This is a genomic window from Paenibacillus sp. HW567 (genome assembly GCF_000374185.1).
Taxonomy (GTDB): domain Bacteria; phylum Bacillota; class Bacilli; order Paenibacillales; family Paenibacillaceae; genus Paenibacillus_AQ.
The window spans coordinates 626,367-738,195 of sequence record NZ_KB910518.1 but is presented as its reverse complement, the minus strand read 5'-3'; the positions used below and the strand labels follow the sequence as shown (position 1 = coordinate 738,195).

General features: G+C 48.0%; 99 protein-coding genes, 1 tRNA gene, 1 pseudogene, 1 riboswitch and 2 other annotated features. Of the genes and pseudogenes, 12 read left to right on the top strand and 89 right to left on the bottom strand.

Translation table 11 applies throughout. The annotated features are described in order from the left end of the window. Positions 1–628 precede the first annotated feature (628 nt). From B212_RS32960 to B212_RS0103430, 29 genes are all read right to left on the bottom strand, one after another. Entirely contained in the window at positions 629–1,936 is a 1,308-nt protein-coding gene (locus B212_RS32960; protein WP_442950096.1) for a hypothetical protein, read from the bottom strand. Positions 1,937–2,407: 471 nt separating this feature from the next. After that, positions 2,408–3,289, bottom strand: a complete 882-nt coding sequence (gene ilvE, locus B212_RS0103565) for a branched-chain-amino-acid transaminase (RefSeq protein ID WP_019909002.1) — start codon at positions 3,287–3,289, stop codon at positions 2,408–2,410. A 4-nt stretch (positions 3,290–3,293) separates the two neighbouring features. Then, complete coding sequence (gene pheA / locus B212_RS0103560; RefSeq protein WP_019909001.1) at positions 3,294–4,181, bottom strand: prephenate dehydratase; 888 nt, start codon at positions 4,179–4,181, stop codon at positions 3,294–3,296. Further along, the gene (gene thrB, locus B212_RS0103555) at positions 4,178–5,158 is read right to left on the bottom strand and encodes a homoserine kinase (protein ID WP_019908998.1); all 981 of its coding nucleotides are present in this window, start codon (positions 5,156–5,158) and stop codon (positions 4,178–4,180) included. The genes pheA and thrB overlap by 4 nt, the downstream gene beginning before the upstream one ends. Positions 5,159–5,225: 67 nt before the next feature. Continuing rightward, positions 5,226–6,512: a homoserine dehydrogenase gene (locus tag B212_RS0103550; protein ID WP_019908997.1), complete on the bottom strand. Its 1,287-nt coding sequence runs from the start codon at positions 6,510–6,512 to the stop codon at positions 5,226–5,228. Positions 6,513–6,592: 80 nt separating this feature from the next. After that, positions 6,593–7,030, bottom strand: coding sequence for an ACT domain-containing protein (locus B212_RS0103545; RefSeq protein ID WP_019908996.1), 438 nt, complete (start codon positions 7,028–7,030; stop codon positions 6,593–6,595). Positions 7,031–7,219: 189 nt separating this feature from the next. After that, the gene (obgE, locus tag B212_RS0103540; protein WP_019908995.1) at positions 7,220–8,530 is read right to left on the bottom strand and encodes a GTPase ObgE; all 1,311 of its coding nucleotides are present in this window, start codon (positions 8,528–8,530) and stop codon (positions 7,220–7,222) included. A 15-nt stretch (positions 8,531–8,545) separates the two neighbouring features. Continuing rightward, positions 8,546–9,286: a Spo0B domain-containing protein gene (locus B212_RS0103535; RefSeq protein ID WP_019908994.1), complete on the bottom strand. Its 741-nt coding sequence runs from the start codon at positions 9,284–9,286 to the stop codon at positions 8,546–8,548. 205 nt (positions 9,287–9,491) lie between these two features. Continuing rightward, positions 9,492–9,803: a 50S ribosomal protein L27 gene (gene rpmA, locus B212_RS0103530; protein WP_019908993.1), complete on the bottom strand. Its 312-nt coding sequence runs from the start codon at positions 9,801–9,803 to the stop codon at positions 9,492–9,494. Between the two features lie 18 nt (positions 9,804–9,821). Continuing rightward, positions 9,822–10,157, bottom strand: a complete 336-nt coding sequence (locus tag B212_RS0103525) for a ribosomal-processing cysteine protease Prp (RefSeq protein WP_019908992.1) — start codon at positions 10,155–10,157, stop codon at positions 9,822–9,824. Positions 10,158–10,169: 12 nt separating this feature from the next. Then, entirely contained in the window at positions 10,170–10,481 is a 312-nt protein-coding gene (gene rplU, locus B212_RS0103520) for a 50S ribosomal protein L21 (protein WP_019908991.1), read from the bottom strand. Between the two features lie 14 nt (positions 10,482–10,495). Further along, positions 10,496–10,581, bottom strand: a sequence feature (ribosomal protein L21 leader region). Positions 10,582–10,685: 104 nt separating this feature from the next. Next, positions 10,686–11,927, bottom strand: coding sequence for an Rne/Rng family ribonuclease (locus tag B212_RS30690; RefSeq protein ID WP_019908990.1), 1,242 nt, complete (start codon positions 11,925–11,927; stop codon positions 10,686–10,688). Between the two features lie 61 nt (positions 11,928–11,988). After that, entirely contained in the window at positions 11,989–12,831 is an 843-nt protein-coding gene (locus tag B212_RS0103510; RefSeq protein ID WP_019908987.1) for a M50 family metallopeptidase, read from the bottom strand. Further along, complete coding sequence (locus tag B212_RS0103505; protein WP_019908986.1) at positions 12,824–13,693, bottom strand: M23 family metallopeptidase; 870 nt, start codon at positions 13,691–13,693, stop codon at positions 12,824–12,826. The genes B212_RS0103510 and B212_RS0103505 overlap by 8 nt, the downstream gene beginning before the upstream one ends. 225 nt (positions 13,694–13,918) lie before the next feature. Further along, positions 13,919–14,713 carry a septum site-determining protein MinD gene (minD, locus tag B212_RS0103500; RefSeq protein ID WP_019908985.1) on the bottom strand — a complete coding sequence of 265 codons (795 nt, stop codon included), beginning with the start codon at positions 14,711–14,713 and terminating at the stop codon, positions 13,919–13,921. Positions 14,714–14,718: 5 nt separating this feature from the next. After that, on the bottom strand, positions 14,719–15,378 hold the full coding sequence (gene minC, locus B212_RS0103495) for a septum site-determining protein MinC (protein WP_019908984.1): 660 nt from the start codon (positions 15,376–15,378) through the stop codon (positions 14,719–14,721). Between the two features lie 80 nt (positions 15,379–15,458). Continuing rightward, positions 15,459–15,989: a rod shape-determining protein MreD gene (gene mreD / locus B212_RS0103490; protein WP_019908983.1), complete on the bottom strand. Its 531-nt coding sequence runs from the start codon at positions 15,987–15,989 to the stop codon at positions 15,459–15,461. Continuing rightward, a complete protein-coding gene (gene mreC, locus B212_RS0103485) occupies positions 15,989–16,867 on the bottom strand; it encodes a rod shape-determining protein MreC (RefSeq protein ID WP_019908982.1) in 879 nt (292 codons plus the stop codon). Before mreC ends, mreD begins: the two co-directional genes overlap by 1 nt. A 59-nt stretch (positions 16,868–16,926) precedes the next feature. Beyond that, entirely contained in the window at positions 16,927–17,961 is a 1,035-nt protein-coding gene (locus B212_RS0103480) for a rod shape-determining protein (protein WP_019908980.1), read from the bottom strand. 40 nt (positions 17,962–18,001) lie between these two features. Then, on the bottom strand, positions 18,002–18,691 hold the full coding sequence (radC, locus tag B212_RS0103475) for a RadC family protein (RefSeq protein WP_019908979.1): 690 nt from the start codon (positions 18,689–18,691) through the stop codon (positions 18,002–18,004). Positions 18,692–18,706: 15 nt separating this feature from the next. Further along, the gene (locus tag B212_RS0103470; protein WP_019908978.1) at positions 18,707–19,318 is read right to left on the bottom strand and encodes a Maf family protein; all 612 of its coding nucleotides are present in this window, start codon (positions 19,316–19,318) and stop codon (positions 18,707–18,709) included. A gap of 35 nt (positions 19,319–19,353) precedes the next feature. Continuing rightward, positions 19,354–19,599 carry a DUF4321 domain-containing protein gene (locus B212_RS0103465; RefSeq protein ID WP_019908977.1) on the bottom strand — a complete coding sequence of 82 codons (246 nt, stop codon included), beginning with the start codon at positions 19,597–19,599 and terminating at the stop codon, positions 19,354–19,356. A gap of 171 nt (positions 19,600–19,770) precedes the next feature. Next, positions 19,771–21,090, bottom strand: coding sequence for an SPOR domain-containing protein (locus B212_RS30685; RefSeq protein ID WP_019908976.1), 1,320 nt, complete (start codon positions 21,088–21,090; stop codon positions 19,771–19,773). A gap of 76 nt (positions 21,091–21,166) precedes the next feature. Continuing rightward, positions 21,167–22,348 (bottom strand): glycosyltransferase family 4 protein, encoded by a 1,182-nt coding sequence (locus tag B212_RS0103455; protein WP_019908975.1) that lies wholly within the window; start codon positions 22,346–22,348, stop codon positions 21,167–21,169. Between the two features lie 184 nt (positions 22,349–22,532). Further along, positions 22,533–23,714, bottom strand: coding sequence for a glycosyltransferase family 4 protein (locus B212_RS0103450; RefSeq protein ID WP_019908974.1), 1,182 nt, complete (start codon positions 23,712–23,714; stop codon positions 22,533–22,535). Between the two features lie 205 nt (positions 23,715–23,919). Continuing rightward, complete coding sequence (gene murC, locus B212_RS0103445) at positions 23,920–25,296, bottom strand: UDP-N-acetylmuramate--L-alanine ligase (protein ID WP_019908973.1); 1,377 nt, start codon at positions 25,294–25,296, stop codon at positions 23,920–23,922. 7 nt (positions 25,297–25,303) lie between these two features. Next, positions 25,304–26,680 (bottom strand): bifunctional folylpolyglutamate synthase/dihydrofolate synthase, encoded by a 1,377-nt coding sequence (locus B212_RS0103440; RefSeq protein ID WP_019908972.1) that lies wholly within the window; start codon positions 26,678–26,680, stop codon positions 25,304–25,306. Positions 26,681–26,686: 6 nt separating this feature from the next. Then, entirely contained in the window at positions 26,687–29,323 is a 2,637-nt protein-coding gene (locus B212_RS0103435) for a valine--tRNA ligase (protein ID WP_028530589.1), read from the bottom strand. 139 nt (positions 29,324–29,462) lie between these two features. Further along, positions 29,463–29,748, bottom strand: a binding site (T-box leader). Between the two features lie 135 nt (positions 29,749–29,883). Next, on the bottom strand, positions 29,884–31,167 hold the full coding sequence (locus B212_RS0103430; protein ID WP_019908970.1) for a LysM peptidoglycan-binding domain-containing protein: 1,284 nt from the start codon (positions 31,165–31,167) through the stop codon (positions 29,884–29,886). Between the two features lie 206 nt (positions 31,168–31,373). On the opposite strand from B212_RS0103430, the gene B212_RS0103425 reads away from it, so the two are divergent. Both B212_RS0103425 and B212_RS0103420 read left to right on the top strand, forming a co-directional pair. Beyond that, entirely contained in the window at positions 31,374–32,630 is a 1,257-nt protein-coding gene (locus B212_RS0103425; RefSeq protein ID WP_028530588.1) for a GGDEF domain-containing protein, read from the top strand. A gap of 89 nt (positions 32,631–32,719) precedes the next feature. Further along, positions 32,720–32,920 (top strand): hypothetical protein, encoded by a 201-nt coding sequence (locus B212_RS0103420; RefSeq protein ID WP_019908967.1) that lies wholly within the window; start codon positions 32,720–32,722, stop codon positions 32,918–32,920. Positions 32,921–33,050: 130 nt separating this feature from the next. On the opposite strand, the gene B212_RS0103415 is transcribed toward B212_RS0103420, so the two are convergent. The 12 genes and pseudogenes from B212_RS0103415 to B212_RS30680 form a co-directional block, all read right to left on the bottom strand. Continuing rightward, positions 33,051–34,010 carry an RluA family pseudouridine synthase gene (locus B212_RS0103415; protein WP_028530587.1) on the bottom strand — a complete coding sequence of 320 codons (960 nt, stop codon included), beginning with the start codon at positions 34,008–34,010 and terminating at the stop codon, positions 33,051–33,053. 29 nt (positions 34,011–34,039) lie between these two features. Then, positions 34,040–35,341 (bottom strand): glutamate-1-semialdehyde 2,1-aminomutase, encoded by a 1,302-nt coding sequence (gene hemL / locus B212_RS0103410; protein WP_019908964.1) that lies wholly within the window; start codon positions 35,339–35,341, stop codon positions 34,040–34,042. Between the two features lie 48 nt (positions 35,342–35,389). Further along, complete coding sequence (hemB, locus tag B212_RS0103405) at positions 35,390–36,388, bottom strand: porphobilinogen synthase (protein WP_019908963.1); 999 nt, start codon at positions 36,386–36,388, stop codon at positions 35,390–35,392. A 146-nt stretch (positions 36,389–36,534) separates the two neighbouring features. After that, on the bottom strand, positions 36,535–38,082 hold the full coding sequence (gene cobA, locus B212_RS0103400; RefSeq protein ID WP_019908962.1) for a uroporphyrinogen-III C-methyltransferase: 1,548 nt from the start codon (positions 38,080–38,082) through the stop codon (positions 36,535–36,537). 4 nt (positions 38,083–38,086) lie between these two features. Continuing rightward, complete coding sequence (hemC, locus tag B212_RS0103395; protein WP_019908961.1) at positions 38,087–39,112, bottom strand: hydroxymethylbilane synthase; 1,026 nt, start codon at positions 39,110–39,112, stop codon at positions 38,087–38,089. A gap of 39 nt (positions 39,113–39,151) precedes the next feature. Continuing rightward, positions 39,152–39,493 (bottom strand): hypothetical protein, encoded by a 342-nt coding sequence (locus B212_RS0103390; protein WP_019908960.1) that lies wholly within the window; start codon positions 39,491–39,493, stop codon positions 39,152–39,154. A gap of 32 nt (positions 39,494–39,525) precedes the next feature. Then, positions 39,526–40,413: pseudogene (locus B212_RS0103385) on the bottom strand (IS3 family transposase); the annotation flags it as partial. Continuing rightward, positions 40,410–40,706: a transposase gene (locus tag B212_RS0103380; RefSeq protein ID WP_019908958.1), complete on the bottom strand. Its 297-nt coding sequence runs from the start codon at positions 40,704–40,706 to the stop codon at positions 40,410–40,412. The pseudogene B212_RS0103385 and the gene B212_RS0103380, both read right to left, overlap by 4 nt. 590 nt (positions 40,707–41,296) lie before the next feature. After that, entirely contained in the window at positions 41,297–41,944 is a 648-nt protein-coding gene (locus B212_RS0103375) for a precorrin-2 dehydrogenase/sirohydrochlorin ferrochelatase family protein (RefSeq protein WP_019908956.1), read from the bottom strand. Between the two features lie 525 nt (positions 41,945–42,469). After that, positions 42,470–43,294 (bottom strand): cytochrome c biogenesis protein CcsA, encoded by an 825-nt coding sequence (gene ccsA / locus B212_RS0103370; protein ID WP_019908954.1) that lies wholly within the window; start codon positions 43,292–43,294, stop codon positions 42,470–42,472. Between the two features lie 5 nt (positions 43,295–43,299). Further along, on the bottom strand, positions 43,300–44,691 hold the full coding sequence (gene hemA, locus B212_RS0103365; RefSeq protein ID WP_019908952.1) for a glutamyl-tRNA reductase: 1,392 nt from the start codon (positions 44,689–44,691) through the stop codon (positions 43,300–43,302). A 296-nt stretch (positions 44,692–44,987) separates the two neighbouring features. Then, on the bottom strand, positions 44,988–45,839 hold the full coding sequence (locus B212_RS30680; RefSeq protein WP_019908951.1) for a protein phosphatase 2C domain-containing protein: 852 nt from the start codon (positions 45,837–45,839) through the stop codon (positions 44,988–44,990). Positions 45,840–46,056: 217 nt separating this feature from the next. Continuing rightward, positions 46,057–46,159: riboswitch (purine riboswitch) on the top strand. A 123-nt stretch (positions 46,160–46,282) separates the two neighbouring features. Between B212_RS30680 and B212_RS0103355 the strand changes: the two genes are divergently transcribed. The 3 genes from B212_RS0103355 to hpt are packed head-to-tail and all read left to right on the top strand — an operon-like array spanning position 46,283 to position 48,937. Beyond that, a complete protein-coding gene (locus tag B212_RS0103355) occupies positions 46,283–46,843 on the top strand; it encodes a phosphoribosyltransferase (protein WP_019908950.1) in 561 nt (186 codons plus the stop codon). A 32-nt stretch (positions 46,844–46,875) separates the two neighbouring features. Continuing rightward, complete coding sequence (locus B212_RS0103350; protein ID WP_019908949.1) at positions 46,876–48,387, top strand: IMP dehydrogenase; 1,512 nt, start codon at positions 46,876–46,878, stop codon at positions 48,385–48,387. Positions 48,388–48,403: 16 nt separating this feature from the next. Further along, positions 48,404–48,937 (top strand): hypoxanthine phosphoribosyltransferase, encoded by a 534-nt coding sequence (hpt, locus tag B212_RS0103345; RefSeq protein WP_028530585.1) that lies wholly within the window; start codon positions 48,404–48,406, stop codon positions 48,935–48,937. A 63-nt stretch (positions 48,938–49,000) separates the two neighbouring features. Here the strand turns inward: hpt and B212_RS0103340 are convergent, their stop codons facing one another. The 5 genes from B212_RS0103340 to B212_RS0103315 all read right to left on the bottom strand — a co-directional run bounded on the left by B212_RS0103340 (position 49,001) and on the right by B212_RS0103315 (position 53,610). Beyond that, positions 49,001–49,540, bottom strand: a complete 540-nt coding sequence (locus B212_RS0103340) for a CueP family metal-binding protein (protein ID WP_019908947.1) — start codon at positions 49,538–49,540, stop codon at positions 49,001–49,003. A 302-nt stretch (positions 49,541–49,842) separates the two neighbouring features. Continuing rightward, the gene (locus tag B212_RS0103335) at positions 49,843–50,466 is read right to left on the bottom strand and encodes a PglD-related sugar-binding protein (RefSeq protein WP_019908946.1); all 624 of its coding nucleotides are present in this window, start codon (positions 50,464–50,466) and stop codon (positions 49,843–49,845) included. Further along, on the bottom strand, positions 50,463–51,176 hold the full coding sequence (locus B212_RS0103330; protein ID WP_019908945.1) for a WbqC family protein: 714 nt from the start codon (positions 51,174–51,176) through the stop codon (positions 50,463–50,465). Before B212_RS0103330 ends, B212_RS0103335 begins: the two co-directional genes overlap by 4 nt. Before the next feature lie 30 nt (positions 51,177–51,206). Continuing rightward, positions 51,207–53,393 carry a glycosyltransferase gene (locus tag B212_RS32955; RefSeq protein WP_019908944.1) on the bottom strand — a complete coding sequence of 729 codons (2,187 nt, stop codon included), beginning with the start codon at positions 53,391–53,393 and terminating at the stop codon, positions 51,207–51,209. Then, entirely contained in the window at positions 53,386–53,610 is a 225-nt protein-coding gene (locus B212_RS0103315; protein ID WP_198015825.1) for a hypothetical protein, read from the bottom strand. Before B212_RS0103315 ends, B212_RS32955 begins: the two co-directional genes overlap by 8 nt. A gap of 222 nt (positions 53,611–53,832) precedes the next feature. On the opposite strand from B212_RS0103315, the gene B212_RS0103310 reads away from it, so the two are divergent. Then, positions 53,833–54,957: a DegT/DnrJ/EryC1/StrS family aminotransferase gene (locus tag B212_RS0103310; protein ID WP_019908940.1), complete on the top strand. Its 1,125-nt coding sequence runs from the start codon at positions 53,833–53,835 to the stop codon at positions 54,955–54,957. Positions 54,958–55,028: 71 nt separating this feature from the next. On the opposite strand, the gene B212_RS32950 is transcribed toward B212_RS0103310, so the two are convergent. The 38 genes from B212_RS32950 to B212_RS0103120 form a co-directional block, all read right to left on the bottom strand. Then, positions 55,029–57,221: an S-layer homology domain-containing protein gene (locus tag B212_RS32950; RefSeq protein WP_156830062.1), complete on the bottom strand. Its 2,193-nt coding sequence runs from the start codon at positions 57,219–57,221 to the stop codon at positions 55,029–55,031. A gap of 266 nt (positions 57,222–57,487) precedes the next feature. Continuing rightward, the gene (locus B212_RS34280) at positions 57,488–57,655 is read right to left on the bottom strand and encodes a hypothetical protein (protein ID WP_019908938.1); all 168 of its coding nucleotides are present in this window, start codon (positions 57,653–57,655) and stop codon (positions 57,488–57,490) included. Positions 57,656–57,800: 145 nt separating this feature from the next. Further along, positions 57,801–58,445 carry a YdcF family protein gene (locus tag B212_RS0103295; RefSeq protein WP_028530584.1) on the bottom strand — a complete coding sequence of 215 codons (645 nt, stop codon included), beginning with the start codon at positions 58,443–58,445 and terminating at the stop codon, positions 57,801–57,803. 3 nt (positions 58,446–58,448) lie between these two features. Beyond that, the gene (gene rfbB, locus B212_RS0103290) at positions 58,449–59,444 is read right to left on the bottom strand and encodes a dTDP-glucose 4,6-dehydratase (RefSeq protein WP_019908935.1); all 996 of its coding nucleotides are present in this window, start codon (positions 59,442–59,444) and stop codon (positions 58,449–58,451) included. 37 nt (positions 59,445–59,481) lie between these two features. After that, positions 59,482–60,042 (bottom strand): dTDP-4-dehydrorhamnose 3,5-epimerase, encoded by a 561-nt coding sequence (gene rfbC, locus B212_RS0103285; RefSeq protein WP_019908934.1) that lies wholly within the window; start codon positions 60,040–60,042, stop codon positions 59,482–59,484. A gap of 20 nt (positions 60,043–60,062) precedes the next feature. After that, positions 60,063–60,941: a glucose-1-phosphate thymidylyltransferase RfbA gene (gene rfbA, locus B212_RS0103280; protein WP_019908933.1), complete on the bottom strand. Its 879-nt coding sequence runs from the start codon at positions 60,939–60,941 to the stop codon at positions 60,063–60,065. A gap of 483 nt (positions 60,942–61,424) precedes the next feature. After that, positions 61,425–62,414: a UDP-glucose 4-epimerase GalE gene (gene galE / locus B212_RS0103275; RefSeq protein ID WP_019908932.1), complete on the bottom strand. Its 990-nt coding sequence runs from the start codon at positions 62,412–62,414 to the stop codon at positions 61,425–61,427. A gap of 756 nt (positions 62,415–63,170) precedes the next feature. Further along, on the bottom strand, positions 63,171–64,721 hold the full coding sequence (locus tag B212_RS0103270) for a lipopolysaccharide biosynthesis protein (RefSeq protein ID WP_019908931.1): 1,551 nt from the start codon (positions 64,719–64,721) through the stop codon (positions 63,171–63,173). Between the two features lie 2 nt (positions 64,722–64,723). Further along, positions 64,724–65,557, bottom strand: a complete 834-nt coding sequence (locus B212_RS0103265) for a GT-D fold domain-containing glycosyltransferase (protein ID WP_019908930.1) — start codon at positions 65,555–65,557, stop codon at positions 64,724–64,726. Then, on the bottom strand, positions 65,550–66,494 hold the full coding sequence (locus tag B212_RS30665; protein ID WP_019908929.1) for a glycosyltransferase family 2 protein: 945 nt from the start codon (positions 66,492–66,494) through the stop codon (positions 65,550–65,552). The genes B212_RS0103265 and B212_RS30665 overlap by 8 nt, the downstream gene beginning before the upstream one ends. 51 nt (positions 66,495–66,545) lie before the next feature. Continuing rightward, positions 66,546–67,376 carry a glycosyltransferase family 2 protein gene (locus tag B212_RS30660; RefSeq protein WP_019908928.1) on the bottom strand — a complete coding sequence of 277 codons (831 nt, stop codon included), beginning with the start codon at positions 67,374–67,376 and terminating at the stop codon, positions 66,546–66,548. 33 nt (positions 67,377–67,409) lie between these two features. Further along, a complete protein-coding gene (locus B212_RS0103250) occupies positions 67,410–68,711 on the bottom strand; it encodes an O-antigen ligase family protein (RefSeq protein ID WP_019908926.1) in 1,302 nt (433 codons plus the stop codon). Then, positions 68,704–69,636: a glycosyltransferase family 2 protein gene (locus B212_RS30655; protein ID WP_019908925.1), complete on the bottom strand. Its 933-nt coding sequence runs from the start codon at positions 69,634–69,636 to the stop codon at positions 68,704–68,706. Before B212_RS30655 ends, B212_RS0103250 begins: the two co-directional genes overlap by 8 nt. 298 nt (positions 69,637–69,934) lie before the next feature. Then, positions 69,935–71,035 (bottom strand): glycosyltransferase, encoded by a 1,101-nt coding sequence (locus B212_RS30650; RefSeq protein WP_019908924.1) that lies wholly within the window; start codon positions 71,033–71,035, stop codon positions 69,935–69,937. Positions 71,036–71,074: 39 nt separating this feature from the next. Further along, positions 71,075–72,202, bottom strand: a complete 1,128-nt coding sequence (wecB, locus tag B212_RS0103235; protein WP_019908923.1) for a non-hydrolyzing UDP-N-acetylglucosamine 2-epimerase — start codon at positions 72,200–72,202, stop codon at positions 71,075–71,077. Between the two features lie 2 nt (positions 72,203–72,204). Then, a complete protein-coding gene (locus tag B212_RS0103230) occupies positions 72,205–73,320 on the bottom strand; it encodes a polysaccharide biosynthesis C-terminal domain-containing protein (RefSeq protein WP_019908922.1) in 1,116 nt (371 codons plus the stop codon). Positions 73,321–73,322: 2 nt separating this feature from the next. Then, positions 73,323–74,342, bottom strand: a complete 1,020-nt coding sequence (locus tag B212_RS0103225; protein ID WP_019908921.1) for a nucleoside-diphosphate sugar epimerase/dehydratase — start codon at positions 74,340–74,342, stop codon at positions 73,323–73,325. Between the two features lie 26 nt (positions 74,343–74,368). Beyond that, complete coding sequence (locus B212_RS0103220; protein WP_019908920.1) at positions 74,369–75,568, bottom strand: glycosyltransferase family 4 protein; 1,200 nt, start codon at positions 75,566–75,568, stop codon at positions 74,369–74,371. Next, the gene (locus B212_RS0103215) at positions 75,568–76,710 is read right to left on the bottom strand and encodes a DegT/DnrJ/EryC1/StrS family aminotransferase (protein WP_019908919.1); all 1,143 of its coding nucleotides are present in this window, start codon (positions 76,708–76,710) and stop codon (positions 75,568–75,570) included. Before B212_RS0103215 ends, B212_RS0103220 begins: the two co-directional genes overlap by 1 nt. Then, positions 76,710–77,348 carry an acetyltransferase gene (locus tag B212_RS0103210; protein ID WP_019908918.1) on the bottom strand — a complete coding sequence of 213 codons (639 nt, stop codon included), beginning with the start codon at positions 77,346–77,348 and terminating at the stop codon, positions 76,710–76,712. The genes B212_RS0103215 and B212_RS0103210 overlap by 1 nt, the downstream gene beginning before the upstream one ends. Positions 77,349–77,377: 29 nt before the next feature. After that, on the bottom strand, positions 77,378–77,998 hold the full coding sequence (locus B212_RS0103205; protein ID WP_019908916.1) for a sugar transferase: 621 nt from the start codon (positions 77,996–77,998) through the stop codon (positions 77,378–77,380). A 47-nt stretch (positions 77,999–78,045) separates the two neighbouring features. After that, positions 78,046–79,044, bottom strand: coding sequence for a copper amine oxidase N-terminal domain-containing protein (locus tag B212_RS0103200; RefSeq protein ID WP_019908914.1), 999 nt, complete (start codon positions 79,042–79,044; stop codon positions 78,046–78,048). Positions 79,045–79,046: 2 nt separating this feature from the next. Next, positions 79,047–79,781 (bottom strand): hypothetical protein, encoded by a 735-nt coding sequence (locus tag B212_RS0103195; RefSeq protein ID WP_019908913.1) that lies wholly within the window; start codon positions 79,779–79,781, stop codon positions 79,047–79,049. A gap of 22 nt (positions 79,782–79,803) precedes the next feature. Next, positions 79,804–81,636 (bottom strand): polysaccharide biosynthesis protein, encoded by a 1,833-nt coding sequence (locus B212_RS0103190; RefSeq protein WP_019908912.1) that lies wholly within the window; start codon positions 81,634–81,636, stop codon positions 79,804–79,806. Between the two features lie 43 nt (positions 81,637–81,679). Beyond that, a complete protein-coding gene (locus B212_RS0103185; protein ID WP_019908911.1) occupies positions 81,680–82,366 on the bottom strand; it encodes a CpsD/CapB family tyrosine-protein kinase in 687 nt (228 codons plus the stop codon). After that, complete coding sequence (locus B212_RS0103180) at positions 82,347–83,123, bottom strand: YveK family protein (RefSeq protein WP_019908910.1); 777 nt, start codon at positions 83,121–83,123, stop codon at positions 82,347–82,349. The genes B212_RS0103185 and B212_RS0103180 overlap by 20 nt, the downstream gene beginning before the upstream one ends. A gap of 155 nt (positions 83,124–83,278) precedes the next feature. Next, positions 83,279–85,270 (bottom strand): S-layer homology domain-containing protein, encoded by a 1,992-nt coding sequence (locus tag B212_RS0103175; RefSeq protein WP_019908909.1) that lies wholly within the window; start codon positions 85,268–85,270, stop codon positions 83,279–83,281. Positions 85,271–85,411: 141 nt separating this feature from the next. Beyond that, a complete protein-coding gene (locus B212_RS0103170) occupies positions 85,412–86,194 on the bottom strand; it encodes a tyrosine-protein phosphatase (protein ID WP_019908908.1) in 783 nt (260 codons plus the stop codon). A gap of 103 nt (positions 86,195–86,297) precedes the next feature. Next, positions 86,298–86,885, bottom strand: coding sequence for a hypothetical protein (locus B212_RS0103165; RefSeq protein WP_019908907.1), 588 nt, complete (start codon positions 86,883–86,885; stop codon positions 86,298–86,300). 152 nt (positions 86,886–87,037) lie between these two features. Beyond that, complete coding sequence (yihA, locus tag B212_RS30645; protein WP_019908905.1) at positions 87,038–87,679, bottom strand: ribosome biogenesis GTP-binding protein YihA/YsxC; 642 nt, start codon at positions 87,677–87,679, stop codon at positions 87,038–87,040. Between the two features lie 12 nt (positions 87,680–87,691). Continuing rightward, positions 87,692–90,070 (bottom strand): endopeptidase La, encoded by a 2,379-nt coding sequence (lon, locus tag B212_RS30640; RefSeq protein ID WP_051128154.1) that lies wholly within the window; start codon positions 90,068–90,070, stop codon positions 87,692–87,694. Between the two features lie 243 nt (positions 90,071–90,313). Beyond that, entirely contained in the window at positions 90,314–92,023 is a 1,710-nt protein-coding gene (gene lonB / locus B212_RS0103150) for an ATP-dependent protease LonB (RefSeq protein WP_019908903.1), read from the bottom strand. A gap of 504 nt (positions 92,024–92,527) precedes the next feature. Continuing rightward, positions 92,528–93,199, bottom strand: coding sequence for a BlaI/MecI/CopY family transcriptional regulator (locus tag B212_RS0103145; RefSeq protein ID WP_019908902.1), 672 nt, complete (start codon positions 93,197–93,199; stop codon positions 92,528–92,530). Between the two features lie 130 nt (positions 93,200–93,329). Then, positions 93,330–94,469 (bottom strand): flavodoxin-dependent (E)-4-hydroxy-3-methylbut-2-enyl-diphosphate synthase, encoded by a 1,140-nt coding sequence (gene ispG / locus B212_RS0103140; RefSeq protein WP_036668821.1) that lies wholly within the window; start codon positions 94,467–94,469, stop codon positions 93,330–93,332. A gap of 111 nt (positions 94,470–94,580) precedes the next feature. Further along, complete coding sequence (clpX, locus tag B212_RS0103135; RefSeq protein WP_019908900.1) at positions 94,581–95,837, bottom strand: ATP-dependent protease ATP-binding subunit ClpX; 1,257 nt, start codon at positions 95,835–95,837, stop codon at positions 94,581–94,583. Between the two features lie 11 nt (positions 95,838–95,848). Continuing rightward, positions 95,849–96,439 (bottom strand): ATP-dependent Clp endopeptidase proteolytic subunit ClpP, encoded by a 591-nt coding sequence (gene clpP / locus B212_RS0103130; RefSeq protein ID WP_019908899.1) that lies wholly within the window; start codon positions 96,437–96,439, stop codon positions 95,849–95,851. Between the two features lie 283 nt (positions 96,440–96,722). Continuing rightward, positions 96,723–98,063, bottom strand: a complete 1,341-nt coding sequence (gene tig / locus B212_RS0103125; RefSeq protein WP_019908898.1) for a trigger factor — start codon at positions 98,061–98,063, stop codon at positions 96,723–96,725. Between the two features lie 97 nt (positions 98,064–98,160). After that, the gene (locus B212_RS0103120; RefSeq protein ID WP_019908896.1) at positions 98,161–99,054 is read right to left on the bottom strand and encodes a hypothetical protein; all 894 of its coding nucleotides are present in this window, start codon (positions 99,052–99,054) and stop codon (positions 98,161–98,163) included. A 172-nt stretch (positions 99,055–99,226) separates the two neighbouring features. Between B212_RS0103120 and B212_RS0103115 the strand changes: the two genes are divergently transcribed. After that, positions 99,227–99,300 (top strand) — tRNA-Arg (locus tag B212_RS0103115). A 1,060-nt stretch (positions 99,301–100,360) separates the two neighbouring features. Here the strand turns inward: B212_RS0103115 and pstA are convergent. From pstA to B212_RS0103090, 5 genes are all read right to left on the bottom strand, one after another. Beyond that, a complete protein-coding gene (pstA, locus tag B212_RS0103110) occupies positions 100,361–101,236 on the bottom strand; it encodes a phosphate ABC transporter permease PstA (RefSeq protein WP_019908895.1) in 876 nt (291 codons plus the stop codon). Further along, entirely contained in the window at positions 101,233–102,180 is a 948-nt protein-coding gene (gene pstC / locus B212_RS0103105; RefSeq protein WP_019908894.1) for a phosphate ABC transporter permease subunit PstC, read from the bottom strand. The genes pstA and pstC overlap by 4 nt, the downstream gene beginning before the upstream one ends. Before the next feature lie 93 nt (positions 102,181–102,273). Next, positions 102,274–103,137: a phosphate ABC transporter substrate-binding protein gene (locus tag B212_RS0103100; RefSeq protein ID WP_019908893.1), complete on the bottom strand. Its 864-nt coding sequence runs from the start codon at positions 103,135–103,137 to the stop codon at positions 102,274–102,276. Positions 103,138–103,200: 63 nt separating this feature from the next. Beyond that, entirely contained in the window at positions 103,201–104,619 is a 1,419-nt protein-coding gene (locus B212_RS0103095) for a stalk domain-containing protein (protein ID WP_156830059.1), read from the bottom strand. A 193-nt stretch (positions 104,620–104,812) separates the two neighbouring features. Next, complete coding sequence (locus tag B212_RS0103090) at positions 104,813–105,259, bottom strand: hypothetical protein (RefSeq protein ID WP_198015824.1); 447 nt, start codon at positions 105,257–105,259, stop codon at positions 104,813–104,815. Positions 105,260–105,476: 217 nt separating this feature from the next. On the opposite strand from B212_RS0103090, the gene B212_RS0103085 reads away from it, so the two are divergent. The 5 genes from B212_RS0103085 to B212_RS0103065 all read left to right on the top strand — a co-directional run bounded on the left by B212_RS0103085 (position 105,477) and on the right by B212_RS0103065 (position 111,675). Next, the gene (locus B212_RS0103085) at positions 105,477–106,208 is read left to right on the top strand and encodes an ABC transporter ATP-binding protein (protein ID WP_019908890.1); all 732 of its coding nucleotides are present in this window, start codon (positions 105,477–105,479) and stop codon (positions 106,206–106,208) included. Then, entirely contained in the window at positions 106,205–107,242 is a 1,038-nt protein-coding gene (locus B212_RS0103080; RefSeq protein ID WP_019908889.1) for an ABC transporter permease, read from the top strand. The genes B212_RS0103085 and B212_RS0103080 overlap by 4 nt, the downstream gene beginning before the upstream one ends. A gap of 58 nt (positions 107,243–107,300) precedes the next feature. Further along, on the top strand, positions 107,301–107,993 hold the full coding sequence (locus B212_RS0103075; RefSeq protein ID WP_019908887.1) for a TetR/AcrR family transcriptional regulator: 693 nt from the start codon (positions 107,301–107,303) through the stop codon (positions 107,991–107,993). A 4-nt stretch (positions 107,994–107,997) separates the two neighbouring features. Beyond that, positions 107,998–111,303 carry a DEAD/DEAH box helicase gene (locus B212_RS0103070; protein ID WP_019908885.1) on the top strand — a complete coding sequence of 1,102 codons (3,306 nt, stop codon included), beginning with the start codon at positions 107,998–108,000 and terminating at the stop codon, positions 111,301–111,303. Between the two features lie 66 nt (positions 111,304–111,369). After that, a complete protein-coding gene (locus B212_RS0103065) occupies positions 111,370–111,675 on the top strand; it encodes a hypothetical protein (protein WP_019908884.1) in 306 nt (101 codons plus the stop codon). The last annotated feature ends 154 nt before the right edge of the window (positions 111,676–111,829 follow it).

The window sequence follows — 111,829 nt, the reverse complement described above, 5'->3', positions numbered from 1 at the left end:
CCTTCCTTCAGGAGAAGAAAGGAATTATCCGGTATTAGCTACCGTTTCCGGTAGTTATCCCAGTCTACAGGGTAGGTTGCCTACGTGTTACTCACCCGTCCGCCGCTAAGCTTACCCCGAAGGGTAAGCTCCGCTCGACTTGCATGTATTAGGCACGCCGCCAGCGTTCGTCCTGAGCCAGGATCAAACTCTCCAATAAGGACGCTTGCGAAGCAAGCGTCACCTGTATCCTCTTCGGTCCAACTCAAACCTGAGTGGATGAAGAAGATACAGTATAGAAAGAGCGATTCGCTCATTTTGAAACATCTGACGAGAATTTGCATTCTCATTTTGGAAGTCACTCACGTGATTTCCGATACTCACTCGTTGTTCAGTTTTCAAAGATCAAGCTCGTTGTTGGCGTCGATCATCTCGTCACCAGCAACTTTTATAATATATCATGTTCATAAACAGAATGCAATACTTTTTCTAAAAATAAGTTATCACTACTAATAAATTTACCATGATTCAGTACTTCAAACTCAGCTTCCACACGGGACTGGATATGACAAATAAATATTAAAGCGTGCCATGCGCATGAGAACGCAGCATAGCACGCTTAAGAACAGCCATTTCAGTTCATGTGGATTTAACGCGAAATCCAGGGGTTTTTGTTTTTCTTTGCCGTGCTTTTACGTGTACTTTGTTTGGAGCGCTGTTTGGCCGATGCATTATTGGATCTGATGGTAGCTTGACCTGATGTTTTCACTTTAGCAGAGGAAGCTTTTGTTTCTCCGCCTTTGCTTTTTGCTGCCGGTTCGGATCTTTCCCGCTCAACGGCCTGCGGTACATCCTGTTGGATAAACTCAGGGTCTTGAATTTCCGGCACCCGGTTATGGGCATAGTTTTCCATTCCTGGGTACATTGGATAGGAGGGAATATTGGAAACCAGCGGTCCGGAGAACGTTCCTGCCGGTGCTGCATTGGAATTTGGTTCCATCCCTATACCATAAGGTGAAATCATTCCCGGCTGAGGTTGCATGTAGGCTGGATAGTTATTATACATAGGCTGCTCATAGGAATACGGTTGAATTGGTTGAACAGGCATTCCTCCGCCACAGCCGCAAGAGGGCCAAGGAAGATTCATGGACTGTCCGCCGTACTGAGGCGAAACATATGAAGGATTTTCGCTGACCGGACTGATGTTGCTGTATTCCGGCGCCATATTTGGATGCCATGCTTCCGGATAATCAGCAGATGGATACATATTTCCCGGATAGGAATATGGGGTTACACAATCCGGCATATAGGCAGCCGGTTGAATATAATTTGGAGCTGAATTCATGCCCATGACAGCCATCGGCTCATAATACGGATATGCCGGCGGACAATCCATAAAATATGGATTCTCATATAGACCTGGATAGCCGGCTGATTTGTCGCATGGCGATACTTTATTTTCATACCAGGAAGTAGGCTGAACCTCCGATTTGGACTTTTCTTCCGGCATCTCATAGGTTTTTGCTTCCTGTGCAGGAACAGAGATTTGGACAAACAGGCTTTGTTTTTCATGAATCACTTCGTGAATAGGAGCCACTTCAGGAGCTTTGTTCACAATCGGAGCTACTTCGGGAGCTTTGTTCACTATCGGAGCTACTTCAGGAGCTTTGTTCACAATTGGAGCTACTTCAGGGGCCTTGTTCACTATGGGGGCTACTTCAGGAGCCTTGTTCACTATGGGAGCTACCTCGGGAGCCTTGTTCACATTGGGGGCTACCGCGGAGGGCTGCTCTTTAGGTCCCGTATATTCTTTTGCGCCAAGATTTGTTTTGTTGATGACTGTGGAAGCTGCGGACTGAGGATTGGCGGCAGAATTATTTCCTTTCTTAGGAATATTGACGACTTCACCAACCATGAGAACATTCGGATTCTTCAACTGCGGATTGGCATCAATCATGTCCTTCAGTGTGACTCCCCAAGCTTTGGACAGCTTCCACAAGGTATCGCCTTGTTTCACGGTATGCTTGTAGAAGACTTCATTATTGTCAGGAACCGGGGTTGCGCCCGCAGGGATTTTGACTTTGTCACCAATGACAAGCACGTCAGGATTGCTGATTTGCGGATTTGCCTCGATGATTGTTTGCAGCGGCACTCCATACTTTTGCGATAATGCATACAGCGTATCGCCTTGTTTGACAATGTGTATTTTCACGCAGCATTAACCTCCTAAATGTTTTCTGGGCCTCCCGGCCCTGAGAGCGGTCCAAATTAAATGGCTTTACCCCCAAGCTTCGTTATAAGCGGTACAGCCGCCTCCTTCGTTACTACATCTTATGCAGCCCATGGGCGATTGACATCTATCACAACAAAAAAAATCCTTCCATGGCTGGCATGAAAGGATTGTTTCTGATATTCGCAAATTTTCGATTTATTCCCAGACCTTATAGCCGTCTTTGTCTACAGCATTTCGGAATTCCTCAAGCAGTTGCAGTGTAATTGGACCTGCTTGGCCTGCGCCGATAACCCGGCCGTCAATTTCGCGGGCAGCGATAACCTCGGCTGCTGTGCCGGTGAAGAAAACCTCATCCGCAATATACACATCATGCATGGTGAACGGCTCTTCCTTGAGCGTCAGCCCCAGCTTCGCACACAGCTCAATGATGGCTAGCCGAGTAATACCCTCAAGCGCTCCTAGATAGCAAGGCGGGGTATAGACAATTCCTCTTTTGACGATAAAAATGTTGTCGCCTGAGCCCTCGGTTACATACCCTTGGGCATTCATCATAATCGCTTCGTCCGCTTCCGCCAGATTGGACTGGATTTTGACGAGAATGTTATTAAGGTAGTTCAGGGATTTGATCTTCGGATTCAGCGCATCCGGAATATTGCGGCGCTGCGATACGGAAACCGCACGAAGACCGTTCAGATATGCCTGCTCCGGATAAATAGCCAGTTGCTCTACGATGATGATTACGCTCGCTTTGGGACAACGGCGGGGATCAAGCCCCAGGTTGCCGACGCCGCGCGACACAATCAGCCGGATATAGCCGTTGCGCATTTCGTTAAGGCGAATGGTCTCAGCCATGGCCTCCAGCATCTCATCATAAGTCAGCGGAATATCCAGCATGATGGATTTGGCTGAATCATATAGCCGGTCCAGATGCTCCTTGCATTTAAAAATATTTCCGTTATAAATACGGATGCCTTCGAAAATGCCGTCACCATATAGAAACCCGTGATCAAAAACGGATACCTTTGCATTTTCCTTTGTTACGTGTTGTCCATCCAGATAGATCCATTGCTCAGCCATGAACTTACTGCACCTCCGCTTTCTCTTCTTCATAGGTGTATGTGGGATACGATCCCAGAATCCGCACCTGGCAGCCCAAGGCCTCAATTTCCTCAATCGCCGCAGGCAGCAGGACCGATTCTATCGGTTCCAGCACATCAATATAGAAATAATAAGTACCTAACTTCTTCTTCGTTGGCCGTGACTCAATACGAGATAAATTCAGACGCCGCCAGGCAAATGCAGACAGCACCTGATGCAGGGCTCCCGGAAAATCCTCCGGCAGGGTTACAAGGATACTTGTTTTGTCTCCGCTGCTCGTCCGGGGTAATTCAAGCTTCTGCTGGCCAACCAGCACAAAACGAGTGTAATTGTTATTATGATCCGTTACCCGCCGCTCTACAACCTCAAGCCCGTGGGTCGCCGCCCCAAGAGCCGTGCCAATCGCAGCCCAGCCTCTGCCGGGATTATTCGAGACAATCTCCACCGCCTCGGAAGTGCTTCCGACCGACTCCAGCTCAGCCCCAGGGATATGCTTGCGGATAAACTGCAGGCATTGCGACATAGCGACAGGATGGGAAAGAATTTTAACCACCTTGGTGAAATCCTTATTCCCCCCGCTGTCTGTAAACTCCAAAGAGTTGCCGATCAAATTCTGCACGGACGGAAAGATCCATTCCGCTTGCATCGGCAGATTCACTTCATTGATGAGCCAATCAATATGCAGGCTGACCGAGCCCTCAATTGTATTCTCAATTGGAATCACGCTGTAATCCGTCACTCCGCCCGCGGTAGCGAGAAAAACATCGGAGATCAGCTTATGATGCTCAATCTTTAGAGGCTCACCACCAAACAAATACAACAGCGCTTCGTGCGATACCGAGCCCTGCGGCAAAACCGCTATTGATTTCATGACTTTCGTTCTCCTTTTATCATATCCAAAAACGATTCGCTTTGCATCCCGTTTCTTGCAAGCAGCTCAGTAGTGACACCCGCAATGCAAGGAGACAGCCAGCAGGTACGTGCCGGAATTCCGTGTTCCTGCATCGTTTCGACCAGGAAAAGCTCCAGCTCCTGCTTACGGCTCTCCCTCCGGTCAACCATACACAATAGTGTAGGCCCTGCTCCGCTAAGCGCGATGCCCAGCGCCCCATGCTTCGGTGCTTCAGCCAGCAGCTTCTCCATACCGGGCACAAGCGGCGCGCGATACGGCTGATGCAGGCGGTCCTGCATCGCCCGGCCGATCAGATCAAGTCTGCCTGCAGCCAGCGCCGCTGTTAAAAGGGAAGTACGGCTAATGTTATGAACAGCATCGCTTACCGTAATCTTGTCTGGAAGCACACCCCGCGCCTTCGCAGTCGACAACTCAAATTCAGGAATGACGACTAGCACTTCAAGCTCCTGCGGCGGCTCAATCCGTATGTAATCGGCATGTTTACCATCCCAAACGGCCGTAATCATGCCGCCGAACAGCGATGCTCCGACGTTATCGGGATGCTTTTCCAGAGCGGTCGCCATATCGAACAGCTTGGCATTATCCAGCGGTGAACCTATCATAGCATTAGCCGCAGCCATTCCGCCAACAATCGCTGACGCACTGCTGCCAAGGCCCCTTGTGAGCGGTATCTCGGAATACATGGTGATGGAGAGCTCAGGAATTGTAACACCAGCTTCTGCAAAAACCATTTGGGCCACCCGGTAGAGCAAATTGCTTTTGTCCCGTGCGACACCTGTCATCTCATCACCGTAAAGGTGAAATACCGTTTCGGCAGCCTCCTCCATTTCAATCCAGGCATACAGCGACAGGGCCATACCCAGCGTATCAAATCCCGGCCCCAGATTGGCGGTACTGGCGGGCACTTTTACTCTAGACCTTCCGTACATACTCATAGCTGGTAGAATCTCCTTCATAATTATTGCGCGAAGCTGAACTCAAGGAAGGGATAGAATCCGGTGATCATCCTTCCACACGATAGTGGCTCTTGATGCGGTGAATGACCTTAAGCTGCTCCAAATGCCGCATTACTTTGTTCATGCTCGCTTTGCTGGCATTGTGCGTTACTATAATGATTTCAGCATCAGGATTATTCGGGTTGGCTTGCTGCACCACGGAATCAAGGCTGACGTCATACTGAGCAAACACCTGTGTAATTTTGGCCAGTACGCCCGCTTTGTCGTCCACATGCAGCAGCAGGAAATTTTTATAAAAAATGTCTTCATCGCTTCTCAGCTTCTTCTGCTTGTAAGGAACAATCTGCTTCAGTCCATTCACGCCCAACTTCAGGTTCTTAATGACGGCGACCAGATCGGCTACGATAGAGGTAGCTGTCGGCATTGCGCCTGCCCCGGCTCCATAGAACATTGTTTCTCCTACGGCTTGACCGTAAACATACACTGCGTTGTAGACACCGTTCACAGAAGCAATAGGATGGCTGGCGCGGATCATTGTGGGCTGCACGCTGATGCTGAATTCGTCTTCCTGGCTCTCAGCGATGCCGATCAGCTTCATCTCGTACCCCAGTCTTTTGGCAAAAGCGATATCCTCCTTGCTCACTCCTGAAATGCCGCTTACACTGACATCGCTCAGTTCAACATTGGTACGGAAGCCCAGGGTGCCGAGAATGGCCATTTTGCGGGCAGCGTCCAAGCCCTCCACGTCAGAGGTCGGATCTGATTCGGCATATCCCAGCTCCTGCGCTTCCTTCAGCACATCATGATAGGAGGCGCCTTCCCGGCTCATTTTGCTCAGTATGTAATTAGTGGTTCCGTTCACGATGCCCATAATCTTCATGATTTTATCTGAGGAAAAGCCTTCAATAAGCGTGCGGATAATTGGAATCCCGCCAGCCACGCTCGCCTCGTAAAACACATCGCACTGCTTCTCCTGAGCCTTGGCCAGAATTTCCGAGCCGTGCAGCGCCATCAAATCCTTATTGGCTGTTACGATATGTTTGCCGCGCTCCAGCGCTTCAAGAATGTACTCTTTCGTTCCCGTGATTCCGCCCATCACCTCGACGATTACATCAATCTCAGGATCACGGATAACTTTCCAAGGATCATCGGTGATTATTGCAGCATCCACTTCAATATCGCGGGGTTTCTCGGTGTTCTTTACGGCAATACGCTCAATGAGAATCGGCGAGCCAACCTGACTGCTCAGATCCTCCTGATTCCCAACCAGGATACGGACTACTCCCGTACCCACTGTTCCCAGACCCAGCAACCCCACTTTAACCGGCTTCATTTGAATCCTCCTAAAAGTTATGTGCGTCTCAGCTTCACTGAATTACTTCTTGAATATACCGCTATATGCTGCATAGAAGATTAACCCTGTCCAATAATCAAAGCGCGCTTCACCCCGGGGATCATCTTCATGCTATCAAGCATATCGCCCAATTCCTGATTCAAATGCGATATCTCTACAGAGATCACCACGTTGGCCCGCCCCTGCAGCGGAATACTCTGATTAATCGTCAGCACGTTGGCGCCATGTACAGCAACACAGCCCAGAACCTTAGACAGCATGCCGGATTCATGTTCGAGATCAATGGAGATTGTGACAATCCGCTCGCGCTCCAACTGATGAATCAAATGAATGCCATCCTTATATTTATAAAATGCGCTGCGGCTAAGCCCCACCTGTTCTACACCTTCATGTACGGTCTTGGCATCTCCCGCTTCAAGCAGTTGCTTAACCTGCATGGTCTTCAGCACGGCGTCAGGCAATATGTCCTCCCGGACCAAATAATAGCGCTCTTTCACGAACGTCCTCACCCCAAAGACTTTTGTGTTTTTATAGTGGACATTATAATGGATTTTGCCTGTAAAATGCAACAACTTTTTGGGTGCGCATAATTAGCTTGAATTAGGTATCTCTATAAAAAAAACGCCGACTGTGTCTCCCCGGGGAAACACAGTCGGCGTTAATATGCGGCATAAGCAGCCAATGACTTAATAGTAGCTGCTGTTCTCAACAAATTCGAATTCAAAATCACCTATACGGACAATCGTGCCTTCAACCGCGCCGCGCTTACGCAGCTCTGCATCCACGCCCATATGGCGCAGTGTGCGGGCCAGCTTAAGAATAGCATCATGTGTACTAAGCTGCATCCGCTTCAGCATCCGCTCAATCCGAGGGCTGCTGACCACAAAGGCATCATTGTCGCGGGTAATCGTGAAGGAGTTGTCCTCTTCCGTTTCAAGCTTATACACTTTGCGCTCCGAGGTTTCCGCTACCTCTTCAACAACAGGGGCAACCGGTATACTGTCAAGAATATCCGCTGCACGGTAGAGCAGCTCCTGCACCCCTTGCCGGGTGAGAGAAGAGATCGGCATAATCTCCAGATCCGGCCGCAGTTCCGCCACACGTTCACGGAAAGAAATCAGGTTCTCCTCCGATTCAGGCATATCCATTTTGTTCGCCGCCACAATTTGCGGACGGTCAGTGAGATTCGCATTATATTGCTTCAGCTCATCATTAATCATGACCCAATCCTCGAAAGGATCGCGTCCTTCGGAGCCGGACATATCCACCACATGGATGATAATACGGGTACGTTCAACGTGACGCAGGAATTCGTGGCCAAGACCAACGCCTTCACTGGCACCTTCAATTAATCCCGGCAGATCCGCCATGACAAAGCTTCGGCTATCCCCAACATCGACCACACCCAGGTTCGGAGTTATCGTTGTAAAATGATATGCCCCAATTTTGGGCTGAGCCGCAGAAACCACCGACAACAGCGTCGATTTCCCCACGCTCGGGAAGCCCACAAGCCCCACATCGGCCATTACCTTCAGTTCCATGATAATATAACGTTCCTGTCCTTCTTCACCGTTCTCCGCCAGCTCAGGAGCTGAATTAGCCGGCGTGGCAAAACGGGTATTTCCCCGTCCGCCCCGTCCGCCCCGCGCAACCACCACCTGCTGTCCATGACGGGTCATGTCGGCGATTACTTCTTGGGTATCATCGTCGATCAGTACCGTTCCCGGAGGGATACGCACGATCATATGCTCGGCATTTGCTCCATGCTGGCTTTTGTTGCGCCCTTTTACTCCGCGTTCAGCTTTGAAGTGGCGTTGATAACGGAAATCCATCAATGTGCGCAAGCCTTCATCCACACGAAAAATAACGTCGCCGCCGCGCCCGCCGTCGCCGCCGGCAGGTCCGCCTTCCGGCACATATTTCTCCCGGCGAAACGCCACGAGGCCATCGCCGCCGTCGCCGCCTTTTACATAAATCTTGGCTTTATCTACGAACATTTATACTCACCTTCCTTACATCTTCAGCGGCAGCCGCAGCTTCACGCAAGCTTCGTCTCGTTTTGTCTGGTCCGCTTTTATGATTTTTCCTTGTACTATATTATAAATTTGCCCCTGCAGCAGCTCCGGATTGCCATGATCATCCTCGCTTTCGAAAGAGATAAGAATGTCTCCTCCATCCTGTGAAAAACCAAGGCGCAGCTTCCGCGTATCGCCTTGTGGAGCAAGTCCGCTGTACTGATAAGCCCTTACCGTCTGCATAATCACCGAAGTCAGCTCATCGCCCGTCTCCGGGCTAAGCTTGTCCTCAAGCTGCAATCCTTCCTCCACCTGCACTTCCAGTTCCAGACTGCTTCTGAAGGTACGGAAAGATTGTAAATAGAACACCAGCGACGGTATGCCGAGTTTGGAAATACGGCTGTCCAGCGCGATTCGTTCCTTTATTCTTCCCACACACTCCAAGGATTTATCAGGCTTGCCTAACTGGATATATCCGTAAAGCACTTGCAGATCATTCATCCAATCATGACGATGATGATTCAGTGTCCGGTTCGCCGCCTGCTGCAGAGTTTTCTCCTGTAAGCACAGTTCCTCTTCATAATGACGCCGGTTGTAAACAAAGCTGAAAGCAAGCACCGCAGCTACCCATACGCCGAGCAGCAGGCATGTGAAAAGGGAGGTATGCCAATACACGAGACCCAAAGGAAGCAATACGGATAACATGACAGCCCAGACAATACTTTTCCAGGATTTCATTCTTTCTCCCCGTCCCTCAGTTCGCAAAATTCATGCCAATGTAACCGTTTCTTTTTGCTTGATATTTACCATTTCCCAGTATAACACAGGCTTTCTCCGCAGGTCACCAGCATTCAAAGCTTGAGTCCTATAACTTCTTATCTTTCTGCAAAAAAACCCCCGGCACTCATGCCGGAGGCTTCTACTTGCGATTTGTTCGGAAAGCTTACGCTTCCAGCGCCGCTGCTACCGGAGCGACATCAACCGGGTACACGCTCACTTTCTTGCGATCGCGGCCCCAACGTTCGAACTTCACTACACCGTCCACCAAAGCGAACAAGGTATCGTCCTTACCGATGCCTACGTTAGTGCCGGGGTGAATTTTGGTTCCGCGTTGACGAACCAGAATGTTGCCGCCGGTTACTGCTTGACCGTCAGCACGCTTAACGCCAAGACGTTTGGAGTGGGAATCACGTCCGTTTTTTGTGGAACCTACACCTTTTTTCGATGCGAAAAACTGAAGATCCAATTTCAACATGTTGGTCAACCTCCTTCTTCAAATAATGACTTGCTGTATCTTAATATACTTCCCGTATGATTCTGCGATATCGCTGAGCATTACGACCATAGACTCCAGCAGTAGCTGAACCTTGGCGGAAACTTCAGGATTATCCACCGGAACCAGGGTTCCGCTTAGAAATCCATCATCGGTTGAAGTGTCCAGAATCACACCAGTCAGCTTCTCAATCGAGTTCACCGTTCCAAATGTAGCAGTGGAAACACCGGCACACACGATATCCCAGCCCTTCTTAGCGAACTCCGCATGCCCTTTTACAGTAAAACCGACAATCGCACCTTGATCAGACACCCGTGTAATCCGCACGTTAATCATTAACGCACCTTCTTACGCCTGGATCTTCTCGATAGTTACTTTAGTGTACGGTTGACGATGACCTTGCTTCTTGTGGTAGTTCTTCTTAGGTTTGTATTTGTAAACTACAACCTTCTGACCCTTACCATGCTTCTCGACTTTGGCTGTTACAGACGCGCCGCTTACCAGCGGAGTTCCTGCAGTCAAACCACCTTCGTTAGAAACAGCCAAGACACGGTCAAACGTTACGCTTGCGCCGTCTTCAGCTTCCAGCTTCTCAATGAACAATACATCGCCTTCTTGGACTCTGTATTGCTTACCGCCAGTTTCGATAATTGCATACATTGTACTTGCACCTCCTCATGTCTCAGACTCGCCTAGTCTAGGTGGCAAATTCCCGCGGGAACCGCGCTTATGTACCCGATCGGAGCGGTTACAGCATGTGCAGGATTAGAATAACCAGACACATACTTAACGATACTATCATACTAATTATAGACAGTCAATAACATGCCTAGATAAAAAACAGATTTATTGTGAATTCAGACACTATTCCAGCCACGCGCCAACCTTGCCGGTTCCCCCGCAGCATTGACAGATTACCGGGGTAAAACCCGCCGAATCATGCCTGGCTTTCTTGCGGGTCATCTCCAGAAGGCCAAGATGGGTCCAGCCGAGAATGTGCGTCTGTGTGCGGTCACGGCTGATCACACCCTCCAGCCGTTCAGTGACCATCCTCCGGTGCTCTTCCTGCTCCATATCAATGAAGTCGATGATGATGATGCCCCCTGTGTCCCGCAGCCGGATAAGCCGGCCAATCTCCTCCGCCGCCAGAAGATTCGTACGCGTCACGGTCTCCTCGAGCGTAGCTCCGCCGGTATATTGAGCCGTATTGACATCTATTACGGTAAGCGCCTCTGTCTCATCCCATATCAGCGTTGCTCCGCCCTCCATAGTGATTTTGCGGGCAAAGCTTCTGTGCAGTTGCTCCTGAACGCCATAGGCGGTGAAGATGGACTCATGTCCACGGTAAAATCCAATAGGCTTGTGCCTTCCGGGAGCCATATCATTCAGAAAAGCTTCCGCCTCGCGGACCGCTTTGGCCGAATCAATCATCAGTTCATCCTTCTGCGGATTGAACGCATCCCTGATGAACCGCTGGACAATGCTGAGGTCGCTATGCAGATGAGCCGGAGCCACAGTTTCTTGCGACCGGCTGCTAATCATCTCCCACTGCGCGCGTAGAAAAGCTAAATCCCCCTCAACGGCCTCCACCGGTTCATCCTCCGATACAGTCCGCATGATAAGCCCCTCTTCCCGCCGCCGCAGCCGTTCACCGATTCCCTTCAGGCGGGTACGTTCCGATTCACGGCTGATTTTTTTGGATACACCCACGTACTCGGCAAAAGGCATGTACACGACCCAGCGTCCCGGAAGAGTATAGTGCGTCGTTACCCGGGCACCCTTGCCGCCGCGCGGTTCTTTTCTTACCTGGACGACAATTTCCTGCCCGGGCTTAAGCAGCATCTCAATAGAGGGCTTGACCTCCGGCTGCTTCTCCAAATGTGGAGGCAGAACATCATCTACATATAAAAAAGCATTCTTCTTCTGTCCAATATCAACAAAAGCAGCCTGCATGCCTGGTAAAACATTTACAACCCTGCCCTTATAATAGCTGCCGACCAGTCCTTGCTGCTGATCGTGTTCAGCCGCATATTCCACAAGACTCCCATTCTCCAGAAGAGCCATCCGGGTAATAGACTGCGTGCAGTGAACGATCATTTGTTTCATGGCTTCACCTCTGGTTCAAATCAAGCATATGCCGCATTCATTTAAGGGATACGGTCTAACCCTACATTCCAAAATAAGAGGAAATCAATTTCTGCTCCGGCACAACGGCCACCACATTCTTCTCCTCATTCATTACATAGATAAAATGATATTGGTTACGTTTAAATAGACGCAATATATCATCCAAAGGTTTCGCAGAGAAGGCAACTATCGGGTGTGCGGCACTTCCTGACTGCTGATAACGCTCATATGCAGACTCTCGATTCATCAAAAAAGCAACGAAACGGTATGGTAAATTACGCTGATCCGTAAGGTTCGAATACAGCAGGAACAAGCCGATCATCAGCAGGTTCAGCCGGAGTCCTCCGCCGCTGCCCAGCGGCAGCAGCGCATAGACCAGAGCACACACACTGGCCACGATGCTTACTCTGCCGCTCCACAGTAGTGTGAAGTAATACGGCAGCAGCAGGCTAAGAGCCGCTTGAAAGATTTTACCCCCATCGAGGGGCAGAACCGGCAGGAGATTAAAAAGTGCGATAATGGCATTTGCCTGTATAAAATAAGCAAGAAACGCACTGCTGCCATACCCGGTCTGCTGGAGCCCAAGCGCCGTGAGAATCATCACACCGTTCTGCAGCGGGCCGGCAAGCGCGATACCGATCTCCCGCACCGCAGTAAGACGTCCATGATCCTCCATAACCGCCACTCCCCCGAAAGGAAGCAATTGCACAGACTTCACCGTCACCCCGCTAAGCAGGGCCGCACAGACATGTCCCATTTCATGGATCAATACAATTGTGAATAAAGTGAGCAGTTCCAGAAACTGTCCGGTGAGGACCGAGAAGAACATAACCAATACGAACAGGGGGTGCAGTGACAGCCCGATGCCCCGAACCCTAATCAAACGATACCACTTCGGCGGGATCAATATAAGTCTTGTCTTTCATAACCGCAAAAAATAGCAGCGGAGCCGAAGCATTCTCCGTTTCCTGCAGCCAGCCGATGCTGTCCCCGCTCTGCACCCAGTCATCGGCCGCCAGCCTTGTCCCGCTCAAATGGCCGTATTCTGCCGTTATGTCTCCTGTGTGGCGGACGGTAATCCGAATTCCGCCCTGCGCTTCTTTGGAAACGGACAACACGCGGCCGGTATCTACACTTTTCACTGTGAGCGTGCCATTTGAATTTTTGGCGGGCATGATCTCGACACCTTTTAGCGCCGCCTCAAAAGGAAGTACGATGCTCCCCTCAATCGGGGCACTAAGCTCCGATTTGGCTGTTACCTTCTCAGCCGGCTCCGCTTTATCGCCAAACATCGGGATAAATGCCGGCGCTCCGCTAAAATGGTCCTCATACCAGACGCGGGCAGCGGCAAAATCCATATCTCTGCTGAGTGCGTCGGAGATAAAGGCCTGCGCCTTCAGCGCCCAAGGCTCTCTGAGGGCAAAAATACCCCAAACAGCGCCAAACACAATGATGCTTGCAATGAATCTCCGCAAAAAGCCGGAAACAAACCTCGGCTTGTCCCCGCCTCCCCCACCCTCATCCATCCAGCCCCCGCGCCGCTGCTTCCATAGGGTCTCGGGGTCCGGTTCAGGGGAAGCCGAAGTATTATGTTTGGCTCCCGCCCCCCATTCCTTAAAGGTAGATGTCTGATCAGGCAGGGCAAACATCGGCGGCACTGCCGATGCTTGCGGGACATCCTCCAGCTCGAGCAGGCTGCGGATGCGTTCCTTGCGTCGGCCTTTAATATCGGATTTCTGTTCCATCTTCATCCCTCCGGCGGGCTTGTTTTACTATCATTTTATGAAGTACACAAGCTGCTTTAGAACAAGCCCCCGCCAGGGGGAATACAGAAATGCGGCAAATTGGGCGTACCCGGAAGTCAAGCGGACAGAAGAAAGCCTGTATTGTCACAAAAAAATCCCGCCGCAGAGTTTACTGCTGGCGGGATCATGCGATAGATTGATCTTCTAATCATGCAGTATATACGTTCAGCCCATGCCAAAGAACTTTTTGAATTTCTTGAACGCTCCCGGCTTGCGGTCAAGCTGCATAAGCGGTACGGCATCCCCGAGAATACGCCGGGCAATATTGCGGTAAGCGATTGCCGCAGCCGAATCGGGATTCATAACCGTTGGTTCACCGCTGTTCGCCGCCTTGATTACCAGCTCATCATCGGGAACAATTCCGATCAAATCAATGTTCAGCACCTGCAGAACATCCTCAATATCGAGCATATCCCCTGATTTTATAAGCCCCGGCCGTATCCGGTTAACCACAAGCTTCGGCGACTCGACATGCGACTGCTCCAAAAGGCCAATAATCCGGTCCGCATCCCGCACTGCAGCGTGCTCCGGCGTGGTGACGACAATAGCCTTGTCCGCACCGGCAATGGCATTGCGGAACCCATGCTCGATTCCCGCCGGACAGTCAATCAGGATATATTCATATTCTTTCTTAAGCTCAAGCACAATATCCTTCACTTGCTCCGGTGTAACGGAGGTCTTGTCCTTCGTCTGCGCCGCCGGCAGCATGTACAGATCATCAAAGCGCTTGTCCTTGACCAGCGCCTGGTTGAGGCGGCAGCGGCCTTCTGCCACATCGACAAGATCATAAATAATGCGGTTCTCCAGCCCCATGACTACATCCAGATTCCGCAGTCCAATGTCGGTATCGACCAGACATACTTTTTTGCCCTGCAATGCAAGCGCGGTGCCAATATTGGCCGTTGTGGTTGTTTTACCCACCCCGCCTTTGCCCGAGGTTACGACAATCGCTTCTCCCATGGAGGCTACACCCCTTTAAACACATTTAAACCCTGACGTAATTTGACTATATTATGAATTTTGTCGATCTGCATAGCACCGTCCGTTAAATAGGCAAATTCCATGCTGCTCTCCCGGGTTCCCCATTCGTCAGGAGGGCGGCTGATTACATCAGCTATTCTGAGCTGTGTCGGTGACAGCAAAGAAGCGGCGATGATCGCCTCCTGATTGCCGTCCACACCGGCATGAGCCATCCCCCGGAGTGCTCCGAGTATATAAATATCACCGGTACAGGATATCGTCCCGCCCGGGTTCACATCGCCCAGAAACAGAAGATTCCCTTCATGGTGCAGTACCTGGCCGGAACGAAGCATTCCACTCATCATAAACAGAGCATCCTCGTCCTTATCGGAAGGCTCCTCTACAGCATCTATGGACCGGATCAGCAGGTTACCCTGGCTTTTCAGAATGTCCAGCACGGCTTCCTTGTCTTCCTCAGTTACAGTACGGCTGCCCAGCTTAATGTCGACATGCATAATGGGTCCGGTCAAAATATTCTGATGACTGTGCTCCAGCTTATAACGCAGCTCGCTTAAAAGATCTTCAAAGGGGCACTTGTCGTCTAGCAGGAAAACCAGGCCATCTTTGATGCCCTTTATCCTTACATGCTTGGATTGTACTGTCATATGCCTGTCCCCCCATTCTCATTCATTCGTGCCGGGCCAGGCAAATTCCTTCTTTCCCATGTAAGAAAATGTAGTCCGGCTCAAGCAGCCTCCTCCTTGCGGGTCTCTTTCTTCAGCAGCTCGAGCTGGCGCCGCAGCGGAACATAGAGGAGCAGGGCAATAACAAAATGAAATAACATAGTAGGCAGCATATGATGCAGCAGTGCCCAATTATAAGGAGCCTGTCCTAAATTAAAGACGCTGTAAATTGCAAACAGCATACTGTCTTCAAGTAGGCTGCCCAGCAGGACAACAGACATCATCAGCGGCAACGGCGCGCGCGGAAGCTGAAACACTAGGCCGATCAAATAAGCGGACAACCCCATCGCAAAGGAATGAGCGCCAAGAATCCGGCCATAAAATACTACATCATGCAGCATTCCAAAGGATAAGCCAAGCAGAAGTGCCGTATGCCGGTGATGATATACCGTAACGAATAGAATCACGACAAAAACGAGATTGGGAATAATCCGCATCTCCCAGGCATCCGGGAGCAGCCAGGGCATGATCGTGCCCTCAATGATAAATAATAGAAACAACAGCAGAACTAAGACGGACCTGCGCATCTTCACTATTCGGCACGCTCCTCCGTAAAGACAACGAACAATTCCTTCCAATCCTGAAAACCCGCCGCTGGTTTGATAATTGCCGTTGAAGTTAATCCGTACTCTCCGATCTTAACGCTTTGGACCGTTCCGATTGTCATCCCGCGGGGATACAGACCTCCTATACCGGAGGAAATAATGGTATCTCCCTTAGCAATGGGATTGCCTGCAGGAATCTTGTTCATCATCAGCATGCCGCTCTGCTGGTCGTAGGATTCAATCATGCCAAAGGTAGTGCCTTCTTTGTTAAAGACCGTTGCAGCAATCGGCGGCTGCGAGTTCGGATCATTCACATCCATCATCGTCATCAGCTTCACCGTAGAGTAGAAATTGCTTACTTTGCTTACTACTCCAACCAATCCGTCTACAGAGGTCACGGACATATTTGGTTTAATGCCATCCTTGGACCCGAGATCAATAACAAGTGTATTATTGCTAGGCTCAGTAGTCACACTGACAACGTTAGCGATATGGTACTCATAATTGTACAGATTCTTCTGGGCCTGAGTAAATTTAAGATCTATTTTGTATTGTTCATTCTGCGCCTTAATGAAGTTATACTGCGCCTTATCCCGCGCATACTGGGCAGCCAGGATTGTGAGCCGCTCATTCTCCTCGGCAAGTTCATGCAAATTCCCGATATCTTGGAACAAGCCCGCTACATATCCAGCGGGCTTGTAGAACAGATTTTGCACGAAGCCGGTCGTGTCTCTGAGGAAATTCTCCGGCCAGGACAAGGATTTCCTTGTCCCCAGACTGAACCCCATAACAACGATAAACATAACCAGTGTAATCAACAATATGAAAAGGCGCTTATTATTAAACAGCTTAAACAGTTTCAACACCCTCTAACAAACGTATTTCTCCCATATCAGGGGTTGACGTTCACATACATGACGGATTCTTATCGTTTGGAACGAAGACTGGAGCTACTGCGGCTCTTGAAAAGATGAATATTCTCCAGGGCTTTGCCTGTTCCAATCACTACGCAATCCAGCGGGTTCTCAGCCACAATAACCGGCATTCCTGTCTCGCGGGCCAGCAGCTTATCCAGATTGCGCAGCAGCGCTCCCCCGCCCGTAAGAACAATACCGCGGTCCATGATGTCGGCTGCCAGCTCCGGCGGACATTTCTCCAGCGTTACCTTGACAGCCTCCATAATCGAATTAACGGTATCCGACAAGGCTTCGCAAATTTCATCGGAAGTAATGGTCAGCGTCTTCGGCAGTCCGGTCACGAGATCACGGCCCCGGATTTCCATCGTTTCCGTCTTCTCAAGCGGAAGGGCAGAGCCTATATCCATCTTAAGCTGCTCTGAAGTGCGTTCCCCGATCATCAGATTGTACTGGCGCTTGATATATTGAATGATGGACTCATCGGCCTCATCTCCCGCCACTCTTACGGAACGGCTGGTCACAATACCGCCAAGGGAGATTACAGCCACTTCGGTAGTGCCTCCGCCGATATCCACAACCATACTGCCTGTTGGCTCCCACACCGGGAGATCAGCACCGATAGCAGCGGCAAAAGGTTCCTCAATAATGTAAGCCTCACGTGCTCCCGCCTGCTTCGTAGCATCCTCTACTGCACGCTGCTCGACAGCGGTAATCCCGGACGGCACACACACCATTACATTCGGGTGGCGCTGGAACATAGAGCGCTGCTTCTGCGCCTGGCGGATAAAATATTTAATCATTGTAGCCGTAGTATCAAAATCGGCAATTACCCCATCCTTCATTGGACGAATGGCCCGGATATTTCCCGGCGTGCGGCCGATCATTTTTTTGGCGGATTCGCCTACAGCTTCTATCGACTTGGTATCTGTATTAATGGCCACAACGGAAGGCTCTCTGACAACGATCCCCTTGCCGCGTACATAGACTAGCGTATTCGCCGTCCCCAGATCAATTCCTAAATCTTTCGTAAAACCACCTAACATGCTTGTATTCTCCTTTTCCTTGTGTATCTGAACAATTATATTACATAAATCCTTTTTCCTTCAAACTTACAAAACTGCCGTCACCAATGACCAAATGGTCCAGTACGTCGATTCCGACAATTTCACCAGCCTGGAGCAATCTTGAGGTTAAAGAAATGTCCTCCGGGCTTGGCGTAGGATCGCCGCTCGGATGATTGTGTGCGCATATAATAGCTGCGCTGCTGCATTTCATAGCTGCCCGAAACACCTCGCGGGGATGCACAATGGAGGCGTTGAGGCTGCCCATGGATAATGTCTCCTGCGCAATAACATGATTCTTCGTATTCAGAAAGAGACAGACAAAATGCTCCTTCTGCAAATAACGCAGTTGCTCGGTCAGAATCTCCGCCGCGTCCTTCGGACTGCGGATGATGACCGGCTCGGTAAGCCGGGAGTTTGCCATACGTCTCCCCAGCTCTATGCCAGCTTTCAGTTGCACGGCCTTGGCGAGACCGATGCCTTTGATATTCGTCAGTTCTTCAATGCTCAGGTCCGCCAGCCCGCGGAGACCTCCTGCTTGTCCCAGCATCCGCTGGGCAATATGAATAGCCGATTCCGCCCGCGTACCCGTACGCAGCAGAATGGCCAGCAGCTCCGCCTGGCTAAGTGATTCCGCCCCATAGTGCATCATGCGCTCTCGTGGTCGTTCTTCATGGGGGAGGTCCCGCAGCATAAGTGATTGCGACTCCATCCCTATCCCTCTTTCCTAATGCGCTCCTTGACGGCCCAGCACAGAAATGCCAAAGCTGGACAGCATGTTCCCCAGCAGCGAAAGCGGCAATCCGACCACGTTAAAATAGCAGCCGTCAATCCGTTCCACCAGTGTGGCGCCCAGGCCTTGAATTCCATAAGAGCCGGCCTTGTCGGCTGGCTCCCCGGTAGCAATGTAGGCGGTAATGTCCTCTTCGCTCATCTCTCTAATGGTTACGGAGGTTACACGGTGCTCTACCATAGTTCTGCCTTCCGTCCCCATGCAAGCGACTCCGGTATATACCTGATGGGTCTTGCCCTGAAGCATCCGCAGCATGTGTCTGCTGTCTTGCTGGTCTACAGGCTTGCCAAGCACCTTATCACCGAGCATAACAATCGTGTCGCTGCCAATAATAAGAGCATTCCGCTCCCCCGCGGCATGCAGGGCGGCTTCTGCTTTACGCAAAGCCAGCATGCGCACAATTTCCTCCGGCGGCAAGCCCGGCGGCGTGCTCTCATCAGCGTCGCTTACCATTACCTCGAAGGGCAAGCCCAAAAGAGATAACAGCTCCCGGCGGCGCGGAGAACCCGAAGCAAGAATAATAAGGCGTGAGTTGTCATGCTCCACAGTATTAACGTCCCTTCTGAAGTCAGCAGCGAATGCTATAATCTCCGGTAGAGCCACAGGGCTGTGATAATACCGGCTAGGCTGAGCAAGCACAATTTCAAATGAATAGTGATGTCATAGGATATGATGTCCAAATCGGCTTGCGGCGACCATTTAAGTATAGTCGAGGTTGTAAGAAAAGACAGAGCTCTCACAGGTTCCAGCAGCTTGGCGATCCACGCTCCGGCCAGCCAGCCCAGAATAAGAAATAACAGCAGTATTCCCACATTTTTCTTCTTCATTTAAGTCTTCCCTCGCCATTTTTTGACACCCTAATTATTATACGGTGAAACGGAGTTCAATACAAACGCAAAATCCGGGACGGAAATGATTACCACTCGGGCAGCAAAAAAATCCTCCGCGCGGCAGAAAACCGTAAGCGGAGGATCTCCATAACATGTTCATTTGGACGCTCATTCAGCAAGCAGGGACAGCAGGCGCTTCTGTCCGGTGAGGAAGCTCATCATCGCTTCCTGCACCTCCCACAGATGGCCTTGGGCTTTGTTCTTCTTATACTCATCCAGTGCGGAAATCCCCTGGCTCATGGATTTCTCAAGCTCTGCGCAGAGACTCCGGGCCTCTGCCGGCAATCCGGGCTCCAGCGCTTTAAATGCTTCGGTCCACTGCATGTGAAGATCGCTGACCACCGGGCTGTCGGCCGCCTGTCCCTGTCCGCTTAACAGCGAAGCCGACAGTCCGCTCATTTCATTCAACAGTTTCCCGCTGGCAGCGAAATAGCTGTTCACCGTTTCAGCCGTTCCAGTAAAGGCAGCATGCTCTACAGCAGGAAGCGTTACCCCTCTCACATAAAGCTCGACTCCCTGGTTCTTCAGACCGCTGCTGAGCAGCTTGGCCTGCTCCCGGTCAGGCGACATGCCGGCATATACCCGGTTGCCGTCCGCTGGGTCGTTAGCCGCGGCAAGACCGGTATCAAGCAGCTCCTGCCGTGCCTGCTCCGCTCCCGCAGGTGTGCTGAACACGCCATATTGCAGGAGATAATAGCTTTGTGCTGCCACTTGCACGGGAATCCGGCTTATTGCTCCCTCATTTGCAGCACCCGGAAGCTTGGAGCCCGCATTGCCTGCTGCGGTCTGTCCATCAGCCGTGGGCGAGCTGTTCTGCATGGCTGAGGATTCCACTTTGGCAGCGCCGCTTCCTCCTGTGAGGGTTCCTCCGCCTATAAAAGACAAAGCAGCATAACCGAGCAGCACACCAGTCCCTAATGCACCCGTTATAGCAAGGGCGAGCTTCCACCAGTAGGAGGGACGGCGGGTGTGATAACTGCCGCTGTAGCTCCCCCCGGACAGCGGACTATCGCCGAAGGACTCCGCCTCCGTCCTCCACTCGCCGCCCCGGTACCGCTCCCCGTATTGTTCCTCACGGTCACCTTGAGGAACAAGTGGATAACGCGGTTCTTGCTCCCATAAATCAGACGTATGATCAGAGGCAAAGAACGACTGCCTTGTATCATCAAGCTCTCTGAGCTCTTTCCCCCGTTCCTCCCTGCGGCGGCCAATAAGATCATAATCGTCCAGTTCTACTAAATGTCCTGCCTGCTCAGTCTCGTAATCGGTATCAACTGACCGCTGGCGCAACTCGGCCTCCCGCCGCAGCTCTATTTCCTCGTACTCCTTGGCTGTTCCCAGCCCTGCTGTCGGCCTGCGCTCCAGCGGCTCAGGTCTGCTCTTGTCCCTATCCACATCAAAGCGGAATGTCATTCTTCCGTTACTCAATGCTCACACCTCACTGTCGTCTAATCTATAAAGAAATATATGATAGACGAGAGGAAGATATGCTATTTTGCTATAATTACACCAGACTCAGCACTTTAGCCTTAACTTTCTTCACCTCATAGTGCTTGAGCAGCGTCCGGTAAGCCCGCTCTGCGATGATGGAACCAAGCTCGGGCGTCTGCAGCAGCTTCACCACCTGTTCGGCAATTTCCTCGGCAGTGTCTGCCAGCAATATATTCCGGCCATTTTCGCAGATCAACTGCTCCGCGCCCTTCGGGCTTGTCACCACTGGAGTTCGAAGCGCCCAGGCTTCAAGAATCTGCATCAATTCCCCGTACCCCTCACGCAAAGAGGCAATGACCGCTTTCGACCGGCGAATATAACCCGGAGCATCCCCGCTTTCTCGGACAATCACAATAGAGGAATCCGCTTTGGCCAATTCCAGAATCTCCGGATGCACATCCGCACCCACTATGTAACACTTGCAATCCGGTATTTCCGCCTGAATCAAAGGATATATCCTCCTGTAAAATAACAGGCAGGCGTTCTTCCCCTGAACGGTATGCATATTCCAATGGAGCACAATTCCATTTTCTCTGCGGGCCGGTTCGGGATACTGATATTCCTGCAGATCAACAAATGGCGGGATAACATGCACCTTACCGGCATTGGCAAAAGATAAAGCCTTGAAGGACAGGGCATCCCACTCGGAAGCCGTCAGCAAGAGGCCGGTCTTGTTCATTAGCTTGCGCTCATTCCGGCGGACCCGTGCGGCATTTATCTTATAATAGCGTTGCTTAATCCCACGTTTGCCTGTCCCTTCCCTGCTTACCGGTCTTCTCATGGTCCGTTGAGCATCCGTAATAATGACCGCTTTGGGAAGCAGGGCAGCCACCATATCAATACAGTTCGCCAGCAGTCTGTGTGATATAAACACATGGCTGTAGGTATGCAGGCCGCACAGCCCCTTGATCCTGGTCCGCAGGTGTTTGCCGGCGTCTGCCGGATCAACGCCGGAACGCAGCCTGTTCAGCGTACGCAGCAGCGGCCCTCCGGGCGTGGAGACCCGATTGACCCGATGGACGGTAAGAGCAGGTGCGGAACCGGTTAGCGACTTTTGCTCGCAATGGCAATACTCCAGAAGATCAATATCAAATTTCTCCAATAGGATATTAAGAAAATTTTCTGTTCTGAATTCATCTCCAAGATTCTCGCCGCATTGATTCCTGGCTGACAGGAAGAGCATTCTCTTTCTCATGGCGTTAGCTCCTTAATTCTATGAAAACTATCTACGCAAATAAATATGCAGAAAAAAAGCAGACCGGGGCCCATCCCGCCGCTTTTTATGAAACTTTAGATGTAGATCAATAGTAGCGCATTTTCGCCTAAATGTTTGTCGATTTATAGGGTAAAAAATATTTTTTTACGAAAAATACATAAATTCAAACGAATCGGAGCAGTTTTTCCCTGATACTACCCGCTTCGTAATAGGCAAGCAGCGTTTCGTAAGCATGGTCCGCCAGCACTATTCCCCGTTCATGATCCTGTAGGAGCTGAACCACACTGCCTGCAAAGGCTGCCGGATCATCGGCGATCATTATGTTCTTGGAATGTTCATAGTGCAGGCCTTCCGCTCCTTTTGAGCTTGAGACTACAGGTGTTTTAAGCGCCCAGGCCTCCAGAATTTTCAGGCGTGTCCCGCTTCCTTCCCGCAAGGGGGCAATGACAACCTGAGCTTTGCGCACATAGTCGGCCACACTGTCAACGTAACCGGTGATGACGATGGAGGAGTCTTTTTCAGCCAGAGCCGCGACCTCCGGGTGCACATCCCGGCCAACGATATACCATTTGATCTCAGGCACCTTGGCCTTAACGAGCGGATAGATATCGCGGTAGAAATAAGCGGCTGCGTTAACATTGGGAAAATAGTTCATATTTCCCGGTAAAATAATCCACTTTTCTTTGGGAATATTTCTTTTTGCAGGATAATCCTCCAAACGGATAAAGTTAGGAATGACTTGGACCTTATCTGAATTTGCAGGCGATAACGCCTTGAAGGCCAAAGCGTCCTGCTCCGAGGTGGTCAGCAGCAGATTTGTTTTGTTCATCAGCTTCAATTCATCCCGCCGTGTCCATACAGCGTTAAGCGAATAAAACAGCTTGGCTATTCCCTGCTTTTTCTTCGCAAGCTGCGCGGACAGGCCACTCTCGAAATTGTGGGCATCGGTAACAATGACGGCTCCGGGCAGCGCTCGCCTGACGATATCAATACAGCTCCCCAGCAAACTGTGGGAAATAAACACATGGCTATAGTTATTCTGGCGGCTGAGCTCATTAATCCGGCTGCGCATATCTACGTCTAAATGACTCATGTAAGAGCTGTTACGCCATTTATATAACGAACGAAGCATGGCCTTGCGGTAATTCATTGTGCGTTCGACCTCATACACGTTGAGAGCCGGCACTTCTTTTTTCTCTGCTGCGGGCCTTGAATTGCGGTAGGTCAACAAGTCCACATCATATTTGGCCAGCAAAATATTCAGAATATTGCCCGTTCTCAGCTTGCCGCCGCTGTCTTGCGGAAATGGGTTCTCTGCGGAAATAAACAACATTTTCTCCCTCATGTCTTCGTCTCCTATTCTCATAGTTTCTGTATCTCTGTCCGCGCCGCTAAGCGTCTAGCATATATTACCCCAAAGTGCATCCTGTTTTTGTCGTTTTGTGGATTTTCCAAAAATATTTTCCGTCATAAAAAAGAAACGGCATATCCACCCTTATCAAAAAAGGGCAGCAGCCGTTTCCGTAAATAACTATGCTGTGATGCAAGTTTTATAGCTTCTTCAATCCATCAGCCAGTGCATATCCAACCTTCCAGATGTCTCCTGCTCCCATGGTGAGAACGAGATCGCCCGGAGCGAGACGGCCCTGCAAATCGGCCAGCACAGCCTCCTTAGTCGGCAGATGCCTTGCACCGGCATTGCTGTTCTGCACGATCAATTCTACCAGCTTAGCGGAGCTAACGCCCTCGATCTGCTTCTCTCCGGCCGGCGAATAGATGTCGGTAATAATGACTTCATCAGCCTCACTGAAGGCACGGCTGAAGGCATCCAGCAGGAAGAAGGTACGTGTGTAGCGCTGTGGCTGGAAAACGGCGATAATCCGCTTTCCGGTTGCCTTGGCTGCACTGATCGTTGCCTGAATCTCCGTTGGATGATGCGCATAATCATCAATGACCAGAATCTCATTGACTTCTCCTAGCACCTGGAACCGCCGCTTTGCGCCGTGGAACTTCACAATGGAGGCGGCAATCGCATCGAACGAAATCCCTGCTTTCAGACAAGCGATCACTGCTGCCATGGAATTATAGAGATTGTACTTTCCGGGAATGGACAGTTCAATCCGGCCCAGCACCTCGCTGCCGTAGTTCATTGTATACGACACCTGGCGGTCGCCAAGAACAATATCAGTTGCATTGTAATCCGCAGTCTTTGAATGAATGCCATAGGTGATGACATTCGCTGTCACTTCCGGCAGAAGGGAGACGGCTGTCTCATCATCCGCACAGATAATGGCAGTGCCATCCTCGCGCATCTGGTTCATGAACTGTACATAGGCTTTCTTCAGCCGTCCAAAATCACCGCCATAGTTCTCCAGATGATCCGCTTCAATATTCGTAACGATGCCAAGCCAAGGATGGTACTGCAGGAAGGAGCCGTCGCTTTCATCCGCTTCAGCCACTACATACTCCCCTTGTCCCGCTTTCGCATTCGTACCGACATTCATAATTTCTCCGCCGATAATATAAGTCGGGTCTACCCCGCAATCCTCCATGATAAGAGCGATCATGGAAGAGGTGGTAGTTTTGCCATGTGCGCCGGCAATAGCTACACCCTTGCGCTCATTCAGCAGCCGGGCCAGCATTTGCGAGCGGTGCAGAACCGGAATCTTAAGCCGTTCCGCTTCTACCCATTCCACATTATCACTCGCCAAAGCCGTAGAATACACGACCAGGTCCGCGCCTTTCACCTGCTCCGCCGTATGTCCGATATAGACCTTGGCGCCTTTGGCAATCAATTTCTCGGTCAATTCCTGAGCCGCCACGTCGGAGCCCGTAACCGTATATCCCATTTCCAGCATTACCCGGGCAATCGCGCTCATACCATAGCCGCCGATCCCTATAAAATGCACACGTTCAGTAGTATCCAACAGTTCGTCACCAGCCTTTTTCAGAATCGGGTTGCCCTAAAAGCGTACTGCGCACATCTGAGATCAAATACAGCGTTCCGGAGACAACCGCAAGGTCCTTCTCCGCTGTAATCGACTGCAGCATTTGCAGCGCCTGGCCCCAATTATGTTCTACAATGATTTTCAAATTTTCTTTGGCATATTTCCCGCGCAGACGTTCTGCAATGGCCTGCAGGTCTTCCGCGTCCATTTTCTTCCGGAAATCCGGTTCGGTCAGGATGAGCGTATCCACTATAGGCAGTATATGCTTGAAGTATGACTCATGATGCTTATTCGCCAGCATCCCCATGAGCAAATTTAATTTATTGTACTTATAAAACTGCGGCAGACTTCTTGCCAGGCTCTCCGCACCTTCAGGATTATGCGCACCGTCCAGCACAATTCGCGGAGAAGTGCTTACTTCCTCCAGTCTTCCCGCCCAAAAAGTGCGGCGGAAGCCTTCCGCCACATCGTCATCCTCCAGCATGAACGCCATATATTGACGCAGAACCTCCAGGACCATCATGGCTCCGGCACTATTACTGAGCTGGTGCTCGCCCTTCATGGAGATTCCAAGCTCAAGCGCACGGAAAGGGCCTGTGAAGGTAAAGGTCTGCAAGCCGTCCTTGATCCGGACATTCTCATAGCCGAAATCCTCTCCGGCAAGATAGAGCGTGGAATTGCTGGCCGCAGCTTTGGCCTTCAGAACCGCTATCGCCTCCGGCTGGCTTACGCAGCTTACAGCAGGAACACCGGGCTTAATAATACCGGCTTTCTCAAAGGCGATCTTCTCAAGTGTATCTCCCAGGACATCGGTATGATCATGGCCGACATTCGTAATTACAGACACAATCGGGGTTACGATATTCGTTACATCCAGCCTTCCCCCAAGACCTGTCTCCCATACGACTACATCGGGATGGCAGACTTCCGCATAATAGAGAATGGCCAGAGCAGTCGAGACTTCGAACATTGTGGGCGATCCAAGCTCACTGTCCGCGATTCTTTCCACCAGCGGATGCAGCCTATTCGCCAGCTCTGTCAGCTCCGCTTCAGAAATATCCGTGCCGTTATATTGAAAACGGTTCGTAAATTTAGTGATGTAGGGAGACGTAAAGGTTCCGACGCTATATCCGCTTTGAATCAGCACATGGGTCAGAAAAGCACAAGTCGAGCCCTTGCCGTTCGTTCCCGCCACATGAATGAACTTCAGCCGGCGGTGCGGATGACCCAGCAGCTCCATAAGCCGTTCGATCCGCTCAAGACCCGGGCGGATGCCGAAAGGAATCAGGCCGTTAATCCAATTCACCGCTTCTGTATAAGAACTTAAGGGAGCGGTTCCGCCGCTCCCGATCAACTCTTTCATGGTCCCTTATCCTTTCAGCTCTGCGATGCGGGCCAGCACTTTCTCACGTTTGGCAGAATAGTCCGCCTGCTTTGCCCGTTCCTCTTCGATGACTTTAGCCGGCGCTTTGGCGACGAAGCCCTGATTCCCGAGCTTCTTCTCCACGCGCTCTACTTCGCTGTTCAGCGTCTGCACTTCTTTTTCCAGACGGATAATTTCCTGCCCGATATCAATCAGTCCTGCGAGCGGCAGCAGCAGCTCTGCTCCCGTAACCACAGCAGACATTACCTCGTCCGGCGTTTGCGGATTGAGGCCCGACTCAAAGGAAGAGGTGTTGCAGAAACGTCCGATATAATTATCGTTCCGGGAAATAATGCCGAGTGTTTCTTCATCCGCAGCTTTGATAATCAGTTCTACCTTCTTGCTCATCGGAACGTTAACTTCGGCACGGATATTGCGGACCGCACGGATCACGTCCATCAGCAGATTCATTTCCGCCACAGCCCCGGCGTTCTCCAGAGCGGAGTCGTATTTCGGCCATTCCGCCAAGGTAATCGTGTCACCCTCATGCGGCAGATGCTGCCAGATTTCCTCCGTAATGAATGGCATGAACGGATGAATCAGGCGCAGCGTGCGGTCAAGCACATAAGCCAGCACCGATTGTGTCTTGGCTTTGGCAGCAGCGTCCGCACCATAAAGCGACAGCTTCGCGAATTCTATATACCAGTCGCACAGATCATCCCAGATGAAATTGTACAGGAGACGGCCGGTTTCGCCATACTCGTACGCGTCAATTAGACGCGTAATATCGCGAGAAGTTTCGTTCAGGCGGTGAAGAATCCAGCGGTCTGCGGTCGAAAGCTCACCTGTAATGTCAATATCCGCGAAGCTTACACCTTCCAGATTCATCAATGCAAAGCGCGAAGCATTCCAGATCTTGTTGGCAAAATTACGCGCCTGCTCTACCTTCTCCATACGGAAACGTAAATCCTGTCCAGCCGTAATGCCTGTCGAAATCATGTAGCGCATGGCGTCCGCGCCGTACTGCTCGATAACATCCAGCGGATCAATCCCGTTGCCGAGCGATTTGGACATTTTACGGCCTTCGGCATCGCGCACAAGACCGTGCATCAGCACATCGGAGAACGGCTTCTTGCCGGTGAATTCAAGCGCACTGAAGATCATCCGGGCTACCCAGAAGTAAATGATGTCATAGCCGGTAACCAGTACATTGTTAGGATAAAAACGCTGGAAATCGCTGCTGCTCTCATCCGGCCAGCCCAGGGTTGCGAACGGCCACAGATTAGAGCTGAACCAGGTGTCGAGAACGTCCTCGTCCTGCTTCAGATCATCGAGTCCGCTGATTTGACGGGCTTCCTCTTCACAGTCCGCCACAAATACTTCACCCGTAGATTCGGAGTACCATGCCGGGATGCGGTGTCCCCACCATAGCTGGCGGGAAATACACCAGTCGCGGATATTCTCGATCCAGTTCAGATACGTCCGTTCGAAGCGTTCCGGCACGAAGTTAACGCCAGTGCCATCCTTTTGAGCGGCAATGGCCGCTTCCGCCAGAGGCTGCATCTTGACGAACCATTGGGTTGACAGATAAGGCTCAACAACTGCACCCGAGCGCTCGCTGTGCCCTACCTGATGCACATGGTCTTCAATAGCAACCAGTACACCCTGCTCCTGCAGATCCGCAACGATGGCCTTACGGCATTCACTGCGGTCCTGGCCTTGATAAGGACCGGCTTCCTCGTTCATTGTCCCGCTTTCATCCATGACATTAATTTGCGGAAGATTGTGGCGAAGACCTACTTCGAAGTCATTCGGATCATGCGCCGGGGTAATCTTAACCGCGCCGCTGCCGAAATCCTTCTCTACATATTCATCGGCAATAATTGGAATTTCGCGACCAATAATCGGAAGAATTAAGGTTTTGCCAATCAGGTCCTTATAGCGATCATCCTCCGGATGCACCGCTACAGCCGTATCGCCCAGCATCGTTTCCGGACGCGTCGTGGCTACCGTAAGGAAGCCGCTGCCGTCCTTCAGCGGATAACGCAGGTGATACAGATGGCCGTTAACCTCTTTATATTCAACCTCAATATCAGACAATGCCGTACGTGCGGCCGGGTCCCAGTTGATGATGCGTTTGCCGCGGTAGATCAGGCCTTTTCGGTACAGCTCCACAAAAACCTTGCGTACGCCGCCCGACAAGCCTTCATCCAGGGTGAACCGTTCCCGTGAATAGTCGAGGGACAAGCCCATCTTCGCCCATTGCTCATGAATGGTTTCCGCATATTGGTCTTTCCAGGCCCATACCTGCTCCAGAAACTTCTCCCGTCCGAGGTCGTGGCGGGAGATGCCCTGCTGGCGGAGCTTCTGCTCCACCTTCGTCTGGGTTGCAATACCGGCGTGGTCTGTTCCCGGCAGCCAGAGGGTATCATAACCTTGCATCCGCTTGGTGCGGATCAGAATATCCTGCAGCGTGAAGTCAAGCGCATGCCCGATATGCAGCATGCCCGTAACATTCGGCGGGGGAATTACGATGCTGTAGGGCTCTGCTTCAGGACGTTTGCCGGCTTCAAAGAAGCCGTGCTCCATCCAGTAAGCGTACCATTTCTGCTCCGCCGACTTCGGATCATATGTAGTCGGCATATCGTTCTGCTTGCCGTTTGCTGCGCCAGCCTCTGCTGTGTCCTGCAGGTCCGGCAGCTCAGGCGTTGTAATGTTGTGATCAGCCATTGTTGGAACCCTCCATTTAAGTAGCATATTATGCACAAAAAGGCCCTTCGTCTCAAAGGACGAAAGGCCATTCTTTCGCGGTACCACCTTTGTTTCGCGCTATACAAAAATAACCCTCAGCCTTTAGCCCCTAACGGTTCTACAAGCCCAGCGCGACACTCATGCAGATAACGGCTGCATCCGGCCACATCCTACCCTGAATTTCATATCATGAAATCAGGCTTAGAAGGGCGACTCCGGGGCGACTTCGGGGGCTGCATCCTGCGGAAGTTCACAGCAACAACAAATTCCGCTCTCTGAAGGGCTGACCGCCTACTCTTCCCGTTCCCAGTCTTTCACTTTACTTATTTCCATAATACATTTAGTACTATTCCTAGTCAACCAGCATACACACAAACTGCGGAACTTATACATGCAAACATGCATAAGAAGATCCCGCACCGCTTCCGGCCGGGACCTTCTAATAATTACTGTCAGGGAATGTACAGAACCTGCCCTTCCTCCACGTTCTGCCCGGAGAGGCGATTGTACATCACCAGCTCCCGTGCGCTAAGCTGATATTTCTCCGCGATGGTATCCAGGGTGTCTTCACGCTGGACAATGCAGAGCCTGACCTTGCGGAACATATCCGCGCCGTTCAGACCGCCGATAAACCGGCTTTTCCACTCCGTGTCATTGCCGGCCTCGGGGGCTGCCGGCGCAGATACCGGCTGCTCGGAGTGCTGGATCTCCTGCTCCTTGCGGACCCGGCCTGCGCCAAGCAGGGAGGAGAAGGAGAGATGCTCCTGCGCCGCAGGCTTCTCCTCTTTTTTACTGCCGACGCCGATCTTCAGATCAGCCTTCTCCTTCTCTTTCTCCTCAGGCATCGTCTGGACCTCGGGTGACAGCTCAGGCACATTCTCGTTTTCCGGTGCAGATTCTGCTGCGGGCTCATTAGGCGAGGAGGCCTCATTGTCCAAAGCTTCGGAAGAGAGCGCAAGCTCTTCTTGGTAAACCGCATGAACCTCTGCAGAAGGAGTCTCAGCGCTACTCTCCACGGAGCCGGTATTATCTGAGGCGCTGATTCCCGAATTCAGATTGTGGGTACGCAATTTCGCTTCCTTGTCCTTTTGCTGCTCGGGGGCAAGGTCCGCAGGCTGCGTGGACACTACCGCCTCCGGAAGTGGCGGATTTGCAGCAGACTCCACAGTTCCCCAAGGATTGCCATTGCTGCTTACATTCTCAGCCACATGCGCGGAAATATCCGTCGCTCCCTCGTTATAGGTCCAGAGCGAATTCTCATAGAGCGCCTCACTCTCATGCTCACGTTCACCAGCCGGAGCTTCCGCGACCCGCCCCTCTTCCTCGGGGGAATACGCTACGGTATACTCCTCCTGCTGCCAGGCAGGCTGCGTGTCACCGGTTCCGATTCCATGCAGCGAAAGTACGCCGGTTATATTGACTGTGCGCATCGTAAGCAGGTCAATATCGAAATTTTCGATCTCCACCCCTATGTCGTCAAGCGAGCTGACCCGTGTCAGCGGAACTGTAATTTCAACGGGAATTGCATGCTCCAGACGTTGTGTCCGGTCATCTTCTCCCCGGTAGAGCCCGGTGAGGAGCAGTTGGCCGTACAGCTCAGCCCGGTCCTCCCGCTGAATCACCTGGATGTCCGGGATCAGTTCAACCTCTTCCAGCTCAGCTATTCCCGGAAGCTCTGCCGGCAGATGAATGCGTTCATAAATATCAAACCGCAAACCGTGGGACTGGTCAAACACGGAAAGTGTCCTCCTTCTTGGCATAATCTAACCCTGAGACAAGCCCAGAGCATAAGCCCAAAATGTTACTCCACTCATGTATATGCTTCAATCAGGAAGGCATGACAACTTTGGGCTGGGCTCTGGCGGACAGGAACAACTTTCTTGTCCGGGTGAACCCTTTTTCGGTTATAATCGGTATAACTCCTGAAAGGAAGATCATCGTTATGTCTAGAGCAAGGGTATTTGACCTTTTCCTGTTTATGGCTTCCCTCGCCATAGCCTTCGGCGCGAACCACGCTGTAGTCCTGGACCATACATATATTCTGGCACTGATTCTATACTGGGCGTTCTCCAGCTTTTATTATCAGTTGCGCATAGTGACCCGCAGCGGCAACTCCAACATAGATTATGCAATCAGCTATACTTCTTCTTTTGGCATATTCGCCGGCCCTCTTGGCACATTCCTGTTCGAGGTATTTTACCGGTTTACCGTATTTTTTTACAAAAAGAAAACGAAAACCGCAGATCCCGGAGAATTCCTGGATACCTTTTATAATATCGGCTCCTTCGCGCTTGGCGGCTCGGCCAGCTATTACCTTTATACGCTGCTCTACCCCTTTGCCGAAAAGATTCCGCTGGGCGTAGGCTACTGGCTGCTCTTTCTGCTGGTAGTCTGTGTAACAACAACCCTATCTTCAGGCTTTATTGTGATTACCTTTGCGCTGTCAGGAGATATCACCACCCGCCATGAGGCCTACAACATCATGTTCAAGAACAGAAATCTGCTGGACTTCAGCAAGGTAACCCTGACCAATGCTTTATTGCTGCGGCTGCTGCAAATGGAGAAATGGGAGATGCTGATCGCGCTTTTCCTGCTGAATTACATCGTCAGCCTTTCCTTCTATTCCAAATCGCAAAGCGCCCAGCATAAATTTGAACGGGATAAATTCGAGCAGATGGCCTACCAGGATTTTTTGACAGGAACCTTCAACCGGGCCCACATGGACAAAATGATGAAGGAGCTGGGCCAGAGCGGAGAAAACATCGGTGTTGTTGTCGCTGACATCGACCGCTTCAAAAAAATCAACGATACCTACAACCACGCCGTCGGCGACCGGGTCATTATCCATTTTGCCGAAACCTTAAAGGCGCATTTGCAGGAGAAGGACATTCTGTTCCGCAGCGGAGGGGAAGAGTTCACGATTTTTTTAAGAAACAAGACCTTTGAGCAGTGCCGCACGCAAATCCAGGAGATTCTGGACGATATTCACGAGCACAGTGTTACTGCGGAATTCGAGGAGGAGAACATCACCGTGGTGTATTCGGCTTCTTTTGGACTGTACTATTACAAGGCAGCTCCGGGCCAGAAAACTTCCATAGAAAAAGGCTACGTCTGCGCCGACCAACTGCTGCTGGAATCGAAGAAGCTTGGCCGAAACCGTCTCTCCTGGAAAAATGAGCTGGAGCTGCCGGAGTCTTAGTGTGCAGATAGAGTGTCACCAACGGGCTCTGCCGGGAATACACTGTCGCAATAACAGCAGAATCCCCGGCAGGAAGGAGGGTGAAGGCATTGACCAGCGTTGACCCCGTATATCTAAGCTTGAAGGTGATCGAGCAACAACTGACACCTGAGTTCCAGCAAATTGGTGTGGAGCAAAGGGATTTCAATACCGTGCTGAGACATATTCACGAAGCGGGCTATGCCCGTGCAGGCAAGCTCACTCAAGCAGGCCGCGATTACATCAGAGATTATGAAAAGAGGCTCCAGTAAGTGGAAACGGCTACGCCTTTCTTATAAGGACGATATCCGAAAAAAAGGAGACGTAAGGCTACGCTGCGGCGTAACTTTACGTCTCCTTTTAAGTTCCCACTGACCCGCATCCAATCCGCTGCGGGGAACCTTACTCTTGCGGGCCGCAACCGAGCAGCTCCCGCAGCCGGAGCATGTCCTCCGGCCAAGGATCGGTTATTTCCAGCTTCTCCCGGCTCCAAGGATGGTTGAACACAAGCATTTCACCGTGCAGTGCCTGACGGCCCTTGGCCTGCGGACGCTGGCGCTGACCGGTGTCTACTTCCGTAACGCCGGAGTTCCAAGGAGGACCGCCGTACAGCTCATCCCCGTATAACGGATGGCCCATGTGACTGAGGTGAACACGGATCTGGTGCGTGCGTCCGGTCTCAAGCTCCACCTTGACCGCAGTTCCGCCCTGCAGCACCTCGCGGCCTATGATTTGCGTCATCGCCGCTTGTCCGCCCGGCGAGACCCGCCGGCGGGCCGCATGATGGCGGTCCCGCCCGATCGGGGCGTCGATGACCTTAAGCGCCGGCGGCACGATGCCCTCCACAATCGCGGCGTAGAGCCGTGAGACTTCTTTGCCGCGCATAGCCTCATCGAGAACAAGCTGCGCGTATTCATTCTTCGCATACAGCACCGGCCCAGTCGTGTCTTTGTCCAGCCGATGGATGTGGCGGACGGCGACGCCTCCGCCGGAAGCGGCATAATGCGCCGCAACGACATGATCCAGCGTGACCTCATCACTGCTGCCATCCGGGTGAACCCCCATGCCCGCAGGCTTATGGACAACGAGGCAAAAATCATCCTCGAAAAGCACCCCGGCCTCCTGCCATACCGGCTCAATTCCCGCCTCCCGGTAGGGGAACAGCAAGAGCCGCAGCCGGTCTCCCCGCCACTGGATGCCGCCCTCGCGGCGCAAGCGCGCATGAAGCTTCGCAGGCATCCCGGCGGTGGCCAGCAGCCACCTGTCTACCGCCGCCTCCGCATCTGCGGCAGCGGTAACGGCCCGTCCGGGCATGGCCTCCAGCCATTCCCCCCGGCGGGTCCATGCTCCGCCGCCTGCAATGCCGCCGGAGACATGTCCCTTCTCCGCCGTCACAGAGACTTGAGGGCACGGTAATGGCCCTCAAGGGTATCGTCAATATCCTGCTCGCTATGCGCGGCAGAGACGAACATTCCCTCAAACTGCGAAGGCGGAACGCTGATTCCCTGATCCAGCATTTTGCCGAAATAGCGGCGGAATATGTCCAGATTGCTCGCTTTTGCCGTATTATAATTGGTTACCGGCCCTTCGGTAAAGAACGGGCAGACCATCGAGCCAACACGGTTAATCGTCAGCGGAATGCCAATCTCTTCCGCATTGCGCTTCAGCCCCGCTTCCAGCCGCGCGCCGAGAGTTTCCAGACGGTCGTATACCTCCGGTGTCAGCAGCTTGAGCGTAGTCAAGCCCGCCGCCATCGCCAGCGGATTGCCGCTCAGGGTACCCGCCTGGTAGATCGGGCCTGTTGGAGCGATCTGCTCCATAATCTCCCGTCTGCCGCCATAAGCGCCTACCGGAAGACCGCCGCCGATAACCTTGCCGAAGCAGGTCAGGTCCGGCTCGATACCGAACAACCCCTGCGCACAGCCCCGGTTCACCCGAAAGCCAGTCATCACCTCGTCAAAAATCAACAGTGCGCCATACTCCGTTGTCAGCCCGCGAAGCCCCTCTAAGAATCCCGGAAGCGGCGGTACCACGCCCATATTTCCGGCAATCGGCTCCACAATCACTGCCGCAAGCTCATTGCCGTACCGTTCAAAGGCGACCTTAACTCCCTCCAGATCGTTGTATGGCACAGCAATCGTGTTCACCGCTACACCTTCAGGCACGCCGGGACTGTCCGGCAATCCGAGCGTTGCCACACCCGAACCGGCTTTGATCAGGAGGCTGTCCCCATGGCCGTGGTAGGAGCCTTCGAACTTGAGGATTTTGCTGCGTCCGGTATAGCCCCGGGCAAGACGGATGGCGCTCATGGTAGCTTCGGTTCCCGAATTGACCATACGTACGATATCAACGGAATGTACGCGCTCTACTACCGTTTTGGCCATTTCTGTCTCCAAAAGTGTCGGTGCGCCGAAACTTGTCCCTTTGGACGCCGTCTCCTGCAGCGCCTTCACCACCTCAGGGTGGGCATGCCCCATAATGAGCGGACCCCATGAGCAGACGTAGTCGATAAAGCTGTTGCCGTCGATATCGTAAATGCGCGAGCCCGCGCCATGATCTACATAAATCGGTGTCAATCCAACAGATTTGAACGCCCGGACCGGGCTGTTCACCCCACCGGGGATATACTGCTTAGCTTCTTCAAAAGCGTTGCGGGAAGCCTCTTCCCGCCGCGCCAAAGGCGTGTTCTCCATGATCTCCACTCCAGTCCTGTTCATATTCCCGGCTAGCCGCCGGGGCATTTAGCCGCGCAGCCAGCGGGCCGCATCTTTGGCAAAGTAAGTAATGATAATATCCGCTCCGGCGCGTTTCATCCCGGTCAGCATTTCCAGGACTACGGCCTGCTCATCAATCCAGCCCTGCTGTGCAGCCGCTTTGACCATAGAGTACTCTCCGCTCACATTATAAGCGACCAGCGGCAGATCGAATTGGTCACGGATGGTGCGGATCACATCCAGATAAGCCAGGGCAGGTTTTACCATCAGCATATCTGCGCCTTCCAGCACATCGGAATCCGCTTCGCGGATCGCCTCTCGCAGATTGGCCGGGTCCATCTGGTACGTTTTGCGGTTGCCGAACTGCGGTGCGGAATCAGCGGCTTCACGGAAAGGACCGTAGAAGGCTGAAGCATATTTTACTGAATAAGACATAATCGGCACATGCTCGAACCCGTTCTCATCGAGTCCGGCACGGATCGCCTGCACGAAGCCATCCATCATATTGGAAGGAGCAATAATATCCGCCCCCGCCCGGGCCTGGGATACCGCCGTACGGGTCAGCAGCTCCAGCGAAGCATCGTTGATCACATCGCCGTGAACCACACCGTTGACCGTATGGGTATGAACCATGCCGCAATGCCCGTGGTCCGTGAACTCGCACAGACAGGTATCCGCCACCACCAGCAGCTCAGGGTACCACTCTTTAATCAGCCGTGTAGCCTCCTGAACGATGCCATCCTCCGCGAACGCGGAAGAGCCCACAGCATCCTTCGTTTCGGGAATCCCGAACAGCAGCACAGCCGGGATGCCCAGCGCGGCAATCTCGTCAACCTCTTCCTTCAGCGTATCCAGCGAAAAATGGTACACGCCCGGCATCGAGCCGATCTCATTTTTGATACCTGTTCCATGCGTTACAAAAATCGGCTGGATGAAATCCAGCGTATTCAGTACCGTCTCCCGCACCATTCCGCGGATTCCGGCTGTCCCGCGCAAACGGCGGTGACGCGAAATTGGAAAACCCATTTTTTCATCCTCCTGTATATGTAAATATCTACACAAATCGAGCATTAAATGCAGCTATGATTCCATCCATGCTTTGACTGCAGCGATATATTTATCTTGTCTGCGTGCAGAAGCCTTTTTTCAAAAAACAATTTTTCGTCCACGGCCTATCTCAGCCGCGTTGTCTCATTCCAGCGGCAGAGCTCCTGCACCAAAGCTTCCATCGTCGCTTCGGCAGGGAGCAATCCCGGTGTAAGCCCAGCCTCTACGGCAGTTTTCTCCGTTACAGGTCCAATGCAGGCTATTGTGATGTCTGCAAGCAGCGGAAGCGGGTCTTCCAGCCCCATCCGCTTCAGGATGCTGATGAAATTGCGCACAGTTGAGGAACTGGTGAAGGTAATCGCATGAATACGCTTCTCTTCCAGCAGCTTAAGCAGCTCAATATCATCCTCCCCGGTCACCACCGTCTCATAGGTGTCCACTTCGGTCACCTGCAGCCCAAGCTCACGCAGCTTGTCCGGCAGCCATTCCCGCGCCAGATCGCCGCGCGGAAGCAGCACCTTCTGCCCCGGCTGCAGCCTTGAGCCGAAGGCTTCAAGCAGCCCCTCTGCCTGGAAGCGTCCAGGCAGCTCTTCGGCCATCAGCCCGCGCTGCGCCAGCGCAGCGGCTGTGGCCGGACCCACCGCGCCGATAGCTGCGTGGTGCAGCCCCCGGACGTCCACCTTCAGCTCCGCCAGGTGGCGCCAAAAAAACTCCACGCCGTTCGCGCTGGTGAAGAATACGTAATCGTATTCTTCCAGCGCCGCCAGCGCGGCGGCAATGCTTGCTCTCTGCTCCTCGCCTTCGGGCAGAATCGTCTCAATAACAGGGAACTCGTAGGGCTCGCCGCCGAGCTCCTCAATCCGGTCCACCAGCTCGCTTGCCTGGCTGCGGGCGCGTGTAACCACAATGCGCTTGCCGAACAGCGGCAGCGCCTCTACCCACATGAGCTGCTCGCGCTGCAGCACCACCTCGCCGACGACAATTACCGCCGGCGGCTGAAAATCCGCCGCCTTCACCTTCGCCTCGATGTCGGCAAGCGTGCCCGTCAGCGTCTCCTGATCCGCCCGCGTGCCCCAGCGCACCAGCGCCACCGGCGTCTGCGGCGGCCGCCCGTGCTTGATCAACTGGGCGCTGATATACCCGATTTTGGCAACCCCCATGAGGAAAACCAGCGTCCCCGTAGCATTCGTCACCTTATCCCAATGAATGGAATGGTCCAGCTTATCCGGGCTCTCATGCCCTGTAATAATGGACAGGGAGGAAGCCAGGTCCCGGTGGGTTACCGGAATGCCGGCATAAGCCGGGACACTGATTGCCGAGGTAATCCCCGGCACAATCTCATAGTAAATGCCATGCCTGCGAAGCAGCTCCGCCTCTTCACCCACACGGCCAAAAATCGTCGGGTCTCCGCCCTTCAGCCGCACCACCGTCTTGCCCTCAAGCGCCAAATCCACAAGCAACTGGTTAATATCCTCCTGCTTCATCGTGTGGCGGTCAGGCAGCTTGCCTACGTATATTTTTTGCCCGCCGGGTTTCATCCATTGAAGCAGTCTTGGACTAGCCAGCCGGTCGTACACCAGCACATCCGCCTTCTGAATGCATTCCCGGCCTTTAATTGTAATCAGCTTCGCATCCCCGGGACCTGCGCCAACCAAATAGACCTTCCCTGTCATTCCCTCATCCCCTTGCATCCGCCAAAATCTGTTCCGCTCCCCTGGCGATAAGCTTTCTCGCAACCTCTTCGCCAAGCTGTACCGGATCTTCCCCGGTGCAGGTTTCCTTCAAAATCAACGATCCGTCCGGCGTTCCCACCATTCCTGTCAACGTGATCAGCGGAGTAGATGCGTGTGATGCTGAAGCTGCGCTGGACTCACCCTGAGCGATCATGCTGCCAGCATCGTTCTTTTCCGCCAATACAGCGGCTTCTCCTGCTTTACCTTCCAGCACCGCGTAAGCACCAATCGGCACCTGGCAGCCCCCATTCAACGCTCCAAGAAAAGTCCGCTCCGCGGCCACGGTCAGCGCCGTCTGCTCATTATTGTACAACGCCAGCAGCTTCCGCAGCCCGGCGTCTTCCGTCCGGCACTCGATTCCGAGTGCACCTTGCCCCACAGCGGGCAGACAGACCTCCGGCGGCAGATAAGCCGTCACACGGTCCTGCCAGCCCATCCGCGTCAAACCCGCCGCAGCCAGGAGGATCGCGTCATATTCACCGCTCTCCAGCTTGCGCAGCCGCGAGTCGATATTACCGCGGACCGGCTCAATCTTCAGATCGGGCCGCAAGGCGGCGAGCTGGCTGGAGCGGCGCAGGCTGCTCGTGCCCACGCGTGCGCCTTGAGGCAAATCAGCCAGCGCCAGGCCGCCATTCGAGATCAGACAGTCGCGCGGATCAACACGTCGCGGCACCGCGCCGTTCATTAAGCCCTCTGGCAATTCAGAAGGCATGTCCTTCATACTATGTACAGCCATATCAATCTCTTTAGCCAACAGCGCCTGCTCGATTTCCTTTACAAACAGCCCCTTGCCGCCTACCTTGGACAAAGTAACATCAAGAATGCGGTCCCCTTTGGTAACAATTCTATGCACCTCAAAGGTAAACCCGAAGCCATGCTCCCCGCTCAGCCGCTCCAGATCCGCAATCACCTGCCCTGTCTGCGTGAGCGCCAAAGCACTTTGTCTGCTGCCAACAATAATCTTCCGCATCCTTCATCCCTCCTGGTAACCTGCCTCTGCCGCTATTCTTCACCCGTTCGCATGTTTCGGCTCAAATAACGGCATTTCTGCCGTTATTCTGCACACGCTGGCTGATTCCGGCTCAATTAATGGCATTTCTGCCGCTATTTCACTCGTGACGGCCAATTTCCGCTCAAATAACGGCATTCCTGCCGCTATTTCACGTGCACTAGCCGATTCCACCTCAAGCAACGGCATTTCTGCCGTTATTCCACACACACTGGCTGATTCCGGCTCAATTAATGGAATTTCTGCCGCTATTTCACTCGTGACGGCCAATTTCCGCTCAAATAACGGCATTCCTGCCGCTATTTCAGGTGCACTAGCCAATTCCACCTCAAGCAACGGCATTTCTGGACCTCTGTCAAGAAAGTGGACACTATTTAAGAGCAAGCACTTAGATTCTTGTAGTACTGGGACTCAAACCGGTCTGGTGATAGATAACCTAAAGAACCATGAATGCGTTTCCGGTTGTAAAAGAGCTCAATATACTCAAAGATTTTCTGCTGTGCTTCTTGCTTGGTCTTAAACCGGGTACGGTACACACACTCTTTTTTCAGCACACTGTGGAACGACTCGATACACGCATTATCGTAACAGTTTCCCTTTCGACTCATACTTGCCTTCATTTTGTAGGTGACGAGCTGCTCGCGGTACTCCGTAGAAGCATACTGCGCCCCCTGGTCGGAATGATGGATCAACCCTTCCGGTGGTTTCTTTGCCTTATAGGCTTCCTGTAAGGCTTCGAGGACTAATTCTTTTTTCATGTGGTCGTACAGCTTCCAGCCCACGATCTTTCGAGTATACAAGTCCATAACGCTCGCTAAATACAACCGGCTTTCCTTGCAACGAATATACGTAATGTCTACCATCCACACCTTGTTCGGAGCCGTCGTCACAAAAGTCTGATCCAAATGATTGGGGGCAATAGGATACTCGTGGTTGGAGTCTGTCGTCTGCACCTTATATTTTTGCGCGCTACAGGAACGAAGCCCTTGCTCCCGCATAAGCTTGCCTACCAGGCGCTCAGACACCTTCCACCCTTCCTTCCGAAGGATATCGGTAAGTTTAGGGCTTCCGTAGACGCCGTTATGGTCGTGAAAAAGCCACGTGAGGCGGGAAGTAAGGGTCTCTCTTCGCTTCTGGATGCTATTCTCCTGACCTTTTTGCGCTAGCCATTTGTAATATCCGCTCTTTGACACCTGAAGGACTTGGCACATCTTCTCTAATCGGAAGGTGGAGCGATGATCTTCGATAAATTGGAAAGTTAGTTTCTTTCCTTGCTGAAGATGTGCACGGCTTTTTTTAAGATGGCGAGCTCTTCTTTCAGATCCTGAATTTCTGCTTCTTGTTGTTTTAAAAGCTTGGCCTGCTGCTGGACCGTTTCCCCAACGGCTGCAGGCTCATGTTTCCATTGACGATATTTACGCATCCATTGGCGCAGCGTTCCCACGGGGACCCCCAGCTCCACGGATAACTCCGGAATCGACTTCGTTTGGCCCTGGATGAACTGTACCGTCTGTCGTTTGAAGTCTTCATTATAGCTCTGTCGTACTTCTTTCATTCTCGGACACCTCTTTCGTGTAAGCTCATTATCTCATGTTCTTACATGGTGTCCACTTTCTATACTAACCGCATTTCTGCCGTTATTCCACACACACTGGCCGTCGGCTTTCCTCCTGAGTCCCCAGTTGTCCCCCTGCCCTCCGCTCCGATGTTCCGCCCAATTTGCCGCAAGCCAGCACTCTAGTAAATCGTCAAGCTTTAAGTATTGGAGTTCAAACGATTCTCCACCGAACGGATTAGGACGTGGAGATCACACCGCAGGCGTATCAGGCCGCACGAACAGAATCATCTCCTACTCGGAAGAGGCTGCCCGTTTGTTTACGGACTGAGCAGCTCTTATTTCTACAGAAAGTCATTTTTCTGCAAGTGAACGGACTCCAGCGCCGTTATTGGCGGATATTTACCTCGAATTCACCTGCCGAAGAGGCAATAAGCGCTTTACGGTCCGTTAACTCTACGAAATGTATCCCCTCGTGAAAATAAAGACTTTACGGTCCGTTTGGATCAGGAGGATGGATATGACGAATCCCTCTCTCCCCCAACCACAAAGACTCGGCCCTAAACCACTAATTTAGATGTGTTGCTGCTCTAGCCCTCCCGGTTGCTGGCAATCCAGCGGGTGATCTTCTCCGCGCTCCACTCTATAAAGGTGCCCTGTCTCATCTCATTCAACACGTCGAGATTCCCCAGCCTGCGCAGAAGCCGTCCGCGCGCCTCTGGAGACTGCTCCCTGCGCTTGATCTCGGTCCGCAGCTCATGCAAAAAATCCAAATACGGCTCATATTCTTCGCCGAGCACATCAGCCAACTGCTCAGTAATCTTCGCAGCGGCTGACGGTCCCGCGCCTGAGGTCGACACGGCGACCGTCAGCCGCCCCCGGCGGAGCACGCCGGGGGTAATGAAGCTGCCAGCCTCGGCCCGGCTGGCTACATTCACCGGAAGGCCCAGGCTTCGCGCTTCCTGGGCCACCGCCTCATTAACCGCCGCCTCATCAGTGGCGGCGTATACCAGGAATGCCCCCGTCAGATCTCCGGGGGCATAGCGGCGGCTGATCCAGCTCAGCCGCCCCGCCTCGGCCAGCGCGGTTAACGTCCCGGTCAGCGTAGGGCTGACCAGAACCACTACCGCTCCAGCCTCTACAAGCGTGCCCACCTTGCGCTCCGCTACCGCGCCGCCGCCGATGACCACCACACGCTGGTCTTTCAGATCCAGCATGATGGGGAAATACTTCACCATGAAGCCACACTCCTACTCCAGCTCTAGTAACGTCTCCCCTGGTCTGAACTCCAAGAAGCCGAGGACACTACCCAAGCTCTCCGCTCACGTTCCAGTCGGAACCACCATCATCTCAAGCCCTCTGCTCCCGCTACAACCGGAATCACCGTCACTCCAAGCTCTCTGCTCCCACTCCAGCGTGAACCTCCGTCATCTCAAGCCCTCTGCTCCCACTCCAGCGTGAACCACCATCATCTCAAGCTCTCTGCTCCCACTCCCGCGCGAACCACCATCATCTCAAGCCCTCTGCTCCCGCTCCAGCGTGAACCTCCGTCATCTCAAACCCTCTGCCCCGCTCCAGCGTGAACCACCATCATCTCAAGCTCTCTGCTCCCACTCCAGCGCAAACCACCGTCATCCCAAGCCCTCCGCTCCCGCTCCAGCCGGAATCACCGTCACTCTACTCTCAATTTTACTACCACCAAGCTCAAAGTGAACCCTTTCAAGTATCACTCTTTCTTATACCTTACTTCCTTCTTCGCCCCTTCACCCGCCCCAGCCATGAAACTCGGACCAGGAGTTGAGCAGGAAGTTCAGGATGATAAATCCGTAACCGGCAATGGCCCAACGGGCCATGGAGGTGCCGCTGCGGCGGGCAGAGCGCTTGAGGAAGAGATAGGTGATGTACACGGCAAGCCCGACAAGCGTGGTCAGCACCTTGGAATCCATGAACAGCGGAGTCCGCCCCTCGGCGACAATTGACATACCGGCCAGCACCAGTGAAGCCAGCAGCAGCGGAACACCGGCAAGGATAGCTGTATGCGAATATTTGTCCATCGTCTCCAGGCTGGGCAGGCGGCGGATGCGGTCATCCCACTTTTTATGCTTCAGCCGTGTATGCAGGAACAAATACATTATGGCAAATACCGTCCCCAGTGTCAGTGCGCCAAAGCTCAAATTGGCCAAAATAATATGCAGCGCCAGCCAGCCGTGCACCGCACTCCAGCTCTGAAGTGTATGATCCACAGCAGTCAGCCAGACCCGGTTCAGCAGAAAAACACTGAAGCCCGCCATGCTCAGCAGCAGAATTATAAACTCGCCGCCGCGCGTGTACGCCACCGCAAGCGAAGTCAGCACAATAATGAAAGAAAACCAGAAGAGGAAGTCATAGGGCGTGAAAATCGGCAAGCCCCGCTCCTGGCTGAAGCGGATTGCCAGACCTGCAGCCTGCAAAATCCCTACAACAACAAGAAGCCCTGTGCCCAGCCGCTTTCCACCCGGATTACGCCGAAGGCAATCCGAGAAAACAAACAGCAGGCTCAGAGCATATAGCAGCAGAGCGGCATCATATATTCCGTTCAGCAGTTGCATCTTGTTCACCCGCCCAGCAGGCCTGCCGGAGCGAAGACTGCCTTGGGCAGCGTGAACTCGCTGGCGGAGGAGCGTTCAGCTTCCATCGGCTGCGGCTGCGCAGGGCTGCCGCCATCCGGGCTGGTGTCAAGCTGCTCCTGGAGCGCGAAGATCTGCGTGAAATACTCCAGCGCTTCGTTGCCCTGCTTGCCGCCGGACAGCTCTTTGATCACATTGATCGGATCATGCATCATCTGATTCACAATGCTTTTCGTAAGCCGGCGGATCACCTTACGCTGGTGCTCGTCCAGCTCCGGCAGCTTGTTGAAGAGACTGTCCATCGTATCTTCATAAATTCCGTTTGATTTATCCTGGAGGGCGCGGATTACCGGTCTGACGCCAAGCGTCTTCAGCCACATCTGGAACTCCTCCAGCTCCTCTTCAATCATCACTTCAATCTTGGCCGCTTCCGTGCGGCGCATTTCCAGATTGGTCTCCACAATGCCTTCCAGATCGTCGATATCGTACAGGAACACATCCGGAACATTTGCTGCCGCCGGATCAATGTCGCGCGGAACGGCAATATCAATCATGAACAGCGGCCGCGAAGGGCGGCGCTTCATGCCTTCGGCTACCCGGTCAGCCGTCAGCACATAACCCTCCGCTCCCGTCGAGCTGATCACAATATCTACCTCATTCAGACGCTTCAGCGCTTCTTCAATCGTGCTCGGCTTCCCCGAGAACTTCTCAGCCAGTTCTACTGCACGTTCCAGCGTGCGGTTGGCGACAATCACCTCCGCCGCTCCGCTGCTGTACAGATGCTTCACCGTCAGCTCGCTCATTTTGCCGGCGCCGAGGATCAGCACTTTTTTACCGGTGAACATGCCAAAAATCCGCTTGCCCAGCTCAACAGCCGCATAGCTGACGGAAACCGCACTCTCGCCAATCGAAGTCTCGCTATGCGCACGTTTGCCCAGCGTTACGGCCTGCTTGAACAGCCGGTTGAACCAGGTGCCCGTTACGCCTTCTGCTTGGGCCGTCAAAAAGGCACTGCGCACCTGCCCCAGAATCTGCGTCTCGCCGATCACCATCGAATCCAGGCCGCAGGTTACGCGCAGCAGGTGGGCAATCGCCTGCTCGTCCTCATATATATACATATGCTGCGTAAATACATCGCTTTTTACACCGAACCATTGCTCCATGTAGCTGCGGATGAAATATCCGCACATATGCAGCCGGTCCACGACCACATAAATTTCCGTCCGGTTGCAGGTGGCTACGACGACCCCTTCCAGCACGCTTTTGGTCTGCATCAGTTGATGCAGTGCCGCAGGCAGATCCTTTTCGGCAAAAGCGAACTGCTCCCTGACCTCTACAGGTGCTGTACGGTAATTCAGGCCAACGACGACAATATGCATCGTTTGTTCACCATCCTAATCTCTATTCATTGGTGCAGGCACTGTCGCCGCTCATTCGTTCCTCTATTCATGTTACTTTCACAAGTTTCTCATTCGCTGTGTTAAGTATATCACATCAAAAACAGGCTTTTTACAAAACCTTTGAACTATTTATGAAATCCAGATAATAATTATTATAAACAAGAAAAAACGGCCTTGCTGTCCTCTGAACGAGGCAGCGTCCGTTTCTCCAGAAAGCTAACACCATGATTAGCATCGGTTATTCTCAGGTAATTTATTACTGTAATCTCTTATGTTCACTTATTCTTATCCAAATGAAGCACCACACATGTCTTATCGTCTGAGACCTTCAGCCGCGGGACCGCCAGCAGCAGATGATCCTCTTGTTCCTTATCATATAATCCCCGGGCGTAGCCCTCTGCCCCCAAACGATCCAGATTGTCCACCAGCTCATTCCAGTCCGTTCCTTCGGTGTACAGGCCGTCGCTCACCATGTACAGGCTTTCCAGATTCGCCCGGTTGAACGTCCCTTTCTCCAGAAACAGCGGGAAATCAAGACTGCCGTTCAGCACCCCGTACCCTGCGAGCGTGTTGGCTTTGGTACGGTTATCCAGCAGCAGCGGAGTGAGCCTGGTTCGCAGTTCAACGGGATCACTCACCCCTTCGGCACGCAGCTCCTCCATTGCACCAAGCGTCTTCTGATCTATATGTGCGAGCTGGGAATGCGTAAGCGCCCTGACTGTCCCATCCTTGTACTTGGCAAGCAGCATACAATCCCCGGCCTGTACATAATCAATACTGTATGGATGAACCTGAACCGCTACCAAAGCCGCCGACCACAAGCTGGAGGAATCGCTGATATCTACGCCCTCAGCAGCCATTTTCTCGCGCAAGGCCCGGTTCGCCTCAGTCACGGTCACCTCCAGCGTCTGCTGCTGCTCCATATTCTTAAAATGTGCGGCTGCAAGCTGGGAGGCGATATAGCCTCCAGTCCGCCCCTCCTGATTCCGGTAAGGCGAAAGCGAGGTCGCTCCGTCCACAACGCCATACACAGACGCTGCCTCATTGATGACCAGCGCATCCTCATTCCACTCCCCATGTCCCTTAAGCGAATAAGCATCCATTCTCCATTGCGAAATATCCGGCATCTCTTTTGTCCTCCCCAATCACAGTTGTTGTCATTAAATCTAACATAAAAATCAAGGATTGACACACATTATTGCGGATGATAGCATATAACAAATGATCGAAGTAACTATTCCTGACATAAGACTCGAATAACAACGGCTGTATCGTCTTTTACACCGGACTGTATCCATTTCTGCATGAAATAGAAGGGTCCCTATGTCATTTTAACATGTAAACAGCATCTAATCTCATACCTCTTGTATAAGCTCATTAATTTGGTTTGAGCGTTTCTACAGGCAACCGTAAATTGCCCCAGGCTACAAGAGGCACCGCAAGGCGTAAGGATATTGATACCGCGAACCCGCATAGCTTTTTATGCGCTCCCGCGTGATGTCCTTTTGTCTTCATCGTGCCTCTTGTGCCTGGGTTTTTTTATATATCAAAACTTTAAGGAGTGAAGACCATGAGCGCATCCTATGCCCGGTTAAGCGAATCCATCAGTAAGGCCAAGAATGTGAGAATTTATAAAAATAAGGATACCGCCTATGATTTCAAGCTATATCCCTTCGGCGAACGCGGCACGTATATCGGCCCCGAGCTGATCAGCGAAATTACTGACAGCCTTGCGGAGAGTATCACCGAGCAGTTCCCTGCCTTCGATTATATCGTCTCGCCCGAGCCGGGCGGGCATACATGGGGCATGCTGGCCGCCTACAAGCTGATGAAGCCGATGAACATTCTCCGTCTCAGCACCGAATTATATGATAACTACGAGATCAGCATCAAGCGCGAAACGGCGTATAATGAGAACTATATTTATTTTGACGGATTTACTGCCGGAGACCGGGTGCTCCTTCTGGATGATGTGATCAGCTCCGGCGCCACCATCCGCTGCATCGTGCAGCAAATGGCTGACATGGGTATTGAACTGGTTGGCGTGCAGGCCATTCTGGCCAAAGGCGAGCATTACAAGAAGCTGGAGACAGACATTGGCGTGCCGGTACGATGCTTATCGAAAGTGTAGAAATACCAAACGAACAGGGGAGTGACAACCAAATGGCATACTATTATGATCAGCCGTCCAGAACGTTCAGCGAATACCTGCTGGTTCCAAATCTGACGACCAAAGAATGCATTCCGGGGAATGTAGATCTCAGAACTCCCGTCACCAAATTCCGCAAGGGTGAGACGCCTGCACTAACCATGAATCTTCCAGTCACTTCTGCCGTGATGCAGGCCGTATCCGACCACAACATGGCCATTGCCCTAACCAAAAGCGGCGGGATCTCCTTCATCTATGGCTCACAGTCCGTCAGTCAGCAGGTCGAGATGGTCCGCAGAGTCAAGAAATTCAAAGCGGGCTTCGTGCTCAGCGACTCCAATCTGCGCCCGGAGGATACGCTGAAAGATGTGCTCGCCCTGAAAGAACGCAGCGGTCACTCCACCATCGCAATCACAGACAACGGCGGACCTACCGGCAAGCTGATGGGCATCGTCACGAGCCGCGATTACCGTGAAAACCGCCTCTCCCCCGATTGCGCCATTACCGAGTTCATGACCCCTCTCTCCTCACTGATCTACGCCCAGGAAGGCATTACCTTAACTGAAGCCAATGATATGATCTGGGATCACAAGCTCAACTGTCTGCCAATCGTCAGCAGCAGCGGCCATCTGGTGCATCTTGTCTTCCGCAAGGATTATGACAGCCATCAGGAATACCCGCTGGAGCTGCATGACGGCAACAAGCAGCTCATCGTCGGCGCAGGCATCAATTCCAGAGATTATAAGGAGCGTGTTCCGGCACTTGTTGAGGCTGGCGCAGACGTGCTCTGCATCGACTCCTCGGACGGCTATTCCGAATGGCAGGCGGAGACCATCCACTATATTAAGGATACTTTTGGCGAGAGCGTGAAGGTTGGCGCGGGCAATGTCGTAGACAAGGAAGGCTTCCTCTACCTGGCCAATGCAGGGGCGGATTTCATCAAGGTCGGCATTGGAGGCGGCTCCATCTGCATCACCCGTGAGCAAAAGGGCATCGGACGCGGCCAGGCCTCCTCCGTTATCGAAGTCGCTGCGGCGCGGCAGGAATATTACGAGCAGACCGGCATTTACGTCCCCATCTGCTCTGACGGCGGTATTGTCCACGACTACCATATCGTTCTTGCTCTGGCGATGGGAGCCGACTTCGTGATGCTGGGCCGCTATTTTGCCAGATTCGACGAGAGTCCGGGCCGCAAGCTGCTGGTCGGCGGGAATTTCGTCAAAGAATATTGGGGCGAAGGCTCCAGCCGGGCCCGCAACTGGCAGCGGTATGACTTCGGCAATGCCGACAAGGAGAGCAAGCTGGAATTCGAGGAAGGCGTCGATTCCTTTATCCCTTACGCCGGGCGGCTTAAGGACAATCTGGACCTCAGCATCAACAAAATCAAGTCAACCATGTGCAACTGCGGCGCGCTTACGATCCCGCAACTGCAGCAGCAGGCCAGGCTCACCGTGGTCTCCTCCACGACGATCTTTGAAGGCGGCGCTCATGATGTTATGCTGAAGGAGAAGGATAGATCATCCTAATCCATAAGGAGTCGACATGATGAAAGGAATCAAGGAAATTCTGGTAAGCAGAGCCGAGCTGCAGGATAAAGTCAAGGCGCTTGGCGCAACTATATCGCAGGACTATGAAGGGCAGGAATTGGTGCTGATCGGCATCCTCAAAGGCGGAGCCGTGTTCATGGCCGACCTGATGCGCGAAATTACCCTTCCCATCGGGATAGATTATATGGCGGTGTCCAGCTACGGGGCCAGCGCTACCTCTTCAGGCGTCATCACGATCAAAAAAGATATCAGCACCGACATCCGCGGCAAGCATGTGCTGCTCGTTGAGGATCTGATCGACACCGGCCTGACCCTGCAGCATCTCCGCGAGCTGTTCCTCATGCGCGAGGCCGCCAGCGTCCGCATCTGCACCATCCTCAACAAGCCCTCCCGCCGCCTAGTCGATGTCCCCATCGACTACTGCGGCATCGAAATCCCCGACGAGTTCGTCGTCGGCTACGGTCTGGACTATGCCGAGCAGTTCCGCAACCTGCCGGAGGTGTGGATTGTTGAGACAGGGGAACAATGAGGGAAACGCAACAAAGCCGGGCCATCCTATCGGCCCGGTTTTTGTTATTTCTCGTGAAATCCATCAACCCAACTGCATCGTAGTCACACAAGTATCATTTTCCTGATACGTAGACACCTCAGACTTCGCTATTTTCCCGTTCTGTTCAATGGTCACGCGGTATGTTTGGTCACGCGGGAGCCATAGATCAATGAATCCGTTGGGCTGCGATTTCATAATCTTTTTGTCCATGACTGCATTACCTTCTGAGTCTTGGACCGTTACACTGAATTCTTGCTCCGCCAGTTCTCCTTGACAGCCAACCAGATTATGGGTCGCACAAGGATGGCTTTTCTCCAGGTATGGCGCGATTGAAACAAAAAATTCATCTTTGGGCAGTCTGTAGGTCAATGAACTCCCCGCATTCTCCACAATAAGCTGTGTTGATGAGATGGAAGCGGACTCCGCTTTGGCGCTGCGGCTGCTGAATTCATGCACCAATTGTTTGATGCTCTGTGTGTCTAACGCAGCAGTCTCTTTCTTCCCGGTGCTTTCCGAATACCAATATGTACCTGCAATAACGATGACCGCCACTCCGGCAATCGCCCATAGTTTTTTCTGCATCTTCTCTCCATCCTCCCGTTCCTTTCATTAGTATAATTGAGCCGGCACGCCTGTGGATAAGACAAAAAAGTGACAATTGTATTGAACGCTAACACAAAGAGAAGCTTAACAAAGCTAAGCCCTGGAACAAGGGTGGACTTCCAACTATTGATCAGGCTGCTGCACATACTCCATAAGCGCCGAATCCTATTGGGCTTCCGAGTAAGTGCAGTATATTTCCGGGATGAAGGGGGCAGCCTCCAAACGGTTTTCTGAAGCTTTTGCCGAATCCGTATGTGATTCACTACTATGTCATTCTCTGTTCATGATGGCTTCATTCCTGCTCTTATGGATATCGCCTCTTCATGAAGATCATTCAAGGACTCCTGTGTATAGAACACCGTTCCGGCTTTCACAAAACTTCGTTCAGGAACAGCATTATTATTGACAATCACCGATCCCGCTCCAATAAAAGAGTGGCTTCCAATACGAACCAATCCGCATATTGTAGAGTTGGGCCCCACAAACGTATTGCCTCCTACCTCACTATCGTGATTGACGACCGCACCCGGCCAGAGAACAGCCAGTTCACCAATACGTGACTGAACATCCACAATGGAGCCCATCATGAGAATGGCGCCGTCTCCAATCAGGGCTTCATCTGTGATCATTGCTTGCGGATGAATAAGTTTGGGAACCCGGTAACCGTGCCGCAGCACTTTCTGGTAAACCTCCCAGCGTGCCTGAAGCTTGGTATAGCCAATCGCGATTACGATTTCGTAGAGGTCAGAGGGATAACCTGCTAATACATCCTGAAAGGCACCGGCACGCTCTGCACACGCATTATGATCGTCAATAAAACCTGCAAAGGTATTTCCGGATTGAGCAACCATCTGTTTCACAATTTGTCCCAATACTCCCGAACCATAGACCAGAATATTTGTCATAAGAAATCCCTCCAATAGACCGGAGATGAGTTGATCCAGTGCACTCCGTCCTTCCCTACATTTGCAATTAAATCCAGGATGGATACGTACGGATTAAAAGGTCCATGCTGCTGCGGATAAGGGGTTTGGCTATAGTTCATATATTGGACGGTTACCTCATTCTGCTCAAAGCTCTCATGATCCAGATAATTTCTGGCACCGTGTCCGGTAATGTACACTTTCCCGCCCAGCTTTTGCACAATATCCAATACCCGTTGTGTATTCCGGCCCCCTACATTCAACTCAGAGGAATAGAGGAAATTAGCAGGGTCGGCAATTCCAAAGTAGCGGGACACTTCTTCAATGCTTGCTACGGAGAGCTCGCTAAGCTTTGAATAGTTTCTCTCATACACGCTTTTAACCAGATCCAGCATCTCTTTCCTATAAGGGGCGCCGGCGTAGGCTTGATGAAGCAGCTCCATATGCTGACGGCGCCAATCCGTATCATAGCTTATCTGAACCTTGTTAATGTTGACGCCCAGTGCGAATTTTTTTAACGGGACGGTAATCCACTTTAATCCATTTGCCGTTTTGATCCGGGTACGGTTAACAAAGCTGCCTTTGGAAAAGTTCACATCATCATAGTGCACATAAATATCTGCAAGCTTGATTTCTTCAAATATCCCTACCCACGGAAAGAAATTAGGCTGAGATAATACAATTTTATTCATACACCCATCCTCATCTTCTTAAGAGTAGTATTAAAGATTCAGTATGTGGTTCCGCCAGCTTTCCACACACTGCTCCATTGAGAAGTACCCCCGTGCAAATACCCCTGCTTTATTTTTCATTCTGGTCCGCATGGAGGGGTTGTCAATCATTTGCTTCATCGCTATATACCAGCCTGCTGTAGTATGGGGGGTGATGTACCCCGTTTCACCGTGAACAACGATATCCGAGTAGGGCGGCAAGGCGGAATAAATGCCGGGAATCCAGCATGCAGAATATTCACGGAACTTATTGCTGGTTTTGCACCGGTTCCACTCTGAATCCTCAAGCGGTGCCAAGCCTATGTCCCAGGTGCATTGATAGAAACGCTGAAGGAACGTCTTATAGTCCGCCTCATGTTGAATATGGGAAACCTGCGGGTGACCGAGCAATGTTGAGGGGACTCCCCCGAAGAATTCAACCTGCACGCGATCTCCATACTCACTCATGATTTGCAGCAGCGCCGGCACAACCACTTCAAAGTCAGATTCCTTTTGCGAGCCTTCATAACCGATTACAACCCTGCTATCCGCTCTAACCGGCTTCTCTAGCCTATTGATCCAATCAAAGTCAACGCTGGCCGGTATGCATACAACATTGGGATTATAGGTATTGCGCAGAATATCTGCGAAATAAGGTGCGCCTACCAGCACAGTATTTGCATACTGCAAAAACAGGGCGTAGGTTCCTTTATAGGCGGAGAACCATCTTCCATACTCTGTATTTTCAGGGTAAGCCAAAAAATGATCGTCAATAAGGTAAACCGTTCGTTTGCCCAGTTCTTTCGCCCGTTCCAGATACATATACGCAAGCGGATCAAACTGGCGGTTGAAGATGATGAGATCGGCGGCCTGGAGCGCTTCATCCGTCACATTCTCTAATTCCAATGCAGTTAATTCGCATACCCCTTCTTGGCAAAGAACCGATAACGGCTGATATACACCGACCCAATAACTGGATATGTGCAGGGGTGAAATCACTAAAATTTTGATCGGCTGTCTCGCCGCGCCAAACATAAGTTCTCTCCCTTTCTGAAACATCTGCTTTTGAAAAATATGACGCGTCCATGTATTCGCACTGTGCGCTACAGAAAAATGGATTCGGGAATACAGCTCTGCCGTTTCTCTAATCCGCTGCCGCAGCCCCCGGTTCTCAATCATTTCTTTGATGCCTTTATACCAGTCCCGGGTAGTATGCTGAACCAACAATCCGGATTTCTCATGGACGACATTTTCCTTATAGGCGGGGGAGGCAGAATAGATACCGGCAATTCCGCAAGCTGAATATTCCCGGAACTTATTATTGGTTTTGCTGAAATTGAATAAGCTGTCTTTCAAGGGAGCCAGCCCAATATCCCAGCCGCTACGCTTGAGCTTCTGAATGAAGGGTCTGTATTCCATCCACTCCTCCTGAAAACTGACTTGCGGATGATTCCAGAGCTCCCGCGGCACGTAGCCGAAAAATTCCAGCCGGACCGAATTTCCATATTCATTTAGAATCTGCTGCAAGGCCGGGACGACAAGGGCGAAATCCGCCGGTTTGGCTGTACCTTCATAGCCGATCACAATTTGATTGTCATGGCGTTCAATCGTCTCTGCTTCTATTTCATCAATCAGATCGAAATCGACACTCGCAGGAATACTGAGGACGTTTGGATTGTATTGAGTCTGAAGAAATTCCTGAAAGAAAGGAGAATTTACCACCAGCAATCCGGCACTCTTTAAAAATTTAAGATATGTTTCGCGGTGATCCCCATAATACTTGCCATGTTCGGAATTGGCATGGAGCGCAATAAAGTTATCATCTATAACGTAGATCGTCTGTTTGCCCTTTGCATTAGCCCATTCCAGATACTCGTAGGCTTCAGGCTCGACGTTACGCACAAAAATTATAGTATCCGCCGCCTCCACCATACCCCGGTTTAATTCATGCAGCATCTTCGAGTGATAGTTGATGGTCCCCCGTTTTCGCAGCTCGCGAAAGGGCTGGAGAATTCCAATCTCAAATGACGGAATAGGTCCCGGATTGAGGAGAAGGGCATGCCTCCCAAGCGCCGTCTGAATGCCTTTAATGTAACCGTCGTTTTTCCCCTGGGCAAAACCGGCAGCAGAACCTCTTTGCAGACCTCTTTTGTAGTAAATTTGTCTTTTCTTCTGAATATCCCTCACAAACCTACTCATGGCATGTCTCCTTACCCAGCTTCAAGCCTTCTGTAAAGTACATATCAAAGCCCTGATTGTATGATTCATTAAACCCTTTATTGAAGTTTTGCAGATAAATGGATTTGATGCGTTTGTTCGTCCGTTTAAGCAGATACGCCGAAGCCTTGGATGAAGGAGATTTTTTTCTTTTCGTTGCTGCTCCGGCGCTAATTTTTCGCATTTGTCTTCGAGCCATGATTTTTTCATCCTCCATATCTGTGGCCTTTTCCTCAAAACCTCTCCACACCAAATTATGCATTTGGCCATGAAAGAGTAAGGGCACTTTCCTCATACAGGAGAAAATAGTAATGCTATCCAAGCAAGGACAACCGCCGTGCCATGCATTTGAGCAAAAACATATAAATAGACACATATAACAGCTATTAATTTATTGGGTTAGGAAAGGAGCACTTCCTTAATGAACAGAATTCAACTATTTAAGCCGGTATACCGAGTGGAGGAGTGTCTGGACGGGATACGGGAGTGTCTCCAAAAAGGTTGGACGGGACTAGGCTACAAAACCATCGAGTTCGAGGAGCAGTGGAAACAGTATACGGGATTGCCGCATGCTCACTATGTAAACTCGGCGACCTCCGGACTTCACCTGGCCATCAAGATATTAAAGGAGAAGAACGGCTGGAACGACGGAGATGAAGTCATTTCAACACCGCTTACCTTTATTTCGACTAACCATAGCATATTGTATGAACACCTGAATGTCGTTTTCGCAGATGTGGATCAATATTTATGCCTGGACCCGGGCGATGTGGAAAAGAAGATCACAGACCGGACCCGGGCAGTTGTATTCGTAGGGCTTGGCGGGAACACCGGCCAGTATAAAAGAATTGTAGAGCTGTGCTCCAAATACGGGCTCAGCCTAATTCTGGACGCGGCCCATATGGCCGGCACCCGGCTTGACGGAGCCATCCCCGGACATGAAGCGGATGCCGTAGTCTACTCCTTTCAAGCAGTCAAGAACCTGCCAACCGCAGATTCCGGCATGATTTGCCTGCGTGACCCTGAACTTGATTTCTTATGCAGAAAGCTCTCATGGCTGGGAATAGATAAGGATACTTACAGCAGATCTCAAGGGAACTATAAATGGATGTACGAAATCAAAGATGTCGGGTACAAGTATCACGGGAACTCGATTATGGCTGCAATCGGATTGGTTCAGCTCAAATATCTGGATGAAGACAATGCTTACAGAAGAAAAATTGCCGGCTGGTACGATGCCTGCTTTGCGCAAGCCGGGGATAAGGTGAAGCCCGTTCCGGTGGCAGACGGCTGTCTGTCCTCAAGGCATTTGTACGTTATTGAAGTGGAGCACAGAGAGGAAATGCTGGAGCACTTGAATCGTGTGGGAATCTATCCGGGAGTCCATTACCGTGACAATACGGAATATGATATCTTTGCCGCTTCGGCTAACACCTGCCCAAATTCAGGAAGACTCAGCCATTCCATTATCTCTTTGCCGCTGCATTTGGAAATGACCCAACAAGACGTGGAAACGGTCGCCTCTGAAATTATGAACTTTTCGTAAAAAACGGCTGCCCGAGGGCAGCCGTTTTTATTTGTGCATTTTAACGCAAATGCATGAAAATGATTAGAGCACTATTCTTTGACTGGTGCAGGGGTATAAACTACAGTCTTCTCAATCGTAGTTACCTTGCCGAAGCTGTTGGTGACTTTGAACACAAAGGTATTGCTGCCTTCTTTGAGAGTGACCGATGTACTGAAGCTGCCATAGCTGCCCACCAGCTCATCGTTCAGATAAATCTTCGGATAGCTGTCGTTCGCATCCTTGGCATTACCGCTAAGCGTAATCTGCTTACTGGTTGTTGTTTCCGGGATGTAGTCCAGCGTCAGCTCCGGTCCGCCCACCGCAAAGGTGATCGTCTTCGTAATCACCTCTGAGCTTTTGCCCAAATTATTGGTAGCCTTGAAAGTGAAGACATTCTCGCCTTCCTTAAGAGTTACCGTCTTATTAAAGGAACCGTAGCTGCCCACCAGCTCGTCGTTCACATAGATCTTCGGATAGCTGTCGTTCTTGTCGGTAGCTGTTCCGCTTAAGGTTACAGATTTGCTGCTGCTCGTTGCCGGAACCTGGTCCAGCGTCAGCACAGGCCCGCCGACATTGAAGGTTATCGTCTTGGTGACCGCTGGCGAGCTTTTGCCGAGGCTGTTCGTTGCCTTAAAGGTGAACACATTGGCGCCCTCTTTGAGCGTTACCGTCTTCTCGAAGGAGCCGTAGCTGCCCACCAGCTCGTCGTTCAGATAAATCTTCGGGTAGCTGTCGTTCTTGTCGGTAGCTTTTCCGCTCAGGGTTACGGTCTTGCTGCTGCTCGTCTCAGGAATCAGATCCAGCGTCAGCACAGGCCCGCCCACACTGAAGTTAATGGTTTTGGTAATTACAGTCGAGCTTTTGCCCAGCTTATTCGTAGCTTTGAACGTAAAGACGTTATCCCCCTCCTTGAGCGTTACCGTCTTCTCGAAGGAGCCGTAGCTGCCCACCAGCTCGTCGTTCAGATAAATCTTCGGATAGCTGTCGTTCTTGTCGGTAGCTTTTCCGCTCAGGGTTATGGTCTTGCTGCTGCTCGTCTCAGGAATCAGATCCAGCGTCAGCACAGGCCCGCCCAAGCTAACCATAATCTGCTTCTCCACGACCGCCTTCTTGTCATATTTATTGACTGCAGTCACCACAATTTTGTTCAGGCCTTCCTTCAAGGTCAGCTCTTCGCTGAACTCCCCGTTGTAAGCGACATAAGCCGATTCGTCATTAATCGTAACCTCTGGATCGTTATCGCCGCTGTCCGTAACCTTCCCGGTGATCTTGACCGTAAGCTGATTCGCCGTTTCCGGAGCCTGCACCGTCAGCTTGGGTCCCGAGGTCTGATAAGTAACCTGCTTCGTGACCGTCTTGGAGCGTCCGTTCGGGAGAACAGCCTTGAATACAAATTCGTAAGTCTTCTCTCCCCCATCCAGATCATAGGCCTCTGCAAAGGCTCCGTCCGTATTCTCTACTTCTTCATCATTGATGTAGACCTTCGCGTCCGCGTTCACTTTGCCCGTAACCTTAACCGTTTTGTCAGATACCTGCTGCGGAACCTGTACGTCCAGCTTCACATCCTGTGTAGCAGTGGTATACGACGATTTCAACACCCGGTACAACAGGGTAGCGACAGAAGCACGATTAATCGCGCTATTCGGTCTGAAGGTGCCATCGGGAAACCCCTGGATTAATTTCTTGTCCACCGCTACAGCCACTTCATTAGCAAGCTGCGGCGTAACATCCTCATAATCACTGAATTTATAGCCTAGCACACTGTCGGCATCCACATTATCAGTGTCCAGCCCCATCGCGCGCACCAGCGCTACCGCAACATCTTCACGGGTAGCATTCGCCTGCGGATCAAAAAAAGGTTTCCCCTTCGCAGGAAAATACCCCGTAAGGTATTCCTTGGCAGTCTCTACATACTTGTAAGACCAGGAGGAAGGAGTCACATCCGAGAAGGTCTGTGTCCCGTCCGATACCAGATCCAGCCCAAAAGTAAGTGTAATCAGCTTAGCAAGCTGTTCACGCGTAATCGCCGCTTCCGGCTTAAAGGAGCCGTCTGGATTACCGGTAATAATCCCCTGATTCGCCATGCTCTGAATAGCCTCATTGGCCCAATAGGTTGTCTTAACATCCACAAATACATAAGATGAGGTCTGCTGCACCACTGTAGCCGCACTCGCAACTCCCCCAAACAGCAAACTCAGCAGCATCACCCACGCTGCCAGCACCTTATACCCTCTTCCCCGCACTATCCATCGCCCCCAGAAAAATATTCAGCATTCCCGGCTGCTACTCTCTAATCTCACAAAACCAAAGCGCAGCCAGCTAATCTTGCAGGAATAATTATACATCAACTATGTAAAAGGTAATAGTTCTTAGGACATATTTTCACTATATGAATGGAAGAATAGAAAAAACAACTCCGAGCACCACGGTACGCCATCTTAACATAAGCGCAAAAAAGAAACCCAAGTCCGCTAAATGACTTGAGCTTCTCTACCATCTGACACGACCATTAGGCATCCGTTTCCGTTTCCCTTTCCGCTTCAATTCCCTGCTTACCCACCAGCCTCCGCCGCTTCGCTCCCACCTTCACCCACAGCCGATCCTGATCATCCCGATAGAACCAGATATGTACCCACCGCAAAGGTGTCCACACTTCCTTAAAATAATAGTTTGGCAAGGGACTTCTCTCCTACATCACAAAATAGATTTGTCCCTAATTATAGACCGGGATGCCTATTTTGTATGTCGGTTTGTGTAAGTGGGAGGAAAATAATTGAATAGATTAGTAGGAATGAACGGTACTGTTCCACGATGGCTTGGTTTCAGCGAAACCAGCGCTTGATTTGATCCAAGGCATCTTTGGCCTCGGGACCATTATAACCGAAAAAGTTGCCAATCATTTTAGTATATTCGTTGAAGGTTGTTTCCCGGCTGTAACGGTCACTCCACCAAGACTTAGCGTTGTAGCCCGAATCTGAGCCGATATACGTCAGTTCAATGCCCGATTTCTTATAGACATGATCAAAAAGCAACTTCACCCGCCGCATATGAAATTCAGAAGAAACCACAATAGCAGAAGTAAAGCCGTGCTGCTTCATGATCGGAAGCGTCAGCTCCGCATTCTGATAGGTGCTTAGCGCTGCATTTTCGGTCAGGATGGCATCCGTAGGGATGCCAAGAGCAAGGGCAGTTTGGAGCATGTCGCCGGAGGCGCTGGTTGATTCTTTGGAATTGGAAAGAAGCAGATAGGGAGCATAACCAGCTTGGTATAACTCTGCCCCTTGTTCCACTCTACCTGCTCCCCCGCTGAGTACGATGATAACGTGGGCTTGCTGGGGTGGTTGCATTAAGGGAAGGAAGCGGCCTGCAGTAAAGAACAAGAGAAGAATTAGCAGAATGGGCAAGTACAGAAAGAGGATTCTTTTCCTGTGCTTTCCCGCCTTCTTACTAGTATTTTTACTATTCATAAGCTACTTCCGATACTCACTGCTAAGAATTTGTTCCCACCATTCCACATTCTCTGTATACCACTGTATAGTCTGCGCAATCCCTGTCTCAAATGTATAGGTTGGTTTCCAGCCCAATTTCTCCAGTTTGGTAGGATCAATTGCGTAACGTTTGTCATGACCTAGACGGTCAGTAACAAATTCAATCAAATTCTCAGATTTCCCCAACGTCTGTATGATGGTCTTAACTACTTCGAGATTCGTGCATTCATTATGACCACCTACGTTATACACTTCACCACTTACACCTGTGTGCAGCACGAGGTCAATAGCAGCACAGTGATCCCAGACATGCAGCCAATCCCGAATATTTTTGCCATCTCCATAGACAGGGACCTTCTGTTCATTCAGGACTTTCGATATTGTCAGGGGAATCAGCTTCTCCGGGAAATGGTAGGGACCGTAATTATTGGAGCACCGGGTAATGTTTATCGGCAAGCCGAACGTTTCATGATAAGCCCTAACCAGCAGATCTGAAGCTGCTTTACTGACACTATACGGGCTATTAGGTTGCAAGGGAGTCTCCTCCGTGAAGAAGACAGTCGGATCAAAATCCAGTTCCCCATACACCTCATCGGTCGAGACATGAACAAATTTGGAGATTCCTATCTTTCTGGAAGCATCCAGCAGCACTTGCGTCCCCATCACATTCGTTCGAACGAATACAGCAGGATCTGTAATGGAACGGTCTACATGACTTTCTGCTGCAAAATGCACTACAAAATCAAATTGTTCTTGTTCAAATAGAGACATCACCGCCTCGCGGTCAGCAATATCTGCTAGTACAAACCGATAGTTAGCTTTCCCCTCAATCTGTGCGTGCTTTGTCAAATCACCGGCATAGGTTAACAAATCCAGATTAACGACATCGTAATCCGAATACTTATCAACCATGTATTGTACAAAGTTACCACCGATAAAACCGGCACCGCCAGTAATCAGCAATTTTTTCCTGATCATTCAATACACCTCAGATTCATCTACTTGAATAACAGCCCTAGCGGTCATAAGTAAAATTATGATTAGCATCCCTTAGCAAAGGGGCTCTCTCATCCTTGCCTGATAATATCGGAGCAACATGTAAAGGCCACTCAACACCAATGGTTGGATCATTCCACAGGATGCCACCATCACATTCAGCTGCGTACATCTCATCACATTTATATTGAACCTCAACATTCTCAGTAAGTGTCATAAATCCATGTGCGAACCCCTTCGGAATCAATAGTTGTTTCTTATTTTCTTCACTTAACTCTATGCCGAACCACTTTCTGTATGTAGGACTGCCCTGCCTAATATCCACAGCAACATCGAATATCACTCCACGTGTGCAACGAACAATCTTGGTTTGAGCTTTAGGATTCAACTGATAATGGAGCCCTCTCAATGTTCCTTTGACAGCAGAATACGACTGGTTATCCTGAACGAAAGTTATATCGACTCCTTGTTCCCTGAACTTTGCATCACTGAATGTTTCCATGAACCATCCGCGATGGTCGCCGAATACCGCCGGCTCCACAATAAACACACCAGGCAGCGTCGTTTCCGTTAACTTCATTTCTTCCACACCTTCACTGCTTAATATTGTATCTTTCCGGTAGCTACCTTTATCAAATATTGACCGTAACCAGTTTTACTTAGCTTTTGCCCACAGCTCAATAAATGTTCTTTGGTAATCCAGCCATTAATATAAGCAATCTCCTCAAGAGCAGCAATCTTAATCCCTTGATGATCTTCAATTGTTCTAACAAAATTAGTTGCATCCACAAGACTCTGATGAGTTCCAGTATCCAGCCAGGTAAAACCTCGGCCAAGTAGTTCAACGTCCAATTCACCAAGCTGAAGATAAGCCTCATTTATTGATGTGATTTCAAGTTCCCCTCTCGAAGAAGGCTTCACGCTCTTGGCAATCTCTACGACACGATTATCATAGAAATACAGGCCAGTAACAGCATAATTTGATTTAGGATGAGTCGGCTTTTCTTCCACACTAAGCACTTTGCCCTCTTCACTAAATTCAACCACACCAAAACGCTCAGGATCTTGTACATGATAACCAAATACCGTTGCACCATGTCCTTTTTCCGAAGATCGCTTGAGAATTTTTCGAATTCCATTTCCATAGTAAATGTTATCGCCTAGAATCATAGCTACAGAGTCATCACCGATGAACGATTCACCCAAAATAAAAGCCTGAGCTAAACCGTCAGGACTAGGTTGAACAATGTATTGTAAGGATATGCCAAACTGAGATCCATCCCCAAAGAGACTTTCGAATCTTGGCGTATCCTCAGGCGTAGAAATGATCAAGATGTCATTAATACCAGCCAGCATCAAAGTGGATAAAGGATAGTAGATCATGGGTTTGTCGTAAACTGGTAAAAGTTGTTTACTGGTTACCATGGTTAATGGGTAGAGGCGTGTGCCACTGCCTCCGGCTAAAATTATTCCTTTCAATTTTCATATCAACTCCTTGTTATATTGCCTTAATCTTAAAGTGTGTATGCAAACTTGATCTAGCCAAACCATAATCAGCCCCCCCGTCAAACAAGTGGCTTGCTCTGCAGCTATAAGCCTAGACTACGCCACCCGCATAGTTCCACACGCTTCATCTACTCAATGGGCTGATGCACACGAATAGAAACAAAGATCAAAAAAGTCTCATATACAAGACAACTTGTCAAAATGATGGAACCAAAGATAGAAGTTTTAATCTTTGTTAAAGAAACACTCTTTAAATGTGTTCTTTATAGATTTTCTTAACCCGATTATGCTGTATTTTATGCTCATGGTAACAGAAGAAGAGTCTTAATTCTGCTTATATAAATACCCTTATCCCCCAAAAAATAGTCATAACGTATTGATCCGCATATTCTGCTTCTGGTTATGCTTAATCGTAGCTACTTCCATGAGTCGTAAGTAAATCTGGGGAACTAATTGCTATAAGTTACTCTCAAATCTCCATGCGTCACGACACATATCCCGAATATCTCTTTTGACATTCCAATAAAGTTCTTCCTTTGCCTTGCTCACCTCTGCATAACATTCAGCAATATCACCTGGCCTGCGTTCCATTATTTCAAATGGCACTTTTATTCCCACTTCCTCTTCAAAAATGCTTATCAGTTCTAGAACCGAGGTACCCTTTCCGGTTCCTAGGTTGTATGTATGTATTCCTTCTCCTAAAAGATTCATTGCAGCGACATGCCCTTCTGCTAAATCCATTACATGAATATAATCTCTAACACCAGTACCATCCACAGTAGGATAATCACCCCCGAAAACACTTAATTTTCCAATCTTACCTTTGGCTACTTGAGTTATATAAGGCATTAGATTACCTGGCGTTCCTCTAGGCTCTTCCCCAATTAAACCGCTCACATGGGCGCCTACCGGATTGAAATAGCGAAGTATTGCCACAGAAAACCAAGAATTCGCGTTGGCTACATCTCTTAGGATCCGCTCACTTATTATCTTAGATTCACCATACGGATTTGCGGTCGGCTGAAGCTTCATAGACTCTACGAACGGTACATCATTTTCCCCATACACTGTAGCCGACGAACTTAACACAAATCTACGAACTTCATGCTTCAGACACGCTTCAGCAAGAACGAGTGTGCTGTTAATATTATTGTGATAGTACTTCAGTGGTTCTCTCACAGACTCACCAACTGCTTTATAAGCAGCAAAATGAATAACACCTTCAATTCGATGATCAGTAAAAATCTGTTCTACCGAAGCCGCATTAGTTACATCTATTTCATAGAAAATAATTTCTTTATTTGTAATCTGCATAACTCGATCTAAGGTCTCAGCTCTGCTATTACACAAATTATCAGCAACAATTACAGTAAACCCAGCCTCTAGCAGGGCGAGGCAGGTATGTGATCCAATATAGCCTGTGCCACCAGTTACCAATATAACCATAAAAAATCCCCCCTTGAGTGTTATGAAATATTCAATTTTGAACTGTACCTGGATCTGTCTTCATTATTAAAAATGCAGAAGCAATAATTTGCTTGTTTTTAGCATCTATTCTTCGAGTGGGGCTTTAGGCTATGTAAATTTTGGCTTATAATACTATGTCTATCATATAAAAGTGAGATAAGCGAAGTAAGTTGTCTACCCTTAGCTAGCTCTATCGGTTTATTTAGTTATACGTTTCATTCAAAATACGTATTACAAAAATAACCAGAACTTACGAAAACAGATCTCTATTCTACATCAGCACTGAAAAGGCTCGCCTTTTGCAACACCAACTGCTGGAAAAAGAAAAAGTATATTAAATCAAAGGTCAATCGGATTGCCAACACTGAAAATGAGCTTACCATCGTAAAAAAGATGTGCACATCCTCAGCAAATCAAAGAACTAGATATCAGTTCAGGGAGATCATCGCACCGAGTTTAGAATGGAAAAGTTATATGCAGTATTCAGCCTGTAATCCCTTCTCTGCAAAGATTTTGCGAACCAGTTATACCGTGTTGGCATGAATGTGTAGTTGCCCAGAAATAGCGGTATCCGAAAGTTTGCCGCCCACACGATTCTCGTCTGTCCACAACAGAATTTTTGCTATCCTGAGCAAACGTGCGGGCGCCATTCCTTTGGAGCATACACCTTGTCCTACCATAAGTTAACTATTATTAATATGATGCTGTACTAACTTTTGCCCAGGCTTCTAAATTTCATATATTTTTTTTGAATTTTGTTCCCATTCTAATCCTTTTTTGAATTCTTTCTTTTAAATAAATAAACTCCTTAGTTCTACAAAACACTAGTAGCATTAAATTTGGTGTAAATATACATATTATTATTTTAAAGAAAAAATCAATAAATAAATTTCCCAATGTAATTTTCGTTCCTATCATGTATGTGGCACCTACCACAATTACACTAGAGAAATTATAAACAAAATGTTTTAAATAAAATTGTTTAGAACTTTTCCTAAAAACATATTTATATATATTCCATGGCATAATATAAGTTGGCAACAAAGTACTTATTGAAGTAGCCAAGAATATTCCAAGCATGCCCATTTTAAGTATACCTGCCAAAAATACTGCCAAAAATAAATTTATTAATGCTTCAACAACTATCCAATATTTAAAAAAAGGGTATGGACTGTAAAGACCAGCAGCACTTTTAACTAATTCTACTGCACTTCTCATAGTGTCTAAGTAGAAATTTGAGACTAATATAACTATTACTAATCCTGACAGCAACATACTACTACCAATCCATATATTTATAAATGGATTAATTAATAGTAATAGAGCAGAACTACAAAAAGTAGTAAGCCAAAAATTAATGAAAAATATGGTCTTAAATATCCTGTCTGCTTCATCAATCCCCGTACTAGATGCCAATAAATTCCCAAAACTTGCAGTAGTACCCACAAATATTTGTGACAAGAATCCCTTGACCGCATTAAAAATCAAAGTATAATTTGAGTATATCCCTACAATACTAACGTTTGTAAAGATTGATAACAATAAATTGTCTGTTCCGTATATAAAATATACCGAAATGTTAGCTAACAATAATGCTTTTATATTTTGTATAATATTACCTTTAATATCAGGATCTAACATTTTATGAGTAGCGCTTTTTAAATATGGGTAATTTTTATTTGTAATATAGTATATGATTAAATTTAATCCTACTCCAAAAATCAACTTTATAGATATAAAAAGGATAAAGTTTTGTGTTAAAAATACTATTGAAACCTGTGAAACTGTTAGAACGATTGAATATATTATCGTTAATTTATTTAAAGTAAAACTCTTTTGATCAGCTAATAACAAAGTTCTTCTGTACGCAAGGAAGTAAGACATCATTGCATCAATTAATAAGATTAAAAATATGATTCTAACATATGACGTTGTATAACTGCTCTCAACAATTTTATCCATGAATGGGATTATTAACAAGCCTATTACCAATACCGCAAGTGCAACAACCTTATAGAAATTCGCATAAAGATTAATAATAGCTTTAATCTGATCTTGATTATCTTCACTCAATGGTTTATATAGACTATAAGAAATTGCAATCCCAATACCCATTTCCATAAGTCCCAGCATTGATATTAGATTTGTCAAAACACCATGCACACCTAAAATTTCAACACCCAAAAAATCCAAAAAGACTTTCCTTGAGAATATATTCAACCCAATTGCAACAAGTTGCAATAAAATTCCAGTCAGAATATTTTTTATAGAATTATTTACTCTCATTTTTATCCCCTTGTATCTTGTTTGATTAACGGCAAACTTTCAGGAGATGTTATAATACCTAAATATTGTTCATAACAGTTTGGCAAATGCCCGACATCAAGAGCTTGAAAACCTACCTTACATAAATCAAAAGCTAAAACAGTTGCAGTCGGACCTGCAGCAATCAAAAATAAACTATCTTTATCTTCTATAATACATTTATTGAGAATTGTTTCGTAATCCTTAAATGCGTTAGTTGGTGACACAAAAATAGATTTTTTTCTACTTACATTATCAAATAATGGACTGTCAATCTTAAACCTACCATCCATACCATAAACAAATACAACATCTCTATCTTTCCATATCTCTCTAATAGAATTAATGTCATTTTCATAGAAAACTGCATCTCTAGAAACAAACGAATTTCCATAATTTGTTTCCAAAAGAAGAGGCTTAATTCTATCGTACTTTTTCAACCAATACCATTCCCAAAATGAAAGTTCTCCAAAATAATTTTTCATATTATTAAATTCAGAGTTAAAAGGAGGTATGCAAACTACAACATTGGCTTCTCCTTTATACGCTAAAATCTCTTTTAATCTGTCTGTCAATTCATCACTAGGCCTTTGGTAGGGATCTAATTCATTTTCTTGATTACAAATATCAAACTCAGCATCACCAAATCTGCATATGGATGCTTTAGCAGATATTATTAATTCAATAGTTTTTTTAGTTGATAAAACTTCTGGAAAACTTTCTTTAATATCCTTAAGGTAGAGCATTTCTTTTTTTGAGACTCTTTGTATTTTCTTTTTAACAATAGATTTAATTTTTTTCATAAAACTATTATTCACAATTTTCACCTATCCTTAACTTAGTCAGATAGTTTTTAAGCTCATTATTATGAACTAATATTCCTTGCTCCAAAAACAACTCATGATATTCAAAAGCGACTGATTTCTCATATTCCTCATTTAAATCAAGAACTCCACTTTTCCAACCTTCATAATAATATCTCCAATGCTCTCCAATGTTCTTATTTAGCTTTTTATTTCGCTCATAAGCTTTTCCACCATTAATCATTTTATTTTTAAAATGATTTAAACTTCTAATACTAAAATGAAATATTTCAATATCATCGCTTATTTCTTCACGTTGAAATCTCATCTTAACATAGTGATTACCAGTGAATATTTGAATGTATCCTTTTGCGCGATGAATAACCTTAGGTATTTGTTTTGTGAAAATATTGAATTTAGATAAATTATAGCTATCAATATCCTCAATATACTTTTTCACCATTAAATTACTGGAATAAAACTTCCCTTCTTGAGCAGGTAGCATATTAAAAATATTACACTTGATAACATTCGAATTAGAAGTCGCTATTGTTTTTTTCAAATCCTCACTTTTGCTATACCAAAATTCATCTGCATCCGCATTGATAATCCAGTCGGCTTTATATCTGTCTATAGCAAGTTCAATCATTCTATCTACCCAAACTTGTTGAGAAATATCCTCGCCCTTTTCTTCAATTATTTCTTCTATCCAACCTTTTTCTCTATATTTCAATAAAATATCTTTGGTCTTATCAGTTGAATTATTATCAGTCACTATAAAACTATCCACGCCCATGGACTTATGAAAAAGAATATTTTCTTCTATAATATCCTCTTCATTTTTAACTAAAATAGTCATTACTAATTTCATTTCATCTAATTTAGGATGTTTTATAAATACACTACTAAAGTTTTTTTTAAAAGCACTCATTTTTCTTTTTACGATCAGCATTTACACAACCTCCATTCCGAAAAAATAATTATCCGCCAATTTACATCAAATTTAAAATTTCGCCAAGTATAATAGTTTTAATTTCTGCATTACATATCGTGTTTTCGAATATACACCTGTCAAAAATAAAGTTAAGCTAAATTTATATTTATAATCAAAATCTTTTTCGCCTATTTTATATTTTCTATATAACTCTTGATGGTTCTCAATTATTTGATGAATCATTCTTAATCTTTTATCTTTGTTCTCAAAAGATGTCTGTGAATTGCGAGAGATTTCTTTAATTCGATAATAGAAGAGGACTTCATTTATTCGAAAAAAATTTTTTTCAATTTCAATCATAGACAGCCAAAAATCCCAATCTTCATAGCCATAAATCATATTGCAGTTGTATCCTGTAGTTTGATCAAAATCCGATCTTCTATACATCGCGCTACAAAAAACCAAATTCTCCTTAAGCATTTTCTTTACGGCAAAATCATTTAAAACAAAAAGTCCCTTTTTAAATCCAAAACACATACCAATACAGTAAACGATGTCAATTCCCGTGTTTTCATCCAATACTTTCACGCATTTTTCAATATAAGTTTCTGCAATCATATCATCGCCATCTAAAGGAAGAATATAATGCCCGTTACTATTTTCAATCCCCTTGTTTCTAGCACTAGAAACACCAGAATTATTTTGGTTTATTAGTTTTATATCTTTTCTATCTCTTTCTATTTTCCTCAAAAAATCCAAAGTTGCTATTTCCGTAGATCCATCGTTAATTATTATTATTTCGTATTCTTTATAGGTCTGTCTATCAATACTATCAATGCACTCCTGAAGATACTCACCTTGATTATAGCAAGGAATAATAATACTAACTAATCGTTCCAAATAATATCACTCCGATATAAACTTGATTTCTCTTCACCTTATTAAACTAGTATTTTCAAGTCCTTTATTCTTTACATGTTCATTTACATGGGCAACTTGTAAAATCATTAATGGAAAAAATAGTATTAATAATCTATCAAAACTATATAAGTACGGATTAGTTGCATTGGATATCATAAATGTAGTAAATCCCACCAAAACAGAAAAAAGTAATTTTCCAAATTCATTTTTCGACTTAATAAGGTTAATAGCTTTAGTATAGATCCATATAATTTGTAAAAGAAAAAGTATAGCTCCTATAAGACCTCTTTGCATAAGTAAAGCAAAATAGGATAACTCATAAATCCCACCCATATCATTCCTTGTGGGGTTAATTGAGATAGCTGCATCGCCCCAACCAAGTAATGGCTTATAAGTCCATGTTTTAATTAAATCTTTAAACTGGTTCAATCTAATACTTCCACCTGAATCTACAATACCATTCTTATTAATAATAATTTCCGAGGAAAATGAGCCAGCAATTTTGTCAAACAACAAATTAAAATCTACCCTAAACAAGACAACTAAGACAAACATAAAAAGGACCAGATAAAATATAAATAAAAATACTTGTCTTTTCCTTAATTCCACTTTCGTTTTAAAAGATAGAAACATTATTATAAACGGAGTGATAAGGATAGCAATAATAAAGGCTGTTCTAGCAGAAAATACGGCAGATAAAATTCCTAAAACAATTAAAACTAAATATTTTTTTTTTATGTGTTCGCCGTTATTAATCAAATATGCAGCAATAATCATAGGTATAAAAAAAAGAAAATACGATATACTTTCACTTGAATATTTTATAAAACCAAGTTCCATACCACCTATATTTTGATTTATATTAAAAAATATGTATTCAGGTATAAAACCAATATATCCATTTATGACAAAAACAAAAACAATATTATAAACCAAGGTTATAACAAATGAAATAATACTAACACGAACTATATAATCAAAATAAAATATATTACTAATTACTACAATAAAGACAAAATAAATAATGGGATATAAAAAATTAACTCCAAATAAATTCAAGGGCTGAGGATTGTTATAAAATACAGAAATAAGAGTAAAAAATGCACTTGCTGTAATATATAAATAAAACCACTTTAATACTCCAGGATGAATTTTGATTTCTCTTTTATTTTTAACTAAATAAATCATGGACATCATTAGTAGAATTGCAACTGACGAAATTTTAATACTCATTAGTTGGGCCGGTGCAAAGATCATCAAAAATACTAAGATAGCAATTAAAAACTTAGGCATGAAATCTATTTTACTAGTCAATTTTACTGTTCTCCTTTAGATTTTTACTCAAGAGAAATATATAAAACATCATTGTTTCTAATATCGAATTTTTCTTCATTTTGAATCTATAAGCTCTGTATAATCGAAATAAAGAATTACTTTGTATTATTCTTTCGTACTCTATTAAAGTTAAGTTATTCCTTTCTTTATATTTTTCACAAAAAGCCAAATTCTGTTTGATCTGTTTTTCATAAGATAAAAATTGTCTATTTATTCTTTTTACTTTCGATTTAAAGTTCCTATTTGCTAACCCCCCAGTAACATTTGTACTGTGTTGTCTATACAAAATCGTTTCTTGATCCACATAATGGATAACACCAAGGAATGCAGCATGTAAAGCTAACCAATAATCATGATTTTGAGCTTTTTTAACTATTGGATAAGCCTCCTTGATTAAAGCTTGATTAGTAATTATCGTACATCCCCATATATAATTAAAACTTAGCAGTGTATTCAAGTTTTTAGATTTAGGGTTAGAATTTGCTATATTTAAAGGAGAAAGATTCTCGTTAACATATTTTAATCTTGTATATAACAATATTGGTGTAGTACTTTTTTCATAAGCTTCGATCTCTTTAATTTTTTTAATTGATAAATCAATTTTATAATTAAACCATACATCATCTTGATCTGCGAACATTATATATTTTGAATTTAATACTTCCTTAATTAACTCATTAAAATTTAAAACAGGACCTAAATTTTCATTTCCCAATATATATTTAATTCTAGAATCTTTTTCACTGTATTCTTTTAATATATGAGGAGTACTATCCTTTGAACAATCATCACGAATTATAAGGTACCATTGTTTATAGCTTTGATTAAGAATACTTTCTAATTGATCTTTTAAATATTTCTCTCCATTGTATGTTGCCATTAGAATAGTTACCGTATCTTCCATACCGATCTCTTCCTTTACTTTTCGTCAATCTTATGTTTTAGGGTTATTTTTCCCGTTACTTGTGACCAAATATATACACTCATACTTGTGAGAAAAATTTACTCAGTAAATATTCTATAGAAAAAAATAAAAATTGATCAATAATTTCATTTACTATTTCCAGTCTTATCATTAATACTTGAGGGCTTAGTCACTTTATAGCACCTTTAAGAGAATTGTAAATACGAGCGATTTCCGTTTCATTTAAATTATATATTATAACATTTAACCAAATTTAATTTTAATATCCAATTATATATCAATGCAACATTGTTTCGAATATTTTGTTCCATTGATCTACTACCCTTATATCTATTTTTCTTTGATAACTACATTCCTGACAATCAACTAATTGATTAAGTATTGCCTCTGCCCAATCTTGTGGACTATTATGTTGTGCAAACTTCACACCTGCATAACCTTCTAATGCTTCTTTGGCATATTCTAAATCTGATGCTACTATAGGTTTCTTAAACGAAGCAGCTTCAATCAAAGGAAGACCAAATGTTTCTAAATAACTTGGGAAAACAACTAAATTGCACTCTTTATAATAATTAAACACTTCTTCGTACGACAAATTCCCTACAAAACTCACCTGGTCTTTCACATCAAGTTCTCTTGCCAATTCAAATAGTTTATTAGAATATTGGCTTTCTGAAGCCAATGTGAGAACAAGAAAAATCTTTTTTTTATATTCTTGCTTAATTATAGAGAGCGCTCTAATTAATATGTCATGATTTTTATATTGCAGTCCAGAGGCTGGAAAAAAAAGATAACTTTCAACATTTTTGTTTTCCACTTTCTCCTCTGGAATTTCTATGTGTGGCTTAATAACATAAATTTTATTTAAATCAACATTGTGCATTTTGGAAACTCTTTTTTTCAACCAATTACTTTGTACAACAATATGAGTTTTCCTATTTATTGAAAATTGAATCAAATGCTTGTAAATATTTTTATAAAACCAGTATATTCTTTCTTCTTTCTTTGAAAATTTCCATTTATATTCATAATAATAAGGGAAAGGTTGGTGCAAATAAATAACTTGTTCTATTCCCCCAAAATTATAAACTCCTGTATTTTGTAGAGAAATTATTATAGAAGGAACTACATTATTTTGAAGACTCCATTTCTTCAAGCCCACAAAATCCCAATATATTCTATTTTTCCACTTTTTGTTATTATTCAAAATAATTATTTTTATATTATCTCTTTCATAAGCAGATAAATCATAAGAACAAAAAATATAAAAGTAAAAATTTTCATTTTCTTGTGCTACTTGTTGAATGAATTGCTTTAAAATTGTTAACGCTCCACCACTAGTAGCAGCAGGATTATTCACAAAAATTATTTTTTTCATATATGCAAACCAAACCTTTCAGGATAAAAGGAAGTATTATTAATTTTTATTCCAGACTATTAAATTTATAATCCCCACAAAACTTTGTATTATTTTAATAATTTTCACTGAAACATTATTATCTCGATAATCATTAGCTACAAGTTCCACTTCTTGATTATTCTTCATCAAAATCGCAAGTTCGATAGATTGTTCAATACCTATCCTATCTATTCCACCAATTATTACAGATCCCTTATCTAGAACTTCTGGTCGTTCAGTAGAAGTTCTCAATAGTATACCTGCGAATCCTAGTATTGCACTCTCTTCAGACAAAGTACCACTATCAGAAAGAACACAATAACTATTCTTTTGGAGCTTATTATAATCTAGAAAACCAAATGGTTTTAGGTTCTGTACAAGTGGATGAAATTTAAAATTCCGTTGTTCAATGTATTTCATACTTCTTGGGTGCGTTGAATAGATTACAGGCATTTGATAACGTTCAGCAATTTTATTAATTGCAGTCATAAGAGACATGAAATTCTGTTCATTATCAATATTTTCTTCACGATGGGCAGAAACAATTATATATTTCTCAGGCTCCAAGTTTAAACGTTCAAGTACATCGCTTGAATCTATTTTATCCATGTGTGCTTGAAGAACCTCTTGCATTGGTGAGCCTGTAACAAAAATATGTTCTTTACGGAATCCTTCTGATAGAAGATATCTTCTGGAATGTTCTGTATACGGAAGATTAATATCCGAGATGTGGTCAACAATCTTACGGTTGATTTCTTCAGGAACATTTTGATCAAAACATCTGTTACCTGCTTCCATATGGAAAATAGGTACTTTCAGTCTTTTAGCAGAAATTGCACTAAGTGCACTATTGGTATCACCCAATATTAACAAAGCATCAGGTTTTTCCTTTTCTAACACTTCAAACGATTTTGCTATTATATTCCCCATAGTTTCACCAAGATTAGTCCCTACTGCCTCAAGGAAGTAATCCGGTTGCCGAAGTTCAAGTTCATTGAAGAATACTTCGTTTAGTGTGTAATCCCAATTCTGCCCTGTATGTACTAGGATATGATTAAAATATCTATCGCAAGCTTTTATGCACTCAGATAAACGAATGATCTCTGGTCTGGTGCCTAGTATTGTCATTACTTTAAGCTTTTTCATGATTAAACCTCCAAATAATATGTATCTGGTTTATTAGGGTTAAACAATTCATTTGCCCAGAAAAGAGTGATTACATCTGTACTTCCTGTATTTGTGATGGAATGGGTATAGCCAGGTGGAATATCTATCACTCTTAAAGCCGATCCATTTACCGGATACTCTATGATTTGGTCGCCTTCAATCTGACGGAACTTCACAACAGCTTCTCCTTCAATAACAAGGAACTTCTCCACCTTAGTATGATGCCAGTGGTTACCTCTGGTGATTCCTGGTTTTGTGCGGGATATAAATACTTGGCCTGAATATTCAGTTTTAATAAATTCCGCTAACCATCCTCTATTATCGTGCTTCATTTCCAGATCATATCCAAAATCGTCTTCTGGTAAATAAGAGAGATAGGTACTGTAAAGAAAACGTTCAAAATCACTTTTCAAATCCGAAATAACAAGTGTATTTCGGCTCGCTTTAAATGATACTAGACTTGATTCCAGGTCCTTGAGTTTAACGTTGAAAGAGCGTGAGATATCATGGTAATCAATTGCATTCAGTGTTTCTGGAGTATCCATAGCACCTATGAAGGATTCAACAACATCATCAATATATACCAGCTTAACTTCCGCTTCCGGGTTATTCACTTGAATAGGGATTTCTCTGCTAATGTTGTAACACCAAGTTGCGACTACAGAATTATAGTTAGGTCTACTCCATTTTCCGAAAACGTTCGGTAGCCTATAAATAAATGTTCGAGCTCCCTGTTCACGCCCATAATCAACAATAGCTTTTTCGGCTGCACGCTTACTGTTCCCATAAGGATTATCCTGTTCAGCTTGAATTGATGAAGACAGCAGTATTGGAGTCTTCTTTCCATTAGAATTCAATATATTAATTAAATACTGAGTGTAACCTAAGTTACCCGTCATGAATTCCTCAGTATTCTCAGGCCGATTAATTCCAGCAAGATGATAAATGAAATCAGCCTTAAGAACACATTCCTCCAATTGCTGGAGTGAATGCTTGGAGTCGATCTTCAAAACCTCAATATCTTCTCTTCTATTTAAAGATGCAACCAAATTACGACCAATGAATCCGTATGCACCTGTTACCAAAACAGTTTTCATAATTATAAGCTCCTGCCATTAAGTTCATTATTAATCAAATCCAGACTTAACAAAAGTTCTTTAATACCTTGAATATCTAATCTTTCTGTATTATGAGAATTGTATTCCCAACCCTCAGAAATTTCTTTATCGCCTTCCTCAAAGAATTTGTCATAATTTAAGTCTCTTGTATCAGCAGATATCCGGTAATAGCTTCCCAAATCAGTTGCTTTAGCCATTTCTTCCCGTGTCAGCAACGTCTCGTATAACTTTTCACCATGTCTGGTTCCAATAACCCTTGTGTAGCTATTCGATTGAAATAGTTCTTTAAGAGCAGTAGCTAAATCTCCTATTGTTGAAGCAGGGGCTTTCTGAACGAAAATATCCCCTTGTAGTGCTTTATTAAAAGCAAATAACACGAGTTCAACAGCATCTTCCAAAGACATTAGGTAACGAGTCATATCAGGATCTGTAATTGTAATATCTTCGTTCTTTTTAATTTGATCTATAAATAATGGAATAACGGAACCTCTTGAACACATTACATTTCCATAACGAGTTCCACAGATCAATGTGTCTTCAGGAGATACAGTTCTTGATTTGGCAACCATAACCTTTTCCATCATTGCTTTTGAAATGCCCATAGCATTGATAGGATATACTGCTTTATCTGTAGATAGACAGACTACCTTTTTCACTCCAAAAGCAATAGCAGCATTAAGCACATTCTCAGTACCTATAACATTTGTCTTCACAGCTTCCATAGGAAAAAATTCGCATGAAGGAACTTGTTTCAGAGCTGCCGCATGGAACACATAATCCACATTATGCATCGCTGCTGCCACACTGTTATAGTCACGAACATCACCAATGAAGAATTTAACTTTTTCGTTTCGCAACTCTTTGCGCATATCATCTTGCTTCTTCTCATCCCGAGAAAATATTCTAATTTCACTAATTTCCGTATTCAAAAATCTTTTCAAAACTGCGTTCCCGAAAGAACCAGTTCCTCCAGTTATTAATAACGTTTTTCCAGTAAACATCACTAATACCCCACATCCGTCTTTATTTAATGAGCAACAATAATTTTATAAGTTCTATCCACAGTAAAATTTTCTTCTAAGTAAACTCTTCCATTTGAACCCATTTCCAAACGTAATTTCTCATTACTATTTAAATTGATTACATTATTCTTGAAATCTTCTAAGTCCCCACTTCGGGACCATAATCCACATTTAGCTTCATACAACATATCTTTAACATCGGTGTTGATATCAGTTGCCGCTAAAATTGGCAGTCCAAATTCCATATAAGAATTCAATCTTGAGGGAAAGTTGGGAATTGTGAATCTAGGGTCTAAAAATATTAATCCAACATCACTTGCCATTAATATTTCATCAAATTCATTCTTAGGCAAATATTTTTCTAGCCTAGTATTTGTTTGCTTACTTTCTATCAAGTGATCTTTTATCTTTTCATACTCAGTACCTGAACCTACGATTAGAAGATAAATATTTTCCATACTCTTTATAGATTCAATAAATTTAAGAAGAAAATCTATACCTTGCGGCTTCCCTAGATTCCCACCATACGTATATAAGACTGAATCATGAGGGATATTATACTTCGCTCTTATATTATTTTTCTCGGACTGAGAGGTCTGTGGCATTTCTACTGGTTTAATAGAATTAGGGCAAACTTCAATTTTATATGATCCTACTTCAATATTATGTTCTATCACGTAATCAACGTTCCCCTGTGACATACAACCAATGTGATCAGAAATCTCATACAACTTTTTTTCTTTTTTTCTAAAATAATGCCAAACTAAACTTCTTTCCTTAATCATTCCTAAATCAACAGCATTCTGCGGAAAAATATCTTTCAAAAGTAAATATGATTTGCTTCCATCTCGCTTCTTTATATATTCTACAATCTTCACAAAAGTAATTGGAGGTGTAGAATATATTACTAAATCAAATTGAACATGATTATAGTACTTTTTTATAGCCTCAATAAACTGATTTTCGAGAAGTAGTGTTGAGATTCCCTTTTCAATAAATCCCGTTTTTGTAACATTCCCTGTTTTCACTCGTAATACATGAATTCCGGATTCCACACTAAGTTCTGTTTCTTTTCCATATCTTTTTTCTCGTTGACAAGTCACATAAACTTCGTCACCACGATCTTTAAATTCTTGCATCAAATCAACATATAAGTTCTTTGAACCATCATCAGGGTATGCAAGTGTCAAAAATAAAATTTTCATTATTCTACCTTTGCAAATTTTCCACTGATAGTATTTATAACCAAGTCTTGTTGAGCTTGAGTCATAGATGAGCCTGAGGGCAGGCAAATTCCATATTTAAACAAATACATTCCGATATATTCTGTCTCTTTATGATAAAATATTGGTGTTTCAGAGAATACTGGTTGCAAATGCATTGGTTTCCATAAAGGACGCGATTCAATGTTTTCTTGTCCAAGTTGACTAATAATTGCCCCAGGAGTAAGCTTGATTCCCTCCTCAAGAGTTATAACAGTTAACCAATAATTAGGTTGTCCATGGACAGAAATCGGCATAATACGAAGAGGTAACCCTTTCAGCTTTTCTTTGTACTGATCGAATATATATTTACGATTATCTATGAATCCACCTAAAGCTTGCAACTGTCCTCGACCAATTCCAGCACTGATATTGGAAATTCGATAATTGTACCCTACTTCTTTATGTTCATAATGTATAGCTGCTTCTCTGGACTGTGTTGACCAGAAGCGCATTTTCTTAATGGCTTCCTCATCATTAGAAACAACCATACCGCCACCTGATGTAGTGATAATTTTGTTTCCATTAAAGGAAAAGATTCCAACATGGCCAAACGTCCCACATTTTTTACCTTTATACGTCGCTCCGAGGGCCTCAGCAGCGTCTTCGATAACCGGAACTCCATATTGCTCACAAATTGGCAGGAGTTGATCGTAGTCAGCACTTTGTCCGTAGAGATCTACAATTATTACTGCTTTAGGCATTTTATTTTCTTTTCTTGCCCACTCAAATGCTCTTTCTAAAGCTGTGGGTGACATATTCCATGTTTCAGGTTCTGAGTCTATAAAGACTGGATGAGCATATTGATACAATATAGGGTTGCAACTCCCTGAGAAAGTTAGATCGGAGCAAAAAACATAATCCCCGGGACCCACACCAAAATATTTGAGCGCTAAGTGAATGCCTGCTGTTCCAGAAGATAAGGCTAATCCATGGTCAATTCCCACATATGCACATAACTCTTCCTCGAATTTATCAACATTAGTCCCTAATGGAGCAATCCAGTTAGTATCAAATGCTTCTTGTATGTATTTCATTTCATTCCCGCTCATATGGGGAGGTGATAAAAAAATCCGTTCCTGCATCACTGTTCATCTCCAACGTATTTTTTTATTTTTGCCGGTACCCCTGCCACCATTACATTATCTGGAATATCACTGATTACTACCGCACCAGCAGCAACAATTACACTTGATCCTATTGTTACATTGTTAGCTATCTTTGATCCTATACCCAGCCAAGAGAAATCTTTAATACTTACAGTCCCAGCAACATTTACACCTGGCGAAATATGAACACCTTTTCCAATTATGCAGTCATGATCAATTGTACTTGAAGTATTTAGAATACAGCCGTTAGCAATACTAGTATTTGCATTAACTACCACTCCAGCCAGAACTACACTGCCAGATTCTATCTCGCAAAACCTACTAATTATGCTAGAAGGATGAATTATTACAGGGATTTCGAAGCCCGCTTTTTCAAGTTTAGCCATCCAGATCAGCCTAGTAATGTTATTCCCTAAAGCAACGATGGCATGTGAATAACTCTTCACGTGATCCACATAAGTCTCAAAACAACCAATAATAGGAATTCCCATTAAATTATTAAGATTATTGTTATTGTCTAAAAATGCTATACGATCCCATTGTCTAGTAAGCATTGCGGTTTCAGCGACAACCTTACCATGTCCACCAGCTCCCAGGATTAATAAGCTTGCCAATAGAAATCACCTAGCCTTAGCTTATAAATTTAACCTTCCATGGTGTTACTGCCTGAAAACGCAGGCATTGTATCAGTCTGTGAGCTATTAACTCCTTTTCTTACTAATACATTCTTTATCGTTTTAAAAACTATTTTGGCATCCAAAAATGGGCTGATATTATCGACATACCACACATCATATGTGAATTTTTCTTTCCAACTAATTGTATTTCTCCCGTTTATTTGTGCCCAACCTGAAATTCCTGGCGTTACTTCATGTCTACGATTTTCTTCTGGAGTGTAAAGTTCAAGATACTGTACTAATAATGGACGAGGGCCTATAAAACTCATATCCCCTTTTAGAATATTAAACAACTGCGGTAGTTCATCAATACTGGTCTTCCTTAAAAAAGAACCTACCCGAGTCATTCTTAGCATGTCTGGTAAAAGTTCTCCGTGCTCATCCTTTTCTAAAGTCATAGTTCTAAACTTATATACAGTAAATATTTTACAATTCTTTCCTGGACGCTTTTGTCGAAATAAGACCGGACCTTCAGATCCCTTCTTAATAACAATAATAGCAGCTACCATAATCGGTGAGCTTACGACTATTAGCAAACACGCAATGAATAAATCCATAATTCTCTTCAAAGCTAAGTAAGGTCTCATCTACTATCAACCTCTATTATTTAGATATTGAAAAAAATAGCGGGTATTTAACCCGCCATACCTGCAGCTAATGCCATACCTTTTTGAAGTTCAGCTTCAAATGTTGCTCTATACTGTGCAATAATATCAGTACTATATCCATACTTATTTAGTTTTTGTTCAGTGTCAGCAATTATACTATTGAAGCTAGCTGTAAATGAGGCTAACTGCTGCTTGCCCTTTGTAATGAGACTAGCCTTAGTGGCATCATCTTTAGCATTGATGTATTCAAGTGCAATACCCATTAGTGTTGAAGTACTCTGATCTCTTAAAGCGTTCAGCTTAACTTCTGCATCACTTGTTATTTGTTCATAAGTGAGTGTACCACTACCGGCGGTTCCATTCCCCGCCTTCCCACTTGTTGGAGCCGGGGTCGCAGAAGCAGTTGCACCCTTACCGTCAGCATTACCGGATGGAGCAGGGGTTACTTGAGCTTGATATGCTGCTGATGCTGCGGTAATTGTCTTATTCTTCTGGTCCCAGGTAATCACATTGCCTACAGATTCAGAAAGAAACCGAAGAGGAACGTATACTGATCCACCCAGAATATAGCTACTCTGATTAGAAGGAACTACTTTTACAGAGCCATTAAATACGTAGCTTGCTTTCACTTTGCTGAGAACGATGTCCTTGCCTAACGATGATGTCACGTTGCTAGCATTCCCAGCGTTCATTAGATACTCTTTAATAGCAACTAGTTCAGAACTGCTCGGCTCCGTAACTGTAACCTTCACATTCTTGGCATCCCAGATTACATTTTTCTGTAAAGCGTACGAAACGAAGCGAAGCGGCACATAGGTGACATTATTGTACATAAACACATGTTGCCCGGATGGAGGCTGCATACTCACACCGTCAAATACCATCTTAACGTTCATACTCTGTACTTTAATCGAATTTGTGGTTGCTGCTGCAGATGCCGATAATGGTGCAGATGCAGTTAACGGAGCAGCCCCTATTAACAGCAATAGCAATAATGTTGCGGCTGGAAATTTCACTTTAGCCATTACTATTCACTTCCTTTTTCTTGAGCTTTAAGCTGTTCTTCTTCAGCTAGTACTTGATCATGTGTCTTGCCTTCACTCACACCATATTTCTTGGCAATTTGTGACAATTGATTATATTGTTCATCTGAAACTTTACCAAGAATAATGCTGCGTGCCTCACGTTTCTCCTCAACAGTTAATCCTCCTGAAGCGAGTTCCTGCAACCGTTTGATATCGGATACGCTAAGTTGACCTAGTACAATAGAGACTACATCTGCTTTATCTTTTACTGTTACATTATCCTGGATATGTTTAGCTTTATCCGTAGAGACCTGGGATGAATAACCATCGAGATTAGTCTCTTTTGTAGGAGATGGCGTACTTGCTGGCTGAGTTGTTTGTTTTGTTTTTGGTTGAGCTGTGACTGGAGTATCTTGTTTAACTTGATCTTTAGGAGTTTTTTCATTCGCCGCAGGTTCTTGACTCTTTGAGACAACTTCTTGTGTAGCCACAGGAGTTGCACTCTCTGTCGATGCATTTAAATTATTGCTAGCTGTAGGCGCTGGTGCTGTTGTTGAAACTGTCCCTGCTACTTGATCTGTATTAATTGTTTCTTCCGTCTCCACATTTAACCCATCCGCCATTGAGCTCATAAGTCTATCTACTACATAGTTAGCAGCAAACAAACCGCCAATTACTAATACTAAAACTACCGACAGAGACCATGCCAATATTCTCTTCCATCTTTTGTTGAACATAGTAATCCTCCGTTAAAAAATGTTAGCTAATTGCGACTTGGGCTACAGGCTGCATAGGGACGATCTGGTTGATCACTTCACGAATTGCACTAGGTTCCTCGGTCAGAACACGCTCTAAGCGTTTGAATTCCAGTTCGAGCTGATTCTGGCTAATCACATTTGGTCTGCCAATAAATATCCGGTCATGCTGTGTAGAACCTAAATTCTCCTCGTCGGTCAGCAATTCTTCATACAACTTCTCGCCTTCACGTATACCAGAGAAAGTAATATCTATGTCCTTATAAGGCTCATAACCCGATAGCGTAATTAGATCCTCTGCCAAGGTAAGTATCTTTACTGGCTCGCCCATATCAAGAACAAATACCTCACCACCCTTGGCGAAGGAGCCTGATTGAATCACCAATTGAACAGCCTCGGGAATGGTCATGAAATAGCGTACCATTTCAGGATGAGTAACGGTAACAGGTCCACCTGCGGCAATCTGCTGTTTAAAGGCCGGAATAACGCTACCTCTACTGCCTAGTACATTACCAAAACGCACGGCTGAGAACTTGGTTCTGCTGGTCGTATTCAAGCTCTGCACATACATTTCTGCAATCCGCTTGGTTGCTCCCATTACGCTAGTTGGATTAACCGCTTTATCCGAAGAGATCATCACAAATCGTTCTGCCTCATAACGATCAGCACAATCCGCTACATTTCTGGTTCCAAAGACATTATTCTTGATCGCTTCCGAAGGATTTCGCTCCATCAAGGGAACGTGTTTATGTGCTGCCGCATGAAAGACCACTTGCGGTCTATAGCTGCGAAACACGTCCATCATTCGATTGCGGTCCTGAACATCCGCTATGACTGTAATGACGTTCAATTCTGGAAAGCTCTTGCGTAGTTCCATTTCAATGGTATAAATACTGTTCTCTCCGTGTCCAAGCAGCAAAAGCTTGTCTGGTGCAAAGGGTGCAACCTGACGGCACAGCTCCGAGCCAATTGAACCTCCCGCTCCAGTGACCATAACTGTCTTGTTGTGAACATAACCAAGAATACCATTTAGATCGGCGATAATCGGCTCCCGTCCCAATAAATCTTCTACACTAACATCACGAAGCTTCTTCACGGATATTTTACCAGCAATCAAATCGTTCAGAGCAGGTATAATCTTTAGCTTAGCTCCTGTTGTCTTCGCCAAGTTTATAATTTCGGAGATTTCCGTTCTGGATACAGAAGGCATGGCAATAATAATCTCATGAATCTCTTTCTCTTTGACAAGCCGTGGAATATCATATCTGTTGCCCAATACCGGGAGACCCAGAATTGACATGTGGTATTTGTTCTGATTATCATCAATGAATCCAATTAACTTCGTCTGGGCGAAAGAAGGACCCATCATTTCTTTGGCAATGAGCATCCCACAATCTCCAGCCCCTACAATAAGTGCATGAGTCTCGGTATCTTTAGTATTGTTCCGTCCATAGCGAAAAACTCTCCAAAGGAATCGGCTTCCACCTACCAATACTAAAATCGTTTCCATTGCCCTAATCTCTACCCCAAATGGAACACGTGCTGGAAGGATTAGTAATGCGACACCATAAGAGATTACTGCACCTATGACAACAGCCTTGAAGATGGATACAATTTCTCCAATACTGGCATACTGCCACATACGCCGATATAGGCCGAAATAGACCAAACTGCCCCCAATGGCAATGGTCGAGATCAGCCCAAACTGAAGCATTTGTACCATATACTCATGGGGAATGCCATCATAGAACCGGAACATATACGAAGTTGCAATACTGAACCAGATGATAACCAGATCAATGAGGAATAGCATGAATACTCTGGATTTTGCTGTCATTTTCAGTGCCTCCAAAAATAACAAATTTCTTTACACACAAATGTTAATTCCCGTAGTAGTAATAGTAATATCCTTCACTGGCTTTACGTTTTACATTATTCAGTACAACACCCAGCATCTTCGCACCAACGCGGTCAAGATTAGCCTTTGCCTTGGCAGCAATATCCCGCTTTACCTTGCCATAGCTAACTACCATAATAACTCCATCGCTCTTGGAAGCGATAAGCTGCGCATCTGTGACGGCTAACAGTGGAGGGGTATCAAATAGAATAACATCGTACCTTAAGCGCAATTCCTGTAGAACTGAACTCATACGATTAGAGGCCATCATTTCAGCCGGGTTAGGGGGAATAGGACCAGAGGTCATAATCGTAAGATTGTTTACCCCAGACTCTTGGATAACATCCTCCAGAGCAGCCTGCTGTGATAACAGTGAAGATAATCCCAGCCGGTTGCTAAGTGAGAAAGTCTTATGAGCTGTCGGCTTACGCAAATCACCATCTATCAGAAGCACCTTCTTATCTGCTTGCGCATAAGCTGCCGCAAGATTAGCAGTAACTGTAGATTTCCCTTCCTCAGGCCCAGAAGAGGTTACCATAATAATCTGAATCTGTTCGTCGACGGAGGAGAAATCAATGTTCGTCCGCAAAGCCCGGAAGGCTTCCGATACAGGCGAACGGGGGTTAGTCACGGTAATTAGATGTCGTTGTTTACTTGGCTGCTGTGACATGCTCGAGGTCTCCCGCCTTTCTGGTCTGCGTTCGTACTGCTTGTTCATTACTCTTGATTTCTTCTTGTCCAAGTCTTGTAATCATGGCGATTGTCGGCAGACCGAGATATTTCTCAATGTCCTCTTCGGTCTTCAACGTATCATCCAGATACTCCAGCAGGAAAGCAATTCCTAGACCGACCATCAACGAAACGATGAAAGCAATTGCAAAGTTCAGCATAACATTGGGTTCTACGGGTCCTGGTGCGACAGGCGGATTAAGCTTGGCTTCGTTCAGAATGGATACATTCTGTACATTGAACAATGAAGGAATCTCTTGCTTGAACACAAGTGATATGGCATTCACGATTTCTGCGGCTCTTTGGTACGAATTATCTCGAACGACAAGTGTCATCACCTGCGTATTATTTACGGAACTCACATTGACTTTCTTGAGGAGATCTTCCGCAGTAATATTGAATTGCGGATAGTTCTTGGCTACGACTTCAAGAATGGCAGGTGTCTTAATAATTTCCTTGTATGTGTTAATCAATTGAATATTTGTATTGATCTGATTAAGATCAAGTTGCCCTATGGTTGACTGCGTAGGGGTCTGATTGACGATAATCTTCGTTGAAGCTTCATATACTGGTTCTTTAACATACAAGCTGTATACTCCAGCAAGAATACACGTCACAATAACAATGCTTACAATCATCCACAATCTTTTTCTAACAATCCGGAAATAATCGCGAAGATCCAATTCTTGTGCTGACAAGTGAATTTCCCTCCAAGCTGATTCTGTAATATTTCACCCTATACACAGTGAACTTGTGAATCTCATACTCAAAATCGCAAGTTCAGTATATAAGCTAAAAAAGTGCCTCCTCTCACATAGACGAGAGGAGGCTCTCCACTTGCTTATAAAACTTATTACTTAAAGTTGATTGTACGATAGATGATTACAGCAGCTTCAGCACGGGTAGCAGTATTGTTAGGATTGAACTTGCCAGCATTGCCGATTACCAGGTTGTGGCTGGCCGCGAAGGCTACGCCGTCTTTCAAGGAAGCTGCGATTTTCGCTGCATCCGAGAATTTGCTCAGTGCCGAAGCATCTGCTGCAGTTGCTGCAGGGTTGATAGATTTCAGAGCACGCGAGATCATAGTAGCCATTTCAGCACGAGTAATCGTTGCATTAGGATCGAACTGGGAAGCGCTACGGCCTGTGATGATGCCCTTCTCAGCAGCAACTGCTACATAAGGAGCGTACCAGGCAGTGGAGCTTACATCGCTGAAGTTCTCAGTTGCTGAGTTATTCTCAAGGTTCAGTGCACGAATCAACATCTTCGCGAATTCTGCGCGGGTAACATTGCTCTTCGGAGCGAACTTGCCGGCGCCTACACCTTCAATTGCGCCTTTAGCGGCAACAACTTGAATTTGTCTTCCTGCCCAAGCTTGTACACTTGCAATGTCGCTGAAGTTCACTTTATTCTCAAGCACTGCGTAAGAAGAGAAAGTGTCGCGAGGTTCAACGATGAAGTCACCGTCAAGCACACCGCCTTGGAATTGCAGAGCGCCGTATACAATCTTCGTTACGGAGAGCAGTTCTTTATCGAGAACTGCAGCATCCTTAAGTGGAAGTTTAATTGTCAGCGGCTGTTTGAAGGTAGAAGTTTTTACACCGCCAACCGTCAAGTCAAAGGTATAAACTTGAGAAGCCAATTTCAGGCTTGTGAGTGAAGTTACTGTACTGTCAGCTTCTGTAGTTACAGTCAACGTAACCGCGTCACTGAATTGAGCAACCGGAATAGTAACAGTCAATCCATTAAAGGTAACCGCAATGTTAGCAATGCCTTTAGCTTTGGCAGCTTCAATGATAGCTTTGGACAGTGGAACTTCTACAGTCTTAGCATTGACAGTACCAAGGTTCAAAGTGAGTGTAAGACCAGTCTTTCCAGGGTTTGCAGCAAGCAGCGCGTCGAAAGCCTTGAGCACATCGGCGTCAACCAGCTTCAAAGTTGCTTTGTCGCCCACAACACTTACCAAACCGGAAACGTCATACACACCCGGAGTAGTTGTTGGATTAGTGATTACTCCGCCACCAGTACCTCCACCACTGCCAGGGTTTCCACCGTTATTAGTGAATGGATAAGCACGAAGATAAGCCAAAGCAAGGGCTTGAGCTGCAGGTTTAGCAGATTTGATCTCTGTATTCACATAATTAAAAGTCTTCACAAGGTCATCCGCGGTGATGCCCAGGTTATATACCGCACCACTAACTGTCAATGCACCTGTTCCAATTCTATGGTCGAGAACCTTGTATACTGCATCCCTAACCAGAGTTTTCTGTGATTCAGGATTAGAAATGATATTAATCAGATCTGCACTGGACTTACCGTTCAGCAATGCACGAAGCTCTGCTTCTACGCCGTTAGTTGCGAAGAAGAAATCGAGAATGTCGTCGGTGCTAAGGCCTTCAACTTTAGCTTGAGCAGCAATTTTGTTGAGCAAAGCAACGTTGTCAGCATTGGAACGGATGTCTTTCAGTACATCGGTTTTGTTAGAATACACATCATAAACTACGCTGGAAACGCTTTGAAACAATTTCAAGGAGGTTGCTTTATCTTCCGTGCTCAGTTGAATCTTGCCCAAGACCGGAGCAAAGATACTTTCAAACTTTGCTTGATCCAGTTGTGCAACTTCATTCTTATAGTTCTTCAAATAAGTTACTTCTGTTGCGGTCAACTGTGCGTAGATGTTATTAATCTTCGTCTTAACATCGGTATGACTAGTTGCTGCTGCTGCGGTTCCTACGAAACCGAGTTGCTTAGCCAAGCCTTCGCTGCTAAAAGGAAAACCTGCAAGGGATGCTGCTGCCATGCTTGCTGCTAGTGTTGATACTGCTAGTTTCTTCTTCAAAGTCACTTTTCATCCACCTCTTTGTATGTAATGTGAAACTCTACTACTTCTAGCGTAGATAGAGTAACTGCCCCTAAGTCTACACTATTCTGATAATAAATAACAATAAACCAGTAATACCCATTCTACCACTAATTACATGGCAGGTCACCCCTTGCGAGAAAAAAATCCGAACAATCTATGAAGTTTTGTCTGAGATTGAGTAGAATCCGCTCGAATGATCTCCTCATTATGGATAATTTTCTGCGAATTTTGACGAAAAAAGTCGGAAGTTGGTTGCCCCAGTTCTTTGGTCAAAACCGCGTAGGCTTCACTCAATCCAAATGGACGGCGCTGATTATCGTGTGCGTCAGAGGCAATTACATGGACAGCATTTCTGCGGCACAGCTCCAGCGACAGCTTCTGCAGCTTGTTTCCGAGGGCTCCGGCAACACTCTGGGCGGTCAGTTGCCCTAGCGCTCCCAGCTCTATTAATCTTGTTAATTGGGAAGGATCGGCAGCAACCTCGGCGTTACGCTCCGGATGGGCAATCACGGGAACAAAACCCTGAATGAGGAGCTCGTGACAGGTCGATTCCATACTGCGCGGCACACGTGAAGAAGGCATTTCCAGCAAAATATACCTGGATCCCGCGAGCGTCAACAAATGGCCTTGCTCCAGATCGTTCAACAAATCCCCATACACGCGAATTTCTTGTCCGGGAAGTACAAGCAGCGGATTACCTGCCTGCCGGAGTCTGTCATTCAGCTCCTCAACAGCTTGCCTTATACCGGGAGCAGGGTTCATGTATACTCCGTTGGCATGATGAGGCGTGGCTACTACCGTGGAAATACCGTCCATATGGGCGTCCTGCGCCATGGCGAGAGCCGACTCCCAGTCGGCAGCCCCGTCATCGATAAAGGGTAGAATGTGGCTATGGATATCTATCATATGATGTTTATCGGCCCCTTCCTTGCTAACATTTATAGATTTCGCAAAAAAAATGCAACCATTTCACTAGGAAATGATTGCCATACTATAACCAGATTATCGCTTACGCTTCCAGTTCAAATAGCTTTTGCGTGGCTAACGCAAGCTGAACGTCCACTTCTAGAATCTCTTTATCGCCTAAAACGGTATTGCGGAGATCCAGTAGGCTATTAATATGATGGCGTAAACTCTCAATCTCCCGCTCAATAGCGTCAGACTTGTATAGGCGCATCATTTCCGCGAGTGAGTGCTTGTGCTGATAGACCAGCTTGCTGCCCACAGGCGTCAATTCCGAGATTCGGCGGACCGAGCCGCCCTCATAATAATACACCATAGTGAATGTATTATAAATTCTATTGACCGTTCCGGTCCCTCTATAAGTAACAAACAGCTTGCGGATTGCGTTGTTAAGATGAGGGTTCACTATTGTGCAGGTCAACGCACACACGTAAATATTGCCTTTGCGCTGAAAAGACAAAAGAACCTCCTCGCCCCCGGTTTCTTCCAGGACAACCTCCTGTTCTCCGCCACCCAGAATTTTCACCCGGTGGCTGATGTAGCAGGTATCGGCCGTAAGCAGAAACTGATTCATCTGAAATTCCGTCATTTGCAAAGTCGCATTCACATACTCTGTAGCCAATCGCTGAGCCATGACCATCCCTCAATTCTTTGTAACAGCCTTTAGCATGATTATACAATGAAGAGCTATGGCATTTCCCATGAACAGGAACAGGATATACGCCGAAAATTCATCTTATACCGGGAGAAAAGGATAGGAGCCTCAGAATACATATGTATTCCTCACTATTCTGCCGATAATCCGCCTTGATCCTCCGTCTCTGCCGGCTGTTCTTCTTCGGAAGGAAGGTTATGCCGCTCAATGAGCTCCCACAATTCATCCCGTCCAAGCCCAAGCTCTGAGGAAAAGGAAATGAAATGATCCCCCGGCAGCACACCAAGCTCCTGCTTCATAAGCTTGACATGCTTCGGCCAGCGGGTCTTGGGAATCTTGTCTGCCTTCGTCGCCACCACACAGAGCGGAAGATCGTAGTGCTTAAGCCAGTCAAACATCATTTTATCATTGCTGGTAGGCGGATGACGCAGGTCCACGATAAGGAGAACAAGCTTCAGCGTGTCGCGTTCGGACAGGTATTTTTCGACCATTTTCCCCCAGGAGGCCCGCTGGGTCTTGGATACCTTGGCATAGCCGTAGCCGGGGAAATCGACAAAATACATACTCTCATTAACGCGGTAATAGTTCATATGCTGCGTCTTGCCCGGGGTAGAACTGGTGCGGGCCAGATTCTTGCGGTTAATCATCCGGTTGATCAGAGAGGACTTTCCGACGTTGGAGCGCCCTGCCAGAGCAATCTCCGGCAAGGCGTCAACAGGGTATTGATCAGGGCCTACGGCACTGATGATAAATTCGGCACTATTAACTTTCATAAGACTTCCTTTCTAATGTACACTACTCTGCGCTTCAGTACTCGGCGCTTCATTGTTGATCTGGTTATGGTGCTCGACAAGCGCATGCTGCAGCACTTGATCCATGTGGGATACCGGTACGAACTCCACATCGCTGCGGACACTCTCCGGTATATCCTTAAGATCGCGCTCGTTGTCCTTCGGCAGAAGGATTTTTTTGTATCCGGCACGATGGGCAGCCAGCGACTTCTCCTTAAGTCCGCCAATCGGCAGGACACGGCCGCGAAGCGTAATTTCGCCCGTCATCGCCACATCCTTCGAGACATAACGTTTCGTTAGAGCAGAGATAAGAGCAGTAGCAATCGTAATCCCTGCTGACGGACCGTCCTTCGGTATCGCGCCTTCGGGAATGTGGATGTGAATATCATTTTTCTCATGAAAATCCGGCGACAGCCCCAGCTCCTCCGCCTTCGAACGGGTATAGCTGAAGGCAGCCTGTGCCGATTCCTTCATCACATCGCCCAATTGCCCGGTCAGCGTCAGCTTGCCGGTCCCCTGAACGACTGTGACTTCAATTAGCAGCGTATCGCCGCCGACCTCGGTCCAGGCCAGCCCGGTTACGGTGCCAATCTGATCTTCCAGCTCTGCCATACCGTAGCGGTATTTGGAGGCACCCAAATAATCCTTGATCTCCGCAGGAAGAATGCTAACCTTCTCCTTCTGGCCCGATACAATCTGCTTCGCAGCCTTGCGGCACAGCGCAGCAATCTGCTGCTCCAGATTCCGCACCCCGGATTCCCGGGTATATTCCCGGACAATCTTCAGAAGGGTATCGTCCTCAATGGACAATTGAGCCACCTCCAGACCGTGGTTCTTACGCTGCTTCGGCAGCAGATAGCGGCTGGCAATTTGCAGCTTCTCCAGCTCGGTATAGCCGGGAATAAAGAGCATTTCCATCCGGTCCAGAAGCGGACGCGGGATGTTGTGTACGGCATTGGCTGTTGTCACGAACATTACATTGGACAGATCAAACGGCAGCTCGACAAAATGATCGCTGAACGTATTGTTTTGCTCAGGGTCCAGCACCTCAAGAAGCGCTGCCGACGGGTCGCCGCGGAAATCCGCCGCCATCTTATCAATTTCATCCAGCAGAAATACCGGGTTAACGCTTCCTGCGGTCTTCATTCCCTGAATGATCCGGCCTGGCATTGCGCCAACATAAGTACGGCGATGGCCGCGGATCTCCGCCTCATCACGCACGCCGCCCAGCGATATGCGGACAAACTTGCGGTTCAGCGAGCGGGCGATGGAGCGTGCCAGCGAGGTTTTTCCGACCCCAGGCGGCCCTACCAGACAGAGAATCGGTCCCTTGAGCTTCTTGACCAGCTTCTGTACGGCGAGGTACTCCAGCACGCGCTCCTTAGGCTTCTCCAGTCCGTAATGATCCGCATCGAGCACCTGCTCGGCTTTGAGGATGTCCAGATCGTCTTCAGTTGACTCGCTCCACGGCAGACCCAGCAGCCAATCCACATAGTTGCGGATAACGCCGCCTTCAGCCGAGCTTGCCGGCATTTTCTCCAGGCGGTCAATTTCTTTTTCAATTTTCTCCTTCACACGCTCAGGCAACTGCTTCTCTTCCATAAGCGAGCGGAGCTCATCGGCTTCCCCGGCCCGGCCTTCCTTCTCACCAAGCTCCTTCTGGATTGCTTTCATCTGCTCGCGCAGATAATACTCCTTCTGAGTCTTTTCCATCTGCTTCTTCACGCGCTGGTTGATCTTGCGCTCCAGCTCCAGTACTTCACGCTCATTATTAAGAATATCGAGCAGCTTCTCCAGACGTCTACTGACATCTATGGTTTCCAGAATTTCCTGCTTATCCTTAATCTTCAGGGCCAGATGGCTCGTGATGACGTCGGCAAGACGTCCCGGCTCCTCAATATCGGATACGGCAGCCAGCGTCTCGGGAGTAACCTTCTTGGACAAGGTGATGTAATGCTCAAACTGGCTAAGCACCGTACGCATCAAGGCGTCGCTCTGCTGGTCTGTATCTTCTTCCTCCGGCAGCACGCGCGCCATGACCTCGTAATACTCCTCATTATCCGTATAATTAATAATTTCGGCCCGCTCCACGCCCTCCACCAGCACACGAATTGTGCCGTTTGGAAGCTTCAGCATTTGCCGCACATTCGCGACGGTTCCGACCCGAAAAATATCCTCTTGTCCCGGCTCCTCAATATTCACTTCTGACTGCGAGCAGAGTAGAATCAGGTTATCTTCAACCATAGCTTTTTCCAGCGCCCGGACTGATTTCTCGCGTCCCACATCTAGGTGAAGAACCATACTGGGATACACAAGAAGACCTCTAAGCGGCAATAAAGGAAAACGACGACCCTTGGATTTACTTTGTATCATCGCTTTCGCACCTCCCATGGTTCTCAAGTAGTGTCATATGCATTCATTCTAACAAAAGCGCCATCAAAACACCAACTGGCCCCATACTGTTGCAAACCGGCACTGCCCTGAACGTGGGCGGCCCGGACTCTCCAAACCTTATTATGGGCTTCATGCACCGGGAATATGTTGATCAGCCAATAAAGAAGAAACGGCTACGCCATCCTCAAAAGGACGGCGTAGCCGTTAATTGTCGGGCTTAACCTAAGCCTTGGCATTCTCTCCTGCAGCATCTGCCTTAAGCAGCGAAGGGGCGGACGAGAAGGTTTCCCCGGATACCGCAGGCAGCCGCACATCTGCCGTATCGGCGCCGAACAGGTGCCGGAAGACTTCCTCCACTGTATCCATTGGGATCACCCGCAGGGGGGCCAGATCGGCAAATAGCGATTGCCAGTTTTCTTTGGGAATGAGCACGGTTGTGGCTCCGGCCTGAAAAGCGGCTTCGACCTTGGCAATGACACCGCCCACCGGCTTCACCCGGCCATGAATGCCGATTTCGCCGGTGATGGCCACCGTGTTATCGACCGGCAGATGACGGATGGCCGAAACAATAGCAACCGCCATCGCCACCCCGGCGGAAGGCCCGTCAATCGGTGTGCCGCCGGGGAAATTCACATGCACATCATAACGGTCAGGCTCCAGATTCATGGAGCGCAGAACGGTCAGCACGTTCTCCACGGAGCCTTTGGCCATGCTCTTGCGCCGGATTGTCCGCGAACCACCGCGGGTTTCTTCTTCATCGACCACACCGGTAATGTTGAGTCTGCCCTGACCGCCCGAAGCCGGGGATGCTGTCACTTCAATCTCCAGCAGTGTGCCCATGCCGGGCCCGTACACGGCAAGACCATTGACAATGCCGATTTGCGGCGAGGTCGGAATCTTGCGTTCCGTCCGCAATGGCAGTTGGCTGCTGCTGGCCACCCACTCGACGTCGGCTGCACTCAAGGTGTCCCGCCCTTCCGTTAGCGCCAGTCCAGCCGCGAGCTGGATCATGTTAACCGCTTCCCGGCCATTCGTAGCATATTGCTGTACTACCGTTACTGCTTCAGGGCTTGGCTTCAGCCCGATCTTCTGGATCGCATCCTGCCCGATCACTGCAATCTCATCCGGCAGCAGGGGGCGGAAATAAATTTCCATGCACCGCGAGCGAAGTGCGGGTGATATTTCATCCGGCGAGCGGGTTGTAGCTCCTACCAGCCGGAAATCGGCCGGCAGGCCATTTTGAAAAATATCATGAATATAAGCCGGCGTATTGCTGTCCTCTGAATTGTAATAGGCGCTCTCCAGCAGCACCTTCCGGTCTTCCAGCACCTTAAGCAGCTTATTCATCTGAATCGGATGCAGCTCCCCGATCTCATCCAGGAACAGAATGCCCCCGTGCGCTTTGGTTACGGCTCCAGGCTTCGGCTGTGGAACACCTGCTACCCCCATAGCCCCTGCTCCCTGATAGATGGGGTCATGAACCGAACCGATCAGCGGATCGGCAATGCCGCGCTCGTCAAAACGTGCAGTTGTGGCATCAATTTCTGTAAATTTGGCATCGCTTTTGAAGGGAGACAGCGGGTTCTTTTTCGCTTCCTCCATCACTACACGCGCAGCCGCAGTTTTGCCGACACCCGGCGGGCCGTAAATAATAACGTGCTGCGGGTTGGCGCTGCATAGCGCCGCCTTCAGGGCGCGCAGCCCGTCCTTTTGCCCGACAATATCTGAAATGCTGGCTGGACGCGTCTTCTCTGAAAGCGGCTTGGTCAGGGAGATCATCCGCATTTTACGCAGCTTGTCCAGCTCCTTGCGCGACTCCCGGTCCACCGCCGTCTTGTTGGTCTTCTGTCCCCGCAGCAGATTCCAAAAATAAACGCCGATGACCAGCGCGAAAAAGAGCTGCACGATCATCAGCAATATACTTAATTCCATAGGTCATCCCTCCTGTTTCGTTCAGTCTACCTGTCCTGTATTTGGCTACTACTAGGTAGTATAGCCTTTTCGGTCATTCGTAAACGCCCGGGGAGCGGATTTATGGAAGAATAACGGAACATCAATGGATCAACATGGAGAATGGACTGTTCCAGAAAAGATGAGCGCGAGAATATGGCTGGCGGCAGCCGAATGGGACATCTGTTTTTCAGGAGTTGATCTATGCGGATTAATCGATCTCTGCCATGCCATCGTCATGATCTAAGGGGAATTCTTCCCCTTACTTAACGGATTCCCCCAAGTTGGTGTCAGTAAAGGGATTCATGCCCTTTAATTTCTGACTATAACTCAAAAAACAGAACAATCTCAGAGATTACCGGGTGTAATTCCCGCTACTCGTCAAAAAATAATCTTTTCAGCCAATTTAGAGGGAAGAAATCCTTTTATCTAATGCCTGACCATAGATAGACTTTGGAGTAATCAAACCTGAGCACTTGGACTTGCTCAATCCCAATAGTCCAGAACACCACGTGCCAGCTCATACCGTACCTTTCGGATTCCTGCACCGTGTCTGACCGGATTAAGCCAGCCTTTTTCGCACAGCTTGTTCAGCATATTCCGCACCGTCTTGGGGTCTAGTGAAAAATAATCAGCAACATCACGCGGCCGTACCGAACCAGATTGACGAATCACAAACCGAATAATTTCTCTCTCAGCAAGATGAGCTTTATCTACAGGTACAGCCGCACTCATATATCTACTTAGCACCATGCGCAATAGGGTAATGCACAACTCGGGACGCTGCTCAACATCATCATAGGCAAAAGATAGTACCTGGTAGCCCATCGCGCATAGAAAAGTCTCACGATTCAATTCATTACTGTACTTTTGTCTATCCATCTCTTTGACATGGGACGTGTAACCCTTGATCTCCAATAGTAATTTCACCGTTCCCGGTACAAAGGCAAAGTCGGCGAAATAAGATCGCCCACGCCAGTCCAAAACCTCGTATTCCGGATGCAGATCAGAGAAATTACCACGAAGTGGCCACCAAACCTTACGCAAAAATAATGCTTCTGCGTGACGATGCCCCCTATCCAGCCTCCCTCTCCGTTCCCCGGAACGACAGGTAAGGTGATATTGGATAAACTCCTCATACACTCGCTCATAATCCATATTGTTCCTCCTCAAAATAAAAAACGCCCATCACACCTCCGCATAATTACGGGGCAAGATGGGACGTTCTTCGTCACCTTAGTATGAGTTCGCATATTGCAATAAAACTCGCTAATGAGTTCAGTTTATATTAATTATCAGAGTTTCCCACTTGCACAGCCGGAGCCAGTCCTGCATGCTTGCGGCCCGGAATCTCACCGGTTTCTTCAAAATGAACTACGATCGCGTCGATCTCCTTCTTCAGCTCGGACACCAAGTCCGCTTCGGGAACCTTGCGGATCATCTTGCCGTAGCGGAACAGCAAGCCTTCTCCACGGGCACCAGCGATCCCGATGTCAGCTTCGCGTGCTTCGCCGGGGCCGTTGACAGCGCAGCCTAGTACGGATACCTTAATCGGCACCTTAAGCTTGGAAATATACTCCTCCACTTCATTCGCAATGGAGAAAAGATCAATATCCAGCCGTCCGCAGGTAGGGCAGGAGATCAGCGTAGGGGCATTAGAGATTAGACCGAAGGTCTTGAGCAGCTCACGCGCTACCTTTACCTCTTCGACCGGATCAGCGCTGAGCGAGATGCGTACAGTGCTGCCGATGCCCATTGAGAGCAGCGCACCGATGCCTGCGGAGCTCTTCACGGTCCCGGCGAACAAGGTGCCGGACTCGGTAATGCCCAGATGCAGCGGATATGGAATAACTTCTGCAGCTTTGCGGTAGGCTTCGATAGCCATCGGTACATCCGAGGCCTTAAGCGATACGATAATATCATGGAAATCGAGTTCTTCGAGAATCCCAATATGGAATAGAGCACTCTCTACCATAGCTTCCGGTGTTGGGTAACCATATTTTTCTAAAAGATGACTCTCCAAAGAACCGGCATTTACACCGATACGAATGGGAATTCCTTTCTCCTTGCAGGCCTTCACCACAGCTTCCACTTTGTCACGGCGTCCGATGTTGCCCGGATTGATACGCACCTTGTCGATGCCGTTCTCTATGGCAAGCAAGGCCAGCTTATAGTTGAAATGAATATCCGCCACAAGCGGGATATGAATTTGCTTCTTGATCTCCTTGATTGCGGCAGCCGCCTCTTCGTTGTTGACGGTCACACGGACAAGCTGGCAGCCCGCTTCTTCCAGACGCAGAATCTCGGCAACGGTAGCTTCGACATCAGCGGTTTTGGTCGTACACATGCTTTGAATCGCAACCTCGTTGTTTCCCCCAATAATCACTCCGCCAACATTGACGGGACGGGTCTGGTGTCTCAAGAACATGGTTTTCTCCCCCATAACGATCAAAGCTCCACCCTCCCCGATCCCGCAGTAAAACGGGGCAAGCGGAAGAGAGGTGGAGACAGTGAATTGTATTGTACAAGTAGTAACGGCTTAGGCGCTTTCCTCTTTTTTCTTGTCTTTCTTGAGGCTTAGCTCAGGCAGGGACTTCTCTTGAACAACCTGCTCTGTAATCACGCAATCCTTAATATCATCACGCGAAGGAACCTCATACATGACATCCAGCATAATGCTCTCAATAATGGCACGAAGTCCTCGGGCACCCGTGTTGCGTTTGATCGCTTCTTTGGCAATGGCTTCAAGGGCTTTAGGTTCAAACTTCAGCGCTACATTGTCCATTTCCAGCAGCTTGATATACTGCTTCGTGAGCGCGTTCTTTGGCTCGGACAGAATGCGCACCAGCGTGCTCTCATCCAGCGGCTCCAGCGTTGAGATCACCGGCAAACGGCCGACAAATTCAGGGATCAGACCGAACTTGAGCAGATCCTCCGGCAATACCATTGAGAGGTATTCGCCAGTTTTGAGTTCCTTCTGACCTTCAACAGCCGCGTTGAAGCCGATGACTTTTTTGCCGATACGGCGTTTAATCATTTGCTCCAGGCCGTCAAAAGCACCGCCCACGATAAACAAAATGTTCGTAGTATCAATCTGAATAAATTCCTGATGAGGATGCTTGCGGCCGCCTTGTGGGGGTACAGAAGCTACAGTGCCTTCCAGAATCTTCAGCAGCGCCTGCTGTACACCTTCACCGGAAACGTCACGGGTAATGGACGGGTTCTCGGATTTGCGTGCCACTTTATCAATTTCATCAATATAGATGATGCCGCGTTCGGCCTTTTCCACATCGTAATCGGCAGCCTGGATTAACTTCAGCAGGATATTCTCTACATCCTCGCCGACATAACCCGCTTCCGTAAGGGAAGTTGCATCCGCAATGGCAAAGGGAACGTTGATGATTTTTGCCATAGTCTGCGCCAGCAATGTCTTACCTGAACCCGTTGGACCGAGCAGCAAAATGTTGCTCTTCGTCAGTTCAACATCTTCAATCTTGCTCTGGCTGTTAACACGTTTGTAGTGATTATATACGGCAACGGAGAGCGATTTCTTCGCCTGCTCCTGGCCAATGACGTATTGATCGAGAATGTCACGGATTTCCTTCGGTTTCGGAATGTCCTTAAGGTCCAGCTCTTCCTCGTGGCCCAGCTCTTCTTCCACGATTTCCGTGCACAGCTCGATGCATTCATCACATATATAAACGCCCGGTCCAGCAACAAGCTTACGAACCTGCTCTTGGGATTTGCCGCAAAAAGAACATTTCAACTGCCCTTTTTCATCATTAAATTTAAACATCTAACCACCCCTTAGGATTTGATCGGTGAAGAGAGTACCTGGTCAATAAGCCCGTATTCCTTCGCTTCTTCCGCGCTCATAAAGTTGTCTCGGTCCGTATCGCGTTCGATTTTGTCAAGGGGCTGACCTGTGCGATCCACATATATTTGATTCAGCTTCTGTCTCGTTTTGAGAATCCAGTCGGTATGAATCCAGATATCGGATGCTTGCCCCTGAACGCCGCCGAGCGGCTGGTGTATCATTACTTCACTATTAGTCAGCGCATATCTCTTGCCTGGAGCCCCAGCCGTAAGCAGCAGCGATCCCATGCTTGCCGCCATGCCTACGCAAATTGTTGACACATCCGGTTTGATGTATTGCATTGTATCATATATACCCATGCCGGCTGTCACAGAACCACCGGGCGAGTTGATGTACAGGTGAATGTCTTTTTCGGGGTCATCTGCTGCCAGGAACAGCAATTGGGCAATAACCAGATTGGCGACATCATCGTCAATCGCATTGCTTAGGAAAATGATACGGTCCTTGAGCAATCTGGAATAGATATCGTATGACCGTTCTCCCCGACTTGTTGATTCCACAACCATTGGTACCAGACTCATGCCACCAACCTCTTTTCTCTGTACAGATTAGTCTATCCGTTTCAGAAATATTTTAACACGTTCAAGGCGCTATGTCATTTTTTCACTGCTGCATAAAATCACATTGTTCATGTGCATGCCATTATAGCGCAATTCCCGGCATAAAGCCAATTTTGCAGTTATGTACCAATATATTCTACCCGGCGATAAAAATAAGGCACGTAACAGAGATTACGTGCCTTATCTATATTTATGGAGGCCATCCTGCCGGCCGCTCTAGGTAAACTATCACCCCGGAAGAGTGTTACTCAGCGCTCGCTTCTACTTGTGCAGCTTCTTCAGTTACTGCTGGAGCTTCAATCTCAACGCTGTTCTCTACGAGGAAATCAATGGTCTTGCGCAAAGAAATCTCATCGTTCAAGCTGTTCAGGGAACCATTAGCCGCCAGAATGCTGCGGATCTCTTCAGCGGAACGCTTGAAGGATTCAGCCATAGAAGCAAGCTCCTGATTCACTTCTTCTTCGGAAACTTCAATCTTCTCTTCCTTCGCAATTACTTCAAGCACCAGGTTGTTGCGGACGCGCTTCTCGGCATCGCCTTTCATCTGGCTCTCAAGGTCTTCACGGGTTTGGCCGGAGAAGCTGAGGAACATGTCCATGTTCATGCCTTGCTGACGAAGACGGTTGTCGAAATCGCGAACCATGTTCTGAACTTCACTGCTGATCATCGCTTCAGGAATTTCAACCTCTGCATTAGCTGCCGCTGCGTCTACCACTGCAGTTTCGCGGGCGCCTTTGAGCTCATCCTGCTTGCGGGATTCCAGTTGTGCCTTCAGGTCAGCCTTGTATTCTTCCAGCGTGTCAAATTCGCTTACATCCTTAGCAAATTCATCATCCAGAGCAGGAAGCTGTTTGCGTTTGATTTCATGCAGCTTTACTTTGAATACAGCAGGTTTACCGGCAAGGTGCTCCGCATGGTAAGTTTCAGGGAAAGTAACTTCAACATCCTTGAAATCTCCAGTGGACATGCCTACTACTTGATCTTCGAATCCAGGAATGAAGGAATTGCTTCCCAGCTCCAGGGAATGACGTTCAGCCTTTCCGCCTTCGAATGGCACGCCATCCACAGATCCGTCAAAGTCGATTATTGCGATATCGCCGCTTACTGCAGCTTCATCTTCAACGACAACAAGCTCAGCATGACGCTCCTGCAGACGTTTCAGTTCAGCACCGAGTTCTTCTTCAGTAACTTCAGCCTTTTGTACCGGTACTTCAAGGCCTTTGTACTGACCCAAAGTCACTTCAGGCTTAACGGTGATCTTTGCTTTGAAGATGAACGCTTGGCCTTTGGCGAATTGCTCGATGTCCACTTCCGGACGGTCTACAGGGAAGATATCGGTTTGTTCAACCGCTTCACTGTAAACTTCAGGAAGAAGAATATCAATGGCGTCCTGGTACAGGCTTTCCACACCAAAACGGGATTCAAAAATTGGCCGTGGCACTTTGCCTTTACGGAAACCAGGCACGTTAGCTTTCTTAACTACTTTATTAAAAGCTTTGTCGAGTGCTGCAGCTACGCGTTCTGCTCCTACTTCGACTTCAAGAACTCCAAGGTTCTTCTCTATTTTTTCCCAGGTTGCTTTCATAATATACTTTTCCCTCCAAAAATAGGTTACATGTTCACTTACTAATAATCACACAATTCACGCACAGAATAACCATTATATTATATACAACATTACTCTATTTATCAAGTAGAGAACTCTTTACAAATCCCTTGAGAGAGCGGTATGCCCCCTCGAATTGAAAGCGCATGCTGCCTGTTATCCCGTACATTGTACGGGTCTCCTCCTCCTGCCGGTTCCCGTTCAGACTCTCGGACACCATCTGATGCAGCGCACCCGCCCAAATGTCGAGCCGAGCGTCTTCTCCGTCCAGCAGCTTGCGGTATTCATCGGAGCCGTAGATCGACATTATGAACTGCCCCCAAAGCTCCTGGGCAAAATAGTACAGCGCAGGTTCGTGCACCTCTGCCTGTTCAGCCACCCGTTCCAGGACCTGGCTGACCTGCGGCGGGAACTCCTCATTGGTCAACGGCACTGTTTCGATCTCAACGTATGCCGTTTCGGCCCCGCGGGCTAGCCCGATAATCCCCTGTGCCCCGCGGCGGCGGAGAGTCTGCAGCGTGCGGAATTGCAGCAGCGGATGAACCGCAGCCTGCTGCAGCCAGCCAGTGAGTGATTCGTCGATATGGCCGCCCTCCAGATACGAAAGCTGCTCCAGCGCCAGAATGGTCGACTCGGACAAAGGTTCGTTCATTACCCGCTGCAATAGCTTGCCCTGATATTCCGAATCCTCTTCGAGCTTGGATTTGGCCAGAATCCGGGCCATGTCTTCTTCCTTGAGATCCTGTTCACCGCCTTGAGCTTCAGCTTCTGCATCTCCGTCATGGGCAGCATAGGGAAATGCCGACTCCAGCCACTCTAAAAGCGACTGCCATTCCTGGTAGTGCCGCTCTTCCTGTCCCTGGCATTGCAGCAAAAAACGCAGCAGTTCCATCGCTTCCCCGTAGCGTTCACTCTCCAGCATTACCGTTAACTGGATCTGATAGTAATCCAGCGTTTTCGGAAACAGCACGATATTCTCTTTGGCGGGGGAATTCGAATGATTAATGAGGGCACCTCCTTTTCACCGAACCTTAATCAATTGTAGATTATAGCATATCCCTGCGCAGTTTCAAAAAAACAAGTTGAAAAAAACAAACATATATGATAACATATTTTTTGCTTGCTTTTCAGTCTTATCTTATGTCCCGGTAGCTCAGCTGGATAGAGCATGCGCCTTCTAAGCGCACGGTCGGGGGTTCGAATCCCTTCCGGGACGTCACAGAACAGCCTTCCTTCGGGAAGGCTGTTTGTGCGTCCGGGGGATGAGAACCCCTTAGGTTCGTTGAAGCATAGGCTTCGTTAGCACACGCTTCGCAATCAGCCCGTTCGGGCTGTATCCCTTCCGGGACGTCACAGAGCAGCCTTCCTTCGGGAAGGCTGTTTGTGCGTCTGGGGATGAGAACCCCTTGGGTTCGTTGGAGCATAGGCTTCGTTACCACACGCTTCGCAATCAGCACGTTCGGGCTGTATCCCTTCCGAAACGTCACAGAGCAGCCTTCCTTCGGGAGGGCTGTTTGTGCGTCCGGGGGATGAGAACCCCCTGGGGGCGTTGGAGCATCTGCTTCGAGAGCGTTCACCCTATTTACCAGGTAACTGATCCCCACTTTACCCCTCCTCACTCCAACAACGGCATTTCTACCGTTATTTCTGGTCGGACAAGCCTATCTTGGTTCAACAACAACATTTTTGCCGTTATTTCTGATCAAACCATCCACTCTTCGCTCCAATAGCGGCATTTCTGCTATTATTTCAGATCGAACCAACCTATCTTACGGTCTTCCTTTCGTTTGTTCATTTCGTAAACGATAACCTGGCAGGCGTACTTCTTTGATTGTATTTTTTACAATAGAATTAATAAAATTAACGTTCTACTCTCGTTCTACTGCACTTTATGCAATGAAAAATCCTAAACCTGCCTCCAAATGACTGTAACCGATATTTGACTGTACAAAGTACAACAGAACCGAAAAAAGCCTGGGATTCGTCGAAATCAATTGTAGAAAATGCATTAGATTGGTGAGACCTTTAGATTGGTGCCGTCGTCTAAGCCAAAGTGGGCCTAGAGTGACTCTAGAGCCTACCTAGAGTTTGCCTTGAGTCTGTATAGAATCTGTATAGAATCTGCCTAGAGTCGGCACACAGTCTCATACAGTTTCATACAGTTGCACCCCAACCTGAATTCTCGCCCTCCCCACCAAAAAAAACAGGCTGTCAACCGTGAATGGTCCACGGCTGGCGGCCTGCGTTATGCCTAACTTGTATATTCGCCCGGTCGTTCAGCGTCCCCGGCGGCGTCCGAGCCACAGCGGGAAGCGGAAGATGAAATTGATCAGCAGCACGACAAAGACAAGAACGGCTGCCGATCTGTCGGCGATCTGCCGCGCATCCTCGACAATAGCCTCGGATTGGACGTACCAGAGATGGACAGCCAGCGTCTCACCCGGCGAGAACAGGTTGAAGTCCCACATTTCTCCGGAGGTGCTGAGCCCTGCTGTCAGGATGATAACCGCCGACTCCCCGAAGGCGCGTCCGGCCACGAGGCAGACGCCTGTTACGATAGCCGGCATGGCTACCGGCAGCACAACCTTGCGGATGACATGGAACTTGGTCATGCCAAGCGCATACCCGGCTTCGCGGATGTCACCGGGAACGGCGCGGATGGCTTCCTCTGTGACCCGGGCCAGCATCGGCAGGTTGAGCAGCGCCAGGCTGACGCCCCCGCCCAGAATCGTCAGGCCGATATCGAAATATTCAGCGAAGATCGCAAGACCCAGCAGCCCGAACACAATGGAAGGGACGGAAGACAGCGACTCCACACAGATGCGCAGTGTAGCGGTAAAACGGTTATCCGGCGCATATTCTGCCATATAGATGCCCGCCCCAATCCCGATAGGAATGGAGATCAAGAGCGAGATGAACAGAATATAGAAGGAGTTGAAGAGCACCGGTCCAATCCCGCCTCCGGCATCAATTTCTTCCGGCTGCTTGATCAGGAAATCCGGTCTGAGTGAAGGCAGACCTTTGCTCAGAATGGAATAGAGCAGCCAGAATATCAGCAGCATAACAAGTGCGCCGAGTGTATAAAAGGCGATTGTGGCTATTTTATTATTGCGCTGCGAGCGAGCACTTTGGCGTGTACGTGTGAAATTCATGCCGCATCTCTCCTTTTCCGGCCCAGCACACGGATGATCAGAATCAGCACAAACGAGATGAGCAGCAGCAGGAAGGCCATCATATGCAGTGCATAGTTCCAGGTGGAGTCAAATTCCACGTTGGAGATTTGCATGACGATGTTGCTGGTCAGCACGGAAGACGGAGTGAACAGCGTTTTTGCTAGCTGCGGGGTGTTGCCGATAACCATAACGACAGCCATTGTCTCCCCGATTGCACGGGTCATGCCGAGAATAACCGCCGAGATGATCCCTCTGTTGGCTGCAGGGAGGACTACACGCATAATGACCTGCAGACGGGTGGAGCCTAGCGCATAGGCGGCATCGCGGTATTTACGCGGAACGGCAACGATGGCATCATCGCTGATCCGGCAAATGGTCGGCAGCACCATCAGCGCCAGCACGAGAGCTGCGGCAAGCAGCCCGTCTCCCAGACCCTCCCCGCTGACTCTGCGCAGAAACGGCAGCAGCACGGTCAAGCCCAGATAGCCGTATACTATAGAAGGAATACCAACAAGCAAATCGAGCACCGGCCGGATAAAGCTCTTCATCCATTTCGGTGCGATCTCCGCACATAGCACAGCCATTCCTACGGAAATGGGCACAGCAATGAGCAGCGTCAAGGCTGTCAGCGATAATGTATTTACAATAAAGGCAGCAGCTCCAAAGGCATCCTCTTCCGGTGACCAATTGAACGAGAAGAAGAAGTCCAGCGGCGAGATGTTCGCGAACAGAAGCAGTGCCGTTTTGCCGATGAATACAATAACAAGTCCAAGCACTACACAAAGCGCCAGGATACTAAATAGAAAATAATAGCGGGATAATGTGTTGCTGAACAGATGCCTTCTGTGGCGTTTGGCGCTTAAGCCGCCTTCCGCGAGGCTTTTTTGTGCACTTGATGCCAGGTTGTGGACCGGTGCCCCCATACTTTCCCTCCTAATAAGCGGCCACCCCCGTAAATTACGGAGCTGGCCGCTGTTGCCGTTCATTATACATTCAATCTGTCTTAAGATTGGGGGTTAGCCCTTCATTGCTGCGATTGGGATAAATTTAAGCTTCTTCAGGGAACCCTGCTGGAACTTTTTGCTTTGTACATAATCAATGAATGCTTTGGTTGCGCCGGTAGGCTGACCTTTGGTCATGTAGTAACCGTAAGCCCAAATCTTATAGGAACCGTTGATTACATTGTCAGTGCTGGCTTCAACGCCGTTGAATTTCACAGCTTTGATGTCGCCGCCAGTTACATACACAAGGTCAATGTAGCCGATAGCATTAGGTGTAGTAGCAACGGCAGTCTTCATGTCACCGCTGGAGCCGGCTTCTTTGTAGTTCTTTTCTTTCTTCACGATATCTCCGCCAGCCAGAGCTTTAGCCTGGTAGTTAACGCGAGTACCGGAACCGAAAGCACGTGTGATTACGATAATATCGGCATCCGAACCGCCAACCTCTTTCCAGTTCGTGATTTTACCGGAGAAGATCCCTTTCAATTGATCGGTGGTCAGGTTGTCTACACCAACATTTTTGTTAACAATAGTAGCAAAAGGAATAACCGCTACTTTGTTGGCTACTTGTCCGTCAAAGGCTTTGAAGCCCGGAACGTCCATACTGGCATCCCAGTCGCAAGCGCCGATGTCGGCAATGCCCTTCTTCACAGCCTGCGGTCCAGTTACGGAACCTTTACCGGAAGCGGCGATTTTTACTTTAGGGTGAAGCTTCTGGAATTCCTTAGCGGCCTGAAGCGTCAACGGAAGTAGCGCCGTAGAGCCGTTAACTGTGATTTTACCTTTGAGTGAATCGGCTGCTGCCGCAATTCCTGCAAAGGATGCAGTAACCGCAATGACTGCAGTCAGTGCTGTAACTGTGAATTTTTTGAAAAGCTTCATGAATAATTTCTCCTCTCGGCGGTTGCGCCGTTATATTATGTGAATGATGCCTGGTCGCCTTACTTATTTGGTGAGCTGTACAGTTTTGCCGCCCTGAATCAAAAGCACTTTGCCGTCACTGACGATAGCAAGCTTGCTGCCGTCATGCGTTGCAGATACTTCCGATACATCTTCGCTTGTATGGAACAGTTGGGTTTTATCCCCGTTAGCATTAATGGAATAGATTGTTGTGCTTCCGTCTGCTGCCGTACCGGATACAATCAGGCCTGAGGTTGTTCCAGCAGCCCATAAAGCTTCAACATCAAGAGTGATATTGGAGATTTTGCCGTCAGTCCCAATGGATTTCAGGGTGTTGGCTGCATTGCCGTCCGGATCTGCGCTCAAGTACACCACGTTGCCATTTGCAAGAATTTCAGGATACAGCTTGTTATCCAGTTCTGTAGTCAGGGCTACAGGCTTAGCATCCTTAGTGGCGAGGTCCAGCTTGTACAACTGCTCTCCGGCTTTGCTGTAGTCGACGGAAAGTGAATCCTCTGTGCTGTCTGCATCGTTCTTGGCTACGCCGGTTACGTTAACGATGTACACGGCATTTTTACCATCGGCAGAAACACGCAGCTCCGATTTGTTCTCCACCTTGTCTTCAAGAACAGTTTTTACTGCACCCGTCTCTAGGGAGACTTGTGCGATTTTCTCTTGCTTGTCGCCTTGCAGGAAATAGATCGTTTTGCCGTCTTCAGACCAGACCAGATCCGTCTTCACGCTGGTATCAGTACCCAGAGAGGAAATCGCTCCGCTGGCAAGGTTGATCAGCTTCAACTGGCCTGTCTCATCTGAGAACGCGCCCCACTTCTGGTCAGCGGAAACGACGAAATCAAGTGCGCTTTCGTTGGAAGAGAAGACTTCATAGTCGCCAGGATATTCGCTGAACTTAATGAGCTGTGCAGTATCGGAATCGCTTTTGTTCGCGATCACATTTCCGTTAGCGTTCCAGTTCAGGGTATCAAACAGGCCTTCCGGACGGGCAAAGCTCAGAATGCTCTGATCATCCGCCTGCAATTCGCCGCCAAGCGCAAGAACCAGCTTAGTCAGCTCTACGTAGACTTTGCCATTATGACTTACAGGAGCAACCGTGAATTGCTGTGCCGCACCATCAACTTGATAGCTTTTTGCACCTGTATTAATTTGTACAGTATGTAGCCCTTTGCTGTCATACAGCTCAAACCCGTTACTGTTCAGAATCAATTTGGCGCCAAGCTCTCCCGCGACCTGGCTTAACGAATACAGCTTGTAACCGCCGCTGTTAATTGTGCTAAGAGTAACTGACGTTCCGTTCACAGTCCAAGTAGTGCTGCCTTCCTTAACCGCTTCGGTCTTGACTGCGGCAGCGCTAGCGCTCGTGCTTGTTGCCAAAATACTTCCTGCGCCCCCTGTTACCAGAAGTGCTGAAGCCAAAGCCGCGCTGAACCATTTACTATTTCTCAATTAGATTCACCCTTTTCCTATAGGTAACTGCTAATGTTATTTTCATCTACGAATGTCAAATCTGTTCAAGAGGAATGTTATGGAAATATTAACTGTGTAAAAAGAAGCGGCTGCATCGTCCAATCCCGGACAACGAGCCGCTTCAGCACACGGATACCGATTTAATTGTCACACAACAAACTGGGCTAAATTGTTAATTTACAATCCAAGTAACGATAATCTCAGCACCGCCGGGTTTCGAGTCTGAACTGCTGCCAATAATGGAATACGAATAGGCGCCCGAAACTTTACCGTTAATAATGATGTTGTTCCGGTCTACAATCTGAGTTCCGCGTTTCAGCTTCTTGTCGTTTACATATTTTTGATATGTAGTTCCAAGTTCGGCCATACTCTGCTCTGTCTCATAGACCAGCATGGAGGATTTCTTTCCGTCCACAAGCTTGCCCTCTGTAAAGGTAATGCCGGCACCCGCCGGTATCGGCAAATCTCCGGGAAGATATTCAGCTTTGCTTACACTCTCCTGGGCTATGGTACGGAAATGTCCTTGGTCCGCCCCACTGCCGGAGCCGCTGCACGCACTTAGCCCCGCCGCAGTCAACAGTATGAGCAGGGGAAGAGCAAGCTTCTTCTGAGCCATCATCGAAACCTCCTCCAGATTTAGGTGAAATCATCCAAGCTGCACTCTTATCCATAGTTACCCGTAATTTCCACTAAAGAAAACCTCAATCATTAAAATTTGAAAAGCATTTTCTGCACATGCTTATTCAAAAAAAGAAATTTACATTTACCACAGATTCACCTACAATAATGAGTGAGTACTCACTCACGTTCATGCTTATGGAATGGAGGAGATTATTATGAATCAGGGAAACGATGTTATCACTGTAGACCATGCCGGCAGAGCTTTCGGCAATAAAGAGGTGCTGAAGGATATTTCGCTCCGGGTTGAGCAAGCGGAAACTTTCGGCATCCTTGGCCCTTCCGGCTCCGGCAAAACCACACTGGTGAAGCTGCTGATCGGTATCGACGAGGTATCCACAGGCGAGGTGCATGTGCTGGGTGTCAAAATGCCCCGCTTAGCGATGCTGCACCAAATCGGCTATATGGCGCAATCCGATGCGCTGTATACGGAATTAAGCGCAAAAGAAAATCTGGAGTTTTTCGCTGCCCTCTACGGATTAAAAGGCGGGAACCGCACCCGCCGCATTGCCGATGTAATGGAAATCGTTAACCTGCAGGAGCATTTGCATAAACGGGTGGACCAATACTCCGGGGGGATGAAACGCCGTTTGTCACTGGCCATCGCCCTGCTGCATGAGCCGCCGCTGCTGATTCTTGATGAGCCTACGGTTGGCATTGATCCGCTGCTTCGCCAGTCGATCTGGAAAGAGCTGAAGGCACTGAACGGGAAAGGCACAACCATTGTGCTGACCACCCACGTCATGGATGAAGCTGAAAAATGTGACCGGCTGGCAATGATCCGCGATGGGAGGCTGCTGGCAGTTGACACTCCGGCAGGAATGCTGGCTACGACAGGCTCGGCTACACTTGAGGAAGCTTTTCTATATTATGGAGGTATCCGGCGATGAGAGTACGTGCGATCACTCTGCGAATCCTGAAGCAATTCATTCATGATAAAAGAACGATGGCGCTGATGTTCATCGCCCCCCTGCTGGTGCTCAGCCTGATGAGCCTGGTCTTCAACGGCAACGCCTATGAGCCGAAGATCGGTCTGTCCGCCGAAGCCGCTCCATTCCGAGGTGCACTTGAAGCGCAAAACGCTACGGTTACGGAGTATGCATCGGTGGAGCAAGGCAATGCCGCGCTGACGGATGGCAAGCTTGATGCTTTCATTTCCACCCAGGGCCAGACCCCACAAGTGCTGCTGGAAGGCAGCAACCCTACCGCTAACCGCGCAGTGATGCTGGCGCTGCAGGAAGCGCTGCAGAGTCTGAAGCCCCCGGTTGGCGGGCAAGACACCCTTCAGCCGCAGATCAGCTATTTATACGGATCTGAAGACATGAAGACCATCGACCGCTTCGGTCCGATTATGATTGGGGTATTTGTCTTTTTCTTCGTCTTCCTGATTGCCGGTGTCTCCTTTCTGCGGGAGCGGACGACCGGAACCCTGGAGCGCCTGCTCTCCACTCCGCTTAAGCGCTGGGAGATTGTCATCGGCTATGTCTGCGGCTTCGGGATATTCACCGTGTTCCAGGCGCTATTAATCTCCTGGTTCTCCATCCAGGTGCTTGGGATTATGATGGCCGGAAGCTTCGGTTATGTGCTGCTCCTAACGCTGCTGCTGTCGATGTCGGCGCTGACGCTGGGCACGCTGCTCTCGGCTTTTGCCGCCAATGAGCTGCAAATGATCCAATTCATTCCTCTGGTCATTGTGCCGCAGATCTTCCTGAGCGGATTGTTCCCGCTGGATACTCTTCCCCTATGGCTGCAGCGGATTGGACTTGCGACGCCGATCTATTACGGCTCGGAAGCGCTGATGAATATCATGATCCGCGGCAAAGGCTGGAGCTCCATCGACCTGGATATCTATGCCCTGATCGGCTTTTCCCTGCTGTTCATGGTGCTCAATGTGCTGGCCCTGCGCAAACACCGCAAAATGTAAACTTCCGACTCCCTGTGATAAAATACAGTGAATGCAAAGTTGTGGGAGGACTTATGTGATGGAGAATAACAATACAGCGGACCCTCAGGATGAGGAACAATGGATCAAAGATCTGCTGTCCATCAGCCAAGAGGAAAAAATAACGCCCAAGCAGCTCGCTATCGTGCAGGCGGCGATTGAAGTCTTTTCCGAGAAGGGGTATTCCGCTGCGGCAACCAGTGAGATTGCCCAGAAGGCCGGAGTTGCCGAGGGAACGATATTCCGGTACTACAAGACAAAAAAAGATCTGCTGCTGTCGATTGTCGGGCCGATGATGACCAAGATGATCGGTCCCTTCGTGCTGCGCAATTTCAGCGGCGTGCTGGATGCCCCGTTTGACAGCTATGAGGCCTTTTTGCAGGCTTTAATGATGAACCGCATGGAGTTTGCCCGCAAGCACATCAAAATCCTCAGAATTCTCATGCAGGAAATCCCGTTTCAGCCAGCGCTGCGGGAGCAATTCCTTGAGAATGTGGGGGGGCAGGTTATGGAGCGAATGATCGGCATTATCGGACATTTCAAGGAAAAGGGCGAGATTACTGATGCGCCTACGCCCGCTATCATACGCTTTACCATTTCATCAGTGATAGGGTATCTGATTGCACGGTTCCTGTTCCAGCCGGAGAAGGATTGGAATGACGAGGAAGAAATCCAACTGCTGATCACCTTCATGCTTCACGGAATCGGCGGACCGGATACCTTAAGGAAGTGATCACATGAAGAGGTATTATGTGCCTGAAAGAGTTATTCAACTGCTGTGCGGAAGGGAAGCTTTGGACCTGGGCCTCTCTTATTCCAAATCAGGGAAGGTTGATCTGACCTATACAGAAAATAACGATGGCCTGGAATATTCGAAATACCGGGCTGTCGTCTATGGGCTTGAGAGCTACGACGTAACGCTTACGATAGATAGCGACGGCGATGTTAATGGGGAATGCTCTTGCCCCGCTTACGCCCACGGCGGACCTTTTTGCAAACATATCGCTGCCGTGCTGGTGCATATTCTTTATCTTGAAGAGGGCGGAGCACTCGAAATGTCCAGCGCTCCGCCGGCTCCGCGCAATTCGAACGCCGGTTCACTTGAGAAACTCGGAGTTGCCGGCGACCATCAGCTTGTGAGCAGCATACTCGGCATGTTCGGGAACATCCGCCAGCGCCCAAGCGGTGCGGGAACCTATTCGGATAACAGAATGCCTCTACAGGTAGAATTCATCTGCAAACCGTTCACCTATAACTTCAGCAGCCAAATGCTCGGAGTAGAAATCAAAGTTGGCCCCAAACGCACCTATGTTATTCAGAAAATAAGAGCGTTCCTTACGTCCGTTCACCGCGGCGAGCCTTTTGAATTGTCCAGGCCATTCAGCTACGACCCAGCCCTGCACAGCTTCACCAAAGAAGATAATACCGTGCTGCTGAAGCTGATTGAGATTGTGCTCAATGAACAGATCTACCGCAGCAATATCAGCCACTACTTGCCTCATGCCGGAAGCATGGGCGGGGAGCGGCTGCTGCCGGTTCCGCCTTTTTTCTGGGACAACCTCTTCCCTGCGCTCACCGAGACCTCTTCCGTTCATCTGCAGCATGGCGGGATCATCTCCGAAGGGCTTCAGATCCTCCCGGATCTCCCTCCGCTGAGCTTTCAGTTCGATCAGGCCAAAGGGGCTGGCTACTATCTGGACATTCAGGGACTGGCGCAGATTACAGTGATGGAGGAGTACGGGCTAATCCTGTCTGAAGGCAAGCTGCTGAAGCTGCCCGCCCAGGAGTGCAGGCGTCTCACCGAGCTGAAGAAGATGCTGGCCGAGTCCAGAACAAGCGGGATGGCCATCGCCCCGGAGCAAGTGGAGCCTTTTATGGAGAAAGTTATGCCCGGGCTGAAAAAGCTGGGACAGGTGCAAATTGCCGAAGCGATTGCCGACCGGATTGTACAGGCCCAGCTTCAGGCCAGATTGTACCTGGACCGGGTAAGGGACAGGCTGCTGGCGGGGCTGGAATTCCAGTATGGCGATATCGTGATCAACCCGCTGGAGGAGAAGCCCGGCGAACGCGGCCATGAGGTCATTCTGATGCGGGACAGCGAAGCCGAGCGGCGGATTCTGGAGCTGATGGCGCATGATTCTTTTGCCAGAACAGAAAGCGGTTATATTATGAGTGACGAGGAAGGGGAATTCGATTTCCTGTACCATACGATTCCGCTGCTGGAGCCGCTGCTGAAGGTCTATGCCACCACAGCCGTTAAGGAAAGATTATTTACCGGCACAGCATCAGCCAAAGCGAGCCTGACCTGGAACGAAAAGACCGACTGGCTCGAGTTTAAGTTCAGCATGGCGGGCATCGCGGATTCGGATATTGTGCAGGTGCTGAAGTCACTGCAGGAAAAACGCAAATACTACCGTCTGCCGGACGGCGCACTGCTGCCGCTGGAAAGTGCAGAGCTTCAAGAGATTGTAGCCCTTATGAATGAGCTTGGCGCAGGCATAGGCGAGGTGAAAAGCGCGGAATTCTCACTGCCCTTGGTCCATGGTCTGCATTTGAACGCTGACACGGGCAGGGGAGAGACCGATGCCGTCAAGCTCGGCCGTTCATTCCGCCGTCTGCTGGCCAATATGCGCAATGCCGAGAACCTGGACTTTCCGGTGCCGGAGGAGCTGGCTCCTGTGCTGCGGGATTACCAGCAATATGGATTCCAATGGCTGAAGACGCTGGCCCACTATCGCTTCGGCGGCATTCTGGCGGATGATATGGGTCTCGGAAAAACCTTGCAGAGCATCGCTTTTCTGCTCTCCGAGCTTGAAGATATCCGGCGGAGCGGCCTGCCCGCGCTCATTGTTGCCCCGGCCTCTCTGCTCTACAACTGGCACAATGAGCTGAAGCACTTCGCCCCGCAGATCAAAGCAGCCATCGCTGACGGAGGCTTAACCGTGCGTACCCGTACGCTGCGTAATGCGGCAGCAAACGATGTAATTATTACTTCTTATCCGCTGCTGCGCAGAGATGTGGCGCTGTACGTCAAGCACTCGTTCCATACGCTCATTCTCGACGAAGCCCAAGTGATCAAGAATCATGCCACCCAGACGGCTCAAGCGGCAAAAGCATTGCAGTCGCGCTACCGCTTCGCACTTACCGGCACACCGGTGGAGAATGCGCTGGAGGATCTGTGGTCCATTTACGGTGTTGTGTTCCCCGGGCTGTTCCCGGGCAAGAAAGCCTTCCACGATCTGCCCCGGGAAACTATCGCCAAGCGGGTACGCCCGTTCCTGCTCCGCCGCCTCAAAAGCGATGTGCTCAAGGAGCTGCCGGATAAAATCGAGTCGCTGCAAGCCTCGGAGCTGTTGCCGGAACAGAAAAAGCTGTATGTCGCTTATCTGGCCAGGCTGCGGAAGGAAGCGCTCAAGCATCTCGACAGCGACATGTTCGGCAATGGCAGGCTCAAGGTGCTCGCCGGGCTTACCCGCCTGCGCCAGCTCTGCTGCCATCCTGCGCTTTTTGTTGATGGATACAAGGGGAGCTCCGGCAAATTTGAGCAGTTGCTGGAGATTATTGAGGAGTGCCGCAGCTCCGGCAAACGAATGCTTGTTTTTTCACAATTTACCGAGATGCTCGACCTGATCAGCCGTGAACTGGGCCTCCAGGGGGTTCCGCATTTCTATCTGGACGGCCAGACACCTGCCTCCCAGCGGGTCGAGCTGTGCAGCCGGTTCAATGAGGGAGAACGCGATCTTATCCTGATCTCGCTCAAAGCCGGCGGTACCGGACTCAATCTGACCGGAGCGGACACCGTAATTCTCTACGACCTATGGTGGAATCCCGCTGTGGAACAGCAGGCCGCAGATCGCGCTCACCGGATTGGGCAGAAGAAGGTGGTCCAGGTAATCCGTCTGGTTGCACAGGGAACGGTAGAAGACAAGATGTACGAGCTGCAGCAGAAGAAAAGGAACCTGATTGATGAAGTCATCCAGTCAGGACAAGATAGCTTGACTGCCTTATCGGAGCAGGATATCCGGGAGATTCTGATGCTTTGAACCTTTTAACAAAAAGGCGCATAAAATGTACGATGAACAGATTGCTTTACGGAAGAAGGGAGTTCCATGCCCCCTCCTGGCAAAGGAAAGAAACCCGGTGCAAAAAAACAACCGCCAAACTCAAAAACACAAATTCCAAAGGGTCTGGAATTCACGGTAGCTGCACTTCTTTTGACCGGCAAGCTGCGGGTAGACTCCATCCAAATGTACACTGACGCCTCCATGTTCGTTAGTTTGGTTGGCAAATATAAATCTCTGAGTGATTTGGGCGCAAGCAATGTTGATAAGCTGGTCAGCTTTCTTGACGATAACGGCAGCCTGACCCTGGATGAGATCATGAGCGCCTTGAAGAAAAAAACTGACAATTCCTAAGAGCTGATTAATCTAATTAATCTATTAAAGGAGGGCGTTTTGGGGTATGGACGACTTTGACGGAGAGGAATTTGCCGGGGGAATTTTGCTTGTCATTGCGATTGCCCTGCTTATTTTTGGCTCGACAGAGATTAAGAACTTAACCGGCGCTCCA

Coding starts and splice junctions, on each gene's coding strand:
- B212_RS0103435 (WP_028530589.1), bottom strand. CDS start 29,323: ATGCCGACTACATATGATCCGAAGTCGGCGGAGCAGAAATGGTACGCT.
- pstA (WP_019908895.1), bottom strand. CDS start 101,236: ATGAATTTCACACGTACACGCCAAAGTGCTCGCTCGCAGCGCAATAAT.
- B212_RS0103100 (WP_019908893.1), bottom strand. CDS start 103,137: ATGAAGCTTTTCAAAAAATTCACAGTTACAGCACTGACTGCAGTCATT.
- B212_RS0103330 (WP_019908945.1), bottom strand. CDS start 51,176: ATGAATAAAATTGTATTATCTCAGCCTAATTTCTTTCCGTGGGTAGGG.
- B212_RS0103455 (WP_019908975.1), bottom strand. CDS start 22,348: ATGAGAAAGAGAATGCTCTTCCTGTCAGCCAGGAATCAATGCGGCGAG.
- B212_RS0103065 (WP_019908884.1), top strand. CDS start 111,370: ATGCCCCCTCCTGGCAAAGGAAAGAAACCCGGTGCAAAAAAACAACCG.
- B212_RS0103390 (WP_019908960.1), bottom strand. CDS start 39,493: ATGCCGTTGCTTGAGGTGGAATTGGCTAGTGCACCTGAAATAGCGGCA.
- hemL (WP_019908964.1), bottom strand. CDS start 35,341: ATGGAGAACACGCCTTTGGCGCGGCGGGAAGAGGCTTCCCGCAACGCT.
- B212_RS0103550 (WP_019908997.1), bottom strand. CDS start 6,512: ATGAAGCCGGTTAAAGTGGGGTTGCTGGGTCTGGGAACAGTGGGTACG.
- radC (WP_019908979.1), bottom strand. CDS start 18,691: ATGGAGTCGCAATCACTTATGCTGCGGGACCTCCCCCATGAAGAACGA.
- B212_RS30680 (WP_019908951.1), bottom strand. CDS start 45,839: ATGCCGGATATTTCGCAATGGAGAATGGATGCTTATTCGCTTAAGGGA.
- rpmA (WP_019908993.1), bottom strand. CDS start 9,803: ATGTTGAAATTGGATCTTCAGTTTTTCGCATCGAAAAAAGGTGTAGGT.
- B212_RS0103215 (WP_019908919.1), bottom strand. CDS start 76,710: ATGCAGGAACGGATTTTTTTATCACCTCCCCATATGAGCGGGAATGAA.
- B212_RS0103145 (WP_019908902.1), bottom strand. CDS start 93,199: ATGGATTATGAGCGAGTGTATGAGGAGTTTATCCAATATCACCTTACC.
- B212_RS0103220 (WP_019908920.1), bottom strand. CDS start 75,568: ATGAAAATTTTATTTTTGACACTTGCATACCCTGATGATGGTTCAAAG.
- hemA (WP_019908952.1), bottom strand. CDS start 44,691: ATGCATATTGTCGTCGTTGGCCTGAATTACCGTACAGCACCTGTAGAG.
- B212_RS0103190 (WP_019908912.1), bottom strand. CDS start 81,636: ATGACAGCAAAATCCAGAGTATTCATGCTATTCCTCATTGATCTGGTT.
- B212_RS0103170 (WP_019908908.1), bottom strand. CDS start 86,194: ATGATAGATATCCATAGCCACATTCTACCCTTTATCGATGACGGGGCT.
- B212_RS32955 (WP_019908944.1), bottom strand. CDS start 53,393: ATGAGTAGGTTTGTGAGGGATATTCAGAAGAAAAGACAAATTTACTAC.
- B212_RS0103380 (WP_019908958.1), bottom strand. CDS start 40,706: ATGAAAGAAGTACGACAGAGCTATAATGAAGACTTCAAACGACAGACG.
- B212_RS0103270 (WP_019908931.1), bottom strand. CDS start 64,721: ATGAGAGTAAATAATTCTATAAAAAATATTCTGACTGGAATTTTATTG.
- B212_RS32960 (WP_442950096.1), bottom strand. CDS start 1,936: ATGATTGATGCCAATCCGCAGTTGAAGAATCCGAATGTTCTCATGGTT.
- wecB (WP_019908923.1), bottom strand. CDS start 72,202: ATGAAAAAGCTTAAAGTAATGACAATACTAGGCACCAGACCAGAGATC.
- minC (WP_019908984.1), bottom strand. CDS start 15,378: ATGACAGTACAATCCAAGCATGTAAGGATAAAGGGCATCAAAGATGGC.
- pstC (WP_019908894.1), bottom strand. CDS start 102,180: ATGGGGGCACCGGTCCACAACCTGGCATCAAGTGCACAAAAAAGCCTC.
- lon (WP_051128154.1), bottom strand. CDS start 90,070: ATGATACAAAGTAAATCCAAGGGTCGTCGTTTTCCTTTATTGCCGCTT.
- B212_RS0103340 (WP_019908947.1), bottom strand. CDS start 49,540: ATGCAGAAAAAACTATGGGCGATTGCCGGAGTGGCGGTCATCGTTATT.
- B212_RS0103425 (WP_028530588.1), top strand. CDS start 31,374: ATGTCTAGAGCAAGGGTATTTGACCTTTTCCTGTTTATGGCTTCCCTC.
- B212_RS30665 (WP_019908929.1), bottom strand. CDS start 66,494: ATGCTGATCGTAAAAAGAAAAATGAGTGCTTTTAAAAAAAACTTTAGT.
- B212_RS0103225 (WP_019908921.1), bottom strand. CDS start 74,342: ATGTTTACTGGAAAAACGTTATTAATAACTGGAGGAACTGGTTCTTTC.
- clpX (WP_019908900.1), bottom strand. CDS start 95,837: ATGTTTAAATTTAATGATGAAAAAGGGCAGTTGAAATGTTCTTTTTGC.
- B212_RS0103090 (WP_198015824.1), bottom strand. CDS start 105,259: ATGATGGCTCAGAAGAAGCTTGCTCTTCCCCTGCTCATACTGTTGACT.
- B212_RS30650 (WP_019908924.1), bottom strand. CDS start 71,035: ATGAAAAAAATAATTTTTGTGAATAATCCTGCTGCTACTAGTGGTGGA.
- B212_RS0103465 (WP_019908977.1), bottom strand. CDS start 19,599: ATGAAGAAGAAAAATGTGGGAATACTGCTGTTATTTCTTATTCTGGGC.
- tig (WP_019908898.1), bottom strand. CDS start 98,063: ATGAAAGCAACCTGGGAAAAAATAGAGAAGAACCTTGGAGTTCTTGAA.
- B212_RS0103070 (WP_019908885.1), top strand. CDS start 107,998: ATGAAGAGGTATTATGTGCCTGAAAGAGTTATTCAACTGCTGTGCGGA.
- B212_RS0103165 (WP_019908907.1), bottom strand. CDS start 86,885: ATGGCTCAGCGATTGGCTACAGAGTATGTGAATGCGACTTTGCAAATG.
- B212_RS0103525 (WP_019908992.1), bottom strand. CDS start 10,157: ATGATTAACGTGCGGATTACACGGGTGTCTGATCAAGGTGCGATTGTC.
- hemC (WP_019908961.1), bottom strand. CDS start 39,112: ATGCGGAAGATTATTGTTGGCAGCAGACAAAGTGCTTTGGCGCTCACG.
- B212_RS0103505 (WP_019908986.1), bottom strand. CDS start 13,693: ATGGAACAGAAATCCGATATTAAAGGCCGACGCAAGGAACGCATCCGC.
- B212_RS0103480 (WP_019908980.1), bottom strand. CDS start 17,961: ATGTTAGGTGGTTTTACGAAAGATTTAGGAATTGATCTGGGGACGGCG.
- minD (WP_019908985.1), bottom strand. CDS start 14,713: ATGGGAGAAGCGATTGTCGTAACCTCGGGCAAAGGCGGGGTGGGTAAA.
- rfbB (WP_019908935.1), bottom strand. CDS start 59,444: ATGATCAGGAAAAAATTGCTGATTACTGGCGGTGCCGGTTTTATCGGT.
- galE (WP_019908932.1), bottom strand. CDS start 62,414: ATGGTTATATTGGTAACTGGTGGCACAGGCTATATTGGATCACATACC.
- B212_RS0103310 (WP_019908940.1), top strand. CDS start 53,833: ATGAACAGAATTCAACTATTTAAGCCGGTATACCGAGTGGAGGAGTGT.
- ccsA (WP_019908954.1), bottom strand. CDS start 43,294: ATGCAACTGCTGAACGGAATATATGATGCCGCTCTGCTGCTATATGCT.
- obgE (WP_019908995.1), bottom strand. CDS start 8,530: ATGTTCGTAGATAAAGCCAAGATTTATGTAAAAGGCGGCGACGGCGGC.
- thrB (WP_019908998.1), bottom strand. CDS start 5,158: ATGAGTATGTACGGAAGGTCTAGAGTAAAAGTGCCCGCCAGTACCGCC.
- ilvE (WP_019909002.1), bottom strand. CDS start 3,289: ATGGCTGAGCAATGGATCTATCTGGATGGACAACACGTAACAAAGGAA.
- cobA (WP_019908962.1), bottom strand. CDS start 38,082: ATGACAGGGAAGGTCTATTTGGTTGGCGCAGGTCCCGGGGATGCGAAG.
- B212_RS0103195 (WP_019908913.1), bottom strand. CDS start 79,781: ATGTTCAACAAAAGATGGAAGAGAATATTGGCATGGTCTCTGTCGGTA.
- ispG (WP_036668821.1), bottom strand. CDS start 94,469: ATGTTCTTGAGACACCAGACCCGTCCCGTCAATGTTGGCGGAGTGATT.
- B212_RS0103315 (WP_198015825.1), bottom strand. CDS start 53,610: ATGGCTCGAAGACAAATGCGAAAAATTAGCGCCGGAGCAGCAACGAAA.
- B212_RS0103450 (WP_019908974.1), bottom strand. CDS start 23,714: ATGAGGGAGAAAATGTTGTTTATTTCCGCAGAGAACCCATTTCCGCAA.
- B212_RS0103080 (WP_019908889.1), top strand. CDS start 106,205: ATGAGAGTACGTGCGATCACTCTGCGAATCCTGAAGCAATTCATTCAT.
- B212_RS0103440 (WP_019908972.1), bottom strand. CDS start 26,680: ATGAAAGAGTTGATCGGGAGCGGCGGAACCGCTCCCTTAAGTTCTTAT.
- B212_RS0103230 (WP_019908922.1), bottom strand. CDS start 73,320: ATGAAAACTGTTTTGGTAACAGGTGCATACGGATTCATTGGTCGTAAT.
- B212_RS0103295 (WP_028530584.1), bottom strand. CDS start 58,445: ATGAATAGTAAAAATACTAGTAAGAAGGCGGGAAAGCACAGGAAAAGA.
- B212_RS0103085 (WP_019908890.1), top strand. CDS start 105,477: ATGAATCAGGGAAACGATGTTATCACTGTAGACCATGCCGGCAGAGCT.
- hemB (WP_019908963.1), bottom strand. CDS start 36,388: ATGGGTTTTCCAATTTCGCGTCACCGCCGTTTGCGCGGGACAGCCGGA.
- B212_RS0103335 (WP_019908946.1), bottom strand. CDS start 50,466: ATGACAAATATTCTGGTCTATGGTTCGGGAGTATTGGGACAAATTGTG.
- B212_RS0103200 (WP_019908914.1), bottom strand. CDS start 79,044: ATGGCTAAAGTGAAATTTCCAGCCGCAACATTATTGCTATTGCTGTTA.
- B212_RS0103075 (WP_019908887.1), top strand. CDS start 107,301: ATGGAGAATAACAATACAGCGGACCCTCAGGATGAGGAACAATGGATC.
- B212_RS0103185 (WP_019908911.1), bottom strand. CDS start 82,366: ATGTCACAGCAGCCAAGTAAACAACGACATCTAATTACCGTGACTAAC.
- B212_RS0103535 (WP_019908994.1), bottom strand. CDS start 9,286: ATGAAATCCTGGAAAAGTATTGTCTGGGCTGTCATGTTATCCGTATTG.
- B212_RS0103350 (WP_019908949.1), top strand. CDS start 46,876: ATGGCATACTATTATGATCAGCCGTCCAGAACGTTCAGCGAATACCTG.
- clpP (WP_019908899.1), bottom strand. CDS start 96,439: ATGAGTCTGGTACCAATGGTTGTGGAATCAACAAGTCGGGGAGAACGG.
- B212_RS30690 (WP_019908990.1), bottom strand. CDS start 11,927: ATGAAACAAATGATCGTTCACTGCACGCAGTCTATTACCCGGATGGCT.
- B212_RS30655 (WP_019908925.1), bottom strand. CDS start 69,636: ATGGAAGATACGGTAACTATTCTAATGGCAACATACAATGGAGAGAAA.
- B212_RS0103375 (WP_019908956.1), bottom strand. CDS start 41,944: ATGGTGAAGTATTTCCCCATCATGCTGGATCTGAAAGACCAGCGTGTG.
- B212_RS0103355 (WP_019908950.1), top strand. CDS start 46,283: ATGAGCGCATCCTATGCCCGGTTAAGCGAATCCATCAGTAAGGCCAAG.
- yihA (WP_019908905.1), bottom strand. CDS start 87,679: ATGAAAGTTAATAGTGCCGAATTTATCATCAGTGCCGTAGGCCCTGAT.
- rfbC (WP_019908934.1), bottom strand. CDS start 60,042: ATGAAGTTAACGGAAACGACGCTGCCTGGTGTGTTTATTGTGGAGCCG.
- rplU (WP_019908991.1), bottom strand. CDS start 10,481: ATGTATGCAATTATCGAAACTGGCGGTAAGCAATACAGAGTCCAAGAA.
- hpt (WP_028530585.1), top strand. CDS start 48,404: ATGATGAAAGGAATCAAGGAAATTCTGGTAAGCAGAGCCGAGCTGCAG.
- B212_RS0103205 (WP_019908916.1), bottom strand. CDS start 77,998: ATGAGACCTTACTTAGCTTTGAAGAGAATTATGGATTTATTCATTGCG.
- lonB (WP_019908903.1), bottom strand. CDS start 92,023: ATGGAATTAAGTATATTGCTGATGATCGTGCAGCTCTTTTTCGCGCTG.
- pheA (WP_019909001.1), bottom strand. CDS start 4,181: ATGAAATCAATAGCGGTTTTGCCGCAGGGCTCGGTATCGCACGAAGCG.